The sequence below is a fragment of the Pedococcus soli genome, from assembly GCF_054782575.1.
In genome coordinates, this window is record NZ_BAAGSF010000004.1 from 340271 (window position 1) to 451638 (window position 111368).

Annotated in this window: 108 protein-coding genes, 2 tRNA genes and 1 other RNA gene (2 of these 111 running past the window's edge); 42 read left to right on the top strand and 69 right to left on the bottom strand. The window is 71.7% G+C overall.

The window, feature by feature from the left end; all coding sequences use genetic code 11:
- The 20 genes from xdhB to ACYVKF_RS07690 all read right to left on the bottom strand — a co-directional run.
- Positions 1 to 1764 carry the 5' portion of a xanthine dehydrogenase molybdopterin binding subunit gene (gene xdhB / locus ACYVKF_RS07595; RefSeq protein WP_460965965.1) on the bottom strand. 690 nt of this gene lie to the left of the window's left edge, so the window shows 1764 of its 2454 coding nt (coding positions 1–1764); its start codon is at positions 1762 to 1764; its stop codon lies beyond the left edge, outside the window.
- Complete coding sequence (locus ACYVKF_RS07600) at positions 1761 to 3257, bottom strand: xanthine dehydrogenase small subunit (RefSeq protein ID WP_460965967.1); 1497 nt, start codon at positions 3255 to 3257, stop codon at positions 1761 to 1763. The genes xdhB and ACYVKF_RS07600 overlap by 4 nt, the downstream gene beginning before the upstream one ends.
- A 205-nt stretch (positions 3258 to 3462) precedes the next feature.
- Positions 3463 to 4221, bottom strand: coding sequence for an aspartate/glutamate racemase family protein (locus ACYVKF_RS07605; RefSeq protein ID WP_460965968.1), 759 nt, complete (start codon positions 4219 to 4221; stop codon positions 3463 to 3465).
- Positions 4218 to 5780: an NCS1 family nucleobase:cation symporter-1 gene (locus ACYVKF_RS07610; RefSeq protein WP_082553448.1), complete on the bottom strand. Its 1563-nt coding sequence runs from the start codon at positions 5778 to 5780 to the stop codon at positions 4218 to 4220. The genes ACYVKF_RS07605 and ACYVKF_RS07610 overlap by 4 nt, the downstream gene beginning before the upstream one ends.
- A gap of 154 nt (positions 5781 to 5934) precedes the next feature.
- On the bottom strand, positions 5935 to 6627 hold the full coding sequence (locus tag ACYVKF_RS07615) for a GntR family transcriptional regulator (protein ID WP_056920317.1): 693 nt from the start codon (positions 6625 to 6627) through the stop codon (positions 5935 to 5937).
- Positions 6628 to 6681: 54 nt separating this feature from the next.
- Entirely contained in the window at positions 6682 to 7530 is an 849-nt protein-coding gene (locus ACYVKF_RS07620) for a bifunctional allantoicase/(S)-ureidoglycine aminohydrolase (protein WP_056920316.1), read from the bottom strand.
- Positions 7527 to 8867 (bottom strand): allantoinase AllB, encoded by a 1341-nt coding sequence (gene allB, locus ACYVKF_RS07625; protein ID WP_460966906.1) that lies wholly within the window; start codon positions 8865 to 8867, stop codon positions 7527 to 7529. The genes ACYVKF_RS07620 and allB overlap by 4 nt, the downstream gene beginning before the upstream one ends.
- Before the next feature lie 59 nt (positions 8868 to 8926).
- Positions 8927 to 9814 (bottom strand): fumarylacetoacetate hydrolase family protein, encoded by an 888-nt coding sequence (locus tag ACYVKF_RS07630; protein WP_460965971.1) that lies wholly within the window; start codon positions 9812 to 9814, stop codon positions 8927 to 8929.
- Positions 9811 to 10956 (bottom strand): glycerate kinase, encoded by a 1146-nt coding sequence (locus ACYVKF_RS07635; protein ID WP_460965973.1) that lies wholly within the window; start codon positions 10954 to 10956, stop codon positions 9811 to 9813. The genes ACYVKF_RS07630 and ACYVKF_RS07635 overlap by 4 nt, the downstream gene beginning before the upstream one ends.
- An 8-nt stretch (positions 10957 to 10964) precedes the next feature.
- Positions 10965 to 12743 (bottom strand): glyoxylate carboligase, encoded by a 1779-nt coding sequence (gcl, locus tag ACYVKF_RS07640; RefSeq protein WP_460965975.1) that lies wholly within the window; start codon positions 12741 to 12743, stop codon positions 10965 to 10967.
- Positions 12744 to 12861: 118 nt separating this feature from the next.
- Entirely contained in the window at positions 12862 to 13791 is a 930-nt protein-coding gene (locus ACYVKF_RS07645; protein WP_460966908.1) for a 2-hydroxy-3-oxopropionate reductase, read from the bottom strand.
- Positions 13792 to 13873: 82 nt separating this feature from the next.
- Entirely contained in the window at positions 13874 to 14710 is an 837-nt protein-coding gene (locus ACYVKF_RS07650) for a hydroxypyruvate isomerase family protein (RefSeq protein WP_460965976.1), read from the bottom strand.
- Between the two features lie 140 nt (positions 14711 to 14850).
- Complete coding sequence (gene uraH / locus ACYVKF_RS07655; protein WP_460965978.1) at positions 14851 to 15177, bottom strand: hydroxyisourate hydrolase; 327 nt, start codon at positions 15175 to 15177, stop codon at positions 14851 to 14853.
- Positions 15177 to 15683, bottom strand: a complete 507-nt coding sequence (uraD, locus tag ACYVKF_RS07660) for a 2-oxo-4-hydroxy-4-carboxy-5-ureidoimidazoline decarboxylase (RefSeq protein ID WP_200956870.1) — start codon at positions 15681 to 15683, stop codon at positions 15177 to 15179. The genes uraH and uraD (ACYVKF_RS07660) overlap by 1 nt, the downstream gene beginning before the upstream one ends.
- Positions 15680 to 17614 (bottom strand): 2-oxo-4-hydroxy-4-carboxy-5-ureidoimidazoline decarboxylase, encoded by a 1935-nt coding sequence (uraD, locus tag ACYVKF_RS07665; RefSeq protein WP_056920310.1) that lies wholly within the window; start codon positions 17612 to 17614, stop codon positions 15680 to 15682. Before uraD (ACYVKF_RS07665) ends, uraD (ACYVKF_RS07660) begins: the two co-directional genes overlap by 4 nt.
- A 120-nt stretch (positions 17615 to 17734) precedes the next feature.
- Entirely contained in the window at positions 17735 to 19117 is a 1383-nt protein-coding gene (locus ACYVKF_RS07670; RefSeq protein WP_460965981.1) for a nucleobase:cation symporter-2 family protein, read from the bottom strand.
- Between the two features lie 22 nt (positions 19118 to 19139).
- Positions 19140 to 20069, bottom strand: a complete 930-nt coding sequence (pucL, locus tag ACYVKF_RS07675; RefSeq protein WP_056915755.1) for a factor-independent urate hydroxylase — start codon at positions 20067 to 20069, stop codon at positions 19140 to 19142.
- A gap of 282 nt (positions 20070 to 20351) precedes the next feature.
- Positions 20352 to 20861: a helix-turn-helix domain-containing protein gene (locus ACYVKF_RS07680; protein WP_056915756.1), complete on the bottom strand. Its 510-nt coding sequence runs from the start codon at positions 20859 to 20861 to the stop codon at positions 20352 to 20354.
- A gap of 151 nt (positions 20862 to 21012) precedes the next feature.
- Complete coding sequence (locus ACYVKF_RS07685) at positions 21013 to 22266, bottom strand: DUF6986 family protein (RefSeq protein ID WP_460965984.1); 1254 nt, start codon at positions 22264 to 22266, stop codon at positions 21013 to 21015.
- Entirely contained in the window at positions 22263 to 23753 is a 1491-nt protein-coding gene (locus ACYVKF_RS07690) for an NAD-dependent malic enzyme (protein ID WP_082580670.1), read from the bottom strand. The genes ACYVKF_RS07685 and ACYVKF_RS07690 overlap by 4 nt, the downstream gene beginning before the upstream one ends.
- 153 nt (positions 23754 to 23906) lie before the next feature.
- On the opposite strand from ACYVKF_RS07690, the gene ACYVKF_RS07695 reads away from it, so the two are divergent.
- The gene (locus tag ACYVKF_RS07695; RefSeq protein ID WP_056915758.1) at positions 23907 to 24764 is read left to right on the top strand and encodes a PaaX family transcriptional regulator; all 858 of its coding nucleotides are present in this window, start codon (positions 23907 to 23909) and stop codon (positions 24762 to 24764) included.
- On the opposite strand, the gene ACYVKF_RS07700 is transcribed toward ACYVKF_RS07695, so the two are convergent.
- On the bottom strand, positions 24730 to 25161 hold the full coding sequence (locus tag ACYVKF_RS07700; protein WP_056917293.1) for a RidA family protein: 432 nt from the start codon (positions 25159 to 25161) through the stop codon (positions 24730 to 24732). The genes ACYVKF_RS07695 and ACYVKF_RS07700 overlap by 35 nt on opposite strands.
- Before the next feature lie 125 nt (positions 25162 to 25286).
- On the opposite strand from ACYVKF_RS07700, the gene ACYVKF_RS07705 reads away from it, so the two are divergent.
- From ACYVKF_RS07705 to ACYVKF_RS07750, 10 genes are all read left to right on the top strand, one after another.
- Complete coding sequence (locus ACYVKF_RS07705) at positions 25287 to 26162, top strand: fumarylacetoacetate hydrolase family protein (RefSeq protein WP_460965987.1); 876 nt, start codon at positions 25287 to 25289, stop codon at positions 26160 to 26162.
- Positions 26163 to 26232: 70 nt separating this feature from the next.
- Positions 26233 to 26718, top strand: a complete 486-nt coding sequence (locus ACYVKF_RS07710) for a cupin domain-containing protein (RefSeq protein WP_056915760.1) — start codon at positions 26233 to 26235, stop codon at positions 26716 to 26718.
- A complete protein-coding gene (locus ACYVKF_RS07715) occupies positions 26715 to 27674 on the top strand; it encodes an acyl-CoA thioesterase (protein WP_460965989.1) in 960 nt (319 codons plus the stop codon). The genes ACYVKF_RS07710 and ACYVKF_RS07715 overlap by 4 nt, the downstream gene beginning before the upstream one ends.
- Entirely contained in the window at positions 27674 to 29350 is a 1677-nt protein-coding gene (locus ACYVKF_RS07720) for an AMP-binding protein (RefSeq protein WP_460965991.1), read from the top strand. Before ACYVKF_RS07715 ends, ACYVKF_RS07720 begins: the two co-directional genes overlap by 1 nt.
- Positions 29347 to 31788, top strand: a complete 2442-nt coding sequence (locus ACYVKF_RS07725) for a bifunctional salicylyl-CoA 5-hydroxylase/oxidoreductase (RefSeq protein WP_460965993.1) — start codon at positions 29347 to 29349, stop codon at positions 31786 to 31788. The genes ACYVKF_RS07720 and ACYVKF_RS07725 overlap by 4 nt, the downstream gene beginning before the upstream one ends.
- On the top strand, positions 31785 to 32204 hold the full coding sequence (locus ACYVKF_RS07730) for an acyl-CoA thioesterase (protein ID WP_082580672.1): 420 nt from the start codon (positions 31785 to 31787) through the stop codon (positions 32202 to 32204). The genes ACYVKF_RS07725 and ACYVKF_RS07730 overlap by 4 nt, the downstream gene beginning before the upstream one ends.
- A gap of 141 nt (positions 32205 to 32345) precedes the next feature.
- Entirely contained in the window at positions 32346 to 32909 is a 564-nt protein-coding gene (locus tag ACYVKF_RS07735) for an NADPH-dependent FMN reductase (protein WP_460965995.1), read from the top strand.
- A 124-nt stretch (positions 32910 to 33033) separates the two neighbouring features.
- Positions 33034 to 34386, top strand: a complete 1353-nt coding sequence (nhaA, locus tag ACYVKF_RS07740; protein ID WP_056915764.1) for a Na+/H+ antiporter NhaA — start codon at positions 33034 to 33036, stop codon at positions 34384 to 34386.
- A 52-nt stretch (positions 34387 to 34438) separates the two neighbouring features.
- Entirely contained in the window at positions 34439 to 34840 is a 402-nt protein-coding gene (locus ACYVKF_RS07745) for a phage holin family protein (protein ID WP_460965998.1), read from the top strand.
- 28 nt (positions 34841 to 34868) lie between these two features.
- Positions 34869 to 35783: an alpha/beta fold hydrolase gene (locus tag ACYVKF_RS07750; RefSeq protein ID WP_460966001.1), complete on the top strand. Its 915-nt coding sequence runs from the start codon at positions 34869 to 34871 to the stop codon at positions 35781 to 35783.
- Between the two features lie 7 nt (positions 35784 to 35790).
- On the opposite strand, the gene ACYVKF_RS07755 is transcribed toward ACYVKF_RS07750, so the two are convergent.
- The 3 genes from ACYVKF_RS07755 to nth are packed head-to-tail and all read right to left on the bottom strand — an operon-like array spanning position 35791 to position 38419.
- A complete protein-coding gene (locus ACYVKF_RS07755) occupies positions 35791 to 37002 on the bottom strand; it encodes a MarP family serine protease (protein ID WP_460966003.1) in 1212 nt (403 codons plus the stop codon).
- Entirely contained in the window at positions 37002 to 37709 is a 708-nt protein-coding gene (locus ACYVKF_RS07760) for an NUDIX hydrolase (protein WP_460966005.1), read from the bottom strand. The genes ACYVKF_RS07755 and ACYVKF_RS07760 overlap by 1 nt, the downstream gene beginning before the upstream one ends.
- Complete coding sequence (gene nth / locus ACYVKF_RS07765; RefSeq protein WP_460966911.1) at positions 37706 to 38419, bottom strand: endonuclease III; 714 nt, start codon at positions 38417 to 38419, stop codon at positions 37706 to 37708. Before nth ends, ACYVKF_RS07760 begins: the two co-directional genes overlap by 4 nt.
- 155 nt (positions 38420 to 38574) lie before the next feature.
- Between nth and ACYVKF_RS07770 the strand changes: the two genes are divergently transcribed.
- On the top strand, positions 38575 to 39252 hold the full coding sequence (locus ACYVKF_RS07770) for a Crp/Fnr family transcriptional regulator (protein ID WP_056915769.1): 678 nt from the start codon (positions 38575 to 38577) through the stop codon (positions 39250 to 39252).
- Positions 39253 to 39297: 45 nt separating this feature from the next.
- Here ACYVKF_RS07770 and ACYVKF_RS07775 read toward each other — a convergent pair whose 3' ends face one another.
- Genes ACYVKF_RS07775 through ACYVKF_RS07790 form a run of 4 tightly spaced genes read right to left on the bottom strand, consistent with a single transcriptional unit; the run spans position 39298 to position 41613 of the window.
- On the bottom strand, positions 39298 to 40119 hold the full coding sequence (locus tag ACYVKF_RS07775) for an MBL fold metallo-hydrolase (RefSeq protein ID WP_460966007.1): 822 nt from the start codon (positions 40117 to 40119) through the stop codon (positions 39298 to 39300).
- Complete coding sequence (locus ACYVKF_RS07780) at positions 40116 to 40952, bottom strand: NUDIX hydrolase (protein WP_157581420.1); 837 nt, start codon at positions 40950 to 40952, stop codon at positions 40116 to 40118. Before ACYVKF_RS07780 ends, ACYVKF_RS07775 begins: the two co-directional genes overlap by 4 nt.
- A 27-nt stretch (positions 40953 to 40979) precedes the next feature.
- Positions 40980 to 41456, bottom strand: coding sequence for a RidA family protein (locus tag ACYVKF_RS07785; protein WP_056915772.1), 477 nt, complete (start codon positions 41454 to 41456; stop codon positions 40980 to 40982).
- A 1-nt stretch (position 41457) separates the two neighbouring features.
- Positions 41458 to 41613, bottom strand: a complete 156-nt coding sequence (locus tag ACYVKF_RS07790; protein WP_140742397.1) for a DUF4177 domain-containing protein — start codon at positions 41611 to 41613, stop codon at positions 41458 to 41460.
- Between the two features lie 36 nt (positions 41614 to 41649).
- Between ACYVKF_RS07790 and ACYVKF_RS07795 the strand changes: the two genes are divergently transcribed.
- The 3 genes from ACYVKF_RS07795 to ACYVKF_RS07805 are packed head-to-tail and all read left to right on the top strand — an operon-like array spanning position 41650 to position 44609.
- A complete protein-coding gene (locus ACYVKF_RS07795) occupies positions 41650 to 42423 on the top strand; it encodes an alpha/beta hydrolase family protein (protein WP_460966010.1) in 774 nt (257 codons plus the stop codon).
- A gap of 9 nt (positions 42424 to 42432) precedes the next feature.
- Positions 42433 to 43437: an ArsA-related P-loop ATPase gene (locus ACYVKF_RS07800; RefSeq protein ID WP_056915774.1), complete on the top strand. Its 1005-nt coding sequence runs from the start codon at positions 42433 to 42435 to the stop codon at positions 43435 to 43437.
- A complete protein-coding gene (locus ACYVKF_RS07805) occupies positions 43437 to 44609 on the top strand; it encodes an ArsA family ATPase (RefSeq protein ID WP_460966012.1) in 1173 nt (390 codons plus the stop codon). The genes ACYVKF_RS07800 and ACYVKF_RS07805 overlap by 1 nt, the downstream gene beginning before the upstream one ends.
- Positions 44610 to 44700: 91 nt before the next feature.
- On the opposite strand, the gene ACYVKF_RS07810 is transcribed toward ACYVKF_RS07805, so the two are convergent.
- A complete protein-coding gene (locus ACYVKF_RS07810) occupies positions 44701 to 45036 on the bottom strand; it encodes a WhiB family transcriptional regulator (protein ID WP_460966014.1) in 336 nt (111 codons plus the stop codon).
- Positions 45037 to 45286: 250 nt separating this feature from the next.
- Between ACYVKF_RS07810 and ACYVKF_RS07815 the strand changes: the two genes are divergently transcribed.
- Positions 45287 to 47674 (top strand): transglycosylase domain-containing protein, encoded by a 2388-nt coding sequence (locus tag ACYVKF_RS07815; protein WP_056920291.1) that lies wholly within the window; start codon positions 45287 to 45289, stop codon positions 47672 to 47674.
- Positions 47675 to 47777: 103 nt separating this feature from the next.
- On the opposite strand, the gene ACYVKF_RS07820 is transcribed toward ACYVKF_RS07815, so the two are convergent.
- The gene (locus tag ACYVKF_RS07820) at positions 47778 to 48242 is read right to left on the bottom strand and encodes a GatB/YqeY domain-containing protein (protein ID WP_056920290.1); all 465 of its coding nucleotides are present in this window, start codon (positions 48240 to 48242) and stop codon (positions 47778 to 47780) included.
- Positions 48243 to 48316: 74 nt separating this feature from the next.
- Here ACYVKF_RS07820 and ACYVKF_RS07825 point away from each other — a divergent pair, with 74 nt between their 5' ends.
- The 3 genes from ACYVKF_RS07825 (at position 48317) to ACYVKF_RS07835 (ending at position 49982) form a co-directional block, all read left to right on the top strand.
- Positions 48317 to 49246, top strand: a complete 930-nt coding sequence (locus tag ACYVKF_RS07825; protein WP_460966017.1) for a metallophosphoesterase — start codon at positions 48317 to 48319, stop codon at positions 49244 to 49246.
- A gap of 137 nt (positions 49247 to 49383) precedes the next feature.
- Positions 49384 to 49460 (top strand) — tRNA-Pro (locus tag ACYVKF_RS07830).
- A gap of 117 nt (positions 49461 to 49577) precedes the next feature.
- On the top strand, positions 49578 to 49982 hold the full coding sequence (locus ACYVKF_RS07835; RefSeq protein WP_460966019.1) for a DUF1801 domain-containing protein: 405 nt from the start codon (positions 49578 to 49580) through the stop codon (positions 49980 to 49982).
- Here ACYVKF_RS07835 and ACYVKF_RS07840 read toward each other — a convergent pair.
- Entirely contained in the window at positions 49966 to 50307 is a 342-nt protein-coding gene (locus tag ACYVKF_RS07840; RefSeq protein WP_460966021.1) for a hypothetical protein, read from the bottom strand. The genes ACYVKF_RS07835 and ACYVKF_RS07840 overlap by 17 nt on opposite strands.
- 509 nt (positions 50308 to 50816) lie before the next feature.
- Between ACYVKF_RS07840 and ACYVKF_RS07845 the strand changes: the two genes are divergently transcribed.
- On the top strand, positions 50817 to 51395 hold the full coding sequence (locus ACYVKF_RS07845) for a TMEM165/GDT1 family protein (protein ID WP_460966023.1): 579 nt from the start codon (positions 50817 to 50819) through the stop codon (positions 51393 to 51395).
- Positions 51396 to 51541: 146 nt separating this feature from the next.
- Here the strand turns inward: ACYVKF_RS07845 and ACYVKF_RS07850 are convergent, their stop codons facing one another.
- Positions 51542 to 54625, bottom strand: a complete 3084-nt coding sequence (locus ACYVKF_RS07850) for a sensor domain-containing protein (RefSeq protein WP_460966024.1) — start codon at positions 54623 to 54625, stop codon at positions 51542 to 51544.
- Complete coding sequence (locus ACYVKF_RS07855; protein WP_056920285.1) at positions 54622 to 55275, bottom strand: 2'-5' RNA ligase family protein; 654 nt, start codon at positions 55273 to 55275, stop codon at positions 54622 to 54624. Before ACYVKF_RS07855 ends, ACYVKF_RS07850 begins: the two co-directional genes overlap by 4 nt.
- Before the next feature lie 212 nt (positions 55276 to 55487).
- Between ACYVKF_RS07855 and ACYVKF_RS07860 the strand changes: the two genes are divergently transcribed.
- On the top strand, positions 55488 to 56573 hold the full coding sequence (locus tag ACYVKF_RS07860; RefSeq protein ID WP_056915785.1) for an S-(hydroxymethyl)mycothiol dehydrogenase: 1086 nt from the start codon (positions 55488 to 55490) through the stop codon (positions 56571 to 56573).
- 11 nt (positions 56574 to 56584) lie between these two features.
- Complete coding sequence (locus ACYVKF_RS07865; RefSeq protein WP_460966913.1) at positions 56585 to 57238, top strand: MBL fold metallo-hydrolase; 654 nt, start codon at positions 56585 to 56587, stop codon at positions 57236 to 57238.
- Between the two features lie 46 nt (positions 57239 to 57284).
- On the opposite strand, the gene ACYVKF_RS07870 is transcribed toward ACYVKF_RS07865, so the two are convergent.
- Both ACYVKF_RS07870 and ACYVKF_RS07875 read right to left on the bottom strand, forming a co-directional pair.
- On the bottom strand, positions 57285 to 57428 hold the full coding sequence (locus tag ACYVKF_RS07870) for a hypothetical protein (protein WP_460966026.1): 144 nt from the start codon (positions 57426 to 57428) through the stop codon (positions 57285 to 57287).
- Between the two features lie 99 nt (positions 57429 to 57527).
- Positions 57528 to 57776, bottom strand: a complete 249-nt coding sequence (locus ACYVKF_RS07875; protein WP_056915787.1) for a DUF2630 family protein — start codon at positions 57774 to 57776, stop codon at positions 57528 to 57530.
- A gap of 58 nt (positions 57777 to 57834) precedes the next feature.
- Here ACYVKF_RS07875 and ACYVKF_RS07880 point away from each other — a divergent pair, with 58 nt between their 5' ends.
- Complete coding sequence (locus ACYVKF_RS07880) at positions 57835 to 59817, top strand: hypothetical protein (RefSeq protein ID WP_460966028.1); 1983 nt, start codon at positions 57835 to 57837, stop codon at positions 59815 to 59817.
- Positions 59814 to 60947, top strand: a complete 1134-nt coding sequence (locus ACYVKF_RS07885; protein ID WP_460966030.1) for an NAD-dependent epimerase/dehydratase family protein — start codon at positions 59814 to 59816, stop codon at positions 60945 to 60947. Before ACYVKF_RS07880 ends, ACYVKF_RS07885 begins: the two co-directional genes overlap by 4 nt.
- On the opposite strand, the gene ACYVKF_RS07890 is transcribed toward ACYVKF_RS07885, so the two are convergent.
- From ACYVKF_RS07890 to ACYVKF_RS07915, 6 genes are all read right to left on the bottom strand, one after another.
- A complete protein-coding gene (locus ACYVKF_RS07890) occupies positions 60895 to 61632 on the bottom strand; it encodes a hypothetical protein (protein ID WP_460966032.1) in 738 nt (245 codons plus the stop codon). The genes ACYVKF_RS07885 and ACYVKF_RS07890 overlap by 53 nt on opposite strands.
- Positions 61625 to 62617: a hypothetical protein gene (locus ACYVKF_RS07895; protein ID WP_460966034.1), complete on the bottom strand. Its 993-nt coding sequence runs from the start codon at positions 62615 to 62617 to the stop codon at positions 61625 to 61627. Before ACYVKF_RS07895 ends, ACYVKF_RS07890 begins: the two co-directional genes overlap by 8 nt.
- A complete protein-coding gene (locus ACYVKF_RS07900) occupies positions 62614 to 63357 on the bottom strand; it encodes a hypothetical protein (RefSeq protein ID WP_460966036.1) in 744 nt (247 codons plus the stop codon). The genes ACYVKF_RS07895 and ACYVKF_RS07900 overlap by 4 nt, the downstream gene beginning before the upstream one ends.
- Positions 63358 to 63371: 14 nt before the next feature.
- On the bottom strand, positions 63372 to 63830 hold the full coding sequence (locus ACYVKF_RS07905; RefSeq protein WP_460966038.1) for a hypothetical protein: 459 nt from the start codon (positions 63828 to 63830) through the stop codon (positions 63372 to 63374).
- Positions 63830 to 65071 carry a hypothetical protein gene (locus tag ACYVKF_RS07910; protein ID WP_056915794.1) on the bottom strand — a complete coding sequence of 414 codons (1242 nt, stop codon included), beginning with the start codon at positions 65069 to 65071 and terminating at the stop codon, positions 63830 to 63832. Before ACYVKF_RS07910 ends, ACYVKF_RS07905 begins: the two co-directional genes overlap by 1 nt.
- A gap of 209 nt (positions 65072 to 65280) precedes the next feature.
- Positions 65281 to 65832, bottom strand: a complete 552-nt coding sequence (locus ACYVKF_RS07915) for an excalibur calcium-binding domain-containing protein (RefSeq protein ID WP_460966040.1) — start codon at positions 65830 to 65832, stop codon at positions 65281 to 65283.
- 222 nt (positions 65833 to 66054) lie between these two features.
- Between ACYVKF_RS07915 and ACYVKF_RS07920 the strand changes: the two genes are divergently transcribed.
- Genes ACYVKF_RS07920 through ACYVKF_RS07930 form a run of 3 tightly spaced genes read left to right on the top strand, consistent with a single transcriptional unit; the run spans position 66055 to position 68236 of the window.
- Positions 66055 to 66660: a hypothetical protein gene (locus ACYVKF_RS07920; RefSeq protein WP_460966042.1), complete on the top strand. Its 606-nt coding sequence runs from the start codon at positions 66055 to 66057 to the stop codon at positions 66658 to 66660.
- A gap of 59 nt (positions 66661 to 66719) precedes the next feature.
- On the top strand, positions 66720 to 67283 hold the full coding sequence (locus ACYVKF_RS07925; protein ID WP_460966044.1) for an RNA polymerase sigma factor: 564 nt from the start codon (positions 66720 to 66722) through the stop codon (positions 67281 to 67283).
- A gap of 11 nt (positions 67284 to 67294) precedes the next feature.
- Positions 67295 to 68236, top strand: coding sequence for a hypothetical protein (locus ACYVKF_RS07930; protein ID WP_460966046.1), 942 nt, complete (start codon positions 67295 to 67297; stop codon positions 68234 to 68236).
- 60 nt (positions 68237 to 68296) lie between these two features.
- Here ACYVKF_RS07930 and ACYVKF_RS07935 read toward each other — a convergent pair whose 3' ends face one another.
- From ACYVKF_RS07935 to ACYVKF_RS07950, 4 genes are all read right to left on the bottom strand, one after another.
- Positions 68297 to 69997, bottom strand: coding sequence for an AMP-binding protein (locus tag ACYVKF_RS07935; RefSeq protein ID WP_460966048.1), 1701 nt, complete (start codon positions 69995 to 69997; stop codon positions 68297 to 68299).
- Between the two features lie 83 nt (positions 69998 to 70080).
- Positions 70081 to 71391, bottom strand: a complete 1311-nt coding sequence (locus tag ACYVKF_RS07940; protein WP_460966050.1) for an HNH endonuclease signature motif containing protein — start codon at positions 71389 to 71391, stop codon at positions 70081 to 70083.
- Positions 71392 to 71589: 198 nt separating this feature from the next.
- Complete coding sequence (locus ACYVKF_RS07945) at positions 71590 to 72789, bottom strand: pyrophosphate--fructose-6-phosphate 1-phosphotransferase (RefSeq protein ID WP_460966052.1); 1200 nt, start codon at positions 72787 to 72789, stop codon at positions 71590 to 71592.
- A gap of 43 nt (positions 72790 to 72832) precedes the next feature.
- Positions 72833 to 73378 (bottom strand): L,D-transpeptidase family protein, encoded by a 546-nt coding sequence (locus ACYVKF_RS07950; protein WP_056920270.1) that lies wholly within the window; start codon positions 73376 to 73378, stop codon positions 72833 to 72835.
- Position 73379: 1 nt separating this feature from the next.
- Between ACYVKF_RS07950 and ACYVKF_RS07955 the strand changes: the two genes are divergently transcribed.
- Positions 73380 to 73799 (top strand): hypothetical protein, encoded by a 420-nt coding sequence (locus ACYVKF_RS07955; protein WP_460966055.1) that lies wholly within the window; start codon positions 73380 to 73382, stop codon positions 73797 to 73799.
- Here the strand turns inward: ACYVKF_RS07955 and ACYVKF_RS07960 are convergent.
- Both ACYVKF_RS07960 and ACYVKF_RS07965 read right to left on the bottom strand, forming a co-directional pair.
- A complete protein-coding gene (locus ACYVKF_RS07960) occupies positions 73732 to 74721 on the bottom strand; it encodes a M15 family metallopeptidase (RefSeq protein ID WP_460966057.1) in 990 nt (329 codons plus the stop codon). The two genes, ACYVKF_RS07955 and ACYVKF_RS07960, sit on opposite strands and share 68 nt — an antisense overlap.
- 93 nt (positions 74722 to 74814) lie before the next feature.
- Positions 74815 to 75675 carry a LytR C-terminal domain-containing protein gene (locus tag ACYVKF_RS07965; protein WP_460966059.1) on the bottom strand — a complete coding sequence of 287 codons (861 nt, stop codon included), beginning with the start codon at positions 75673 to 75675 and terminating at the stop codon, positions 74815 to 74817.
- A 131-nt stretch (positions 75676 to 75806) separates the two neighbouring features.
- Between ACYVKF_RS07965 and ACYVKF_RS07970 the strand changes: the two genes are divergently transcribed.
- Positions 75807 to 76301, top strand: a complete 495-nt coding sequence (locus ACYVKF_RS07970; RefSeq protein ID WP_460966061.1) for a hypothetical protein — start codon at positions 75807 to 75809, stop codon at positions 76299 to 76301.
- Positions 76302 to 76335: 34 nt separating this feature from the next.
- Here the strand turns inward: ACYVKF_RS07970 and ACYVKF_RS07975 are convergent, their stop codons facing one another.
- Together ACYVKF_RS07975 and ACYVKF_RS07980 are read right to left on the bottom strand one after the other, a co-directional pair.
- The gene (locus ACYVKF_RS07975) at positions 76336 to 77424 is read right to left on the bottom strand and encodes an aspartate-semialdehyde dehydrogenase (protein WP_056915806.1); all 1089 of its coding nucleotides are present in this window, start codon (positions 77422 to 77424) and stop codon (positions 76336 to 76338) included.
- Positions 77421 to 78704, bottom strand: a complete 1284-nt coding sequence (locus ACYVKF_RS07980; RefSeq protein WP_056915807.1) for an aspartate kinase — start codon at positions 78702 to 78704, stop codon at positions 77421 to 77423. Before ACYVKF_RS07980 ends, ACYVKF_RS07975 begins: the two co-directional genes overlap by 4 nt.
- A gap of 181 nt (positions 78705 to 78885) precedes the next feature.
- On the opposite strand from ACYVKF_RS07980, the gene ACYVKF_RS07985 reads away from it, so the two are divergent.
- Positions 78886 to 79800, top strand: coding sequence for an ABC transporter ATP-binding protein (locus ACYVKF_RS07985; protein ID WP_056915808.1), 915 nt, complete (start codon positions 78886 to 78888; stop codon positions 79798 to 79800).
- On the top strand, positions 79797 to 80933 hold the full coding sequence (locus ACYVKF_RS07990; protein ID WP_056915809.1) for an ABC transporter permease: 1137 nt from the start codon (positions 79797 to 79799) through the stop codon (positions 80931 to 80933). The genes ACYVKF_RS07985 and ACYVKF_RS07990 overlap by 4 nt, the downstream gene beginning before the upstream one ends.
- Positions 80934 to 80942: 9 nt before the next feature.
- Here the strand turns inward: ACYVKF_RS07990 and ACYVKF_RS07995 are convergent, their stop codons facing one another.
- From ACYVKF_RS07995 to ACYVKF_RS08010, 4 genes are read right to left on the bottom strand one after another with little or no spacing between them, the layout of a single operon-like run.
- Positions 80943 to 81494, bottom strand: a complete 552-nt coding sequence (locus tag ACYVKF_RS07995; RefSeq protein ID WP_460966065.1) for a DUF5063 domain-containing protein — start codon at positions 81492 to 81494, stop codon at positions 80943 to 80945.
- Complete coding sequence (recR, locus tag ACYVKF_RS08000) at positions 81487 to 82086, bottom strand: recombination mediator RecR (RefSeq protein ID WP_056915811.1); 600 nt, start codon at positions 82084 to 82086, stop codon at positions 81487 to 81489. Before recR ends, ACYVKF_RS07995 begins: the two co-directional genes overlap by 8 nt.
- A 26-nt stretch (positions 82087 to 82112) precedes the next feature.
- On the bottom strand, positions 82113 to 82643 hold the full coding sequence (locus tag ACYVKF_RS08005; protein ID WP_056920266.1) for an SRPBCC family protein: 531 nt from the start codon (positions 82641 to 82643) through the stop codon (positions 82113 to 82115).
- A 5-nt stretch (positions 82644 to 82648) separates the two neighbouring features.
- A complete protein-coding gene (locus tag ACYVKF_RS08010) occupies positions 82649 to 85015 on the bottom strand; it encodes a DNA polymerase III subunit gamma and tau (protein WP_460966068.1) in 2367 nt (788 codons plus the stop codon).
- Positions 85016 to 85155: 140 nt separating this feature from the next.
- Between ACYVKF_RS08010 and ACYVKF_RS08015 the strand changes: the two genes are divergently transcribed.
- Together ACYVKF_RS08015 and ACYVKF_RS08020 are read left to right on the top strand one after the other, a co-directional pair.
- Entirely contained in the window at positions 85156 to 85839 is a 684-nt protein-coding gene (locus ACYVKF_RS08015; RefSeq protein ID WP_082553437.1) for an ABC transporter ATP-binding protein, read from the top strand.
- A complete protein-coding gene (locus tag ACYVKF_RS08020; protein ID WP_460966071.1) occupies positions 85836 to 87248 on the top strand; it encodes a hypothetical protein in 1413 nt (470 codons plus the stop codon). The genes ACYVKF_RS08015 and ACYVKF_RS08020 overlap by 4 nt, the downstream gene beginning before the upstream one ends.
- A 138-nt stretch (positions 87249 to 87386) precedes the next feature.
- On the opposite strand, the gene ffs is transcribed toward ACYVKF_RS08020, so the two are convergent.
- An RNA gene (ffs, locus tag ACYVKF_RS08025) (signal recognition particle sRNA small type) lies at positions 87387 to 87485 on the bottom strand.
- A 59-nt stretch (positions 87486 to 87544) separates the two neighbouring features.
- On the opposite strand from ffs, the gene ACYVKF_RS08030 reads away from it, so the two are divergent.
- Both ACYVKF_RS08030 and ACYVKF_RS08035 read left to right on the top strand, forming a co-directional pair.
- On the top strand, positions 87545 to 88006 hold the full coding sequence (locus ACYVKF_RS08030; protein WP_056915815.1) for a DUF3817 domain-containing protein: 462 nt from the start codon (positions 87545 to 87547) through the stop codon (positions 88004 to 88006).
- A 41-nt stretch (positions 88007 to 88047) separates the two neighbouring features.
- Positions 88048 to 88135 (top strand) — tRNA-Ser (locus ACYVKF_RS08035).
- A 226-nt stretch (positions 88136 to 88361) separates the two neighbouring features.
- On the opposite strand, the gene ACYVKF_RS08040 is transcribed toward ACYVKF_RS08035, so the two are convergent.
- From ACYVKF_RS08040 to ACYVKF_RS08080, 9 genes are all read right to left on the bottom strand, one after another.
- Positions 88362 to 89306 (bottom strand): N-acetylglucosamine kinase, encoded by a 945-nt coding sequence (locus ACYVKF_RS08040; RefSeq protein WP_460966074.1) that lies wholly within the window; start codon positions 89304 to 89306, stop codon positions 88362 to 88364.
- 13 nt (positions 89307 to 89319) lie between these two features.
- Positions 89320 to 90243, bottom strand: coding sequence for a carbohydrate ABC transporter permease (locus ACYVKF_RS08045; RefSeq protein WP_056915816.1), 924 nt, complete (start codon positions 90241 to 90243; stop codon positions 89320 to 89322).
- On the bottom strand, positions 90240 to 91139 hold the full coding sequence (locus ACYVKF_RS08050) for a carbohydrate ABC transporter permease (protein WP_056915817.1): 900 nt from the start codon (positions 91137 to 91139) through the stop codon (positions 90240 to 90242). Before ACYVKF_RS08050 ends, ACYVKF_RS08045 begins: the two co-directional genes overlap by 4 nt.
- The gene (locus tag ACYVKF_RS08055) at positions 91136 to 92428 is read right to left on the bottom strand and encodes an extracellular solute-binding protein (protein WP_460966076.1); all 1293 of its coding nucleotides are present in this window, start codon (positions 92426 to 92428) and stop codon (positions 91136 to 91138) included. Before ACYVKF_RS08055 ends, ACYVKF_RS08050 begins: the two co-directional genes overlap by 4 nt.
- Positions 92425 to 93435 carry an N-acetylmuramic acid 6-phosphate etherase gene (locus ACYVKF_RS08060; protein WP_460966078.1) on the bottom strand — a complete coding sequence of 337 codons (1011 nt, stop codon included), beginning with the start codon at positions 93433 to 93435 and terminating at the stop codon, positions 92425 to 92427. The genes ACYVKF_RS08055 and ACYVKF_RS08060 overlap by 4 nt, the downstream gene beginning before the upstream one ends.
- 70 nt (positions 93436 to 93505) lie before the next feature.
- The gene (locus ACYVKF_RS08065) at positions 93506 to 94393 is read right to left on the bottom strand and encodes a MurR/RpiR family transcriptional regulator (RefSeq protein WP_056915819.1); all 888 of its coding nucleotides are present in this window, start codon (positions 94391 to 94393) and stop codon (positions 93506 to 93508) included.
- A gap of 29 nt (positions 94394 to 94422) precedes the next feature.
- The gene (locus ACYVKF_RS08070) at positions 94423 to 96147 is read right to left on the bottom strand and encodes a serine hydrolase domain-containing protein (protein WP_460966081.1); all 1725 of its coding nucleotides are present in this window, start codon (positions 96145 to 96147) and stop codon (positions 94423 to 94425) included.
- 18 nt (positions 96148 to 96165) lie between these two features.
- A complete protein-coding gene (locus ACYVKF_RS08075) occupies positions 96166 to 97512 on the bottom strand; it encodes an exo-beta-N-acetylmuramidase NamZ family protein (protein ID WP_460966083.1) in 1347 nt (448 codons plus the stop codon).
- An 11-nt stretch (positions 97513 to 97523) separates the two neighbouring features.
- Positions 97524 to 99350: a glycoside hydrolase family 3 protein gene (locus ACYVKF_RS08080; RefSeq protein ID WP_460966084.1), complete on the bottom strand. Its 1827-nt coding sequence runs from the start codon at positions 99348 to 99350 to the stop codon at positions 97524 to 97526.
- 124 nt (positions 99351 to 99474) lie between these two features.
- Here ACYVKF_RS08080 and ACYVKF_RS08085 point away from each other — a divergent pair, with 124 nt between their 5' ends.
- Entirely contained in the window at positions 99475 to 100032 is a 558-nt protein-coding gene (locus ACYVKF_RS08085; RefSeq protein WP_460966085.1) for a hypothetical protein, read from the top strand.
- An 8-nt stretch (positions 100033 to 100040) separates the two neighbouring features.
- Here the strand turns inward: ACYVKF_RS08085 and ACYVKF_RS08090 are convergent, their stop codons facing one another.
- Positions 100041 to 100535, bottom strand: coding sequence for a hypothetical protein (locus ACYVKF_RS08090; RefSeq protein WP_460966086.1), 495 nt, complete (start codon positions 100533 to 100535; stop codon positions 100041 to 100043).
- Between the two features lie 239 nt (positions 100536 to 100774).
- Between ACYVKF_RS08090 and ACYVKF_RS08095 the strand changes: the two genes are divergently transcribed.
- The 3 genes from ACYVKF_RS08095 to ACYVKF_RS08105 all read left to right on the top strand — a co-directional run bounded on the left by ACYVKF_RS08095 (position 100775) and on the right by ACYVKF_RS08105 (position 104664).
- Complete coding sequence (locus tag ACYVKF_RS08095) at positions 100775 to 102682, top strand: propionyl-CoA synthetase (RefSeq protein ID WP_460966087.1); 1908 nt, start codon at positions 100775 to 100777, stop codon at positions 102680 to 102682.
- Positions 102683 to 102692: 10 nt separating this feature from the next.
- Positions 102693 to 103616, top strand: coding sequence for an AEC family transporter (locus tag ACYVKF_RS08100; RefSeq protein ID WP_460966088.1), 924 nt, complete (start codon positions 102693 to 102695; stop codon positions 103614 to 103616).
- A 166-nt stretch (positions 103617 to 103782) separates the two neighbouring features.
- Complete coding sequence (locus ACYVKF_RS08105) at positions 103783 to 104664, top strand: DUF559 domain-containing protein (protein ID WP_460966089.1); 882 nt, start codon at positions 103783 to 103785, stop codon at positions 104662 to 104664.
- A 116-nt stretch (positions 104665 to 104780) separates the two neighbouring features.
- On the opposite strand, the gene ACYVKF_RS08110 is transcribed toward ACYVKF_RS08105, so the two are convergent.
- Positions 104781 to 106385, bottom strand: a complete 1605-nt coding sequence (locus ACYVKF_RS08110) for a helicase HerA-like domain-containing protein (protein WP_460966090.1) — start codon at positions 106383 to 106385, stop codon at positions 104781 to 104783.
- Between the two features lie 88 nt (positions 106386 to 106473).
- On the opposite strand from ACYVKF_RS08110, the gene ACYVKF_RS08115 reads away from it, so the two are divergent.
- Positions 106474 to 106770, top strand: coding sequence for a type II toxin-antitoxin system VapB family antitoxin (locus tag ACYVKF_RS08115; protein WP_056915827.1), 297 nt, complete (start codon positions 106474 to 106476; stop codon positions 106768 to 106770).
- A 64-nt stretch (positions 106771 to 106834) separates the two neighbouring features.
- On the top strand, positions 106835 to 107368 hold the full coding sequence (locus tag ACYVKF_RS08120; protein WP_056915828.1) for a LytR C-terminal domain-containing protein: 534 nt from the start codon (positions 106835 to 106837) through the stop codon (positions 107366 to 107368).
- An 11-nt stretch (positions 107369 to 107379) separates the two neighbouring features.
- Here the strand turns inward: ACYVKF_RS08120 and ACYVKF_RS08125 are convergent, their stop codons facing one another.
- Positions 107380 to 107961: a GNAT family N-acetyltransferase gene (locus tag ACYVKF_RS08125; RefSeq protein WP_056920437.1), complete on the bottom strand. Its 582-nt coding sequence runs from the start codon at positions 107959 to 107961 to the stop codon at positions 107380 to 107382.
- A gap of 85 nt (positions 107962 to 108046) precedes the next feature.
- Here ACYVKF_RS08125 and ACYVKF_RS08130 point away from each other — a divergent pair, with 85 nt between their 5' ends.
- Complete coding sequence (locus ACYVKF_RS08130) at positions 108047 to 108439, top strand: hypothetical protein (protein WP_056920255.1); 393 nt, start codon at positions 108047 to 108049, stop codon at positions 108437 to 108439.
- Positions 108440 to 108493: 54 nt separating this feature from the next.
- Here ACYVKF_RS08130 and ACYVKF_RS08135 read toward each other — a convergent pair whose 3' ends face one another.
- The 3 genes in view from ACYVKF_RS08135 to ACYVKF_RS08145 are tightly spaced (at most 54 nt apart) and all read right to left on the bottom strand, a layout consistent with a single transcriptional unit that may run on beyond the window.
- Positions 108494 to 108826: a hypothetical protein gene (locus ACYVKF_RS08135; protein ID WP_460966091.1), complete on the bottom strand. Its 333-nt coding sequence runs from the start codon at positions 108824 to 108826 to the stop codon at positions 108494 to 108496.
- Between the two features lies 1 nt (position 108827).
- On the bottom strand, positions 108828 to 110879 hold the full coding sequence (gene flhA / locus ACYVKF_RS08140) for a flagellar biosynthesis protein FlhA (RefSeq protein WP_056915831.1): 2052 nt from the start codon (positions 110877 to 110879) through the stop codon (positions 108828 to 108830).
- Between the two features lie 54 nt (positions 110880 to 110933).
- Positions 110934 to 111368, bottom strand: partial view of an EscU/YscU/HrcU family type III secretion system export apparatus switch protein gene (locus ACYVKF_RS08145; protein ID WP_460966092.1) — the end only. Its footprint extends 705 nt past the window's final position; only the last 435 of its 1140 coding nucleotides appear in the window; its start codon lies off the right edge, out of view; the stop codon is at positions 110934 to 110936.

Consider the following 111368-nt stretch of genomic DNA (forward strand, 5'->3'; position numbering starts at 1 on the left):
CAGCTGGACCCGCTGGAAGTACGCCTGGTTGACCAGGTCGGCCCACGGCACCGACTCGCTGCCACCGACCGTGGTCACCTGCCCGTCGACGAACCTGACGTCGGCCGGGTGCACCCCGAGCCTGCGACCCGCGACCTCACGCAGCCGTTCGAGCACCTGCTCGCAGGCGTTCTTCACCGCGCCACCGTTGAGGTCGGCACCGGAGCTGGCCGCGGTGGCCGAGGTGTTGGGCACCTTGTCGGTGCGGGTCGGTGCGAGGCGCACGGTCGACAGGGGCACCCCGAGGGTCGTGGCCGCGACCTGGAGCATCTTGGTGTGCAGACCCTGCCCCATCTCGGTGCCGCCGTGCGTGATGAGCACCGAGCCGTCCTTGTAGACGTGGACGAGGGCGCCCGCCTGGTTGAAGGCGGTGAAGTTGAAGGAGATCCCGAACTTCACCGGCGTCATGGCCAGCCCACGCTTGGTGTGCTCGTGGGTCGCGTTGAACTCCTCGATCTTCGCCTGGCGGGCCCGGATGTCACCGGTCGTGAGGACCTGGTCCCAGCAGGTGCCGGTCCGCTCGGGGTGCCGGACCGGCTGCCCGTACGGCGTGCTCTGGCCGTCTGCGTAGAAGTTGCGGCTCCGCAGGTCGATGGGGTCTATGCCCAGCAACGGAGCACACCGGCCGAGGATGTCCTCGATGACGAGCATCCCCTGAGGTCCACCGAATCCTCGGAACGCGGTCTGGGAGGTCTTGTGGGACTTGGCGATCCGGCCGTTCACGCGGATGTTGGGGATCCAGTAGGCGTTGTCGATGTGGCACAGCGCGCGCGCCAGGACGGGCTCGGACAGGTCGAGGCTCCACCCGCCGTCGGACGTGAGGGTCGCGTCGAGCGCCCGGATCAGCCCGGACTCGTCGAACGCCACCCGCCACTGCGCGTGGAACCCGTGCCGCTTGCCGGACATCGTCATGTCCTGGGTGCGCGTGAGGCGCAGCCGCACCGGGCGACCGGTGAGCCGCGCCCCCAGGGCGGCGATGGCGGCATACCCGTGGGGTTGCATCTCCTTGCCCCCGAAGCCGCCCCCCATGCGCAGGCACTGCACCGTGACCTCGTTGCTCGGCACGCCGAGGACGTGGGCCACGATGTCCTGCGTCTCGGTCGGGTGCTGGGTGCTGCTCTGGATGAAGACCTGGCCGTTCTCGTCCACCAGGGCGAGCGAGGCGTGCGTCTCGAGGTAGAAGTGCTCCTGGCCGGCGAACTCGAACTCGCCGCTGAACACGTGGGCCGCGCCGTCGAACCCGGCGTCGATGTCACCGCGCTCGACCTTGGGCCGCGCCCCCTGGAAGCTGTCGGCCTCGATGGCCTCACGGACGCTGACGATCGAGGGCAGCGGCTCGTAGTCGACCTCGACGGCCAGGGACCCGAGGCGCGCGGCCTCGAGCGTCTCGCCGAGGACCCAGCACACCGCGTGGCCGTGGAACATCACCTCGGACGGGAACAGCGGCTCGTCGTGCTTCACGCCGGCGTCGTTGACCCCGGGGACGTCGTCCGCGGTGAGGACCCGGACCACTCCGGGCACGTCGAGGGCCGGGGCCGTGCGCAGGCCGGTCACCCGGGCGTGGGCGTGCGGAGCCTGCACCGGGTGGGCGTGCAGGACGGCGTGCGTGCGCTGGACGAGGTCGTCGGTGTAGAGGGCCAGACCGGTCACGTGCAGCGCGGCCGCCTCGTGCGGGATCTCTTGTCCGACAACGGGGTTCGCCGGGCGCTCGGAGAGTGCGCTCATGCTCCCACCTCCTGCGGGGTCGCGGTCTGGGCATGCAGCTTGAGGAGGGCGTTGCCGAGCATCGCGGAGCGGTATGGAGCGCTGGCCCGGTGGTCGTCCATCGGCGTGCCCTCGCGGGCCATCACGTCCGCCGCCTCGCGGACGACGTCGATGGTCCAGGCGCACCCCTCGAGCGCGGCCTCGGTGGCGAGCGCCCGCACAGGGGTCGCCGCCACACCGCCCAGGCCGATGCGCGCCTTGGCGACGACACCCTCCTGCACGTCGATGGCGAAGCCGACAGCGACGCTGGAGATGTCGTCGAACCGGCGCTTGGCGATCTTGTGGAACGCGGCGATCCCGCTGACGGGCAGGGGGATCCGCACGGCGCGGATGAGCTCGTCGTCGCGCTTGACGGTCTGGCGGTAGCCGGTGAAGTAGTCCGACAGGGGCACCTCGCGGTCCCCGTCGACGGACGCCAGCACCACGGTGGCCTCGAGGGCAAGCAGCGCCGGTGGGGTGTCGCCGATCGGCGAGCCGGTGCCGAGGTTGCCGCCGATGGTGGCGCCGTTGCGGATCAGGCGTGAGGCGAACTGGGGGAACAGCTGGTCCAGCAACGGGACCCGGCCCTCCAGCCCACGCTCGACCTCGCTCAGCGTCAGGGCTGCGCCGATCTCGACCGAGTGGTCACCCACGTGGAAGCTGCGCAGCTCGGGGAGTCGGTCGATGCCGATGGCGTACGGCGCGCGGACACCTCGGATGTTGACCTCGACGCCCCAGTCGGTCGAACCGGCGACGAGGACGGCGCCCGGGTGGTCGGCGAGCAGGGCGAGCGCCTGCGGCAGGTCGGCGGGTCGCTCGAAGACGCCGCTCCAGCCCTCGAGCCGGGTGTGGGCGGCGACGGGAGCCGGACGGCTCGAGCGCTCGGCGAGCGGGTCCCCGTCGGCGGGCTGCTCGAGCGCGTAGGCGGCGTCACGGATGGGCCGGTAGCCGGTGCAACGACACAGGTTGCCGGACAGGGCATGCAGGTCGAACCCGTTCTCGCCGTGCTCGGGGTCGGTGCCGTGCGCGGCGTGGGCCGACCCGTTGGACGCCACCGCGTCGTCGGAGGGTCCGCTGGGCGCCGGGCAGCGGTCTCCGCGGTAGAACTCGGCTGCCATGCTGCAGATGAACCCGGGCGTGCAGTAGCCGCACTGCGACCCACCCCGGACGGCCATCTCGCGCTGCACCGGGTGGAGGTCGTCGGGGGTGCCGAGGCCCTCGGCGGTGACGACCTCCTGGCCGTCGAGTGCCGCCGCAGGGATGAGACAGGCGTTGACGGCGGTCCACCGGGAGGCGTCGTCCCCGTCGGGTCGGGCAATCATCACCGAGCAGGCGCCGCACTCCCCCTCGGCGCACCCCTCCTTGGCCCCCGTCAGGCCCTGGGCCCGCAGGAAGTCCAACGCGTTCGTCGCCGGGTCGACCCCGGTGAGGGGGCGCGCCGCCCCGTTGACCGTGACCTCGTGCCGTGACGCCATACCCGCAGCTCCCGTCCCCCGCCGTTGGGGTCCATCATCCACCCGGGCGAGATCGACCGGGTGCATGGTTGCGTGACGAGCGGGTCCGCCGGTTATCCATGCAGAACAACGGCCGCGTTGTGCTGCGACGACGGTAATCCTCTACAAACTGTTGAATCAAGGGTTTTCGGCCTGCTGTTTCACGGACTGGACCGATGCCGCGGCCTCAGCCCTGGCGGCCGAAGGCGGACAGGGCGCCGGTGTAGGCCTTGGGCGGCGGCGGGGCGAGCTCACCGTGGGTTGCGGGCCGAAGTCCCTGTCGCACCAGCGACTCCGCGAGCAACGTCCCGGCGGCGACGCCGTCGACGACCGGCACCCCGAGCTGTTGCGTGAGCAGCTCGGGGAGGCCGGCCATCCCCGCGCACCCGAGCACGATGGCGTCGCTGCCGTCCTGGGCCAGGGCGGTCTTCGCGAAGGCAAGGATCACGGCATACGTGTGGTCCTGGTCCTCCTCCAGCTCGAGGACGGGGATGTCGCAGGCGTGCACCCCGGCGCACTGCCGCTCGAGACCGTAGGTGCGGGTGAGGTCCCACGCGCGGCCGACCGTCCGGCTCATCGTCGTGACGACGCTGAACGACCGGCCGAGCAGCGACGCGGTCTTCATCGCCGCCTCGGCGATGCCGATCACCGGCCTGGACGCGGCCTCCCGCGCCGCGTCCAGGCCGGGGTCCCCGAAGCAGGCGAGCACGAACGCGTCGGCCTGCGTGTCCTCGCGGATGATCTCGAGCACTCCCGGGACGCTGAGCGCCTCGTCGTAGTGGCTCTCGATCGACGCCGGCCCCATCGCCGGGGTCCGTCCCGTCACGACGGTCGCGGGTCCCGCCACGCGCCTGGCCTGCGCCTCGATGAGCGAGGTCATCGCGACCGTCGTGTTGGGGTTGATGACGGTGAGTCGGACGGTGTCGTTGGCACCCACGGCGGTCACTCCGAGACGGTCTTGCCGACGCACTTGGCCGCCAGCTGCTCGGCGCCGATCCCCATGCGGGGGGCGATGAGGGCGTAGGCGGCGAAGCCGATTCCGCAGCCGATGAACCAGCTGTAGTCGTCGAACCGGTTGATGCCGGGCACGAACACCGCGAGCATCGCGCACACCGCGGCGATGGCTGTCGCCCAGATCGCCGACGGGTTGTAGCCCTTCGTGTAGTGGTAGGCCCCGGACTCGTCGAGGGTGAACAGGTCGTCGATGCAGACCTGCTGCTTGTGCACGACGTAGTAGTGGGCGATGAGGACCCCGAAGAGCGGACCGATGAAGGCACCCAGGGTGTCCAGCGTGTAGTGGATCGTCTCGGGGCTGTTGTAGAGGTTCCACGGGGTGAGGAGGACCGAGCCGACGGCGGCGATCATGCCGCCCATGCGCCAGCTGATCTTCTGCGGGCTGACGTTGGAGAAGTCGAACGCGGGGGAGACGAAGTTGGCGACGATGTTGATGCCGATCGTGGCCGTGGTGAAGGTCAGCGCCGCCAGGACGAGGGCGAAGGTGTTGTCGATGTGTCCCACCGTCTCCACGGGGTCGGTGATGAGCTTGCCGTAGACCGGCAGGGTCGCCGCGGCGGTGAGGACGGTCAGCAGCGAGAAGAAGACGAAGTTGACCGGCAGGCCCCAGAAGTTGCCCTTCTTCACGGCTTCGAACGACCGGCCGTACCGCGAGAAGTCACCGAAGTTGAGCATCGGCCCGGAGAAGTACGAGACCACCAGCGCGGTCGCGGCGAGCATGGTCGTGAAGACCTTGCCTCCGGAGAGCTCGTGGTCCGAGAGGTTGAGGTTGACGTTCCAGCCGGCCTTGGACAGCAGGTAGACGCAGAGCGCGATCATGACGACGTAGACGGCCGGGCCGGCGAAGTCGATGAACTTGCGGATGGTGTTCATGCCGGTCCAGAAGACCGCCGCCTGGGCCACCCAGAGGAGGGCGAACGTCGCGTAGCCGAGGGTGGAGAGCCCGAGGAACCCGTGCTGGTCCACCTCGGCGTACGGCGCGAGCCCGGGCCACATGCGGACCAGCAGGATGTCCAACGAGGCCGACGCGAGGTAGGTCTGGATGCCGTACCAGGCCACCGCGATCAGGCCGCGGATGATGGCCGGGATGTTGGCGCCCAGGACCCCGAAGACCGAGCGGCAGATCACGGGGTACGGGACGCCCGTGCGCTGGCTCGGCTTGGCCACGAGGTTGCAGAAGAACAGGACGATGGTGATGCCGACGATGAGGCACACGAACACCTGCCAGCTGGTCAGGCCGAGGGCGAAGAGGCTGCCGGCGGTGATGTACCCGCCGACGCTGTGCACGTCGGACATCCAGAACGCGAAGATGTTGTACCAGGACCACGTCTGCTCCTTGAGCGGCGCGAGGTCCTCGTTGGTCAGGCGCTCGTCGTACGACGGCTTGATCAGGCCGGCGCCGGCGCCGTGGTCGTGCTCGCCGTGGTGGGTCGCGAAACCGGCTGCAGCGGCTGCCGCCTCGGTCTCGAAGGGCTTCTCAGTGGTGCTCATCCGGACTCCTTTGTCCACCGCGTCGGCCGCGGATCCTGCGGAGAACGCTAGGGACGGAACCGGGGTGGAAGAAGGCCTTGAACCGTATATCTGCGTATATCCACACGGGCCTTGCGCCGGTCGGCGCGGGTCGGCGCGCCGGTGAGCGCGCCGCTCAGCCCTGGTCGCCGAGGCGGGAGATGCAGGCGGTCAGCCGGTCGTGGTGCTCGTGGCTCGCCTCGCGCAGACCGGCCGCGTCGCGGGCCACGAACGCATCGAGCATCGCCTGGTGGTCGACGCGCATCTCCTCGCGCTCGTCCTCGGTGACGCGCATCATCGTCTGGACCGGCTCGGTGAGGTTCCAGGCGATGTCGAGCATGTGCAGCAGCCGCGGCATGCGGCAGGGCGCGAGCAGCGCCTCGTGGAACTCACGGCTCGCCCGCTGGAAGCCGGCGGCGTCACCGTCCGCCACCGCCTGCACGAGCTGCTCGTGGATCGCGGCGGCGCGGGTGTGGTCGGCCGGGGTCGACTGCAGCGCAGCAGCGTCCAGAGCAGCTGCCTCGAGCGCGCCCCGCACGACGTAGAGCTCGTCGAGCTCGGCCGCGGAGAGGGCGGTGACGGTGTAGCCGAGGCGGGGTTGGTGCTCGAGCAGGCCCTCACCGAGGAGGGTCTTGAGGGCCTCCCGGACCGGGATGAGTGACACCCCGAAGAACGCTGCGACGTCGTCGAGCGGGATGGGGCTGCCGGGTGGGACCGCGCCGGACGCGATGACCCGCCGCAGCTCCGAGAGCACCTGCGGACCGGTGGCATAGCTGCCCTCGCGGACGAGCAGGCTGACGATGCCCGACTGCCGTCGTGGCTGGTTCACGCTGCCCCTCCTCGCCCGGTCACCCGACCATCATGCCCACCCGAGTCCGTCCACCTACACGAACTGGCGGCTGAGCTTCGCGTGCCGGTTGACGTCCTTGTAGAGCAGGTAGCGGAACCGACCGGGGCCACCGGCGTAGCAGGCCTGGGGGCAGAAGGCGCGCAGCCACATGAAGTCGCCCTCCTGCACCTCGACCCAGTCGTTGTTGAGCAGGTAGACGGCCTTGCCCTCGAGGACGTAGAGGCCGTGCTCCATGACGTGGGTCTCGGGGAACGGGATCGCCCCGCCGGGCTCGAAGTTGACGATGTTGACGTGCATGTCGTGGCGCACGTCCTGGGGGTCGACGAACCGCTGGGTCGTCCACACGCCGTCGGTGCCGGGCATCTCGCCGCCCTCTACATCGGTCTCGTTGGTGACGAACGGCTCCGGCACGTCGATGCCATCCACCCGCTCGTACGCCTTGCGGATCCAGTGGAACTTCGCCGTCTCCTTCGAGTCGGCGCGCAGCGTCCACTCGCAGCCGGCGGGGAGGTACGCGTACCCACCGGGACCGAGGTCGTGCGAGACCCCTTCGATGGTGATCCGCAGGCCACCCGCGACGACGAAGACCACGCCCTCGGCGCCGGGGTCGAGCTCGGGCCGGTCGGAGCCGCCTCCCGGCGAGACCTCGACGATGTACTGCGAGAACGTCTCGGCGAACCCCGACAGCGGCCGAGCGATCACCCACAGCCGCGTGTCGTCCCAGAAGGGCAGGTTGCTGGTGACGATGTCGGTCATCGTCCCGCGCGGCAGCACGGCATACGCCTCGGTGAAGGTGGCCCGGTCGGTGGTGAGCTGCGTCTGCGGCGGCAGCCCACCGGCGGGGGCGTAGTACTTCGGTGTCGTGGTGCGGGGGGTGGTCATGACTGTCCTCTCGTCAGGAGCCGCCCGCGCGGGTCGGCTCCGAGGTCGACCGGTGTGCCGTGCAGCCAGGTCTGGCGGACGACTCCGGTGAGCGTGCGGCCGGCGTACGCCGACACGGGGTTCTTGTGGTGCAGGTGGCCGATCTCGACGGTGAAGGCCTCGTCGGGCGCGAACACGGCGAAGTTCGCCATCGCGCCGGGCTCGATGCGTCCGCGGTCGGTGAGCCCGGTGTGGTCGGCGGGACCGGTCGCCATCCACTGGACGACGTCGGCGAGCGACAGGCCACGCTCGCGTGCCCCGGTCCACGTGGCCGACAGCCCGACCTGGAGGCCCGCGATGCCGCCCCAGGCCTGGCCGAAGTCACCCGTGTCGAACCGCTTGAGGTCCTCGGTGCACGGTGAGTGGTCGGTGACGACGAGGTCGATGGCACCTTCGACCAGCCCGTCCCAGAGGAGCTCGCGGTTGGCCGCCTCACGGATCGGCGGACAGCACTTGAACTCCGTCGCCCCGTCCGGGATCTCCTCCGCCGTGAAGGACAGGTAGTGCGGGCAGGTCTCGACGGTCAGCCGGACCCCGTCGGCGCGGGCTGACCGGATCATGGGCAGCGCGTCGGAGCTCGACAGGTGCAGGATGTGCGCCCGGGCACCGGTCCAGCGGGCCAGCTCGATGACCTGGGCGATGGCGAGGTTCTCGGCGCCCCGCGGGCGCGAGTGCAGGAACCGGTCGTACTCCTCGCCGTCCGGGGCCGCTGCGTGGTCGATCGCGTGGGAGTCCTCGGCGTGCACGATCATCAGCGCGTCGAACGACCCGGTCTCGCGCATCGCCGCCTCGAGCTCGTCCGGCTCGAGGTGGGGGAACTCGTCGACACCCGAGTGCAGCAGGAAGCACTTGAAGCCGAAGACCCCGGCGTCGTGCAGGGGCCGCAGGTCCGCCACGTTCCCGGGGATCGCGCCACCCCAGAAGCCGACGTCGACGTACGCCTGGTCCCGGGCGACGGCCCGCTTCTCCTCCAGCGCAGCGACATTCACCGTCGGCGGGATGCTGTTGAGCGGCATGTCGATGATGGTCGTGACCCCGCCGGCGGCTGCCGCCCGGGTGGCGCTGGCGAAACCCTCCCACTCGGTGCGACCCGGCTCGTTCACGTGGACGTGCGAGTCCACGAGGCCGGGCAGCAGCACCTCGTCGTCGGGGAGGTCGACGACCCGGGCACCCTCGGGGACGGGCGCGTCGTACGCCTCCACGGCGACGACCCTTTCGCCGGCCACGTGCACGCTGACCGGGGTCTCGCGACCACCCACCACTGCCCGCCTGGCCCGCAGGACCACGTCTGCACCCACTGCCGCACCTCGCCTCTCGTCCGCGCCGTTGCTGTCGTTCGCGCCCGCAGCCACGTCGGTCATCCTGTCACCCCGGCGTGGTCGGGGGTCGGGTTCGCCGAGGGGTCGACGACCCGGCTGCGCTGCCGACCCAGCACCCCTCCGTCGAGCTCCACCACGTCGCCGTGGCGCAGGTAGGGCCTGGGCTCGACCTGACCCATGGCGACCCCGGCGGGGGTCCCGGTGATGACGAGGTCACCCGGCTCGAGGGTCATCAGGCGGCTCACGTAGGCGAGCACCTCCCCCACGCCGAACACCATGTCGGCCGTCGTCCCGTCCTGGCGCGGTTCACCGTTCACCGACAGCCGCAGCCGCAGGGCGGCCGGGTCGCCGACCTCGTCGGGGGTGACCAGCCACGGACCCACCGGGCAGAACGTGTCGGCCGACTTGCCCTTGGTCCAGGTCCCCCCGCGCTCGAGCTGCATCGCGCGGTCGGAGACGTCGTGGGCCAGGACGTACCCGGCGACGGCCTCCAGCGCGCGCGCCGGGTCGGCCTCGTCGCGCAGCGTCGCGCCGAGGACGACGCCGAGCTCCACCTCGTAGTCGGTGCTCGACGACCCGGGCAGCATCCTGATGTCGTCGGTCGGACCGCAGACCGACGTCGTCGCCTTGAGGAAGACCACGGGCTCGGTCGGCAGGGCCGCGCCGGCCTCGGCGGCGTGGTCGGCGTAGTTGAGCCCGATCCCGACCACCTTGCCCGGTCGCGGGATCGGCGACCCGAACCGCAGCTCGTCGTCCGCACCCACCGACGGGAGGTGCCCACGGTCGAGGGCCGAGCCGACCGCGGCCAGGTCACCCAGGACCGCGTCGACGTCGCCCCAGGCAGCACCCAGGTCCAGCAGACCGCCGTCGGCGGACACCACCACGGGGCGCTCTGCGCCGGCCGCCCCCACCCGCGCGAACCTCATCGGGCACCACCGAGGTGCTCGCGGGCGATCCGGGCCCCGAGCCGTTCGAGGAGCGGCCCGGGAGCGTCGAAGGCCTCCTGCTCGGAGCCCTCCTCGACGAGCGCGTATGCCGCGCCGATCCCGGCCGCGCGCAGGTCGCCCTCGGTGAGCAGGACCTTCCCGGCCACGGCGACCACGGGCACGCCTGCCTCCCGTGCCGCCGCGGCGACGGCAGCAGGAGCCTTGCCGTGCAACGTCTGCCGGTCCAGGGCGCCCTCACCGGTGAGGACGAGCGTCGCGGCGACGAGCGCGTCGTGGAACCCGGTGAGCTCGAAGACGAGGTCGGCGCCCGGTCGCGTCGTCGCCCCTGCGACGGCGACCAGCCCGAACCCCACACCCCCCGCCGCCCCCGCACCGGGATCGTCCCGGTGGTCGGTCCCCGTCGTGGCGGCGACGAGGTCGGCCCAGCGGGTGAGGGCGGCGTCGAGGCGTTCGACGTCGTCGGGCGAGGCGCCCTTCTGCGGGCCGTAGACCGCCGCGGCGCCACGCGCCCCGGTGAGGGGGTTGTCGACGTCACAGGCGACGACGACCTCTGCACCGGCCAGACCCGGGTGCAGCCCGGACAGGTCGAGGGCCACGGCATCCTCGAGGCCGAGGCCACCGGGCCCGACCTCACGCCCGTCGGCACCGGTCACCCTGGCGCCCAACGCCTGCAGCAGCCCCAGCCCGCCGTCGGTGCTGGCACTGCCCCCGATGCCGATCACCACCCTGCGGGCGCCGTCGTCCAGCGCCGAGGCAATGAGGTCGCCCGTCCCCCGGCTCGTCGCCGTGAGGGGTGCCAGGCCTCGCCCGGCGAGCAGGTCCAACCCGCACACCTCGGCGAGCTCGACGACCGCCTCGCTGCCGCGGGCGCCATACGAGGCCTTGCGGTCCTCACCGGTCGGACCGTGCGCGGGCACCGTGACCCGCTCGAACCCGGCGGCCTCGGCCGCGGCCAACGTGCCGTCCCCGCCGTCGGCGACGGGCACCATCACGACCTCGACGTCCGGGAGCACCGACCGGAGCCCGGTGGCCACGTGGGTGGCCACCGCGGCTGCGGTGAGGGTGCCCTTGAACTTGTCGGGGGCGATCACGACGCGCGGCGCCGGGGTGGGGACGGTCACGGGAGGCCTCAGTCCAGGTTGGCGAAGACGGCGGTCGGGGCATCGGCTCCCCCGTCGGCGAGCTCCTCGAACTCGGTGACGTTCGCGATGCTCTGGCCCATCGAGACGTTGGTGACGCGCTCGAGGATGACCTCGACGACGACGGGGACGCGGTACTCCTGCGCCATCGCCTTGGCCTTCTCCAGCGCCGGGGCGATCTCGTCTGGCTCGAAGACGCGGATCGCCTTGCAGCCCAGGCCCTCGACGACCTTCACGTGGTCGACGCCGTAGCCGTTCAGCTCCGGGGCGTTGACGTTGTCGAAGGACAGCTGGACGCAGTAGTCCATCTCGAACCCGCGCTGCGCCTGCCGGATGAGGCCGAGGTAGGCGTTGTTCACGAGGACGTGGATGTACGGGATGTTGAACTGCGCCCCGACCGCCAGCTCCTCGATCATGAACTGGAAGTCGTAGTCGCCGGACAGTGCGACCACCGTCTCGTCGGGGACCGCCGTCGCGACACCCAGGGCGGCGGGGACCGTCCAGCCGAGCGGTCCGGCCTGGCCGGCGTTGATCCAGTGCCGGTCCTTGTAGACGTGCAGCAGCTGGGCCGCCTGGATCTGCGAGAGGCCGATCGTCGAGACGTACCGGACGTCGCGGCCGAAGGCTCGGTTCATCTCCTGGTAGACGCGCTGCGGCTTGATCGGCGTGACGTCGAAGTTCGTCTTGCGCCACAGCGAGCGCTTGCGCTGGCGGCAGGACTCGGCCCACTCGGTGCGGTCGGACAGCAGGTTGGCGTCGCGACGCTCCCGTGCCACCTCCACGAACAGCGCGAGAGCGGCCTTGGCGTCGCTGACGATGCTGTAGTCCGGCGCGAAGACCCGCCCGACCTGGGTCGGCTCGATGTCGACGTGGACGAACGTGCGCCCCTTCGTGTAGGTCTCGAGGTCGCCGGTGTGGCGATTGGCCCAGCGGTTGCCGATGCCGAGGACGAAGTCCGCCTCGAGCATCGTGGCGTTGCCGTAGCGATGACTGGTCTGGAGACCGACCATGCCGGCGTTGAGCTCGTGGTCGTCGGGAATGGTGCCCCAGCCCATCAGCGTCGGGACGACGGGCACGCCGGTCAGCTCGGCGAGCTCGACGAGCAGGTCGGCGGCGTCGGCGTTGATGACCCCACCACCGGACACGATGAGCGGCTTCGTGCTCGCCTCGAGCAGGTCGAGGGCCTTGCTCACCTGGGCCCGGGTCGCGGCCGGCTTGTAGACGGGCAGTGGTGCGTAGGTCTCGACGTCGAACTCGATCTCGGTCATCTGGACGTCGATCGGCAGGTCGATGAGGACGGGGCCGGGGCGGCCCGATCGCATGAGGTGGAACGCCTGCTGGAACGTCCCCGGCACCTGGGCCGCCTCGAGGACGGTGACAGCCATCTTGGTCAGCGGCTTGGCGATGGACGAGATGTCGACCGCCTGGAAGTCCTCCTTGTGCAGCTTGGAGACCGGCGCCTGACCGGTGATGCACAGGATCGGGATCGAGTCGGCGCTCGCGGAGTAGAGGCCGGTGATCATGTCGGTGCCGGCCGGACCGCTGGTGCCGATGCAGACACCGATGTTGCCGGCCTTCGCACGGGTGTAGCCCTCGGCCATGTGCGAGGCGCCCTCGACGTGCCGGGCGAGCGTGTGGTGGAGGCCGCCATTGGTCTCCATCGCCTTGTAGAACGGGTTGATCGCCGCTCCGGGCAGGCCGAAGACGTTGGTCACCCCCTCCAGCTTGAGGATCTCGACGGCCGCTTGGGCCGCAGTCATGCGTGCCATGGTGGTGCTCCAGTGTCTGTGCGAAATGGTGGTGCCGCCCGGTCGAGGTGTTCGGCTACCGGGATCCGGTGGGGGAACACCTCGAACGGGTGGCGCGGGTCTGGGGTGAGGTCTTGGGTCAGCCGGCGAGGCGGCCCGAGAGCCGCTCGACGCCACGCAGCAGCGCGGAGTGGTCGAGGCCACCGTCGCCGTTGGCTCGGGCGGAGGCCATGAGCTGGGCGACGAGCGAGCCGAGGGGTACGACGACCCCGGCCTCGCGGGCAGCCGAGGTGACGATGCCCATGTCCTTGTGGTGCAGGTCGATCCGGAACCCCGGGGTGAAGTCGTGCTTGGCCATGTTGGCTCGCTTCTGCTCGAGCACCTTCGACCCGGCCAGGCCACCGCCGAGCACGTCGAGGGCTGCCTCGAGGTCGACGTCATAGGCGTCGAGGAAGGTCACGGCCTCGGCCAGGGCCTGGATGTTAGCCGCGACGATGAGCTGGTTCGCTGCCTTGACCGTCTGCCCCGCGCCGTTGCCCCCGACGTGGACGATGGTCTTGCCGACGACGTCGAACAGCGGCTTGGCCTCCTCGAAGTCGGCACCGTCGCCACCGACCATGATCGACAGGGCGGCGTTCTTCGCGCCGGCCTCACCGCCGGAGACCGGGGCATCCAGCAACCGGAAACCCTTGTCCCTGGCCGCCTTCGCGAGCTCGGCGGTCACGTCGGGACGGATCGACGAGAAGTCGATGACGAGCGTCCCCGACTTCGCGTGGTCGAAGACGCCACCCTCGCCGACGAGGACGTCCTGCACGTCGGGGCTGTCGGGGACCATCACGGCCACCACGTCGACGTCCTCAACCGCCTCGGCGATCGAGGCGGCGGCGCGGCCACCGGCGTCGACGAGCGGCTGGGTCTTGTCGGGGTGCAGGTTGTAGCCCACGACGTCGTGGCCGGCCTCCTGCAGGTGGACGGCCATCGGGCTGCCCATGATGCCGAGTCCGATGAAGGCGATGCTGGTCATGTCGTTCTCCTTGCTGGTCGTTTCTGACCCGCTTTGGGTGCTCAGGCGGTCGGGTTTCCGACCGTTCAGGCACCCAATCCGGGGAAGGGCGGGGAAGGGCGGGGGAAGGGCGGGGGAAGGCGGGGGGTCAGGCGGTGGCCGTGGCGGCGCGGCGTTCGCGCGGCAGCCAGGCGAAGCTCTCCGGGGTGGTCGCGGTGGTGGGCTTGTACTCGAGGCCGACCCACCCGGCGTACCCGCGGGTGGCGAGGTCACCGAGGTGGCGCTGGAGGTCGAGGTCGCCCGTGCCGGGTTCGCCTCGGCCGGGGGCGTCGGCGATCTGGACGTGCGCGGTGACGTCGACGTGGTCACGGATGGCGGCGTCGAGGTCGTCGCCGTTCGCGGCCAGGTGGTAGAGGTCGAGGAGGAACGCCACGTTGTCCGCGCCGGTCGCGCGCACGTCCCGGACCACCGAGACCGCGTCGGCCGCGGTGCGCAGCGGATAGGGCTTGGGGCCACTGACCGCCTCGACGAGGACGGTGGCGCCGATGGCGGAGGCGGCCTTGGCCGCGGCGGCGATCGACTCGCGCCCCAGCTCGTCCTGCGCCTGCGCCGAGGCACCGTCGACCCGGTTGCCGAAGAGCGCGTTGAACGCCGAGGCGCCGAGGCGCTCACCGATGCCGACGGTCACGTCCACGTTGTCGCGGAACTGCTGCGCCCGGTCGGGGATCGACAGCACACCGCAGTCCGGGCCGGCGAGGTCACCGGCGAAGAAGTTGAGGCCGACGAGCTGGACCCCTGCGTCCTGGACCGCGGTGACGAAGGCGTCGACGTCGCGGTCGGAGGGGACGGGCTGGTCCGGCCACGGCCACCAGAACTCGACGGCGCCGAACCCTGCCGCCCTGGCCGCGGCGGGGCGCTCGAGGAGCGGCAGCTCGCCGAAGAGGATCGAGCAGTTCACGAGGTAACGCAGTCCGTGGTCGGTCATGACGTCCTTCTGACTTTCGTATCGTGGAATTCTTTTTCCGATTAGTGAGAGGTTAGGAGAAAGCCGGACGGCGGGTCAACAGCCCCGACGCCCTGTCCCAGCACGCGGCGCAGATATATCCGCGCCGACGTGGCTTCGGCTCAGCTGCCCCGGTAGGTGGAGTATCCGAACGGGTTGAGCAGCACCGGCACGTGGTAGTGCTGGGCCTCCTCGGCGATGGTGAAGACCACGACCACCTCGGGGTAGAACGCCTCGGTGTCTCGCGCGGCGAAGTACGCCCCCGACGCGAACCGCAGCCGGTAGTCGCCCGCAGCCAGGCGCTCCGGACCGATGGTGCCGACCCGGCCGTCCCCGTCGGTCACGCCGTCACCGATGGCCGTGCCGTCGACGCCCTCGAGGACCACCCCGATCCCGGCGGCGGGCCGGCCCAGGCTGGTGTCGAGCACGTGCGTGGAGAGGGTGCCCATCAGGAGACCACCTGTCGCAGTCGGAGCAGCGCGATCTCGCGCAGCTGGGTCACGGTCTCGGCGCGTTCGGTGTCGTCGTCGTTCCCGAGGCGGCGCCGGAGCTCGGCGAGGATCTCGGGGGCTGAACGCCCTGCCGCCCGGATGAGGAACACCCGGTCGAAACGCTCCTCGTATGCCGCGTTGCCGGCGGCGAGCTCGCGCGCCACCTCCGCGTCGGCAGGGTCCACGCCCGACTGCTCCTTGGCGCTGAACGCCGCCTGGTGGTCCGGGCTCGACGCCCGTTCCCCGATCCGGGGGTGACCGGCCAGGGCCGCCTCGAGCTCGCCGTCGTCGAGGTGGGCCGCCGCGGCGGCAGCGGTCTCCTCGAGGGCCGGCCACGCGGCATACGGGCGGCCGTCCCGGACGGTGTCCACCCAGCGGGGCACCGGCAGGCACGCGGCCAGCCGCTCCCCCGCCTCATCGGGCGGTAGCGCGTTGAAGTCCTCGACGCTCACGGACTGGCTCACTGGCTCTCCACGAATCGGGTGCGGGCGGAGTGGATGGGGTTGGCGTCGGCGACGAGGTCGTCGAAGCGGTACCCCGCGATCTTCGCAGCCTCGACCAGCGCCGCGGCGTGCTCCTGCGCGGGCGAGTTCTCCAGCCGCTGCCAGCCGGAACGCAGCACCTGGTCGAAGGAGTCCCGGTCGCGCACACAGGTGACCAGGGGGAAGCCGAACCGCTCGCGGTACTGCGAGGTGAGCTCGGACAGCTCGCCGTAGGACTTCTCGTCGAGGCGGGTGAGACCGAGGAAGGCCTGGTCGTGCAGCGAGTCCTCCCCCTCCCGTCCGTCCGCGACGCTCTCGGCACCGAGGTCGGGGTAGGAGTCGATGAGCAGGCGCTGCTCGTCCTCACCTGCGGTGTAGAGCGCCTCCTGGAAGGCTCGGCGCAGGTCGGTCGTGTCGGCGAACGGCCTTGACTCGTAGGCACGCTCGACCGCCCACCGGGGACCCTGGAAGAGCCCTCCGAAGGTGTCGACGAACTGCTCACGGCTCATCTCGTTGACCTGCGCGAGGCGGACCAGGCGCCCCGGGGCGCCCGCGACGGCCGGCCCACGGCTCGAGCCCACGTGGTGGAACAGGAAGTTCAGCACGATGGCGGTGATCGACCCGAGGGTGATGCCGGAGCCGAGGATGATCTGGGCCCAGCTGGGGACCGCCTTGGCGACATCGGGCTGCGCGGTGACGTACATCGCCAGGCCGACGCTCGTCGCGACGATGACGACGTTGCGGTGGTCGTGGAAGTCGACGCGGGACAGCGTCTGGAAGCCGACGACCGCCACCGTCGCGAACATCGCCAGGGCGGCACCGCCGAGGACCGGGTGTGGGATGCCGGCGACGATCGCACCAGCCTTCGGGATCAGCCCGATGACGATCATGATCAGGCCGGCGGTCGCCACGACGTACCGGCTCTTGACGCGGGTGAGCCGCACGAGGCCGACGTTCTCCGCGAAGCAGGTGTAGGGGAAGGAGTTGAAGACACCACCGATGGTCGTGGCCAGGCCGTCGGCGCGCAGGGCGCGGGCGATGTCCTCGCGCCCGATCCGCTTCTCGACGATCTCGCCGGTCGCGAACACGTCACCGGTCGTCTCGACCGCGGTGATGAGCATGACGACGACCATCGAGATGATCGCTGCGACGGAGAACCGGGGCCACCCGAAGTGGAACGGTGTCGTGAACCCGATCCAGCCCGATCCGGAGACGCTGTCGAAGTGGGCGTCACCGAGCAGCCAGGCGATGAGCGTCCCGGCGACCAGTCCGATGAGGACGGCGACGGTGGCCATGAACCCCTTGAAGATCCGCTGGATCGCGACGATCAGCGCCAGGGTGCCGAGCGCGTAGGCGAGGTTGCGGCCGCTGCTCGGGTCGAGCGTCGGACCGGCGCCACCTGCGGCGTCGGCTGCGGCGACCGGCAGGAGCGCGAGGCCGATGATCGTGATCACCGAGCCGGTCACGACCGGTGGGAAGAACCGGATGAGCCGGCTGAAGTACGGCGCGATGAGGAACGTGAACAGCCCCGCGACGATGACGGCGCCGTAGATGACGAGCAGCCCGTCGGTCCCACCACCGGCGGCGAGGCCGATGGCGATCATCGGCGAGACCGCCGTGAACGTCACGCCCTGCAGCAGCGGCAGGCGCACCCCCACCTTCCAGAACCCCACCGACTGGATGATCGAGGCGATCCCGCAGGTGAACAGGTCGGCGTTGATGAGGTGGATGAGCTCGGCGGTGCTGAGGCCGATCGAGTTCGCGAGCAGGATCGGCACGATGACCGCGCCTGCGTAGAACGCCAGGACGTGCTGGAAACCGTAGATCGCGAGCTTCGGGACGGGCAGCACCTCGTCGACCGGGTGGCGTGAGGAACGTTGGGACGACTGGGGTTCAGCGGTGGCTGTGCTCATGACAGGCACCTTTCTGTTCGCGGGAGGAGCAGAGCGGGAGGTGTGCGGAGAGGGTGTGGACGGCACCGGGGTGCCGCTGGCGTGACGCACGTCGTCGGTATGGCGCGTGCGGAGGCGGGGTCACCGCCCTCGCAGCGCTCGGGCCTGGTCCTTGGTGACCATGACGGGCGGTGCGCCGGACACGACGGAGGGCGATCGGCCGACCCCGCCGCGCATGACGTTGAAGAACAGGTTGAGCAGCACCGCGACGAGGCTGGCCGCGCTGATGCCGGAGTGGAAGATCGTGGCGAACCACTCGGGGAACCGGTCGTAGAACGACGGGACCGCGATGGGGATGATGCCGAAGCCGAGTGCCGTGGCCACTAGGACGATGTTGAGGTTGCCGTCGTAGTCGACCTTGGACAGGGTGCGGATGCCGCTCGCGGCGACCGACCCGAACAGGATGATGCCCGCACCCCCGAGGACGGGCTGGGGGACGGCCGCCACGACGCGACCGAGGACCGGCAACAGGCCCAGGGCGACCAGGACCGAACCGCCGGCGGTGACCACCCAGCGACTGCGGACCCCCGTGATGGCGACCACGCCGACGTTCTGCGCGAACGCGCTGGCAGGGAAGCTGTTGAAGACCGGGGCGATCGCGGTGGCGAGCATGTCGGCGCGCAGGCCGTCCCCAACCCGGCGCGGGCTGGTCTTGGTGCCGACGATCTCGCCGACCGCGAGGATGTCGGCGGTCGTCTCGGTCATGATCACGAGGATGACGATGGTCATCGAGATGATCGCGCCGACCTGGAACACGGGCGCACCGAAGTGGAAGGGAGTCGGGAAGGCGACCCAGCTCCCGGTGCCGACCCCGGAGAAGTCGGCGCGGCCGAGGAGCAGCGCGAACACCGTGCCCACGACGATCCCGAGCAGGATCGACAGCCGGCTCACGGGTCCCTGCACGAGGCGCGAGAGCAGCAGGATGACGAGCAGCGTGAAGGCAGCCAGGCCGATGTTGCCCATCGAGCCCCAGTCGGCGGCCTTGTCGTTGCCGCCCATGGCCCAGCGGACCGCGACGGGGAAGAGCGACAGCCCGATGACCGTGATGATGGTGCCGTTGACCACCGGTGGGAAGAAGCGCACGACCTGGCTGAAGAACGGGCTGATCGCCAGCCCCACGAGCCCGGCCACGATGATCGAGCCGAAGACCGCCGGCAGCCCGCCGTCACCGGTCGCCACCGCGGTCATGGTCGAGACGCTCGCGAACGAGATCCCCTGCACGAGGGGCAGCTGCGAGCCGAAGAACGGGATGCCCACGCTCTGCAGGATGGTCGCGAGCCCGCTGACGAACAGTGCGGCCGAGACGAGCAGGGCGATCTCGGGGCCTGACAGCCCGGCCGCTCCCCCGACGATCAGCGGTGGGGCGATGACGCCGCCGTACATCGTGAGGATGTGCTGGACGCCGTAGGCGTAGGTGGGGCCGAGCTTGAGCCGCTCGTCCTCGGGACGTGTCGTCGTTGACACGGTGGCCTCCTGTTCCGGCCGGTCAGCAGAAGCCGGGGACGGTGAGCCAGGCGTCGCCCGGGTCGCTGCCGTCCTCGCGCTGCACGGTGGCCTCGATGAGGCCGTAGGGACGGTCCGCGGCGATGAAGACCTCGCCGGGGTTGTCGAGCCCGAACGGGGACAGGTCGACGAGGAAGTGGTGCTTGTTCGGGGCGGAGAACTTGATCTCGGCGACCTCGGGGTGGGCGGCCAGCACAGCGGAACCCATGGCGTAGAGGCTCTCCTGGAGCGCCCGGCTGTAGGTCGTCGCGAACGTCTCGAGCATCACCTGGCGGATGTCGTCGAAGGACTTGTTCCAGTCGGTGCCCCCGGCGACGGCGTCGTCCTCGTAGCGCCAGCGGGCGACGAGCGACGTCGCCAGGATGCGGTCGTCGGTCTCCTGCAGCGTCGTGTACTCGTCCTTGAGGAAGCCCTTGAACTCCGAGCCGGTCGACTTGAGGACGACGAGGTCCTTGACCCCGGAGACCACCCACGCCTTCGTGCCGGCCCCGGTCCCGTCCGGTACGCGCTGGCGCGTCACCACCGTGGTGCGCACCTCCCCGCCACGCTTGACGAAGGCGTGGTCGTGCCCGGCGCCACCTACGTCGATGCGGTCCCAGGCGTACTCCTCGACCTCGACCCGGCTCGCGTCGGCGGCCGGTGTCACGGCGAGGAAGCGGTCCCCGAGGGTGAGGGCGTAGTCCTCCGGGGAGGTGACGCCGTGCTCCTTGGCGAAGGCGAAGGCCGTGTTCTTCTGGGTGTCGGTCGGCAGGACGTTGGCCTGGTCGCCGGTCTCGTGCGCGTCGCGGAAGTCGCCGCGCAGGGCGGTCGAGACGTTGAGGTCACGGATCTCGTGGCGGGCGGTGTCGCGGTAGACGCGGACGACGCGGTTCTCCGCCTTGCCGTACTGGTTGGGTCCGAGGACGAAGCTCATGGTGCTCCTTGCCGGGGCTGCGGTGCCGGTGACGGGCCAGGCGGGCCGGTGGTCGGCGGGCCTGGAGGTGCAAGCGGTGACCGGCGGGTGGTGGCCGGTCCTGCCGCGGGCGCAGGGTGGGCGTCCGATGATGCTTCCACGATGCGGAAACAATGTTGCGAATAGTGGAACTGTAGGACGGCGCCACGCCAACGTCAACAGTTTGTTGAGAATTTCCTCGCGGCGCCAGAGCACGTCCACCAGCCGAGCCCGTGCGTCAGTGGCTCGGCGGGGCCGGCGGGTTCAGGCGCCGGTGGCGTCGGTCTCGCGGATCCGGTTGAGGTAGTTGTAGACGGTGAAGCGGGTCAGCCCGAGCGCCTCCGCGACCGTCTCGGCCGACCGCCGCATCTCGAACGCCCCGCGCTCCTCGAGCAACCGCACCGCGTGCTGCTTCTGCGCCCGCGGCAGCCCGGAGAGGCTGCCGCCGAGCTGGGCCTCGACCTCCGCGATGAGGCGGGCCAGGCCGTCCGACAGGTCGGTGGCGACACCGGTGGCCGGCGGTGCGACCGCGGCGTCGAGGTCGCTCACCGTGAGGGTGACGCGCGTCGCGCCGTGCGACAGCGCCTCCTTGAGGGCAGCGCCGACGGCATCGACGACGAGCCCCGCCTCGCCCTCCACGGAGGTGCCGAGGGGCCCGAGGTCGGGCGTCAGGCCGGCCCCGCGCAGCGCCTCGGCCGACACGGTGACGTGGGCCGGCAGCTGGTCGTCCTCACCGTGGAACGGCTCGGTCGTGAACTCCACCCGGACGCGCATGCGGTCAACCTACCCGCGGTCCGTTCGTGATCCCGTCCCGGTCTCGACCCCGGTCCAGCCCGGCCAGTCCCGGCCCGATCCCGACCACGGCTCCGGTCCGTCCCGGTCTCCGTCCGTCTTCGTCTCCGCCGATCGGTCGCGCGGGCGACGGCTACCTCGCGCGGCGGGCCAGGACGTCCATCCGGGCGCGGTCGATGCCGGTCAGCTCCAGCACCTCGGCGTCGTCGACGGCGCCGCAGTCCAGCCCGCGCAGCACGAAGTCGGCCAGGGCCCGCGCGGTGGCCGGCTCGTCCATGACCCCCGAGTCGACCTGTCCCACGTAGTTGCGCAGCCGCTCGGCGGCAGCAGGAAGACCCTCGCGGTAGAAGGCGTACGTCGCGGCATACCGGCTCGGGAGCTGGGCGGGGTGCAGGTCCCAGCCCTGGTAGTAACCCCGCTCCAGCGACCGCCGCACGAGCCGGGCGTGCAGCGCCCACCCCGCGTGCACGCGGTCCCGGTCGCCGACGGGCAGGAGGTTCGTCGACCCGTCGGAGAGACGCACGCCGGTCCCGGCTGCGGCCACCTGCATCACCGCCTTGGCGTGGTCCGCCGCCGGGTGCTCCATCGACTGGTACGCCGCCGCGATGCCGCAGGAGGCGCTGTAGTCGTAGGTGCCGTAGTGCAGTCCGGTGCAGCGCCCGGCCGAGGCGTGCACCATCCGGGCGACGAGCGCGGTGCCGTCGGGACCGAGGATGGACTGGGGGGTCTCGACCTGGATCTCGAAGCCGATCGCCCCGGACTCCAGCCCCAACCCTGCTTCGAGGCGGCAGCAGGCGACGACCATCGCCTCGACCTGGTCGACCGAGGTGACCTTGGGCAGGGTCACGACGAACCCGTCGGGCAGGTGCCCGTCGACGGCCACCGCCTCGACGAACCTCGCCAGCGTCCGCACCCCCCTGGCCCGCGTGGGCGCCTCGAAGCTCTTGAACCGGATGCCGTGGAACGGTGCGGCACCTCCGGCGGCGAGCGACGAGCGGAGCGCCGCCGCCGCGGCGTCGACCGCCGCATCCTCCTGCTCGTCCGACCGGTTGCCGTACCCGTCCTCGAAGTCGACCCGCAGGTCCTCGATGGGCTCGCTCGCCAGCTTGGCCCGGACCCGGGGCACCACCTCGCCGGCCAGGCCGGCAGGCAGACCCAGCACGGCGGCATACGCGGCGTCGTCACCGCCGTGCTCGTCCAGGGTGGCGAGCGCCTCACTGCCCCAACGGCTCACGAGCCCGGCGTCGTAGCGGTCGGCCGGGACGTAGACGGTGTGGACGGGCTGGCGGCTGGCGCGCTCCCCGGGGAAGCCGGACGCGAGCGCGTCGTCGGCATCGGCCAGGTGCGCGTCGAGCTCGGCGGAGAGGTGGGCGACGTCGAAGGTCATCGGGCGGGGTCCTCGTGCGTGTCGGGAGAGCTGGTCTCGTCGGAGGTGGTGCGGTCAGCGGTCCGGCCCGCTGCCAGGGAGGAGGAGCGTTCGGTATGGCGCTCGTGCGCCCCTGCCGCGTGCCGCACCGCCGCGGCCACGGCGGGGGCCACGTCGGGGTCGAAGACGCTCGGGACGATGTAGCTCGCGTTGAGCTCGTCGGCGTGGACGCAGTCGGCGATCGCCGTGGCCGCGGCGATCATCATCGCGTCGGTGATGTCGCTGACCCCCGCGTCGAGCAGGCCCCGGAAGAACCCCGGGAAGGCGAGCACGTTGTTGATCTGGTTGGCGTAGTCGGAGCGACCGGTCGCGACGACCGCGGCGTGCCGGCTCGCGGCGACCGGGTCCACCTCGGGGTCGGGGTTGGACAGGGCGAACACGATCGCGCCGTCGTTCATGGTGGCGATGTCGTCCTCGTCGAGGAGGTCGGGGGCCGAGACACCGATGAAGACGTCGGCACCGGCGAGCACCTGCTTGAGCGGGCCCTCGACACCGCGGGGGTTCGTGTTGTCGGCGATCCAGCCGCGGAACTCGTCGCGGTGCCCGCTGGACGCGTCCAGCGCACCGTTCCGGTCGCAGCCGACGATGTCTTCGGCCCCTTGCGCGTGCAGCAGCCGGATGATCGCGTGACCGGCCGCACCCACGCCGGAGACGACGATGCGGACGTCCGTGAGCGACTTGCCGACGACGCGCAGCGCATTGGTGAGGGCAGCCATCACGACGATGGCGGTGCCGTGCTGGTCGTCGTGGAAGACGGGGATGTCGAGCTCGTCGCGCAGCCGGCGCTCGATCTCGAAGCAGCGCGGCGCCGAGATGTCCTCGAGGTTCACACCGCCGTAGACCGGGGCGATCGCCTTGACGATCATGATGATCTCCTCGGTGTCCTGCGTGTCGAGGCACACCGGCCAGGCGTCCACGCCGGCGAACTGCTTGAACAGCGCCGCCTTGCCCTCCATGACCGGCAGGGCTGCTGCGGGTCCGATGTTGCCGAGCCCGAGGACCGCCGAACCGTCGGTCACCACCGCCACGGTGTTGCGCTTGATGGTCAGCCGGCGGGCGTCCTCGGGGTTCGCCGCGATGGCGAGGCAGACCCGGGCGACGCCCGGCGTGTAGGCCCGCGAGAGGTCGTCGCGGTGCTTGAGCGGCACCTTGGGGTTGACCTCGAGCTTGCCGCCGAGGTGGAGCAGGAAGGTGCGGTCGCTGACCTTGCGCACGGTCACGCCCGGCACCGCCGCGATCTGCTCGGTGATGCGGTCGGCGTGGTCGGCGTCCGAGGCGTTGCAGGTCACGTCGACCACGAGGCTCTGCCCCCGGGACTCCACGACGTCGAGCGCGGTGAGCGCGCCGCCCGCGGCGGCGACGGCAGCCGCCAGCGTCCCGGTCGTGTCGATGGCCGCAGGCGCCTCGGCGCGCACGGTGATGGAGTAGCCCGGACTCGGTGCAGACATGGCTCGACCTCGATCTTCCACGATACGGATTTATCTTTTTGTCCTACGGAAGACTAGGGCGTGCCCCGCGGTGACGACAAGGACCGTCCACCGGCTGCCTCCGCGCCGGGGCGGCACGCACCCCACCCTGCCCCGGCCGGATAGATTCCCCTCGTGACAACGACCGAGCTCGACGGGGGTGCGGAACGCGGCCCCCTCCCGCCGCGTGCGCTCATCGTCACCGTGCTCGGTCTGTACGTCCGCGAGTTCGGCGGCTGGATCAGCGTCAGCGCCCTGATCCGGCTCATGGCGGCAGCCGGGGTCGACGAGCAGGCCGTGCGCTCGGCCCTGTCCCGGCTCAAGCGGCGAGGGATCGTCGAGGCCGAGCGCCGGGGTGGCGCGGCCGGGTACGCCTTGTCGGAGTACGCCCGCCAGCTCCTCGAGGTGGGCGACCGCCGCATCTTCGCCGAGCGCGAGGCGCACACGCGCGACTGGGTCGTCGTCGTCTTCTCCGTGCCCGAGTCCGAGCGGCAGAAGCGGCACGCGCTGCGGGCGCGGCTGTCCTGGCTGGGATTCGGCACCGTGTCCTCCGGAGTGTGGATCGCCCCCGGTCGGCTCGCCGACGACGCCCGCGAGGTGCTGCTCGGCGACGGCCTCGACCCCTACGTCGACCTGTTCCGGGCGGAGTACCTCGCGTTCGGCGACCCGGCCACCAAGATCGCGCGGTGGTGGGACCTCGAGGCGCTCGAGCAGCTGTACACCGACTTCCTCGAGGCCCACGAGCCGGCGCGACGGCACTGGGAGGCGCAGCACCGGGTTCCGCCGGGCGGCGAGGCGTTCTCCGACTACGTCCGCGCGCTCACCTCGTGGCGCCGCCTGCCCTACCTCGACCCGGGCCTGCCCACCGACCTGCTGCCGGCCTCGTGGTCGGGCACGACCGCTGCGCAGACGTTCTTCGCGCTGCACGGGATGCTCGCCGGGCCGGCCCACGACTTCGTCACCGCGCAGGCCGGAGCCGCTCGTCCGGGATGACCGCGACGCCGACGATCTCGATCAGGGCCTCCGGCTGCCAGAGCGCCGTGGTGCCGATGCCCGCCATCGCGGGGTAGACCGGTCCGGCCAGCTCGCGCCAGGCTCGGCCGATCTCCCGGCCGTGGGCCTGGTAGTCGGGGATGTCGGTGAGGTAGATCGTGATGCTCACGAGGTCCTCCGGGACGCCGCCGGCCTCGGCGAGCGTCGTCAGGACGTTCGAGAACGCCTGGCGGAACTGCTCGACGATCCCCCCGGGGACGATCTTCATGTCCGCGTCGAGCGCCGTCTGTCCGCCGAGGTGGAGCGTGTTGCCGGACAGCGTGCCGTGGGAGTACCCGCTCGGCGTCGGCAGCGAGGCCGGGTTCACGGGGACCGGGGACAAGGGGTGGACGGACATCGAACCTCCAGGGTCGCGGGTGGTCGTCGGCCACCCCGGCGCGGCGTACAGGGCGGCGTCCAGGGTGCCGGTCCGAGGGTAGCCCACCTATTGACGTTTGGCGACGATCGTGAAAATCTCGCTATATGAAGTTCGGCACCGTCGCCCACGACGGCGGCACCCGTGCCGCCGCCCTCACCACCGAGGGCTGGCGCGCGCTGGTCGCCCCGGCGTCGCGCCCCGAGGACGGCGACGCGTATGCCGTGGGCTCACCGACCGCGGACCTGTCCGCCTTCCTCGCGGCCGGCGGCACCCTCGGTCCCGGGACACCGCTCGGCGACCTGCTCGAGGGTGCCGAGCCCGTCGCTCCCCTCCCTCGGCCGGCCAAGGTCATCTGCTGCGGGCTCAACTACGGCGAGCACATCCGCGAGACCGGCCGCGAGCTGCCGAGCCACCCCACCCTGTTCGTGAAGTACGCCGACAGCCTCGTCGGGCCGACCGACGACGTGTCCCTGCCGGCCGGCACGGACGTCGACTGGGAGGCCGAGCTGGCCGTGGTCGTCGGCGCGACGATCCGCCACGCGGACCGTGCGGCAGCCACCGCGGCGATCGCCGGCTGGACCGTCGCCAACGACGTGTCCGTGCGCGACTGGCAGTACCGCACCCTCCAGTGGTTCCAGGGCAAGGCGTGGGACGACTCGACCCCGACGGGTCCGGTCGTCGTGACCCCTGACGAGGTCGACCCCGTGGCCGGGCTCACGATCACGTGCCGGGTCAACGGTGAGGAGGTCCAGCGCGCCAGCACCGCGACGCTCGTCTTCGACTCGGCCGACCTGCTCGCCTACATCTCGACGTTCACCACCCTGCGTCCCGGCGACCTCGTCCTCACCGGGACCCCCGGTGGCGTCGGCGTGGCCCGGGACCCGAAGCGGTTCCTGGCGGACGGCGACGTCCTCGAGACCGAGATCGAGCGGATCGGCTTGTTGCGCAACGTCATCCGACTCCCCGCTCGCACCGCCTGACCCCGACGCACCCGACCGCCCGACTGCCGCACCACCCGACCGCCGCACGCCCCCGACGAAGGAGACCACCGTGGAACCCGACTTCAGCAAGTACCAGCTCATGGGAGACAACTCGGTGTACGCCAACGAGTCGGGCCTGGTCGTTCCCGTGGTCACCCGCGGCGGCAGCGAGGTCGGCGACACCGGTCAGTCCGGGGGCGCCAGCCGCATCTCCGGCGTGAGCATCCAGCACACCCCGGCCCAGCGGCTGTGGTTCGGCAAGGTGAGCAACGAGGCCGGCTACCGCTCGGTGCCGCACCACCACGGCGAGGCGGAGACCGGCGGCTACGTCCTGTCCGGCCGGGCCCGCATCTACTTCGGCGAGCGCTTCGAGGACTACCTCGACATGGCCGAGGGCGACTGGGTGTTCGTGCCGCCGTTCATGCCGCACGTGGAGTGCAACCTCGACCGCAACAACCCCCTGACCTGGATGACGACCCGCACCCCGGAGAACATCGTCGTCAACCTCGACCAGGTCGCCGACACCGACCTGCGCCACTGGGTGGACCGCCCGTGACGACCGCAGGCCCCGTGGGCTCCGAGCCGGACCCCGCCCCGACGTCCGAGATCCTCACTCGCGCGCTGGAGCTGGTTCCTGTCGCCGCGCAGCACTTCGACGTCGCCTTCACCGCGACGACGCAGCCGTGCCCGTGGCCCAAGGCGTACGGCGGCGACATGGTCGCCCAGGCGGCGGCCGCGGCGATGCTGACCGTGACCGACGGCAAGACCATGCACTCGATGCACTCGTACTTCATGCGCCCGGTCGACATCGGCGCACCGGTCACCTACGAGGTCGAGGTGCTGCGCGACGGGCGCGGTTACGCCACCCGCCAGGTCCGCGCCTTCCAGAACGGCAAGGCCGCCTACACCTGCCTCGCCAGCTTCGCCGCCGGCGAGCCCGGAGGTTCGTATGCCGCGCAGCCGGCCCCCGGCGTCCCCGCACCGGACACGCTGCCCAGCTCTGCGGCATACCTCGCGGACCGGGCGCCGGGAGGGGACTCGACGATGACGGAGGAGTCCAGGGCGTACTGGTCGGGCGGCCGCAGCTTCGACATGCGGCACGTGCCGGGGCCGGTCTACCTCGAGGTGGACGGGGGCAGCACGCCCCACCAGGCGTTGTGGGTCAAGCCGTTCGACGCGTTGCGTCCGGTCGAGGGGCTCACCCACGCCCAGCGCGACCTCGCCGCCCTAGCCTACGTGTGCGACTACACGATCCTCGAGCCGGTGCTGCGGGTCCTCGGCCTCCCGTGGGCGCAGCCGGGTCTCGTGACCGCGAGCCTCGACCACGCCATGTGGTTCCACCGCGCACCCGGGCCCGGCGTGCTCGACGGCTGGCTGCTCTACGCGCAGGAGGCGGTGGCCGCCGACACTGGTCGCGGTGTCGGCCTCGGCCGCTTCTTCACCCCCGACGGCGAGCACCTCGCGACCGTCGTCCAGGAAGGCATGATCCGCGCCACCCCGGGAGGTCACTGATGTCGCCCACTCCGAGCACCCCCGCCCCCGCCGCCCTCTCGCCGAGCGGGTACACCGACACCTTCGCGCGTGACCACCTCCCGCCCGCGGACCAGTGGCCGGTGCTGGAGTTCACGACACCGGACCTGCAGTACCCCGAGCGGGTCAACGCCGCCGTGGAGCTGCTCGACGCCACCATCGCCGAGCACGGCCCGGACCGGCCCGCCCTGCGCTCCCCCGACGGGACCGTCTGGAGCTACGGCGAGCTGCAGCGCACGGTCAACCAGGTCGCCGCGGTCCTGACCGACGACCTCGGGCTGGTGCCCGGCAACCGGGTCCTCCTGCGCTCGCCCAACAACCCGTGGACGGTGGCTGCGTGGCTGGGCGTCCTCAAGGCCGGTGGGGTGGTCGTCACCACGATGGCGGCGCTGCGGGCCCGTGAGCTCGGCCCCATCGTCGAGAAGACCCGGCCCCGCATCGCGCTCGTCGACCACCGGTTCACCGAGGACGTCGAGACGGTTCGTGAGACGGTCGCCCCCGAGCTGCTCGTGGTCCCCTTCGGGGGCGACACCGACGAGGACCTCACCCGACGCGTGACTGCGAAGTCCGGGGAGTTCACCGCCGTCGACACCGCAGCCGACGACGTCGCCCTGTTCGGGCCCACCTCGGGCAGCACCGGGGTCCCCAAGATCACCACGCACTTCCACCGCGACGTGCTCTCGATCGACAACACCTTCGGCCGGCACGTCCTGCGCCTCACCGAGGACGACGTCGTCGCCTGCACCGCACCCTTCGCCTTCACCTTCGGCCTCGGCATGCTCGTCGTGTTCACGCTGCGGGCCGGTGCCTGCGCGCTGGTCACCGAGCAGGCGACGCCCGCCCAGCTCGCGGAGCTGGTGCAGGAGCACGGGGTGACCGTCCTCGCCACGGCCCCCACGGCATACAAGCAGATCATCAAGGCCGGCCACCTGCCCAGGCTGGCCGGGCTGCGGACGGCGGTCAGCGCCGGCGAGCACATCCCGCAGGAGGTCTGGGAGCAGATCCGCTCCGAGCTCGGGCTGGCGATCGTCGACGGCATCGGTGCCACCGAGATGCTGCACATCTTCATCTCCGCGGCCGGCGACGACATCCGCCCCGGCAGCACGGGCAAGCCGGTCCCCGGCTACCGCGCCACCATCCTCGGACCCGACGACCGACCCGTCGCCCCCGGCACCGAGGGGCGGCTCGCCGTCATCGGACCGGTGGGCTGCCGCTACCTCGACGACGACCGGCAGCTCGGGTACGTCGTCGACGGCTGGAACGTCACCGGCGACACCTTCGTGCAGGACGAGGACGGCTACTTCTTCTACCGCGCCCGCACCGACAGCATGATCGTGTCCTCGGGCTACAACATCGGCGCACCCGAGGTGGAGGCCGCGATCGACGCACACCCCGACGTGGTCGAGGCCGGCGTCGTGGGAGAACCCGACGCCGAACGCGGATCGGTCGTGAGCGCGTTCGTCGTCCTGCGTGAGGGCGTCGTCGGCGACGACGCCAAGGCCCGCGAGATCCAGGACCACGTCAAGGCGACGCTGGCCCCCTACAAGTACCCGCGCCGCGTGCGCTTCGTCGACCAGCTGCCGCGCAACACCAGCGGCAAGCTCCAGCACTTCAAGCTGCGCGACCTGACCGTCCGCACCGAGCAGGAGACCTCATGAGGATCGCGATCGTGGGCGGGGGGCCGGGAGGCCTGTACCTCGCCGCGCTGATGAAGCAGCTCGACGCCGGGCACGAGGTGACCGTCTGGGAGCGCAACGCCCCCGACGACACCTTCGGGTTCGGGGTGGTGTTCTCCGACGAGACGCTCGGCGGGATCGAGAGCGCCGACACCGTGATCTACGGCGCGATGGAGCAGCAGTTCGCCCGGTGGACCGACATCGACGTCGCCATCGACGGGCGTTCGTCGACCATCGGCGGCCAGGGGTTCGCGGCGATGAGCCGCAAGGAGCTGCTGCGCATCCTCCAGGCCCGGGTGGCCGAGCTCGGTGTGGAGGTCCACTACCGGACCGACGCCCCCGACACGGACGAGCTGCGCGCGGAGTACGACCTCGTCGTCGCCTCCGACGGCCTCAACTCGGCCGTGCGGACCCGGTATGCCGAAGTGTTCGGCCCCAGCCTCGACCGCCGCCACAACAAGTACATCTGGTTCGGCACCGACCTGGTCTTCGAGGCCTTCCAGTTCATCGTCCGGAACACCGAGTTCGGGACCATGCAGATCCACGGCTACCCCTACTCCGACAAGGGTTCGACGTTCATCGTCGAGATGCACGAGGACGTCTGGCGCCGGGCCGGCCTCGACCGCACCGAGGGCGAGGTGTTCCCTCCCGGGGTGTCCGACGAGTATGCCGTGGAGCGGGTCGCCGAGCTCTTCGCCGACGACCTCGGTGGTCACCACATCCTGACGAACAACTCCAAGTGGCTGAGCTTCACGACGGTCCGCAACGAGCGGTGGCACGACGGCAACGTCGTCCTGCTCGGCGACGCGGCACACACGGCCCACTTCTCCATCGGGTCGGGCACCAAGCTCGCCATGGAGGACGCCCTGGCGCTCGCCGCCTGCCTGCACGAGCACCCCACGGTCGGGGCGGCTCTCGCGGCATACCAGGAGGAGCGCAAGCCGGTCGTCGAGTCGACCCAGCGTGCGGCGCAGGCCAGCCTCGAGTGGTTCGAGAACATCGGCATGTACGCGGACCAGGACCCCGACGAGTTCGTCTTCAACCTGCTGACCCGCTCGCGCCGGATCACCTTCGAGAACCTCAAGGACCGCGACACCGAGTTCGCCGCACGCATCCAGGGCGCGTTCGCGCGGCAGGTGGGTGCCGGTGCAGGGACGACCCACGGCCCCGGCAGCCCGGTCGCCGGCGAGGTCGACGAGTCGGCGCCCGCGATGTTCCAGCCCACGCGGATCGGCGCGCTGGAGCTCAAGAACCGGATCGTGCTGTCCCCGATGGACATGTACTCCGCCGTCGACGGCGTGCCCGGCGAGTTCCACCTCGTGCACCTGGGCTCCAAGGCCCTCGGCGGCGCCGGCCTCGTCATGTCCGAGATGGTCTGCGTCTCGCCCGAGGGCCGGATCACGCCGGGGTGCCCCGGTCTGTGGAACGACGAGCAGCGCGACGCCTGGGCGCGCGTGACGAGCTTTGTGCACGGCCACAGCACCGGCCGGATCGGGCTGCAGCTGGGTCACTCGGGGCGCAAGGGTTCGACCAGGCTCATGTGGGAGGGCATGGACGAGCCGCTCGCCGAGGACAACTGGGAGGTCGTCGGACCCTCGGCGCTCCCCTACGGCGAGGGCTCTCACGTCCCCCGCGAGATGACCCGCGCCGACATGGACCGCATCGTCGACGACTTCCGCGACGCCACCCGTCGTGGCATCGAGGCGGGGTTCGACCTCGTCGAGGTGCACGCCGCGCACGGCTACCTGCTGTCGTCCTTCCTGTCACCGATCTCCAACGTCCGCACCGACGAGTACGGCGGCTCGCTGGAGAACCGGCTGCGCTTCCCCCTCGAGGTGTTCGACGCCGTGCACGGAGCCGTGCCGGACGGCGTGCCGGTCACCGTCCGCATCTCCGCCACGGACTGGATGCCGGACGGCAACACCGAGCACGACGCCGTCGAGATCGCCCGGGCCTTCATCGAGCACGGCGCGGCTGCGATCGACGTGTCCTCGGGCCAGGTGAGCAAGGACGAGAAGCCTGCGTTCGGCCGGTCGTACCAGACGCCGTTCGCCGACCGGATCCGCCACGAGGTCGCCCGGTCGGCGGGGGTCGCGGTCATCGCGGTGGGCGCGATCTCGTCGCACGACGACGTCAACTCGATCCTGCTCGCGGGGCGCGCCGACCTCTGCGCCCTGGGCCGCACCCACCTCTACGACCCGATGTGGACGCTGCACGCCGCCGCCGAGCAGGAGCACACCGGCCCGGGGGCGCAGTGGCCGGTGCAGTGGGCCGCCGGTCGTCGCCGTCCCCCGACCTCGCGCACCGACAAGGTCCCGCCGCGGCTGGCCCTCCTGCGTGACGGCGAGGCACAGGACGTCCACCTGCGCTGGCGGCCGTCCACGACGGGGACGCCTGCGCCTGAGACCGTGTCGGCGTGACGGAACCCATCGCCAGCGCGACGCAGCGAGCACGCATCGAGTGGATCGACACCGACGCCGCCGGGATCTACCACAACAGCACGGTCACCAGGCTGGTCGAGGCCACCGAGGCCGCGCTGGTGCGCGAGCGCGGCCTGGACGGCTACTTCCCGGTCGCCCCTCGCGTCCGGTTCGAGGCCGACTTCGAGGCCCCGCTGTTCTTCGGGCAGGAGGTGACGACGACGGTGGCGGTCACCGAGCTCGGCACGTCGTCGATGACGTTCTCGTTCGAGGTCTGGGGCGAGGCCTTCGAGGGCGCCGAACGGGTCCGGGCGGCCAAGGGGCGCTACGTCACGGTCCACCTCGACCGCACCGGGCCCGGCCGGCCGACGAGCGCGCCCTGGCCCACCGACTGGGTGCAGCGTCTGCGCGGTTGAGGCAACCCCGACCCCGGCTCTCTCTTGCCGCTTTGGGTGCCTGGACGGTCGGATTCCCGACCGTCCAGGCACCCAAAACGCGGAGAGAAGGAGGGGCGAACGAGGAGGGGGAGCCGGGAGGGCCGGCCCTAGGCTTCCGGCATGGCTCCCGTCCGCGTGTCCGTCGTCATCGCCAGCACCCGTCCGACCCGCATCGGGCACCACGTCGCCGCCTGGGTGGTCGAGGCGCTCGACGGCCTCACCGCACCGGACGGGCGCCCGGTCGAGGTGACGGTCCACGACCTGCGTGAGATCGCCCTGCCGTTCCTCGACGAGCCCGGGCAGCCCGCTGACGGCAACTACGCCCACGACCACACCCGCCGCTGGTCCGCGGCCATCTCGGCGACCGATGCCCTGGTCCTCGTCATGCCGGAGTACAACCGCGGCTACAACGCGGCCCTGAAGAACGCGATCGACTACCTCTACGCCGAGTGGGAGGCACTGCCCGTCGGTCTCGTCGGGTACGGCTGGCACGGTGCGTCGTACGCGAAGTCGGCGCTGCGCCAGACGCTCGAGCGCGTGAAGATGACGGTCGTCGACGGACCCGGGCTCTCCTTCGGGCAGACCCTCACCCAGGAGGGCGAGGTCGGGGCGGACGACGCGGCGCAGGCGGCGCTCGGCGCGATGCTCGCCGAGCTGGTCGCAGGCGCCCGGTCCGCGAGCTGAACGCCGCAGCCCCTGCCGGCCACTCCCGATACCCTTGACGTGGTGAGCCGGGAAGTCTGGTCGGCGTCGCTGCCGCGCTCGTGGGCAGCGTCTTGACGTTGCCGACGACCCCGAAAGGCCCTTCGTGAGCCTGAACCCCCTGCGTCCCCGACTCTTCGCCCGCACCACGTGGCACGAGGCGCAGCACGTCGCCGGCGCGCTGCGCACCGAGACCGTCGGCGGCGCCCTCCTGCTCGCCGCCGCCGTGGCCTCTCTCGTCTGGGCGAACTCCCCGTGGTTCGAGGCCTACTCGTCGTTGCGTGACCTCACGGTCGGCCCGCACGTGCTGCACCTCGACCTCACCCTCGGCCAGTGGGCGGCCGACGGCCTGCTCGCGATCTTCTTCTTCGTCGCCGGGCTCGAGCTCAAGCGCGAGTTCCTCGTCGGCGAGCTGCGCACCCCCGCGAAGGCCGCCCTGCCCGTCGCCGCCGCGCTGTGCGGCGTCGCCCTCCCCGCAGTCGTGTATGCGGTGACCGTCACCTTCCTGGGCGCCGACGGCGACGCCCTCCGCGGCTGGGCGATCCCGACGGCCACCGACATCGCGTTCGCCCTGGCCGTCCTCGCGGTCATCGGGACGCACCTGCCCTCGGCCCTGCGCAGCTTCCTGCTGACCCTTGCCGTGGTCGACGACCTCGTCGCCATCACGATCATCGCCATCTTCTACACCGAGAGCCTCGACCTCGCGCTGCTCGGCCTCGCCCTGCTGCCGCTGGCCGGGTTCGCGTGGCTGACGCAGCGTCGGATCGCCCGGTGGTGGCTGCTCCTGCCGCTCGCGCTCGCCACGTGGGGGCTGGTGCACGCCTCGGGGATCCACGCCACCGTGGCCGGCGTCCTGCTCGGCCTGGTCGTGCCGGTGCGACCGCGTGCCTCGGTGCCCCGGCTCAGCACCCTGGACGCGGACGTCGACGTGGCCCAGCGGTTCGAGCACCGGCTGCGGCCCCTGTCGGCCGGGGTCGCCGTCCCGGTGTTCGCGTTCTTCGCCGCCGGGGTCCGGGTGGTCGGGGGCGGGTTCGGCGACACGCTCGCCGACGAGGCCGCGCTCGCCGTGGTGCTGGGGCTGGTGCTGGGCAAGCTCGTCGGTGTCTTCGGCGGGACGTGGGCGTTCGCCCGCTTCACGCGGGCCGAGCTCGACGACGACCTCGCCTGGTGGGACGTCGTCGGCCTGTCCCTGCTCGCCGGCATCGGCTTCACCGTGTCGCTGCTCGTGGGCGAGCTCGCCTTCGGCGCCGGCAGCCCCCGCGACGAGCACGTCAAGCTCGGGGTCCTCGCCGGGTCGCTCCTCGCGGCCGTGCTCGCGACCGGCGTGCTGAGGACCCGCAACCGGGTGTACCGGCGGCTCGAGGAGCTGGAGTCCCGGGACGACGACGGCGACGGCATCCCCGACGCGTTCCAGGGCAGGGACGCGGGCGCGGATGTGACGGGCCGCCCACGCGGTTAGGGTTGGGGCGCCGGAACCCCCGGCAGCCACGGAAGCAGAGGTGAGGGCACCTATGGCCACCCAGTCCACCCAGGGAAGCCCCGAGCGCACGCTCGGACAGCTGGTGGCCGACGCCACCCACGACATGTCCACGATCGTCCGCAGCGAGATCGCCCTCGCGAAGGCGGAGATCACCACCGAGGCCAAGACCGCGGGCAGGAGCGCGGCGATGTTCGGGGCGGCGGCCTTCGTCGGCCTGCTGGGCCTGATCTTCCTGTTCCACACGATCGTGGCCGTGCTCGACATCTGGCTGCCCGAGTGGGCCGGCTACCTCATCACCACCGGGCTGCTCTTCGCCGTCGCCGCCGTGCTGGCGCTGGTCGGCAAGCGGAACATCGCCAACATCAACGGCAAGCCCGAGCGCACCATCAAGAACGCCCAGGAGACGGTCCAGGCCCTCAAGTCCGGCGACTGAGGACCCGGCCGCACGGCATACTCCCCGCATGACTCCCGATGCCTCGATGGCCCTGATCGACGGGCCGTGGGAGCACCGCTTCGTCGCGGCCAACGGTGCGCGCTTCCACGTCGCCGAGCAGGGCGAGGGACCGGTCGTGCTGCTCCTGCACGGCTTCCCGCAGTTCTGGTGGGCGTGGCGGCACCAGATGCAGGCGCTCGCCGACGCCGGCTACCGCGCGTGCGCGATGGACCTGCGCGGGTATGGCGCGTCGGACAAGCCCCCGCGCGGGTACGACACCCGGACCTCGGCCACGGACGTCGCCAGCGTCCTGAGGTCCCTCGGGGCGTCACGGGCGGCGGTCGTCGGCCACGGCTGGGGCGGCTGGATCGCGTGGAGCATGCCCGTGCTGCAGCCCACGGTGACGCGAGCGGTCGCGTCGCTGTCGATGCCGCACCCCCTCGTCTTCCGGAAGGCGTCCTTCAGCAGTCCCCGCCAGGCCAGGGCCAACGCCTACCTCGGCGGGCTGCAGCGGCCGTTCGTCCCCGAAAGGCAGATGACGGTGCACGGCGGTTACGTGCAGCGGCTGCTGCGCGAGTGGGCCTCGCCGGAGGGCATCTGGCCCTCGCCGGAGGAGGCCAAGGTCTACGCCGACGCGATGGCCCTGCCGTTCGTCGCCCACTCCGCCGCCGAGTACTACCGCTGGCTGGTGCGCAGCCAGGCCCGTCCCGACGGCTGGCGGTTCGCCGCGACCATGAAGAAGCCGATCACGGTGCCGGTGCTGCAGCTGCACGGTGAGCGCGACGGCGCCGTGCTCCGGGCGACCGCCGGCGGCTCCCAGGCGTACTGCACGGGCCCCTACGAGCGTGCCCTGGTGCCGGGCGCGGGGCACTTCCTCCCCGAGGAGGCGCCGGACGTGGTGAGCGACCACCTCGTCCGCTGGCTCGACGGCCTCCCCGTCTGAGCGAACCTCAGCCGGCGACGCAGGCGCCGGTGCCCACCGGGCTCGAGGCGCTCGCGGCCGCGTCGAGGACCGGCTTGGCCTCGTCCATCGTCAGGGCGTAACCGGTGCTGTCGTCGTCGAGCGACTTCGCGAAGATGACACCGACGACCTTGCCGTCGGTCGACAGCAGCGGGCCGCCGGAGTTGCCGGGCCGGACCTTGGCGAAGAGGGAGTAGACCTCGCGGCTGGTGCCGGGACGTCCGTAGATGTCGGAGCCACGGGCGTCGACGACCTCACGGACGCGGGCGGCGTCGAGCTGGTAGGGACCGTCCAGGGGGAACCCGGCGACGACCCCGCTGTCGCCGCGGGCCAGGTCGGGGCCCTGCTGCAACGGGTCGGCGGGCAGTCCGGGCACCGCGAGCACCGCGAGGTCGCGGCGGGCGTCGAACACCACGACCTGCCCGGTGTAGGAGCGGCCGGTGCCATGGATGCGCAGGGTCGCGCGCTCCATACCGGCGACCACGTGGGCGTTGGTCACGACCCGCTCGGGTGCGACCACCCAGCCACTGCCCTCCTGGCCGCGGTTGCAGGAGGTGGCGACGCCGGTGATCTTGATGATCGACGAGGCCGCGGCGCGCACGCCCTGCGACTGGGCCACGGCGTCGTCGGGCGGGTCGACCGGGGCGATGCGCTCGGCCTCGAGGCCGTCGAAGACGCGCGGGAAGCCCTCACGGTCGAGCACCTCGCGGAAGCCGGCGAACAGGCGAGAGGTGCCCGGCGGCACTACGGAGTCGATCGTGCTCAGGACCTTGGACTCGCCGATGGCCTTGGCGATCGGTGCCGGGGCGCCACCGCGCAGAGCACCGGCGATGAACCACACGAGGACCGACGCCGAGACCACGACGGCGACCGCGCCGAGCGCGGAGTCGAACCGCTGGGCGGGCTTGACCTTGAGCTTCGAGCGCAGGCTGCCACCCACGGTCACGGCGAGGGCCTGGCCGGCCGAGGCGAGGATGAACACCCCGGCGATGAGGACGACGGACCGCAGCAGCGGCGAGCTCTGCAGGTCGTTCCACGAACCGATGGCGATGGGCAGCAGCCACATGGCGATCGCCCCACCGCTGAGGAACCCTGCGAGCGACAGGACGCTGACCACCAGGCCCTGCCGGTACCCGGTCACGGCGTAGCTGAGCAGCAGCACGATGAGGAGCAGGTCCAGGACGGAGAGTCCGAGGAACATCAGGCTCGGCCTTCCGTCGCGGTCTGGGTCAGGGCGTCACGCCGTCCACCGGGCTGGTAGCGCTCGGGGAGCGGCCGCTCGACACTACGGTCCCACGGGAGGGTCAGCCCGCCGAAATCGAGCACGGCCGACAACAAGCCCGCGGTGAACCCCCAGACGAACAGCCCGTCGAACTCGAACCCCGGCCCGACATACCCGCTGGGGTGGGTCACGGTGAAGCGGGCCGAGGGGTCGAGCAGGTCGGCCAGCGGCGCCCGCACGGCCCGGTGCACCTCCCCGGGGTCGATGCCGTCCACGTGCCCCGGCTCGCGCCACCACGCCAGCACGGGGGTGACGACGAACCTGCGGGGGCTGAGGTAGATCTCGGGCAGCTCGGCGACCACGTCGACCGTGTCCGGGTCGATCCCGACCTCCTCCTGCGCCTCCCGCAGGGCGGCCGCCGCGTCGGAGGCATCGTGCGGCTCGCGCTTGCCGCCGGGGAAGGAGATGTCACCGGGCTGGGTGCGCAGGGTGTGGGCACGCTCGGTGAGGACGACGTCCTCGCCACCGGCCGGGTTCGGCCCGAAGAGGATGAGGACGCTGGAGCGCCGGCCGCCGGCCGGCGGCGGGGCGAACTGGTCGAAGAAGCCGCTGTCGGCGCTGGAGATGCCCTGGTGGGCACGGTCGATCCACGCGGGACGGGCGTGCGCGGGGGAACCCTCGCTCACGCCCGGCCGGCTTCCACGACATCGGCGACCGGCGCGGCATACGGGTTGTCGGCACCGGGGGCGAGCTCGAACTTGAGCAGCTTCGCGGCCTTGGCCGGGTCGGTCTCGCCCACGCCGTAGGAGGGGCAGAGGCGCGCGATCGGGCAGGCGCCGCAGGCGGGCTTCTTCGCCTGACAGGTGCGCCGGCCGTGGAAGATCAGGACGTGGGAGAGCATCGTCCACTCCTTGCGCGGGATCAGCGCACCCACGGCCGACTCGACCTTGACCGGGTCCTCCTCGTCGGTCCAGCCGAACCGGCGAACGAGCCGTCCGAAGTGGGTGTCGACCGTGATCCCGGGGATGCCGAACGCGTTCCCCAGCACGACGTTGGCGGTCTTGCGGCCGACGCCCGGCAGGGTCACGAGGTCCTTCATCCGGGGCGGGACCTCCCCGTCGAAGCGTTCGACGAGCTCGGCCCCGAGCTTCATCACCGAGTTGGTCTTGGCGCGGAAGAAGCCGGTCGGCTTGAGCAGCACCTCCATCTCCTCCCGGTCGGCGCCGGCCAGCGCCGCCGCATCGGGGTAGCGCGCGAAGAGCTGCGGCGTCACCTTGTTGACCATGACGTCGGTGGTCTGGGCCGACAGCACCGTGGCCACGAGCAGCTGCAGCGGGTTCTCGAAGTCGAGCTCGCAGTGGGCGTACGGATAGTGCTCGTGGAGCTCGCGGTACATCCGCCGGGCCCGCCGGGTGAGCGCGACCGGCGACTCCTCCCGGAGCGGTGTGGAGGCAGGCTTGCGGGCAGGCGTACGGGCAGGCTTGCGTGCGGTCTCGGACACCCGTTCAGCCTACGGGTCGGGCCTGACGACGACGTGGCACACTGTCGCCCGTGGATCACGATGTGGTGAGAAGAGCCCCGCTGTTCGCTGCCCTCGACGAGGAGGCGTCCTCGACGCTGATGCAGTCGATGACGCAGACGCGCCTCGAGCGCGGCGACGTGCTCTTCTCCGAGGGCGACCAGGGCGACCGTCTCTACGTCATCCGTGAGGGCAAGGTGAAGCTCGGTCGACGCAGCAGCGACGGGCGCGAGAACCTCGTCGCCATCCTCGGCCCGGGCGAGATGTTCGGTGAGCTCAGCCTGTTCGACCCCGGTCCGCGCACGATGACCGCCACCGCGGTCGCCGAGACCCAGCTGCTCGGCATCGGCAACGAAGACCTCAACGGCCTGCTCAACGGCCGCCCCGCCGTCGCCAAGGTCCTGCTCGCCGCGCTGGCCCAGCGCCTGCGCCGCACCAACGAGAACCTCGCCGACCTCGTCTTCACCGACGTCCCCGGCCGCGTCGCCAAGGCGCTGCTCGACCTCTCGGCCCGGTTCGGCCGTCCGGTCGAGGAGGGCATCCTCGTCGCCCACGACCTCACCCAGGAGGAGCTCGCCCAGCTGGTCGGCGCCTCCCGCGAGACGGTCAACAAGGCCCTGGCCGACTTCGCGACCCGTGGCTGGCTCCGGCTCGAGGCCCGGGCCGTGCTCATCATGGACGTCGAGCGCCTCAAGCGCCGCGCCCGCTAGCCCTCGGAACCCCGCCGGCCCCCTGGTCGGTTGTGGGAGCTCCGCTCAACGAGTGCGCAGGTACTCCAGCTGCGCTGCCACGCTCTGGGCCGCCGCCGGCCAGACCTCGCGGGGCACGTCGGCATACACCGTCTCGACCACGGCCCGGACCGGGTCGGCCGCCTGCGCAGCACCGTCCGCGAGCGCCTGCCGCACCTGTTCGAGCCGTTCGGCCCGGTGCTGCCGGTAGAAGGCGACCATGGCTGAGGCGTCGGGCACGACCGGTCCGTGACCGGGCAGGATCGAGGTCACGGCGCCACCCCCGGTGAGCGCCGCGATCCGCTCCAACGACGAGAGGTATGCCGCCAGCTCACCGTCGGGGTGCGCGACCACCGTGGTGCCGCGACCCAGGACCGTGTCGCCGGTGAGGAGAACGTGGTCGGCGGGGAGCGCGAACGACAGGGAGTCGGAGGTGTGCCCAGGGGTTGCCACGACCCGCAGCTCGAGCCCGCCGGCCGAGACGACGGCGCCGTCGCCGAGGTCGTCGTGGCCGCGGCCGACCGCGCGGGTGGGGGCGCCGGTGAGCTCGGCGAAGCGCCCGGCACCCTCGGCGTGGTCGGCGTGGCCGTGGGTGAGGATCGTCTGGGCCACGCGGGCGCCGCGGTCGGCGACCGCCGCGACCACGGCCTGCAGGTGGGGCTCGTGCAGCGGGCCGGGGTCGATGACGAGGGCCTCGCTGGAGCCGGGTTCGAGCAGCACCCAGGTGTTGGTGCCGTCGAGGGTCATCGGGCCGGGGTTGGGGCACAGGACGCACAGCGCCCGGTCGGTCACCTGGCCTCCGCGCCACTCCCCTGGCGCCGCCGAGGGGGCAGGCGCGACCGCACTCATCGCGGGAGGTCGGCCCGCATCACCAGGCCGGAACCGGTGTCGACGAGCTCGGGCTGGACGGTCTCGATGACGGGCTGCTCGGCGATGAACTCGGCCGCGGACGCGGCGGCGGCCACCTCCTCGACGGCCACGACGGTGGGTGGAAGCATCAGCGCCTCGCCGCTCTCCCACGCCTGCAGCAGCTCGGCGGGGCGCACCCAGGCCGCGAGGTCCGCCTCGGTGGTCTGGTCGTCGGCACGGTGGCCGGAAGGGACGGCGGCGGTGAAGAAGCGCGTGTCGTAGCGGCGGGCCTCGAACACCGGGGTCACCCAGTGGGCGCGGTAGCCGAGCAGGTCCGAGCGCAGCAGGAGGCCGTGCTCCTGCAGGACCTGGGACAGCGACGCCTCGCGGTCGAGCAGGCGGCGGCGCTGCTCACGCCAGTGCTCGCTCGCGACGTCCTCGACGATGGAGTCGGGCGTCGGGCCCGCGAGCAGGACCCCGCACTCCTCGAACACCTCGCGCACGGCGGCGGCGACGAGCTCCCGGGCACGGCTCTCGTCCACGCGCAGGCGGGAGGCCCACTCGGCGGGCGAGGGGCCCGCCCACGGCAGCGACTCCTCGGCGTCGCGGCTGTCGACGCCACCACCGGGGAACACCATCATGCGCGGGGCGAACGCCATCGTCGCGACCCGCCGGAGCATGAACACCTCCACGCCGGCCGCCGCATCACGGACGAACATCACGGTCGCCGCGAGCCGTGGCGTCGGGGAGGACGAGGGGTCCGGATCAGCGAGCCACTCGTCGATGCGCGCACGCAGGGACGGTGACTCGCTGATCGGGAAGTCGCGGAGCACCGCGTCAGTACCTCGGGTCTCGGCTGCTCAGTCGTCCGCGAGGGCGACGACGATCTCGACCTCGACGGGGGCGTCGAGCGGCAGCACGGCCACACCGACGGCGGACCGGGCGTGGATGCCGGCGTCCCCGAAGGCCTTGCCCATGAGCTCGCTGGCCCCGTTGATGACCCCGGGCTGGCCGGTGAACGAGGGGTCGGACGCCACGAACCCGACGAGCTTGACCACCTGCGTCACCTTGTCGAGGTCGCCGACGAGGCCCTTGACGGCGGCGATGGCGTTGAGCGCGCAGATCTGCGCGAGCTCGGCGGCCCGCTCCGGGGACACCAGGCCCTCGCCCACGCCGACCTTGCCGGTCTCGGCCAGGGCTCCGGACACCATGGGCAGCTGCCCGGAGGTGTAGATCCGGCGTCCGTCCTGGATCGCCGGGACGTAGGCGGCCACCGGCTTGGCGACCTCGGGCACGGTCAGGCCGAGCTCGGCCAGACGGTCTTCGACTCTGCTCATGTCAGGCTTTCTCCCGCTTCAGGTAGGCGACCAGTCCGTTGCCGTCGGGGCCGGTGAGGACCTGGACGAGCTCCCAGCCGTCCTCACCCCACTGGTCGAGGATCTGCTTGGTCGCGTGCACGATCAGCGGCACGGTCGCGTACTCCCATTTCTGCATGGTCCGCAGCCTAGCCACCGCTGGCAGGATGGGTGCATGGCCACTGCTGCGGACCGGAGCCCCATCGAGGTTCTCGACGAGCGGGCGGCCGCACCGACCCGCACGACGTCCTACGGCGACGACGACGCGCAGGTCTACGACGTGCGCCTCCCGAAGCGCCTCACGCGCTCGCTGACCGTCGTCATCGTGCACGGCGGCTTCTGGCGGGCGGAGTACGACCGGGGCCACGCCAGCCGCCAGGCCCAGGCCTTCGCCGACGCGGGTTACCCCGTCGCCGTGGTCGAGTACCGCAGGCCCGGCATGCCCGGTGGTGGCTGGCCCGGCACCGCACAGGACGTCGCTGCAGCCCTCACCGCCATCCGCCGCGACCCCGACCTCGCCCACCCGCCCGTGCTCGTCGGCCACTCCGCGGGGGGTCAGCTCGTCACGTGGGCCGCCGCCCAGCCGTGGGCGCACGGGCTGCGCGGGGCCGTGAGCCTCGCCGGCGTCGTGGACCTCGCGCACGGCGCGGCGACGCAGGTGGGTGGCGACGCCATACCGGCGTTCCTCGGGGGCTCCCCCGAGGAGGTGCCGCAGGCGTATGCCGCCGCCGACCCGGCGGTCCTGCCGCCGTCCGTCCCCGTCGTGCTCGTGCACGCGCGGGACGACGACGTGGTGCCCTTCGAGCTGAGCGAGCGGTATGCCGCGGCGCACCGCGGCCCGTCGGTGCGCCTCACCCCCGTGGCCGGCGGGGGCCATTACGGGCTGATCGACCCGGAGCACCCGGCGTTCGCCGAGGTCGCCGCGGCGGTGGACCTGCTCGCCTCCTAGTCTGGGCGCATGCCAGAGCGCGCCCTGCCCGACCTGTCCAAGGTCCGCCTGCACGTGGTGACGGGCAAGGGCGGCACCGGCAAGACGACCGTCGCAGCCGCCCTGGCCCTCGGGCTGTCGCGGCAGGGCAAGCGCGTCCTGCTGGTCGAGGTCGAGGAGCGGCAGGGCATCTCGCAGACGTTCGACGTCCCGCCGCTCGGCCACACCGAGACGCGGGTCGTCCACGACCGCAGCGGCGGTGAGGTCTGGGCGATCTCCGTCGACGCCAAGCAGTCGCTGGGCGAGTACCTCCAGAAGTTCTACAAGGTGGGCCGGGCCATGGGCCTGCTCGACAAGTTCGGGGCGGTCGACTTCGCGACCACCATCGCGCCAGGCCTGCGCGACGTCCTTCTCATCGGCAAGGTCTACGAGGCCGCCGGGCGCCGGGCCGGGCGCTCGGGTGCCCTCGCGTACGACGCGGTCGTGCTCGACGCCCCACCGACCGGGCGCGTGGTGCGGTTCCTCAACGTCAACGCCGAGGTGGCCGACGTGGCCAAGGTGGGGCCCATCCACAGCCAGGCCGACTCGATCACCCGGATGATGCGCAGCCACACGACCGCGGTCCACGTGGTGACGCTGCTCGAGGAGATGCCGGTCCAGGAGACCGTCGACGCCCTCAGGGACCTGCGGGCGGCCGACCTGCCCCTCGGGGCGATCGTCGTCAACCAGCTGCGCGACCCGCTCCTGTCCGACAAGGCCCTGAGGTCGGTGCGGGGCGGCCGGACGGCCAAGCTCGCCGAGGGTGTCGCCGCGGACCTCGCGTCCGTGGGGGTCAAGGCGACCGCCGGTGTCGTCGCCGGCCTGCTCGTCGACGCCGGCCAGCACGCGGACCGGGTGGCCCTCGAACGCGAGCAGGACGCGATCCTCGCCGAGCAGGGACGCCTCACGGTCCGCCTGCCGCTCCTGCCCGAGGGCACCGAGGGCGGCGGCATCTCCGTCCTTGCCGACGCCGTCGCCGAGCAGGGGATGATCTGATGGCCGCCCGCACCACCACCGGGCACGGCCTCGACGTCGCCGCGCTGCTCACCGACCCGGCCACCCGCATCGTCGTCTGCTGCGGCGCCGGCGGGGTCGGCAAGACCACGACGGCGGCGGCCATGGGCCTGTGGGCCGCCGAGCACGGTCGCAAGGTCGTCGTCCTCACCATCGACCCGGCCCGGCGCCTGGCCCAGTCGCTCGGGCTGACCGAGCTCGACAACACCCCGCGCCCCGTCGAGGGCGCCGGCGCCGGGGGCGGCTCCCTGGACGCGATGATGCTCGACATGAAGCGCACCTTCGACGAGGTGGTCGAGCAGCACGCCACCCCGGAGAAGGCCGCCCAGATCCTCGCGAACCCGTTCTACCAAGCCGTGTCGAGCTCGTTCGCGGGGACGCAGGAGTACATGGCGATGGAGAAGCTCGGCCAGCTGCGGGCCGAGGCCGACCGCACCGGGCGGTGGGACCTCGTCGTCGTCGACACCCCGCCGTCGCGCTCGGCGCTGGACTTCCTCGACGCGCCCAAGCGCCTGGGGTCCTTCCTCGACGGCCGGTTCATCCGGCTGATGACCGCCCCGGCCAAGGCCGGGGGGCGAGCCGGCTTCAAAGTGTTCAGCGTCGGCGTGACGATGGTGACGAGCACGATGTCCAAGCTGCTGGGCGGCCAGCTCCTCCAGGACGTGCAGACCTTCGTCGCGGCGCTCGACACCATGTTCGGCGGGTTCCGCGAGCGCGCGGACCAGACCTACGCGCTGCTCAAGAACTCCGAGACGGCGTTCGTCGTCGTGGCCGCCCCCGAACGCGACGCGCTGCGGGAGGCGTCGTACTTCGCCGGGCGCCTCGACGAGGAGCACATGCCGCTCGCCGGACTCGTCGTCAACCGCATCCAGCGGGTGGCCGCACCGTCGCTGCGCGCCTCACGGGCCCTGGCCGCCGCCGACCAGCTCGCCGACGCGGAGGGCCCGGACCGCAGCGCGACCAGCGCCGAGACCGAGGGACTGCTGCGCCTGCACGCCGTCCTCGCCGAGACCGCCGAGCGGCAGGAGCGGCAGGTGAGCCGGTTCACCGCCGGGCACCCCGGCATACCCCTCGTGGAGGTGCCGGCCGCGGCCCAGGACATCCACGACCTCGCCGGGCTGCGCGCGGTGGCGGCCTCCCTCACCGGGGGCTGAGCCCACCCCGGAACGCCGACGAGCCGGCCGCCTCGGGGGGGAAGGCGCCGGCTCGGGCTCGGTCGTGCGGGGTCGTGCTGTGCGCGCGGGGTCAGGCGCTCTCCTCGTCCCGGGACTGGCCACGGGCCGCGGCGAACAGGTTCGCCCAGGAGGTGATGTTGGGTCGGCGCTTGAGCAGGGCGCGGCGCTCGCGCTCCGTCATCCCTCCCCAGACACCGAACTCGGTGCGGTTGTCGAGGGCGTCGGCGAGGCACTCGGCGATGACCGGGCACCGCTGGCAGACGACCTTGGCGGTCTGCTGGGCGGCTCCCTGGACGAAGAGGGCGTCGGGGTCGGCGGTGGAGCAGGAGCCCAAGGGCGCCCAGTCCTCGACCCATCCAGTACCCGCCGCACCCGATCGGGTGGGTCGCGCTGGTGCGATCGTCATCTCAGTGCCTCCAGATGCTGCAGAACAAGGCGGCTGCGGTTGCGCCTCATGACTGTTCCAATGTTTGAGAAACGATAGGAAGGTGGGGACTGCAACGACATGGCCCATTCGTGTAGTTCTGCGAGGGCCAAAGGGACTAGTCATTCCGAACCACCTCGTAGCGTCCGCTCCGCGAGGGCATTCCCGCAGGTCAGCGACTCCCCGCCGCGCGAACCCGGGTCCATCCAGATGAGCCGGTTACCCTGTGCCCATGCACGGTCGCGCCACCAACCTCGGTAATGTCCTCAGTTTGCTCGGAGCCTTCGTCGCCACGGCGATGGTCATGGGCCTGCTGGCGGCTGGACTGTTGATCCCCGCGGTGGGGGCGACGGGCACGGCGGCGACCTCGGGGGTGACCGCCTTCGACGACCTGCCGGGCGAGTTCACCGCCTCCGCCCTGTCGCAGCAGTCGAAGATCGTCGACGCCCAGGGCAAGGTCCTCGCGACCCCCCAGGAGGAGAACCGGATCATCGTCAACCTCAAGGACGTCGCGCCGATCATGCAGAAGGCGCAGATCGCGATCGAGGACAGCCGCTTCTACGAGCACGGCGGGGTCGACCCGCGCGGCATCGCCCGCGCGATGGTCTCCAACGCGCAGGGCGGCGACACCCAGGGCGCCTCCACCCTGACCCAGCAGTACGTCAAGCTCACGCTGCAGGAGAACGCGCTGCGCAACAACGACGAGGAGGCCGCGAAGGCCGCCGTCCGCGTCAGCGCCGCCCGCAAGATCCAGGAGATCAAGTACGCGGTCACCCTCGAGAAGGAGATGACCAAGGACCAGATCCTCCAGGGCTACATGAACCTCGCCTACTACGGCGACCTGGCCTACGGCGTCGAGGCTGCCGCACAGCACTACTTCAGCATCTCCGCCAAGGACCTCAACATCCCGCAGGCCGCGCTCCTGGCCGGCCTGGTGCAGAACCCCAGCCGCACGGACCCGATCAACAACCCCGAGCGCGCGCAGGCCAGGCGCGACGTCGTGCTCGACCGCATGCACGACCTGGGGATCATCGGCGACAAGGCCTGGAAGAACGCCAAGGCCATCCCGGTCAAGAAGATGCTCAAGCGCAAGGACCCCCTGAGCAACTGCGCGGCCTCCCGTGAGCCGTACTTCTGCAACTACGTCATGGCCTACCTCAAGACCATGCCGGAGCTGGGCAAGACGGTCCCCGAGCGGATCAAGAACATCACCCAGGGCGGCCTGACGATCCAGACGACGCTCAACCCGACGACCCAGGAGCTGGCCCGCAAGCAGCTCACCAAGCGGGTCCCCGTCGGCAACGACGAGCACATCGGCGCCGCCGCGGCGATCGTCCAGCCGGGCACCGGCAAGGTCGTCGCGATGGTGCAGAACACCACGTACACGACCGGCAAGGGCAGCGAGACCAAGGGCCTCACCGGCCTCAACTGGAACGTCGACCGTGAGTACGGCGGCGAGAACGGCTTCCAGTTCGGGTCGACCGCCAAGATGTACGCGATCGTCGAGGCGCTCAAGCGCGGCCAGTCGGTCAACGGCACCATCCCGTCGAAGTTCGCCACCACGAAGCAGCCGGCGGTCTACTCCCCGCAGGAGCAGGGCAAGTGCGGTGACCAGGGCAACTGGGAGGTGCGCAACGACGAGGCGATCGGCGGCAAGCCGATCCCACTGAAGACCGCCACCGCCAAGTCGGTCAACACCGCGTTCGCGTCGTTGGTCCTCAAGCTCGGCACCCCGAACGTCCGCAACATGATGACGACGATGGGCCTGCACAACGGGTACGGCGAGCCCATCCTGTGCAGCCCGGCCGCGGTCACCCTCGGCGCCGGCACGGCGACCCCGCTGACCCTGGCTGCGAGCTACGCGACCCTGGCCGCCAACGGCAAGTACTGCAAGCCCAACCCCATCCTGTCGATCACGACGAACGACAAGAAGGCCATCAAGCTCAACCCGACGCCGTGCAAGCAGGTCATCGACCCCGACGTCGCCAAGGGCGCCACCGAGCTCCTCACCGGCGTCATCAAGAACGGCACCGGCACCGGCGCGAGCCTCGGCTCCCGCCCGGCCGCCGGCAAGACCGGCACCACGGACAACCACTACCAGTCGTGGTTCGTCGGCTACACGCCCCAGCTCGCCACCGCGGTCTGGGTCGGCACGCCGTACACGCAGTTCCGCATGAAGAACGTCAGCCTGGCCGGCACCTACTACGGCGAGGTCTTCGGTGGCACCATCTCGGCACCGGTGTGGCAGGCCATCATGAAGGGCGCGTCGGAGGGCATGCCCATCCGCGACTTCGACACCCCGAGCGACAAGATCCAGAACGGTGACAAGGTCGCCGTCCCGTTCGTCGGTGGCCTGACCGTCGACGAGGCCACCGCGCGCCTCACGGACGCCGGGTTCAAGGTGCAGGTCGCGGGCAGCACGAACAGCGGCTACGGCCAGGGCCGGGTCGTCTACACGTCCCCGAACGGCACGGCGCTGCGCGGCGACACGATCGGTCTCTACCTCTCGACCGGGTACGTGCCCCAGGCTCCTACGCCGAGGGCAAGCAACACCCCGAAGCCCAACCCGACGCCCACGAAGAGCAAGCCCACCAAGCCGCCGAAGCCGAAGAAGCCGTGACCTCGGCCTCGTGACGACGGAGGCCCCCACCGGTTCGCCGGTGGGGGCCTTCGTCGTGAGAAGCCTTGCTGCACATGGCGGCTGGTCACCGCCGGTACGGGGGTCAGCGACCCGCGAGGGACGCCTTCACGACCGAGGCCACCCGGCCTCCGTCGGCGCGGCCCGCGACGACGGCGCCCGCCGCCTTCATCACCTGGCCCATCTGCTGCATACCGGTGGCGCCGGTGTCCGCGATGGCGGCGGCGACGATGGCCGCGAGCTCCTCGTCGGACAGCTGGGCGGGCAGGTAGGCCTCGAGGATGGCGAGCTCGGCGTCCTCCTTGGCGGCCAGCTCGGGGCGGCCCGCGTCGGTGTAGGCGGTCGAGGCCTCCTTGCGCTTCTTGGCCTCCTTGGCCAGGACCTTGAGCACCTCGTCGTCGGTCAGCTCACGGGCCTCGGTGCCCGAGACCTCCTCGTTCGTCATGGCGGTGAGGGCCATGCGCAGCGTGCCGGAGCGCACCTGGTCCCGCGCGCGCATGGCGGAGGTGAGGTCGCTCTGGACGGTGGCCTTGAGGCTCTGGTCGGTCATGGGGCCAGTGTCGCAGGCGGTGGGTGCGGTCCCCAACCGTGTTGTCTGCGGGTTGTTTGCGAGGATGGGTCGCGATGAACACGTATCTGCGGACGGTGGGCGGGGTGGCTGCCCTCGGGGTGGCCGGACTCGGGTGGGCGAGCCTCGTGGAGCGGAACTGGTTCGCACTGCGCCGGTTCACCGTGCCGGTGCTGGCCCCCGGGGCCCAGCCCCTGCGCGTCCTGCAGGTCTCCGACCTGCACCTGGTGCCGCGCCAGCAGCACAAGGTGGAGTGGGTCCGCAGCCTCGCGGCCCTGGCTCCCGACCTCGTGGTCAACACCGGTGACAACCTCGCGGCGCACGACGCCGTGCCCGAGGCGCTGAGGGCGATGGCGCCGCTGTTCGAGTTCCCCGGGGTGTTCGTCCTCGGGTCCAACGACTACTACGCGCCCGTGCCGAAGAACCCTGCCCGCTACCTCACCCGCCGCCACGCGCACGCCCCCGCCAGCCGCATCACCCTGCCGGTGGAGGACCTCCGGGCAGGCATGGTCGGCGGCGGCTGGACCGACCTCGACAACGCCCGGACGGTGCTGTCGGTGGCCGGTTCCCCTGTCGAGGTCGTCGGCACCGACGACGCCCACATCCGGCACGACCGCTACGCCGACGTCGCCGGCCCCGCCTCCCCCACCGCCGCCCTGACCGTGGGGGTCACGCACGCGCCGTACCAACGGGTGCTCGACCCGATGGCCGCGGACGGGGCACGGCTCCTGCTCGCCGGCCACACCCACGGCGGCCAGCTGGCCGTCCCCCTGTATGGCGCGCTGGTCACCAACTGCGACCTGCCCACCAACCGCGCCAAGGGGCTGTCGCGGTGGTGGCCCGGTGCCGGGTCGGCGCCCTCGAGGCAGGCTCCGGCCGATGCCGCCTGGCTCCACGTGTCGGCCGGGCTGGGCACGTCGCCGTACGCGCCGGTGCGCTTCGCCTGCCGCCCCGAGGCGACCCTGCTGACCCTCGTCCCCCGCTAGCCCCGCGCCTGTCCGGCGCCGGTCGGACCACTGTCGGCTGGGCCGATTGGGAGGCGCGGCAGGCCGTGGGCTATTCTTCCTTGTCGCTGCCGAAACCAGTCCCTGACCACGTCAGATCTGCTCGGGAGCGACGGCCACGGGGTGTGGCGCAGCTTGGTAGCGCGCTTCGTTCGGGACGAAGAGGCCGCAGGTTCAAATCCTGTCACCCCGACCAGATCGACCATGGTCAGAGGCCACCAACCACAACCTGGTTGGTGGCCTCAGCCATGTCCGCCCGACCCATGTCGCAGGGCTGGCGATGAGTCTGCTTCCCGACCGCGGTCCACCTCGCATGAACTCTTCCGCGTACGAGAAGGACCCCCGCGTGGACGCCTACATCGATGCCCTGCCGTCGTGGCAGCAGGTGCTCTGCCGACGGCTGCGCGACCTGGCCCACGCGGCCGACCCCGAGCTCACCGAGACGATCAAGCGCACGGTGCAGCCGTACTTCGTGCTCGAGGGGAACGTGTGCGCCCTCCTGGCTGCCCGGGACCACGTCAACCTGTTCGTCTACGACGGCGCGATCGTCGACGACCCCCACGGGTTGGTCACGGCCGGGCACCAGAACTCCACGGCACGCACGATCGGCTTCCGCGAGGGGGACGCGATCGATGAGCCTGCGCTGCTCGAGTTCCTGCGTCAGGTCATCGCGAACAACCGCGCCGGCGGCTGGCGAGCGATCAAGGCATCTCGCTGAGCCCGTCCTGGGCCCGCCGTCGCGCCAGGGCGCGCCAGGCGTTCCGGAACATGAACCAGCGCCATCCGACGAGGACGACCCCCACGGCGCAGTAGCCGACCCGTCCCACGACGCCGTGGTGGCTCAGGAGGCCCGCGACGGGAACGCCGGCGACGATGACCAGCAGGACCAGCTGGGTCGCCATGGCCACGCGCAGCACCGTCGTGCTGGGCGGAGGCGTGTGGAAGGGGGACTCGGGGCCCGGGGTCGAGCCGAACCTGTCCGACCAGCTCGCCGGACCACGGGGCGTGGCGCCGCCCTCCACGTCGTCGGGACCGGGCGGCATACCTGCATTGTCGGCACACCAGGCTGCGCCATGCACCCCGGCGGCCCGAGCCGGACGTGCCGTCATGCGCCGTGCCCACGACGACGCCGGAACCCTTCGACCGGTCGCGAACGCGAGGGCCAGGCGATGGTCCTCGCCCGGGCCGACTGACGAGCCGCCACACCCACCTGCCACAGGTTGCTGCCGTAGCCACAGGGTGCGCCCTGTGGCTACGGCAGCAACGTCACCTAGCAGAGGGTGCGGCTCACGGCGGTCCGGGACGTGGGACGGCTCTGGGACGAATTCGTGGGCCGGCCGCGACCCCGGGTATCGTGGGCGCTCGAAAGGGAGTAGTCCCCAATCGCCGCGTCGACACACTGACCCCCGGGTCCGGTGCGGTGGGCCACCGGATCTGACCGGTGGCGGACGAGACTTTCGACCAGTACACGAACCCATTTTCGGACGTGCCTGGTCGAAGGGACGTCACGGACACGTTCTCCTCGGCCTGGCGGCTAGGAGACACGAACCCCATGTACGCCTTCCTGTTGAGCACGGCAGTCATCTTCGTGGCCGAGCTCGGCGACAAGAGCCAGCTCATGGCGATGACCTTCGCCACGCGCTACACCGTGCGCCAGGTGCTCATCGGCATCACGGTCGCCACCGCGATCGTCCACCTCGCCTCGGTCGGGATCGGTGCCGTCGTCGGCAACTCCTTCGCCGACAAGCAGTGGATCATCTCGATCGTCGCCGGCGTCGCCTTCATCGCCTTCGCGGCGTGGACCCTGCGCGGCGACGAGCTGACCGAGGACGAGGCCGACAAGGCCCGTCGCAGCACCGGCAAGGCGATCGTCGCCGTCGGCATCGCCTTCTTCCTCGCCGAGCTCGGCGACAAGACCATGCTCGCCACCATCACCCTCGCCACCCAGGAGGGGTGGCTCGGGACGTGGATCGGCAGCACCGTCGGCATGGTCGCCGCGGATGCGCTCGCCATCGGCGTGGGTGCGGTCCTCGGCAAGAAGCTCCCCGAGCGCGTCATCAAGATCGGCGCCTCGGTGGCGTTCCTCGTGTTCGGCCTCATCCTCATCGCTGAGGGCCTCGGCTGGTTCTGACGATCACCGCCCAGGTATGGCGCCCGCGCACCGCGCGTGGGCGCCATACCTGGGCGTGGGCGGCGTTCCGCCGCCTGAGGGCCGTTCGACCGCCTGCGGGCCGTTCCCCCATGTGGACCGTTCCCCGGCCGGGGGCGGCGGGACGCTCAGGAGGCGGACAGGTGGCCGCCGGCCACGGCGACGGCCGTGGAGGCTGCACGCTCGACCCCGTCCGGTGCGACGAACCCGTCGGCGGCGAACCGGGCCAGGAAGTCCTCGGCCGGGATGGGACGACCCATGTAGTGGCCCTGGGCCAGGTCGACGCCCTCGAGCGCGAGGACGTCGAGCACGGCCGCGCCGCTGACGTACTCCGCGACCGTGCGCTTGCCCAGGTCGTGGGCGACGCGCACCACCGACGACACGATGGCGCGGTCGGTCGGGTCGACGTCGCATCGGGCGACGAACTCGCCGTCGATCTTCACGTAGGCGAAGGGCAGGTGCTTGAGGTAGCTGAACGAACCGAACCCGGCACCGAAGTCGTCGAGCGCGAACCGGCAGCCCTCCTGCCCCAGGCGTTCGGCGAACACCCTGGCCGCGGCCAGGTCGGGCACGATCGCCGTCTCGGTGATCTCGAGGACCAGTCCGTTGCCGTTCGCCCCCGAGCGGAGCAGGGCGGCCTGCACGACCTCTTCGATCTGGCTGTCACCCACCGAGCAACCGGAGAGGTTGACCGAGAGCTCGAAGTCGGGGTCGACCGCCTGGAAGCGCTGGAGCAGCGGGATCGCGCGCTCGAGGACCCACCGGTCGATGGCCAGGACGAGGCCGGACTTCTCGGCCTGCTGGAGGTACTCGCCGGGCGGCAGTGCGTCCGGCCCCTCACCGAAGCGCAGGAGCACCTCGCCGCCGGTGACCCGGCCACGGCCGATGTCCCAGATCGGCTGGAGGTGCAGGCTGAACTCGTCGTTGGCGATCGCGGTCTCGATGCGCTGCGTCCAGCCCAGGGTGGACGTGGCGCTCGGGCCGACCGTGCCACCGGCAGCCAGCACGGCCCAGCCGTCGCGACCGCTCTGCTTCGCCTGGTACATCAGGGAGTCCGCGTTCGTCAGGAGCTCCTCGGCGCCCTCGGGTCCCGTCTCCTGGGCTCCGATGACGACAGCCCCCACGCTGGCGGTGACGGCGTCGGCCGCTGCACCGAGCGCCGTGCTGTGGGCCCGGACCGCGGTCACCAGGTGCTCGGCGACGAGCTCGGTCCCCGCCTGGTCGGTCTCCAGGAGCAGGACCGCGAACTCGTCCCCACCGAGGCGCGCGACGATGTCGGTGCTGCGGACGCTCTGGCGGAGCACCTCGGCCAGCGAGGTGAGGAGGACGTCACCCGCGGCGTGGCCGAGGGTGTCGTTGACCTCCTTGAAGTGGTCGAGGTCGATGAGCAGCAGCGCGCCCCGCGGCCCGTAGCGCCGGCAGAAGTCGAGGTGGCGGTCCAGCTCGACGGCGAAGCGGCGACGGTTCGCCAGCCCGGTCAACGGGTCGTGGTCGGCGAGGTGGGCGAGCTGCTGCTCGTAGGTGTGCCGCTCGGAGACGTCGGCGACGTTGACGAGGAGCTCGTCCTCCTCGGGCGACCCACCACCGGCGAGGACCGTGCTGGAGAGGTTGAGGTGCACCTCACCCCCGAGCGGGGTGTTCACCGTCCAGTCGGTGCGGGCGCCCGCCTCACGGGTGGTGCAGGCGAGGAGCGTCGGTATGCGGTCGTCCTCGGCATCACCGAGGGCGGCCAGGGGCGTGCCCACGAGCTGGGCCTCGGTGCGACCGAGCAGCAGGCACAGCGACGGGTTGACCTGGCGGACGAAGCCGTCCCGGCCGAGCACCGCGATGCCGTGGGGTGCGTCGACGAACAGGCGCTGGATGCGGTCGTGGCTGGCGCGCAGCAGTCGCTCGCGCTCGCGGTCACGGCTGACGTCGCGCGCCATGATCAGCACGGCCCCCGACGTGGTCGTCGCGCCCGGCAACGGGCTCACCCAGATCTCGTGCTCCGCCCCGGACTCGGGGGCGACCAGCTCGACGACGCCGTCACGTCCCCGCAGCGCGCCCTCGATGAGCGGCTCGAGCTTCGCGAAGCTCTTCGGCGTGAACGCCTGGGACACGTCACGGCCGGCCGCCGTGGCCAGTCCCTGGCGACGCGCACCACCGCCGGTGGACAGCGAGACCTCGAGCGTCCGGTCGAGCACGAGCACCGCGGTGTCGGGGAGGTGGTCCATCGACAGGCGCCAGAGGGCCTGCGCCTCCTTGAGCTCACGACGCATCTCGACCGCCGCGGTGGTGTCGACGGCGACACCGAGGTAGCCGATGACCTCGCCCTCCTCCGACCGCAGCTCGGTCACGGCCAGTCGGACCGAGATGCGACGGCCGTCCTTGCGGACGTAGGTCCACTCGCGGCTCGGCATGTGGTTCTCGGCCAGGGTGGCGAAGACGGCGACACCCGCCACGACCCCGAGCTGGCCGGCCGCCTGGACGATCTCGTCGGCGTCGTGGATGAGCTCGTGCACCTTGCGGCCCACCGCCTCGGAGGCGTCGTACTTGAGCATGTCCTCGGCGCCGACGTTGAAGTTGGTGATGACCCCGTGGACGTCGACGCTGATGATGCTGGTCAGGGTGGCGCCACCCATGATGGCGCGCAGCTGGGCCGCAGCCTCGCGCTCGGCGCGGTTCTGGGCCGTCAAGCCCCTGATGACGCCCTGGATGACCGGCGCGGCGAGCAGCGCCACCGCCGACCACAGGACGGCCGGGCGCCACTCGAGCGGGACGGTCTCCCCCGGGGCTGCGGTGAGGTTGGTCGCGAGCGACGGGCCGATGAAGGCGAGCACCGACAGGAACGCCGCCACTGCGAGGTCGCCCAGGGTCCCGAACAGGGCCAGCCACACGATCGGCACCGCGATCAGCGGCCCGACACCGGAGACGGCACCGCCGAGGGCGTCCCGCAGGAGGATCACGGACACCATGACCGCCAGGGGGGCCGTGGCGTCGACCCACGAACGCTGGCGGCGCCATACCGACAACGCCCCGAGGGCGAGCCCGCAGACGAGCAGGGCCAGGGCGACGACGGCCTCGGTGTTCAGCCGGGGTGAGGGGAGCAGGGTTGCGGCCAGGGAACCGGCGACGAGCACACCGAAGGCGATGCCCTCGTTCCGGCGGGGGCGCGCACCCGTGGCCGACTGCGCGACATGGCGCAGGGTCGGGGGCAAATCGCGGGGGCTCACGGGGCCTCGGTCCGGGTCTGGGTCTCGGGTTGGGTCTCGGGTTGGGTCTCGGGTTGGGTCTCGGGTTGGGGCTCGGGTTGGGGCTCGGCCGGGATGGGGATGAGCTCGTGGATGTCGGCGCTCGAGTCGGCGCCGTCGTACGCCCAGCTCGGCTTGAGCAGGACGAGGTCGGGCAGCACCCACCGGGGACCGATGTAGCCCTCGAGGGCGGCCACGAGCCGCTCGAGGTAGGGCAGCGAGGTGTCCGGGGTGACGTGGCCGACGGGGAGCTGGGGTCGGAACCGGCGCCGGTCGACGTGCAGGCCGAGGGCCTGGACGACGTCGGGGATGGACCGCGCGATGCTGACGAGGCGGTCGACGTCGCCGACCAGAGGGGTGGCCACCGAGAGGTCGCCGGGCGCCGTGAGCGCGAGGCACCCCGCCATCTGCAGCCGAGGGGGCGGGGCCCACTCCTTGGCGGCCTCGGTGAGCTGGGCGACGAGCCGGGCCGCGTCGGCGCGGGCGAGGTTGCCGAAGCTCGTGACGTGCACGTGCATGTCGTCGACCGAGACGGGCGCGAACTCCTCGGGCCGTCCCGGGACGGAGCGGACGAGGTCGACGAGCTGTTCGACCGCTTCACGGGGAGGGAAGAACGCCGCGTGCAGGAGCACGGGACCACTCTCCTTCCAACTCGGCGGTTACGGGGCGACCGCGACCCGGGCACGGGTCGCGCGTGCCGATGATAGGCGCCGAATGCGGCGGTTCAGCGTTGTTTGGGCCGTGGGACGACCAGTACCAGCCGATCGGACGAGGAGGTTCCGACCGCTGGTCGGCGACGAGCCCGGCTGTGGCAGGCGTCTCCCACCGCGCATAGGGTCGTCCCATGCCACAGACCGTCAAGGGCGTCATCGCCCGCAGCAAGGGTGCCGACGTCGAGCTCGTCGACATCGTCGTGCCAGACCCCGGCCCCGGCGAGGCGGTCGTCCAGATCCAGTCGTGCGGGGTGTGCCACACCGACCTGCACTACCGCGAGGGTGGCATCAACGACGAGTTCCCGTTCCTGCTCGGGCACGAGGCTGCCGGGGTGGTCGAGGCCGTCGGCGAGGGCGTCACCGACGTCGCGCCCGGTGACTTCGTCATCCTCAACTGGCGCGCGGTCTGCGGACAGTGCCGCGCCTGCGCCAAGGGCAAGCCCTGGTACTGCTTCAACACCCACAACGCCAAGCAGAAGATGACGCTCGAGGACGGCACCGAGCTCTCCCCAGCGCTCGGGATCGGCGCCTTCATCGAGAAGACCCTCGTCGCCGCCGGCCAGTGCACCAAGGTCGACGCCGAGGCGGACGCCGCCGCCGTGGGCCTGCTGGGCTGCGGGGTCATGGCCGGCTTCGGCGCGGCCGTCAACACCGGTGGCGTCGGCCGGGGCGACTCGGTGGCCGTCATCGGCTGCGGCGGGGTCGGCAACGCTGCGATCGCGGGTTCCGCCGTGGCCGGCGCGACGACGATCATCGCCGTGGACGTCGACGACCGGAAGCTCGAGGGCGCCAGGGCCTTCGGCGCGACCCACACGGTCAACGGCAAGGACGAGGACGTCGTCGAGCGCATCCGCGAGCTCACCGGCGGCTTCGGTGCCGATGTCGTCGTGGAGGCCGTCGGCCGTCCCGAGACCTACGAGCAGGCGTTCTACGCCCGCGACCTCGCCGGCACCGTGGTCCTCGTCGGGGTCCCGACCCCCGACAAGGAGGTCACCCTGCCGATGATCGAGATCTTCGGTCGCGGTGGTGCCCTCAAGTCCAGCTGGTACGGCGACTGCCTGCCCTCGCGCGACTTCCCCATGCTCGTCGACCTCTACCGCCAGGGCCGGTTCGACCTCGACGCCTTCGTGTCGGAGCGGATCGGGCTCGGCGACATCGAGGGCGCGTTCCACAAGATGGAGCGCGGCGAGGTCCTCCGCTCGGTCGTGGTCCTGTGAGTGACTCCGGTATGCCGTCGATCGGCCCCTCCCCGGGCGGCGTGCGGGTCGACCGGCTGGTGACCTCGGGCCAGTTCGAGCTCGACGGCGGCAGCTGGGACGTGGACAACAACGTCTGGGTGCTGGGCGACGACAAGGAGTGCGTCATCATCGACGCCGCCCACGACGGCCGCGCCATCGTGAAGTCGATCGACCGCGAGCGCCGCGTCATCGGGGTCATCTCGACCCACGCCCACAACGACCACATCAACGCGGTCGGCGAGGTCTGCGACGGCACCCGCGCCCCGGCATACCTGCATCCTGCGGACCGGATGCTCTGGGACGAGCTGTATCCCGTCACCCCCGACCACGAGCTGGCCGACGGCCAGGTCGTCACGGTCGGCGACGTGGACCTGCACGTCATCCACACGCCGGGCCACACCCCCGGCTCGTGCTGCCTCTACGCGCCCGCGCTCGGGGTCCTGTTCACCGGCGACACCCTGTTCAACGGTGGACCGGGCGCGACGGGACGCTCCTGGAGCGACTTCGGGACGATCATCGAGTCGATCCGCGACAAGGTCCTGACCCTGCCCGACGAGACGGTCGTCCTCACCGGGCACGGTGACTCGACCGTGATCGGCGCCGAGGCACCGCACCTGCAGGAGTGGATCGACCGCGGCCACTGAGCCGGCGCTCCCGCGCGAGGCCTGCAGGACGTAGGGGCCTGGAGACCTACAGGACGTACAGGCCGAGCATCACCAGGAGCACGGCGGCGGCGTAGAGGACCACGATGGCCCCCGCGACGGCGACAGCGGTGTGGCTCACCCACCACCGTGACGTGTGGTGGGTCGGGTCCAGCTGCTGGATGGTGCGCATCGGCGTGCCCCTCTCGTCGGGTCCTGCCCTGTCGTTCGAGGCTACGCCGGGTCCCTGCACCCTCGTGAGCGCCACGCCGCCGCGCTCCCGGGGTGCGCCTCAGCCGCGGTAGCTCTCCACGACCTTGGGGTCACGCACCTGCGCGGCCGCGGGGTCCTCGCCGAACTCCCGCTTGGCCCGGCGCTGCCGCAGCAGGTCCCAGCACTGGTCGAGCTCGACCTCGATGGAGCGCAGTCGCTGGTTCTCCTCCTCGACGCTGATCTCGCCGGACCCGAGCTTCGACCGGAGTCCGTGCTCCTCGTCGATGAGTCCCTTGATGTGGTGCTGGATGTCGATGTCGTCGGCCATGTGCCCACTATCGCACCGGCCCCTACCGCTGGCGAGGGTCCGCTGCTTTCATGGTCGGGTGGCACCAGCACGTGTGCCGAGCGGGAACCCTGTGGCCGGCACGGTGGTCGCGGGTGGCGGGCTGGCGTCCCTGGCCGACGCCGTTGCGCAGGTCTCCCCCGCCGTGGGCGGTCACGCCGTGGTGCTGACCCGCCTCTCGCAGCCGACCCCGGTGGCGTCCGCCGTGGTCCACGAGCTGGTCGACCTCCTCGTCGAGCGCGGCGCCGGTGACGTCACCATCGGCTTCCGGCTGCGCGCCCACGACCGCGACCGCGGCCACGACTCCGTCGTCGAGCTGGCCCGGCTGGCCGGCCTGGGAGGACGCACCCCGCGCGGACACCCCTACGACGTGGTGGACCTGGCCATCGACGGGGACCACACCCTCGCGCCTCCTGCGAGCGTCCTGCACGGGTGCGCGGTCTCCACCGTCTGGGCGGGGGCCGGCACCCGGGTGCTCCTCGGTCGCGCCGTGACCGACCTGCTCGACGGGTATGCCGCCGCCCTCGACCCGCTCCTGCGTGCCGGCGAGGAGGTGGCCGGGGCCGCTCCTGCCGACGTCGTCGCCGACCTGCTCGACCTCGTGCCGCCCCAGCTCGTGGTCGTCGACGCCCTCGAGGCCGCCGTGGGTCCGGACGGCGGGCGCCTGCCCCGGCTGCTCGACACCGGCGCCCTCGTCGTGGGGACCGACGTCCTGGCCGTGGACGGCGCGGTCGCGGGGCTGCTGGGACAGGACCGCAGCAGCTCGCGGTTGTTCGCGGGCGCGTTGGCCCGGCGCGGGACAGGACCCGGGGACGGCCGGGTCCACGGGTTCGGGGACGGCCGCGGTGGCCCCTCGACCCGTTCCGGGGTCCGCGGGGCGGTCGTCCCGTTCGCCGGCACGCACGGCCCGCACCCGGCCGCTCGGGCGGCAGCGGTCCGCCTGGCGGCCGACCCGGAGCTCGAGCGGGTCCTGTCGGCCTCGATCGGCGGCCCGGACCCCGGGGCCGCCCCCGCCGACCCGGTGCTGGCGGTGGTCCGCGCCGTGCTCACCCCGCTGGTCGAGGCGGCCGCCGACGGGGTCGGGGCGTTCGCCCTGTCCGGGGTGGTCGACGCGGTCGCTGCGGCCGCCCACGGGGTCCGCGCCTGGCAGACGGGGCTGGACAAGTCGGCGGTGCCCCGACGCGTGGTGCCCCTGGGGTTCGACCCCGGGTCGCTCGACGGCAGTGCCTACGACGGGCTGCCCGAGTTCTTTGCCGAGTTCGACGCCCTCGTCGGAGCCATGACGCCTCCAGCGGGTGACGACGACGCCCTGCGCTGGCGGCTGGTCGACGGTGCGACGGTCTTCGAGACCACGCGTGACCTGCCGGCGGACTTCGACGCGTTCGTCGCCCGCGTCGACGTGGCGGCCGGGATCAGCCTGATGGCCGACTACCTCGGCGGGAGGAGGGTCACGGTGCCCGGTGGTGCGCCCGGCACCACCCGCCAGGCCGAGCGCAACCTCTACCTCCCGCAGCCCAACTACCTCGCCCTGTGGGGTGGGGAGCCCATCGACGTCTGCAAGGTCGAGCTCGTCGAGCGCGGCCCCGAGGAGCACCGCCTCACCTGGCGAACTCTCCACAGCCCCAACGGTTCTGCTGTCTTCGACGACGGCTCCCTGACCTTTTCCCGGAGCGCCCGCGGCACGCTGGTCCGAGTGCGTGGGCGTCAGCTGTTCAGCCTGCCACCGTCGTGGGCCGGGATCGACCTGGCGGCCCTGCCCGAGCTCCGTGAGCCGTTGCTCGAGGAGGCCTACCGACGCTTCTTCACGACCACGTTCGACAACCTGGAGGCCTGTTTCGAGGGACGTGAGTTCCGCATCGGCAGGCCTCCCACGTCACCGACCGACCCCCTCCTCACGCGCTCCCTGGAGCTGCTGCTCGGCGCTGCCCGCTCCTGGGTGGACGACCGGGCACCCGAGGCCGCCCGGCCCGACAGCGCGGACGTCGACCTGCACGGCTTCCACCACGTCCGGGGCTCCCGGTGAGGGTGGCGGTCACCGGGGCCACCGGGCTCGTCGGCGGCCGCGTCGTCGAGGCCGCACGGGCCGCGGGGCACGACGTGGTGGCCGTGACCCGGCCGAGTTCGGGCGACCCGGGAGCACCACTGCTGGTGGGAGGACTCCCGGTCCCCCGCAGGACCGCGGACCTCACCGACCAGGGGGCGCTGGTCGCTGCGCTGGAGGGGTGCGACGGGCTCGTCCACTGCGCCGCCGTCTACGCGTTCGGTGCAGCCCGGGCACAGGAGGTCAGCCGGGTCAACGGCGACGGCACCCGGTCCGTCCTTGCCGCTGCGGCCCGCGCACGGGTGCGAAGAGCGGTCGTCACCTCCTCCTCGGTGACCCGTGGGTCGTCCGGCGCCGCCCGTTCGCGCACCGAGCACGACGTCCTCGGTGACGAACCCGCCCCCGCCTACTACGCCAGCAAGGTCGCCCAGGAGGAGGTGGCGCTCGAGGCCTCGTCCGCACACGGCATACCCGTCGTGCTGGCGCTGCCCACGGTGGTCCTCGGGGGTCCGTTCGCGCGGCTCGCCCCGAGCAACGCCATCGTGCTGCGCTACCTGCTCGACCCCACGCGGAGCACCTTCCCCGGGGGCTGCAACGTGGTCGACGCGCGGGACGTGGGTGCCGGGCACGTCGCGCTGCTCGAGCGCGGCACCTCCGGCGAGCGCTACCTGCTCGGTGGCGAGGACGTCACGTGGCGCACGCTGCACACGTTGGTGTCCGACCTCGCTGGCCTGCCGGGACCTTTCGCCGAGCTCGATGCACCGAACGCCTGGGCGGTGGCGGCTGCGAGCGAGTGGTGGGCGTCGCTCACCGGGGCCTCGCCGCTGTCGACCCGCGACGAGGCCACCACGGTCGGCCGGTTCTACTGGTACTCCAGCGCGAAGGCCACCGACCTCGGGTATGCCGCGCGGCCGGCCCGCGCCGCCGTGGCCTCGTCCCTGGCGTGGTTGGCGGTGAGTCCCGACCTGCCGCGGTGGGCGAGGGAGGGGCTGCGCCTGCACCCGGAGGTGCGGGCCGCCCGCGAGCTCGTCCCGGCACCCCTCGTCGAGGCCGACGCCGTCAGTCCGCGACCTCGACGGTCACCTCCAGCGTGGCCTCGTCGCCGCCGCTGACCTCGATCGTGCCGGTGTAGCGCTGTCCGGGACGGACCAGGTCCGGGTCGAGGTCGGCCTCCACGCGGACGTGGTGCTCCTCGCCCGCACCGATGGTCACGCGCTCCGGGTCGACGCGCAGCTCCAGCGCCACCACGGTGCCGGTGGAGTCGCGCAGCTCGCTGGCGGCGAGCTCGATCCGCCGTGGTCGGGGATGGCGGTTCACGACCGTCACCGAGGCCTGCGCCACCTGCCCGGAGGCGGCACGCAGGAGGACGGGCACGACCGCAGGGGCACCATCGCCGGTCCCGCCGGTCCCGCCGGTCCCGTCGGCCGCACCGGTCGCGGTGGCGGTCGGGGGCGGGGCGGTCCGTTGGCCCGGCCGGGCGCGGCTCCCGCGCGACCCCGCGCCGGCCGTCGTCGACTCGCTGATCACCCGTCCCGCCGCCCGACTGCCCAGGGCCAGCAGCTCACCGGCGTAGTCGAGCCCGAGGGCTCCGACCTCCCGCCAGTACCGGGCGCTCTCCCTCGTGACGGCGTCGACGTACGCCCGGCCGGTCGCCGTCCGGTCGACCTCGCCGGACAGGGTCGCCCGACCGAGGTCGATCGACTGCCTGGCCAACGACGACTGGGCCTGCAGGGCCGCCCGCGCCAGCTCCGTGATGCGGGCCAGGGTCTCGTCGGCCCCACCGGTTCGTTCACTCATGGGTCCACCTCTCCTGGCAGCAGCATCCACAGTCACAGCCCACGTCGACCGCGTCGCAGGCCGCTGGAAGGACGACCACGGCCACCCGCTGGGGGCGCGCGCAGCCTTCGAACCGCACGTCGGCGTACGCCGTGGCACATCCCTGCACGTCACCGATGTCGCGGCCCTGTCCGCTGTTGCGCAGGGCGTCGAGCCTCGCCTGCCGCGCCTTGAGCGCCTCGTCGGCGTTCGTGGCACTGGTCGGCGCGGCAGGGTCCTGGGTGCCTGCGTCGGTCTTCGTGCCGTCGTCCTTCGTGCCGGGGTCGTCCTTGGTCCCCGGGCGGACGGCCACGAGGAGGCGGACGACCCGGTCCTCGCACCCGGCCAGCACGATCGACTCCTCCTCGAGCACCGCCCGGATGGCGAGGTCCTCGCCGTCGCAGGAGTGCCACGGGCCGACCTCGAGCGACACGGGGCGCTCACGCCGCCACGGATTGCGCAGGTGGAACGGCACGACCCGCATCTCCCCGATCCGGGCGTGGACGATGACGTCGGCGTCCGGCACGCAGCAGCGGCACGGGTCGTCGCAGCCGCAGCCCTGCGACCCCTCGCGGTGTTCGTCGCAACCGCAGCCACAACCACGGCCATGAGAGTGACGGCGGCCCCGGCCGCCTTCTGCGCGCTCACCACAGCCGCAGCCCCGGGACCCCTCACCGTGCTCACCGCAGCCGCAGCCGTGGGGGCGACCGCGGCCCGCTCCCCCGTGCCCGTGCTCGCCGCAGCCGCAGCCCTCGGTGCACCGACCTCCGTGGTCGTGGTGCCGGCCCCGGTGCGGACCGGGTGGCGCCGCGGGGGCGGGGGTGAGCCAGGGCGCCATACCCCCCGCGGGCGCCCAGGCCCGCGCCCACTGGTCCCAGGCGGTCGTCGACTGGTCGACCCACTGCTGCACGGCCTCGGTGACGCCGTCGCGCAGGGTGGCGAGGTACTCGGGTGCGGTGGTGCTCATGACGGTCTCTCCGATGCAGTGCGGGGAAGGACGACGACGTCGAGGTCGGCAGTGCCGACGGGGACGCGGGCAGTGTGCCGACGAGTGGGGTCGAGCCCCTTGGGCACGATGACGTGCGCGGCGACCCGCACCGTCGTGCCGGGCTGGACCACGACCGGTTCGAGGAGGGCGAGGTCGATGTCAGGGCCGGGATCGGGTCCACCGTCGTCGGTCCGCGCACGTTGCAGCGCGGCGAGCGGCACCTCGACGTTGCCGTCGTTGCCGACGGTGAGGGTCAGCTCCTGCGTGCCCTCGGTCGCCAGGACCCGGCGCGGGCTCACCCTCAGTGCCACGGTGGGTTCGACCCGAAGGACGACCTGCCGGCGCAGGCCGCCGACCTCCACCTCCGCCCGGTGGTCCCCCGGCGGGGTGCCGGGGTCGAGCCGTACCGACAACGGCACCTCGGCCGTGGCCCCGGGGGCGATGACCGCGGCCGCGGAACCCACGACAGGGTCATGCCCCTCCCGGTGGAGCGCGAGCCCACGGATGGCGAGACGCTGGTCCACCGCGTTCTCGACCGACACGGTGGCCCGCAGCTGCCCGGGGGGCCCGGTCAGGACGATGCCGTCCTCCACGGTCGCAGCCGCCGTGGCCGTCGTGGCAGCGCGGGCGGCGCGCGCGGCGCGGGCGGCGTCCGGTTTCGCGGCGGCGCGGGCGGCGCCCGGCTTCGGGGCAGCGGTCTTGCGGCGGGTGGTCGGCACGGTGGCGTCCTGGCTCAGAGGTCGATGACGACGGGTCCGTGGTGCTCGGGCCGGATGTGGGCCGTGGTGCTGCCGCGCACGGTGATCGCGAACAGCTCGAGGCCGAGGACCGACCAGCTCCACTGCTGGTCGTACGGCACGCACACCTCGGTCGCAGGCGGGGGGCCGAGCTCGAGCCGGACACAGGTGTCGACGGCCACCGGCTTGAGGTCAACCGAGGCGGTGGTGTCCACGCTCGACGCGGAGTCGAGCCGCGAGGTCGTGTTCACCGTCGACGTCGTCGTGACCGGTGCCAGGGTGATCGCCGAGTCCGTGTGCACGGTGTTCTCGCCGTTGTTGGTGTTCGTCGTCCCGCCGGCCAGGGTCAGCTTCATGTCGTCGAGACCGGCGAGCGTCGAGTTCACGTCCGCCGTCACGTCGGAGGTGAAGGTGTTCCCGCCGAAGACGGTGGTGTCGATCGTGTAGTCGGCCATCAGGGTGCTCCTGCCGGGCTGGAGGTCTCGGGACTGACGAGGTAGGAGTGGTGGAACCCCAGCCGGGGGTCACCCCACGGCGCGAGCCCCGGGTCGAACTCCTGCAGCTCGGGCATGACGATCCGGTCCCGCACCTCGAGGGACGGGTAGTCGTAGACGGTGATGTGGTTCTGACCACGGTTGGCCGTGAACAGCAGCGTCTGGTCGGCCGAGAGCTGGCAGGCGTAGATGCCGTCCACCAGGGCGCCGCGACTCACCCGCAGCGACTCGGCATACAGGTGGGCGTTGCCGAACACGTTGCCCCGCATGAAGGACTCGGCCATCGAGCTGGCCGACTGCCTCGTGAGCGCCAGGCTCTCCAGCGCACCGGGGTGCTCGTCGATGAGGCGGTGCTGACTGAGGGTCAGCAGGTCGACGAACACCACCGTGTGGCTGCCACCGGTGCAGAAGATGAGCTCGGAGTCCGAGATCGTCACGTCGGAGTTGATGTGGGCCGGCAGGTCACGGTCGGCAGCCCAGTGCCGCACGACCCGCCCCTCCTCCGCGTCGATCTCGAACGCGTACTGGCGCAGCCAGGCCATGCCCCAGTGCTCCCAGTCCGAGCGGTCAGCAGGGTTGACCCTGAAGGAGATCGCGTAGAAGACGTCGAGGACGGGATGGCACACGACGTGCCAGCAGGTCGTCGGCAGCTCGATCCGCCTGACGTCACCGGTGACGGTGTCGAGGATGCCCACCTCTCGCGCCTCGCCGCGCGTGGGGTGGTCCATCCCCCCGTAGACGATGTACCGGCCGGATGCCGTGCGCTTCATGGCGTGCGGGATCTTCAGGCTGTGCGGCGCGAGCTGCTCGGCCTTGGTGAGCCGGTTGACGTCGAACTTCCACAGGTGCTCACCGATCGAGGTGACGAACTGGGTGTCGTCGAGCCATACCAGGTGGGTGCTTCCCTTGATCGTCGTGTCAGGAACCTCGAACCGCAGGGTGGAGACGCGGTCGGCCTCCTCGAGCGTCGCGAGGTCGTAGAACAACAGGTGCTGACCGGTGTTGCCCAGGAAGCCGATCCGACGGGTCGGGTCCACGTTGGGTGCGTGCCCGCCAGAGGCACCGGCGAAGTACGTGACCTTGTAGGCGTGGTCGCCCGTGACGGGGTCGTAGTGGAAGAGGCAGACGCCGGCCCGGCCCTCGAGCCCGTTCAGCCCGTTGCCGTCGAGGGCGACGTGAAATGCGTATGGGTACGTCCGCATAGGTTCCCCGGCCTGCTGCACCACCCGGTGACCCCACCGGCCACCAGAACTCACGGTAGCGGCGCCCCCAGCGCACCGATAGGGCCCCACAGCAAACGATCATGGCCAATCCCATTCACCCGCAAGCGAATTCGCGCCCGATCCGTTGTGCTTTGTGCCGGTATGACGAGTGTGCGACTCTCCCGACCACGCCGCCCTACGACGGGAGGTCAGTTCTCGCAGCCCACACCGTCACCGTCGCGGTCGAGCTTGCGGGAGTAGCCGGGGTCGCCCACCGAGATGGGGTCTGCACCGGCGGCCCGAACCGCGTCGCAGTTGGCGTAGTAGACGTTGGCCTGCGCAGCACTTGCCGCCGCGGCAGCATCGGCGGCCGCTCTGGCCTTCGCCGCAGCCACCTCCTTCGCCTTGGCCCTCGCCGCTGCCTCGGCCTTGGACTTCGCCGCAGCAAGCGCTCTCGCCTTTGCCTGCGCGACCGCTGTCGCCTTCGCCTTCGCCGCCGCGGCAGCCTTGGCCTTGGCCTTGGCAGCCGACTCGGCCTTGGCCTTGGCGGTGGCCAGCGCCTTGGCCTGGGCGGCCGCGACGGCCTTGGCTGCCGCGGCAGGGTCGGCGGTGGCCGAGGAACGTGTCGACGGCGTCGCAGCCTGGGCGGCGAGCGGTTGAGCGTCGGCCGACAGCTCGACCGTGTCGGCCCCGCCGCATGCAGCCGTCATCGCGATGACCATGACGGCCAGACCTGTCTTGATCGTCCAGGTGTTGCGCATGTTTTCCCCCAGGTGAATTGGTGGGGACAGTACGCGCCGATTGTCACCTTCACGCCGGCTTTCGCGGCAACAGGTCCTTCCGGACCAGCGCGTGGTCGCATCCACCCGCGTCGGGTCGGTTAAAGACTTGGTCAACTACGTCATCTGGCGTAACCCCGGGTCCACGACGGTCGATCACCACGGTGGAAGGAACCAGTCCCCCCGAGCAGCAAGGAACCTGACATGGCCCGCACGCTTCCCATCCGGCGCAAGGTCCTCGGTGCCGGCGCAGCCGCCGCCGTCCTCGGCGCCATCGGCTTCAGCGCCGCCCAGGCCGCCACCAGTCCCGTCTCGCACGCCCGACCGGCGGTGTCCGCCACCACGTCCTCCGACGACACGGCAGAGCCCACGGAGTCCGAGACGACCGAGCCCACCGAGACCGAGACGTCCGAGACCTCCGAGCCCACGGAGTCCGAGACGACGGAGCCGACCGAGACCGAGACCGAGACCTCCGAGCCCACCGAGACGTCTGCCACCTCGGAGGCCACGCACGGTGACCACTCGCACAGCGGCCACTCGCACACCGCCACGGCCACCGAGACCGGTGACGACAACGGCGACGACAACGGCGAGGACGCCGACGACCAGGGCGAGGACCAGGGCGAGGACCAGGGTGACGACCAAGGTGACGACCACGGCCACGATGCCACCCACACCACGACACCCACGGCCAGCTCCACGACCACCACGCACGACGACGAGGGAGACGACCAGGGTGACGACGGTGACCACGGTGACCACGGTGACCACGGCGGCGACCACGGCGGCGACCACGGCGGTGACGACTGACCGGGGACCACTGATCCCGGGACTGCACACGGCGGGTCGGACGCTGGGACCCTGAACCCGTGCACCCCGTCACCGACGAGCTGGTCGCCGCGGCGACAGACGGCGAACCCGGGGCGCTGCGCTCGATCTACGAGGCGCTGGCGCCCCGGGTTTCGGGGTACCTGCGGTCGCACGGGTCCAGCGATCCCGAAGGCCTGACGCAGGACGTCTTCCTCACCCTGTTCCACCGGCTGCCCGACCTCACCGGTGGTGCGGCCGGGCTGCGGACCTTCACGTTCTCCCTGGCTCACGCCCGTGTCGTCGACGAGCTGAGGGCCCGGCAACGGCAGCCGGGCAGCGTGCCGTACGAGCCCGAGACGGACCAGCGGACCAGCGACTCGGCAGAGACCGTTGCGGTGCGCACCCTGGGCACGCAGCAGGCACTGGCCCTCATGGAGGGCCTCAACCAGGGACAACGCGACGTCGTGCTGTTGCGCGTCGTCGCCGGCCTCAGTCTCGAGGAGACGGCCACGACCCTCGGCCGTTCCGTGGGATCGGTCAAACAGCTCCAGCGCCGCGGCCTGCTGGCCCTGCGAGCCACCGCACACGACCTGGGCGTAACCCCGGGAACGGATCGACGATGACACCTGACGACATGACACTCCCATCCCAGCCCGGTGACGACTCCCTCGACGAGCGCACAGCCGAGGGCATCCTCTGCGGGGACCTGCCCACGGGCGACGCAGCACTGGATGCTGCCCTCGACGCGCTGCGGGTCCTTGGCCAGGACCCCGCTCCCGAGCCCGTCGGCGAGCTCGCCGTCCTGCTGACGTCCGGCGCGTCCGGCACATCCGGCGCGTCCGGCACGTCCGGCACATCCGGCGCGTCCGGCGGAGGATCCGCGGTGCCGCGGCCCGCTGACGAGCTCGGCCGTCGCCGTCAGGGGCATGCTCGTCACCTCGCCACGGGGACGACAGCAGTCGCCGGCATCCTGTTGGTGACGGCCACCGCGGCCGCGGCGATCGGTGGCTTCCGGGCCGAACGGGCCCCGGCGTCACCCACCCTGCCCCCCGCCGTGGTCGTGCATCCCGGGAGCCCGCACCCTGCCGGCACGACGCCGAGCAGGCTCCCGGTCGTCCCCCCGATGCCCGCGGCCACCGGTGGCCTCGCCGGCGTCGGTGCCGACAAGCCCACCGACGACCACGCCGACGACCATGCAGGCGACTCCGCGACGACTCCTCGCGACGCGAGCTCCCACGGTGCAGCAGCGGCCACCACAGGTCGCCACGGCGACGAGAGCCAGCACGAGCAGGGCCGGGACGGCGAGCACGGTGATGGGGACGACGACCAGGCCTCCTCGGTCCCCCGGACCTCGGAGTCGCCCGACGACGACGCGAGCTCCGCATCGCACGGTGACGACACCGACGAGAGCACCGGGACCAGCACCCACGGGGGTGATGACGACTCGGGCGAAGGGAACGACACCTCGTCGGACGACGGCTCCGGACGCAGCGGTTCGGGCAGCGGCTCCGGCGGTTCGGACGATGGCGACCGTGGGTCCGACGTGGCGCAGGGAGCGCCCCTCACCAGTCCGTGACGGTCGGGCGATCGACCGGCGACCCGTCCCCGCGCGGCACGTCCATCATCGGTGGGCGGCTCAGCCCTTGAGCTCGGGGAACTGGTCGTCCCGGAACTCCTCGGACAGCGACCGTCCACCGTCGAACGCGCGCTGCTCCCGGTCGCGCAGCTCCACGCGGCGGATCTTGCCCGAGATGGTCTTGGGCAGCTCGAAGAACTCCACCCGGCGAACCCGCAGGTATGGCGCGAGGTGCTCACGCGCGTAGCCGAGGATCGCCTTGGCCGTCTCGGCGTCCGGATCCCACCCGGCCGCCAGCGCGACATACGCCTTGGGGACGGCGAGCCGCGTGGGGTCGGGGGCGGGCACCACTGCCGCCTCCGCCACGGCAGGGTGTTCGATGAGGACGCTCTCCAGCTCGAAGGGGGAGATCTTGTAGTCGCTGGCCTTGAAGACGTCGTCGGTGCGGCCGATGTAGGTGATGTAGCCGTCCGCGTCCCGGGAGGCGACGTCGCCGGTGTGGTACCAGCCGTCAGCCATCGCGTCGGCCTGGCGTTGCGCGTCGCCGAGGTAGCCGGTCATGAGGTTGACGGGGTGCTTGGACAGGTCGAGGACGATCTCGCCCTCCTCGCCCTCCACCCCCGTCAGGGGATCGACGAGCGCCACCGGCACCCCGGGCATCGGCCGGCCCATCGAACCCGGCTTGAGGGGTTCCCCCGCGATGTTGCCGATCTGCAGGGTCGTCTCCGTCTGTCCGTACCCGTCCCGGATGGTCAGGCCCCAGGCCTTCTCGACCTGGCTGATGACCTCGGGGTTGAGCGGCTCCCCCGCGGCCAGCAGCTCGCGCAGCGCCCCGCTCCCGCCACCGAGGTCGGCCTGGATCAGCATGCGCCACACCGTCGGCGGCGCACAGAACGTCGTCACCCCGGCCCGGCGGATCTGGTCGAGCAGCGACGCCGCGTCGAACCGCGCGTAGTTGTAGACGAAGATCGTCGCCTCGGCGATCCAGGGGGCGAAGAAGCACGACCAGGCGTGCTTGGCCCAGCCCGGCGAGCTGATCGCGAGGTGCACGTCGCCGGGACGGCCGCCGATCCAGTACATGGTGGACAGGTGGCCGACGGGGTAGGAGACCTGCGTGTGCTCGACGAGCTTGGGCTTGCTGGTCGTCCCGGACGTGAAGTAGACGAGCAGCGGATCGGTCGCAGCCGTGACTGTCTCGAACGGATGTCCTTGCGCGGCATGGGAGTCCGCGTAGTCGTGCCAGCCGTCGCCACCACCCACGGCGACACGCAGGTAGTCCCCGGGCACCTCCTCGAACTTCGCGGTGTCGGCGAGGTTGGCGACCACCACCCGCGCCCCGCCACGGTCGACGCGGTCACGCAGGTCGGCCGGCCCCAGCGCCGCGGTGGTCGGCATGATGACGGCACCCAGCTTGGCGACGGCCAGCATCGTCTCCCAGAGCTCGACCTGGTTGCCGAGCATGAGGAGCACGTGGTCGCCCTTGGAGACCCCGAGCCCGGACAACCACACCGCCACCTGGTCCGAGCGGGTCGCCATCTCGTCGTAGGTGATCCGCTGCTCGGAACCATCCTCCTCCACGACCCACAGGGCCAGCCGCTCGTTCCCTCGCGCCACCGCGTCGAACCACTCGACCGCCCAGTTGAACGTCTCACCCACGTCCGGCCAGCGGAATTCTGCTAGGGCCCGCTCGTGCTGCCCGGAGAGGCTGACGAGCTGGTCACGTGCCGATCGGTATGCCGCGGTCGCGGGTGTGGTGGCCATGGCACCTGACCCTCCTACGGGACCGCAGGCACCGCAAGGGCACGGCGACCACCCCACCGTCCCTGGCGGGGTGTGGGGCGGGGTCACGCTGGTTCCTGCGCAGCCCGGCGAGCCAGGAGCTGGTCATAGCTGCCCAACGTCAGGTCCCACTGCACCCGTTCGCCACCGCCACCGCCATCGGGGTCGAGGACCACCTCACCCGCCAGGCGTCGGGAGTGAACGATCGTGTGGTGCCGTTCGCACAGCAACGCCGCGTTACCCAGGTCCGTGACCCCGAAGTCGGCCCAGTGCACCAGATGATGCGCATCAGTCCACTGCGGCGGCATCGAACACCCCGGGAACGAACAACCCCCGTCCCGCAACCACAACCGGCGCACCTGAGCCGTGGTGAACAACCGCACCACCCGGCCCTGGTCCACCACCTCACCACCCGACCCCAACACCACCGGCAACACCGACGCCTCACACGCCAACCGGCGCACCGTCTCCGGGGCGACCAACACCCCCGCGTCCGGACCACCGACCCTCACCCCCGCCCCACGCACACCACTGGCCAGAGCAGCCCAGTCCATCGTCACCACCAGCTGCGTCTTCGCGTTCGGACCCACCCCCTCACCCGCTGCGACAGCGCGGCGTACCAACGCCACCAACGCCTCACCCCGGCGCCGGTCCGAGGTCCGCAGGTCCCGCTCACCGTCCACCGGCCTGGGTGCGGACAACGGACCGAGCGCCGCCTCCAGCACCGCCCTGCCCTCGGTGTCCAGCACCAGCCGGTACTCCGCGACCCCGGTCCCGTCCTCCACCGGCTGCGACAACGCCACGAACCGCCGCGCCACGTCCTGCTCGGACTGCAGCTGCCCATCCCGGCCATACCTGGCCAACAACGCCGGACGCAGCATCCGACACCCCCGCGGACCGTGCTCGACCGCCATCGCGACCAGACCATCGAGGACATGCGGCTCAGCACCCTCTACCAGCACCGGACGCAGTCGATCGGCCTCGGCCACCACCACCGCCGCCGACCGCACCGGCAACACCCCCGCCTGCACCGCAGCCCTCACCGGCGCATTGACCGCCTTGCCGAACGCCGCAGCCACCTCCACCACCGCCCGCGCACCACCCGCCCGCGTCGACGGCGCATGACGACGCACCCACGACACCACACTCAACGCCTCCGGCCCGCTACCGGGCTCACCACGCTCGATCGCCTCACCCACCACCGCAACCCTGGCCGCATCACACGCAGAACCCAACCCATCGACCTCACCCAACAGCTCAGCCAACCCGCCAACACCACCAACCACACCCCCACCGGCCTGCCACAACCAGTCCCCCAGACCAGCCAACGCCACCCGGGCAGCCGCCAGACGCTCACGGCGCTGCTCCAACGTCAACCCTTGATCCATGCCACGACACTAGCGGCGACCACCGACAACGACTCGACCCAAGCACCAATGAAAGACGTTGCACTGCAACACATTTCGCGCCATACCAGGCACGACGATGTCAACCGGAACGGACGCGCCTGTGGACGGCAACCTCCCGCAGCCCACCTCTGTGGACAGGGGCCAGACAGAGAGCGGGTGGAGCTCCTACGCCTGGCCGAGGTCCGCGAGCAAGCCGGTGAACCAGGACTGCGACGCGTCGAACGCCTTGCCACCCTTGATCCGGTCGAACTCGATGGCCCGCAGCTCGTCACCCCGCTCCTCGTCCTGCCCGACGACGCCGGAGTCGCCCCGCAGGGCGGCATCGACGGCGAAGTCCGTGCACTGGCGGATGAGGGCGAGGTCGGCGTCGTTGGCAGCGGCCGAGCGTGAGAAGTACCCGCTCTTCTGCACGAGCACCTTGTCCGCCCCGAGCAGCTCGGCGAACTGCTTGGCGAACCACTGACCAGGGTTGATCTTGTCGATCTGCACGTGCCCGAACGGGTCGCGCGGGACCTCGGCCCCGGACTCCTCGAGGGAGGCGACGATCTCGGCGAGGCCGGCACCCTCGGAGATGAACAGGTTCACGCCGTCGGACTCGTCCATGACCGCCCGCAGCCGCTTGGCCTCCTCGGCGATGTCGAACGGGCGCTCGGGGACGAAGACTGCGTGGACGTCCCACCGCTCGGGCGAGTTCTCGAGCCAGCCCGCGAACTGCGACCCCTGGACCCAGCGGTGGTGCTCGAGCGCCGTGGCTGCGGTGAGCCACCCGCAGTTGCGGCCCATGACCTCGTGGACGATGAGCATGCGGGGGTTGGAGGAGTGCTCGGCGATGATGTTGCGCGCGTAGACCGCCCCCTGCTCGGCGGCCGTCCAGGCGCCGAGGGACTGGCGGATCGGCACGACGTCGTTGTCGATCGTCTTGGGCAGGCCCACCACGGTGAGCTCGTAGCCGTTCGAGTGCAGGTAGGCCGCGAGGTCGGCTGCGGTGCCGTTGGTGTCGTCGCCGCCGATCGTGTGCAGGACGTCGACACCGTCGCGGCTCAGCTGCTCGGCCGCCACGTGCAACGGGTCCTGCCCCTCTTGGACGAGGCCCCGCTTGACGCAGTCGGCGACGTTGGTGAGCTTGACCCGGCTGTTGCCGATCGGGCTGCCGCCGAACGCGTGCAGCCGGTGGGCGCTCGCGCGCACGTCCTCGGTGACCTCCACCGAGTCACCGGTGAGCAACCCGGCATATCCGTTGCGGTAGGCGAGGATCCGCACATCAGGGGCGACCTCGGTGTACCGCTCGATCAGGCCGCCGACGGCGGACGACAGGCAGGGCGCGAGGCCCCCGGCGGTGAGCATGGCGACGGTCTTCACAGGCATGGCCCCACTCTGCCGTGTCGCCGTGGGGACGACCAGAGCGGCCTCAGCGGATGGACATCACGGCGCCGGACCGTTCCCACCGCAGCACGGCGAGCAGGGCGTCCGTCGGGAGCGAGACGCAGCCGGCGGTTCCGCGCCCGGTGTCCACGTGGAAGAAGATCGCCGAACCCTTGCCAGCAGTGCGCGATTCGTTGTAGCCGATCACCTGGGCGTAGTTGTAGGCGGGGGTGTTGAGGAGGTTCTCCGCCGAGTTCCAGCGGCCGTTGACGGGCTTGCGCTGGTGGGTGTTGTAGAGGGACGAGGCGCTGTCGTCGACCCAGACGTCGTTCGCGTCGACCCGGAACCACCCCTGCACGAGCCCCGGGTCGGCCCGGACGCCGAACCCGCCGCGGAGCGGGTACGTCCCCGCCGGCGTCCTCAGGTCGCCCTCGCGCTTGGACCAGCTGACGCCGTTGCGTCCGACGTGCCCCTGGTAGGGGCCGAGGTCGAGCAGGTACCTGCCCCCGGACCTGCGACAGGCACGCACCGTCGCCGACGACCCCGAGGAGTCGACGAGCACGACCTGGGCAGCTCGGACACCCGAGGGCACCGTGCACGTCGCCGTGGCCGGCGACGGCTTCGGCTTCGGCTTCGACGTCGGCGTCGTCCTCGCGGGGGTGGGCCTGGTCGCGGGCGTGGACCGGGTCGTGGTGCGGATCGGGGTGGGCGTGGCCCTGCGCGTCGTGGCGCTGGTCCGCGTGGGGGTCGCCCTGGTCGTGGTGGTGCGCGTGGGAGTCACCGTGGTGGTGGACGCCGTGCTGGAGGAGGAGGTCGCCGATGTCGTGGTCGCGGCGCCCGTCGTCGGCCCCGTGGTCGACGGCCGGTCGTCGCCGCAGGCGGTCAGCGTCATCAGCCCGAGGACCACGGGCGCGGCCACGGCAGGGAGCGAGGCGCGGGGGCGCTTCATCGGTCGAAGTGCTGGTAGTCGGGGTTGCTCCACAGCCCACCCCAGCGCAGGCCCTGCGAGGTGAACGCCCGGACCGCGGCACTCCCGCTCGAGGAGAAGACCCCCGGAGCCGGGCCGCGACGGGTGAGGAAGTACCGGTCCGGGTACACCGTCCCGTCGTCCGCGACGTACGGGTTCTCGAAGTCGTTCACGTCGATGGCCGTGCCGTACGCGTGCTTGCTGTACACCTTGCTGGCCTCCTCGCCCCCGACGTAGCGGCAGTTGAACGCCGAGGTGTTGTCGGCCTCCATCGCGGCGTAGTCGTCGGCCCCGGGCCCCTTGGGGTTGTGGCCCCAGCTCGAGTCCATCGGCTTCATCTGCCGGATGCGGAACTGCAGCTCGTACAGCCGGGCGAATGCCGCTGCCGCCTCGTCCGCGATCGAGGCGTTCACGACGATCGACCCGCGCGAGCGCTTGCCGTCGAACCCCCAGAAGTTGACCCGCACCCATCGCAGCTGGCTGCGCCCGACCGGGCACCCCGCCGTCCACGAGTAGCCGACCATCTTGGCCCAGGCGGCGTCGGGGATGGCGCCGACCGACGCGTTGGCCCCTGAACCCACGGCAGGCTCGTTGCGCGGGAACCGCACCGAGGGCTCGGCCCCTGCCCGCGGCACCGGCCCCAGCGCCGTGACCGGCTTTGGGGCCCTCACCGGCGTCGACGTCGACGACGGGGTATGCCGCGTGGTCGCCTTGCGAACCGGCGTCGAGGTCGTGCGCCTCGCCGTGGTCGTGCTGCTCGTCGTCGTCGCGGCGGTGCTCGCGGACGTGGTGGGAGCAGACGTGGTCGGAGCGGACGTGGTCGGCACGGCGGTCGAGGTCGGCGTCGTGGCGCGGACCGCACCCGAGGCCCTCGGCGACGGATCGTTCCCACACCCCGCGGTCAGTGCGACGGTCAGGGCGAGGGACAGCGCGAGGAAGGACACGGCATACCGGCGGGGGGAGCTCATCGGGGCACCACTGTGCCCGTTTCGTCCCGCCCGGACAAGCACGGTCCGCCCTGCGGCGGCAGGACGGACCGTGGTGTCGCGGTGGGCGTGCGGTCAGCCGTCCTTGCAGGGACGGGCGACCGTGGGCACCTCGGACCTGGGTCGCGCGGGCAGCGGCGGCACGTCCGCCTCGGGGGTGAGCGCGGTGTAGGCGTTGCCGATGACGAGGTCGAGACGGGTGCCCTTGCGGTCGATCTTGAGCAGCTCGGCCCCGGGCACATGCTGCTTGAGCAGGGCTGCCGCGAGGTCGCCGTCCTCGCCGTAGCGGATCACGGCGGTCCCGAGCTGCATGGTCTGCAACGGGTCGTTGGAGACGTCCTTGACCTTGAAGCCGCGGGCCTTGACCTGGTCGGCCACGACCTTGGCCAGGCCCGTCTTGTAGGTGGTGTTGTAGACGTTGACCGAGACCTCGGACGGGATCGGCTTGAGCCGCTCGGGCATGGGCACGAGGTCCTTGTAGCCGATGCCCACGACGACGTCGACGGACGTGCCCTTGCGGACGTCCTCGAAGAGCTTGGCGCCGGGGATCTGCGCGGCGGTGAGGAGGGCCTGGTCCAGGCCGGCCGGGCCGTGGTGGACCACCGCCGGCTGGGTGACGTACCAGGACTCGGGGGCGTTGCTGATCCCCCCGACCTTGAAGGCGCGCTTGGTCAGGCCGGTGGCGACCTTGGCCGCGGTCCCGTCCACTCCGGTGGCGTTCATGACGTTGACGGTGAACGAGCCACGCGCCGGTGCGGGGACGACGGTCGGCTGGCAGACCGGCTTCGGCGGCGCCGGGGTCATCCAGCCGCTGGAGTAGGCCGCGGTCATGCTCGCCGTCCCGAGCAGCACACCCGGGATGGTCACGAACAGCATGATCTGGCGCAGCCGGTGGTTGCGCCACACCTGCGTCGGTGTGCGGTCCTCGTCCTTCATCCCTACCCCCTGGCTCCTGCTCCGACTTTTCACAATGTTCACACCAGTCACACCAGTCACATGTCAAGCGACACGCTCACGACGGCTTTCGTCACCGAGCCGTGACGATCCCGGTGCGAGGATGTCGCCCCATGACCTTCCCCCCGACCTCGCTGACCGCCCTGCGCGGCCGACTGGCCCCCGGTCTGGCCGCGGGCGCGGTCCTGCTGCTCACCGTCGGGGCGTGCGGCGGACCGGACACCCTCCAGGGGACGGTCGTCTCGGCAGCCGCCGCGGGCAAGGCCGGCACGCCCCTCGATGGGGGCAGGCTGGCCGTGCTCGACGACGGCGGGCTGCGCGACTTCCTCGGCGCGGCAGGGATCGACACCCCTCCGGAGGCAGAGCTTGCCTACCTCGGTGGCCGGGTGCGACATGACGACGTCACGCGCGCCGGCGGCTCACTGGTGACGATCGACGACAAGGGCGAGTTTACGCTGACGACGACGGGTCGCCGGACCATCTGCCTGCTCCTCGAGACCCCTCAGGTCGACGTCCTGCGAGGGTGCGTCGCCCTGGAGCTCCCCGCCTCGGGACACCTGAGGATCACCGTCGCCAAGGACGAGCTCAAGGCTGCACTGGAGGACTGAGTCCGCGCGACCGCAGACCCCGGACGAGAGGACCTCAGACGACCGCGAGGTCCTTGGCGACGAGCTCTGCGACCTGCACCATGTTGAGCGCCCCACCCTTGCGGAGGTTGTCGCCGCAGATGAAGAAGTCGAGGGTGTTGGGGAAGTCCAGCGCCTGACGGAGCCGGCCGGCGAACCGCGGGTCCGACCCCACCGTGTCGTTGGGGGTGGGGAACTCGAACGTGTCCGGGTCGTCGAGCACGACGACGGCCGGCGCCTCGACCAGGGCCTGCCGTGCCTCGTCGACGTCGATGGGACGCGCGAAGGTCGCGTGCACCGCCACCGAGTGCGTGGAGATCACCGGGACCCGCACGCAGGTCGCGGAGACCCGCAGGTCGGGCAGGCCCAGCACCTTGCGGGTCTCGTTGCGGATCTTCAGCTCCTCGGAGGTCCAGCCGTCCTCGGCGGCGACGCCGATCCACGGCAGCACGTTCATGGCGAGCGGGGCCGGGAACGGCGAGTCCGTCCCGAGCTCGAACTCGATGAGCCGCCGCACGTCCCCGGGCGCGTGGCCCAGCTCGCGGTGCCCGGCCACGACCTCGATCTCGTCGTACAGGCGCGCCATACCGGCTCGTCCGGCACCCGAGGCCGCCTGGTAGGTGGCGACGACGAGCTCGGTGAGCTCCCACCCGGCGTGCAGCACGCCGAGGGCGTCGATCATCGTCAACGTCGTGGCACCCGGGTTGGCCAGGATGCCCTTGGGGCGGTTGCGCACCTGGTGCGGGTTGACCTCGGGCACCACGAGGGGGATGTCGGGGTCGCCGCGCAGCGCGGAGCTGTTGTCGATGACGACCACGCCCCTGGCTGCCGCGATCGGCGCCCAGTGGGCCGCGACGGGCGACGGCAGGTCGACCAGCGCGATGTCGACGCCGTCGAAGAACTCGGGCGTGAGCTCCTGGACGACGACCTCGCGCCCGCAGACGACCAGCTCGGTGCCGGCGTCCTCGGGTGCGGCCGCGGCACGGATCTCGCCCCAGATGTCGGCCCGCATCGCGAGCACCTGCTGCGTGACCCGCCCCACGGCTCCGGTGGCACCGACCAGGGCGAGGGTCGGGCGGGGAGCCTTGGAGGCGAGGGAGGTCACCGTCCGGAGCCTCCGTAGACGACGGCTTCCCCGTCGGCGGAGTCCAGGCCGAAGGCCGTGTGGACGGCGCGGACGGCGTCGTCGAGCAGGTCGGCCCGGGTCACCACGGAGATCCGGATCTCGGAGGTGGAGATCATCTCGATGTTGACCCCGGTGTCGGCCAGCGCCCGGAAGAACGTGGCCGAGACCCCGGGGTGCGAGCGCATCCCGGCGCCGACGAGCGACAGCTTGCCGATCTGGTCGTCGTACTGGATCGAGCTGAAGCCGACCGACTCCTGCACCTTCTTCAGCGCCTGCACCCCGGTCTGGCCGTCGGTCTTGGGGCAGGTGAACGAGATGTCGGTCAGGCCCGTGTCCGTCGCGGACACGTTCTGGACGATCATGTCGATGTTGATCTCGGCGTTGGCGCAGGTCTGAAAGATCTCGGCGGCCTTGCCGGGGTGGTCGGGGACGCCGACGACCGTGATCTTGGCTTCGCTCCGGTCGTGGGCGACACCGGCGATGATGGGGGCTTCCACGGTGTCTCCTGCGGGGGTGGTGGGGGCTGGGGCGTCCGTGACGATGGTGCCCTCCTTCGCTGAGAAGGAGCTGCGGACGTGGATCGGGATGCCGAACCGGCGGGCGTACTCGACGCTGCGCAGGTGGAGCACCTTGGAGCCGGACGCGGCGAGCTCGAGCATCTCCTCGTTGGAGATCCGGTCGATCTTGCGGGCCGCCGGCACGATGCGCGGGTCGGCGGTGAAGACACCGTCGACATCGGTGTAGATCTCGCACACGTCGGCGCCCAGCGCGGCGGCGAGCGCGACGGCCGTGGTGTCGGTGCCACCCCGGCCGAGGGTGGTGATCTCCTTGGTGTCCTGGCTGACGCCCTGGAACCCCGCGACGATGACGATGTGGCCCTTCTCGAGGGCGTCGGTCACGCGGCCCGGGGTCACGTCGATGATGCGGGCCTTGCCGTGCGTGGAGTCGGTGATGACCCCGGCCTGGCTGCCGGTGAAGGACCGCACGGTGTACCCGAGGTCGGCGATGGCCATGGCCACCAGGGCCATCGAGATGCGTTCGCCGGCGGTGAGCAGCATGTCCATCTCGCGCGGCGGCGGCTGCGGGCTGACCTCGTTGGCGAGGTCGAGCAGCTCGTCGGTGCTGTCACCCATCGCCGAGACGGCGACGCAGACGTCGTTGCCGGCCTTCTTGGCCTCGGCGATCCTGCGGGCGACCCGCTTGATGCTGGCGGCGTCAGCCAGCGATGAGCCGCCGTATTTCTGGACGACGATCGGCACGGTGGAACTCCTGGGGACCAGACGACGGTGCAGGTTCTCGCGTGGGGTTCACGCGCGGAGCGCCGAGTCTATCGACCGTCCTCATCGTGGGACCCGGCAACCGTATGCCGGACGGGAACGCCCGCGGGCGCGTCACCGTCAAACGGCGGTCACCGGCACCGGCGGAGGGATACGGTCAACCATGACCATCGAGGTTCAGGGGGTCCGCCGCGCGTTCGGCGACGTCCTCGCGGTCGACAGCATCAGCCTCACCGCCGCACCGGGCGAGGTCACCGCGCTGATCGGCCCCAACGGCTCCGGCAAGACGACGCTGCTGCTCATGCTCGCGACGCTGCTCGTCCCCGACCAGGGCGCGATCCGCATCGACGGGCTCGACCCGGTCACGCAACCCACCGAGGTGCGCGCGCGCATCGGCTGGATGCCCGACGGGTTCGGCACCTGGGACGCGCTCACGGTGAGGGAGGTCCTGCACACCGTCGCCGCGGCATACCGGATCCCCCCGGACCGGGCCCGCGCCCGCACCCAGGAGCTGCTCGCGACGGTGCACCTCGAGGACCTCGGCGACCGGCGCGCGCGGGTCCTGTCCCGGGGTCAGAAGCAGCGCCTCGGACTGGCCCGCGCGCTGATCAACGACCCGAGCGTGCTGCTGCTCGACGAGCCCGCCTCCGGTCTGGACCCCCGCAGCCGGATCGAGCTGCGCGACGTCCTGCGCGCCCTGGCGGCGCAGGGCAAGACGGTGCTCGTGTCGAGCCACATCCTCACCGAGCTCCAGGAGGTCGCCGACCGGGCGGTCATCGTCGCCCGGGGCCGGAGCCTGCAGACCCAGCGGCTCGACGACGACTTCGTGTCGACCGGCACCGCCTCGTGGCGCATCGACTCCCTCGACCTGTCCCGGCTCACGGACTGGCTCGCCGACCACCACGTCCCGGCCCGCCGCGTCGGCGGCGGCCTCACCGAGGTGGAGGTGTCCGGCGAGGAGAACGCGGCCCGGCTGCTCGCCGACGTGGTGCGTGACGGCATCCGGGTCACGACGTTCGCCCCCAGCCAGGGAGCCCTCGAGACCGCCTACCTCGCAGCGACGGAGGACCGGCGATGAGCTGGGACGGGATGATGACGGTCGCCACCCTCGAGCTGCGGCAACGGGTCCGCACGTCGAAGTGGCCGATCGTGCTGGCCGTGTGGGTCGCGATCATCGCGCTCGTGGCGTTCCTGTCCTACTGGGCGACGAACGACGCCGACCTGCGGTCGGGCGAGTCGATGTACGACATCGTCATCTTCTTCGTGCTCGGCCTGGCCATGCTCATCGTGCCCTCGTTGACGGCCACGTCCGTCAACGGCGACCGTGAGCACGGCGTGCTGGCCACCCTGCAGACGACCCTGCTCACGCACTGGGACATCGTCATGGGGAAGCTCGTGGCGGCCTGGGTCATCTCGATGACCTTCCTCGTCACGGCGATGCCGTTCATGGCGTGGGCGTGGTTCGAGGGTGGGGTCCGCGGCGACAAGATCGCCCTGTCCGTCGTCGTGCTCATGCTCGTGCTCGCCGTGGTCTGCGCCCTGGGCCTGATGTTCTCGACCCTCACCGCGCGTCCCATCGCCTCGGCCGTCCTGACCTACCTGACGATGGGCGCCCTGGTGTTCGGCACGACCATCGGCTTCGCCCTGTCGGCCTTCCTCGTCACCGGCGAGGAGAAGATCCAGGTGTTCGGGATCCCCGACAACTGGTACGAGACGCACCAGCCGCCGGCGGTCGACCCGGCCGACCCCACCCTGACGCCGGAACAGATCGACCAGCTGAACAAGGCGGGGCAACCGACCCCGGCGGACTGCACGACCTTCACCCGCACCGTGACCCTGGCCCACACCGAGCGGATCTGGTGGATGCTGCCGCTCAACCCCTTCGTCGTCGTCGCCGACGCGGCGCCCTCGGAGCCCCGCAAGCGCGGCGACCAGTACTCCTCCGGCTTCACCCCGCTGCGGTGGATCAGCCTCGGTGCCCGATCGGCGCGCAACGGGCCCAGCGCCCAGGCCACCGACGAGTGCGCGATGCTCACCAACACCGGGGACACCGGATTCACCGACCCGTCGGAGAACGCGCTGAAGACGGCCCCCGTATGGCCGTACGGGCTCGCGTTCCTGCTGGTCGCCGGCAGCGGTGCGGCCGTGGTCGCCGGGCGCCGTCTCCGGACGCCGATCCGACGGCTGCCGAACGGCACCCGCATCGCCTGAGCTGCGGCCTCAGGGGTGCAGCGCGTCGAACTCGGCTTCGGAGATGGTCTCCTCGTCGGCATCGAGCCGGATGTGGCCGAGCAGGGACTGCAGCACGCGCAGGGCGGCGGCCGCCCGCTCACCCCAGTCGGACAGGTAGCTGAACTGCCACCACCAGAGCGCCTCGGACAGCCGGCCCTCGTCGTGGTGGCGCAGCCCGTGGGCGAGCGCCCCGGCGACGACGGTGATGTCGTTGGACAACGACCCCGTGGTCAGCTCGGCCGAGGTGACCGGGTCGACGAGGTCCGCGTACTCGTCGAGGCCCTCGAAGAGGTTGGCGAACCCGGTGCGCAGCGGGTCGAGCTCGGGGTCGGTCGTGTCGGCCTCGAAGCGCTCGGCCGGGACGATGTCCTGGATCGCGGCGAGGCGCGTGCCCATGACCAGCGCCTGCGACAGCGCGAGCAGCGTCATGGGGATCGCCGCGTCGGGTGCCGCGCCCGAGGCGACCTCGGTCACCGTCGCGAGGTAGTGCCTGGCGTCGTTGGCCGACTCGTCGGCCAGCATCCGCAGGTCGTCAGACATCGAGCAACCGCCTTCCTTCGAACGCCCGACCGAGGGTGACCTCGTCGGCATACTCCAGGTCGCCACCCACGGGCAGGCCCGAGGCGAGGCGGGTGACCTTCAGGCCCATGGGGCGCAGGAACCGCGCGAGGTAGCTCGCGGTCGCCTCGCCCTCGAGGTTGGGGTCGGTGGCGATGATGACCTCGGTGACCTCGCCGGACGCGAGGCGGGTCATCAGCTCCTTGATGCGCAGGTCGTCGGGACCGACGCCCTCGATCGGGCTGATCGCGCCCCCGAGCACGTGGTACCGGCCGCGGAACTCGCGGGTGCGTTCGACGGCGACGACGTCCTTGGGCTCCTCGACGACGCAGATCGCGGTCCCGTCGCGGCGGGGGTCGGCGCAGATCCTGCACTGCTCGCCCTCCGCGACGTTGCCGCAGGTCGCACAGAACCGCACCCGGGCCTTGACCTCGGTGATCGAGTCGACCAGGCGCGTCACGTCGACGGCGTCGGACTGCAGCAGGTGGAAGGCGATCCGCTGAGCACTCTTGGGGCCCACGCCGGGAAGCCGGCCGAGCTCGTCGATCAGGTCCTGGACCACACCTTCGTACACATCCGTGAGCCTATGCCCTGCGGGTGTCAGCCACCGGACCGGACGCGCTCGCGGAGCCCACCGGCCAGACCCATCACCGTGAGCTGGTCGACCAGGCCGCCCAGCCGGGCAGCCAGGACCGGGTGCTTGACCGGGGCCATCCGCAGCCGCAGGTGCAGGCGACTGCCACCCTTCCCCTCGGCGGTCAGCCGCAGGCACCACGTCAGGTGGGTGCGGCCGCGGGTGGAGGTGTGCAGCAGGTGGTGGGGCGGGTCGATCGAGGCCACGGTGAACGTCGCGTCGCGCCCACCCCAGTCGGGGATCACGTCGCCCTCGGCGAGGTCGAGGTGCTGTGCGTCGAGGTGTCGCAGGCCTCGCCTGGCCGGCGGGATGGCGCGTTCGAGCAGGGCCGGGAAGTACCACCCGGCACGGCGCTTGCCGAGCTGCACCAGCCACGGCCAGACCGCCTCGGGTGGTGCGGGGAGGCTGAAGGCGCGGTCCATGACCACGTCCGCGTCGACCAGCTCGTCACCGGGGAGGGTGGCGCTGCGTTCGGCGGGAGTGGGTCGGGTGAGCACGGTGGTCAGCCCTCGTCGATGACCTTGCCGCCGAGGAGGCGCTCGATCACCGGCCGCCCCACGTCGCCCACGGCCTCGATGTCCTCGTCGTCGTCGCTGGCAGCGCTGTCGTCGGCGATGTAGGTGTCGGGCGTCCGCTCGGGCTCCTCCGCCGCGACCTCCGCCTTGGCCCGCGCCAGCAGGGACCCCGGCGCCGCGGGGACCACGGCGATGGGCTGCGCTCCCGGGGCCGGTTCGGTGGCCCAGCTCGGGCCGCTGCCCGGCGCCGCCGGTGCGCTGGCCCAGCCACCGTCGCCGGACTCGGGTGCGGGCGAGGGTGCGACGGCACCGCTCGCGGCGTATGCCGTGGCAGCGCGCCCACCGGCGTCGGAGGAACCACCGGCCGCACCGCGACCGGCGGTGGCCCCCGCGGCGGACCCGGTGCTCCCGGAGCCACCTGCCCCCTGGTCGTGGAAGCCGCGCGAGGTCTCCTCGGGACCGACCACCGGGTGCGACTCCCCGCTGGGGGCAGCCACCCGGGCGTCGGGCACGGGGATGCCCTCGACCCGGGCATCCACACCGAGGACGTCGATCAGGGCCTGCCGGACGAGATCGGCGTGCGGGCCGTGGCGGAACGTGTTGGCGATGCCGACGGTGGAGATGCCGAGCACCACCCGGCGCCCGTCGAACTCGTGAACCGTCGCGTGCTCGGACAGCAGCGTCCACGTGGTGCGCTTGTGCTTGAAGATCCAGCCGAGGATGTCCGGCCAGGCCCGGCGGATCGCCGCGGTGTCCATGCCGCCCGTGGGCGCGCGCTCGGGCTGGGGCTGGTCCTGCGGCACTGCCGGTGTGGACGCCGGCGCGGCCGTGGACGGGTGGGGAGGCTGAGGCTGCGACGGCCCGGCCTGCGCCGGCGACGGCTGCGCCGGCGACGGCTGCGCCGGCTCGGGCGCGACCGGATCGGCGGTCCCGGTCGGCGGCTCGGCATCGCGATGCTCCCGCTCGGCGCCCCGGCGCTCCGGCTCGGTGCCGCGGTCCGTCGGCTCGTCCGTCCGGGTCGGCGCGGCCGGTTGCTCGACGACCGGCGTGGCCACGGTGGGCGGCGCGTACAGCGGCGTCTCGGGGCGTTGGGTCGGTGCGGCTGGGGCGCTCGGCTCGGCTGCCGGGGCGGGAGCCGCGGACGCCACCGGCTGGACCGGCACCTGCGGCCGGGCGGCACCGGAGGGGACGCCCTCGACGTCGAGGCGACGCTCGAGGCGGTCGAGCCGCGCGGCATACCCGCTCTCGCCGGAGGCCCCGGGCAGCAGGACGCGCGCGCAGATCAGCTCGAGCTGGAGGCGGGGCGCGGTGGCACCGGTCATCTCGGTGAGGCCGGCGTTGACGATGTCGGCGGCGCGGGAGAGGGCGCCGCTGCCGAAGGCCGCCGACTGCTCGCGCATGCGTTCGAGCTGGTCCTCGGGCACCCCGCGCAGCACGGACGAGGCGCCGTCGGGGATGGCGGCCACGACGATGAGGTCGCGCAACCGCTCCAGCAGGTCCTCCACGAACCGGCGGGGGTCCAGCCCGGTCTCGATGACGCGGTCGACCTGGTGGAACACCCCGGCCGCGTCCCCCACGGCGAAGGCGTCGATGGTGGCGTCCAGCAGCTCGCCGTCGGTGAACCCGAGCAGGGCCGCGGCGCTCTCGTAGGTGAGGCCCTCGTCGGTCGAGCCGGCGATGAGCTGGTCGAGCACGGACAGGGAGTCACGCACCGAGCCACCGCCGGCGCGGGTCACGAAGGACAGGACGCCCGGGGCGACCGCGACCTCCTCCTGGGCGCACAGCTTCTGCATGTAGTCGGAGAGCTGGCCCGGCGGGACGAGGCGGAACGGGTAGTGGTGGGTGCGGCTGCGGATCGTGCCGATGACCTTCTCGGGCTCGGTCGTCGCGAAGACGAACTTCACGTGCTCCGGCGGCTCCTCGACGATCTTGAGCAGGGCGTTGAAGCCCTGCGGCGTGACCATGTGGGCCTCGTCGATGATGTAGATCTTGTAGCGGCTCTGGGCCGGGCCGTAGGACGCGCGCTCGCGCAGGTCCCGGGCGTCGTCGACACCACCGTGGCTGGCCGCGTCGATCTCGATGACGTCGACCGAGCCGGAGCCTCCCCGGGCCAGCGCCACGCACGAGTCGCAGACGCCGCACGGGTCGGGCGTCGGGCCCTGCTCGCAGTTGAGGCAGCGGGCCAAGATGCGGGCGCTGGTCGTCTTGCCGCAGCCGCGCGGGCCGGAGAACAGGTAGGCGTGGTTGACGCGCCCCGTGCGCAGCGCCTGCATGAGCGGCTCGGTGACGTGCTCCTGACCGATGACGTCGGCGAAGGACTCGGGCCGGTAGCGGCGGTACAGGGCGGTGCTCACGATCGGAACCCTAGTCGGCCCACCTGACACGGCACAGCGGCCGCCGGACGGCGTCCGCCGCCACCGCCCGGCCCTCCTCGACGACCCTGCGAGCCCTGACGTGGAGCCGGTGCCAGACTGTCGGCGACGACAGGAGATCCATGGCTGCGCGAGGCAAGCAGGGCACGACCACCCCGAAGACGAAGGCGAACCCGCTCGTCCTCGAGGTCAAGGGTGCCGGCAAGGACATCGAGGGCTCGGTGCTGCTGGCGCCGATCGACCTCAGGGCCAAGGCCGGTCAGTGCGTCGTCCTGCGCGGCGAGAACGGCAGCGGCAAGACGACCCTGCTGCGCATCCTCGCGGGCGCGCTCGAGCCGTCCGTGGGCTCGGCGACCTTCAACGGCGCCCCGCTCGACGAGCGCGACCCGGCCACGCGCGCCGGGGTGGCGTCGCTCGTGGGTGCCCCCACGGCATACCGCGACCTCACCGTCATCGACCACCTCGTCCTCATCGACTCCACGTGGGGCGGGCAGATCTCCACCGCGGACGAGCGGGCCGACGCGCTCCTCGAGACGCTGGAGATCGACCACCTGTCGGAACGGTTCCCGCACGAGCTGTCCTCGGGTCAGCAGCAGCTGTTCCACCTGGCGATGGTGCTGTTCCGGCCGTCGACGGTGTTGCTGCTCGACGAGCCCGAGCAGCGCCTCGACACCCACAAGCGCGAGCTGCTCACCCGGATCCTCGTCGAGCGCAAGGCCGCGGGCGCGACGCTCGTGATCGCCTGCCACGACCCCGTGATGACCGAGGCGATCGCCGACCGCGTCGTCGACGTCGCGGGCGCATGAGCGAGCGGGACGACGCGGTCGCCGGGGCGAGCGGCCCCACGACGGACGAAGGTCGCCTCACCCAGGCGCGCAAGGTCATCCGTGGCGGCCTGCCCGAGCAGGGCAACGGCAACGCCGTGTATGCCGCGTACGTCGCCGTCATCGCCTCCCTCGTCTACGGCGTGCCCGCGTCGCGCGCGTTCTTCAAGTTCGTCGACCCGCAGTGGCTGTCCCGTCACCTGACCGGTGTCCAGGGCGTCCTGGTCGTCGGGGGGATCGTCGTGGGGGTGCTGCTCCTGGGGTACCGGCTCGGGTCGGTCCGCGGCCCCGTCGTGCCCGACCTGCCCTACCTCGACCACGTCGCCTCCAGCGCCCTCGACCGCGCGGTCGTGCTCCGGCGCTGGTGGCGGATCAGCCTCGCCGGCTGCCTGGTCCTGGGCCTGCTCACCGGTGCCGTCGTCGGCACGGGGATGGTGTCTGCCGGGATCGCCCCGGTCGTCGTGCTGCTGCCGACGACCCTGGGCGGGCTCGTCGTCGGCCTCGCGCTGGGTGGTGCCTGGCTCTGGGGGCAGGTGCGCTCCTGGCCCACCGGCGACCGCGGTCCGACCACCGTGCTGCGTGGCCGTCGTTCGCTGCGGGCCCTGCACCACGTCGGCCTGCGCACCCAGTCGGCTCGTGCAGTGACCATGGGCGGGGCGGTCCTCGCCGGCGACCTGCGGGCAGCCCGCCTCGACGTCGCCGCACCGAGCACCCGCCTGCGCCGGACCCGGCTGCGGGCCCGCGGACGGGTCACGGTGGTCGCCGAGCGCGACCTGCTCGGCCTGCGCCGCTCGCCCGGGACGTTCGTCGTCGGCCTGGTCCTGTCGGCTGCCGGCTGCTGGGCGCTGGCGCACTCGACGACCCCCGGGGTCCCCAACATCGTCGCCTTCGCCGGCGTGCTGGCCGCCTACCTCGGGTACGGCGCCTGGTCCGAGGGCATGCGCCTGCAGGGCGACAACGCCGGGACACCGGCGTTGATCGGGCTGCCGTTCGGCGAGGAGGCCCTGGCGCACCTCATCACCCCGTCGGCGATGTTCGCCGCGGTGGCCGTGGTGTGCGGCGTGGTCGTCGAGACCACCTCGTCGGCCGGCCCCGCCGCGATCTTCTGGCCGGTGGCGATGACCGCGCTCGTCGCCGGGACGCACCTCATGGCGGCGTTCCGCGGGTTGCCGCCGGTGACCCTGTTCTCCCCCGGGTCGGCCGTGATCTCCGTCGGGTTCTGGTACTCCCGGCCGCTGCTGCTCGCGCTGATCGGCGGCGTGGCCGCGACGGCGCTGCTCACCCGCTCGAGCCTGACGAACGCCTTCATGGTCCTGGTGCTCGCGTCATACGCCGCCGTCATGTTCGGCCGGCGCCGCGTCCGCCTCCTCGACGAGGCCCACCGCGCCTGACCCCCGGCCCCACCGGCGCAGCTGGCGAACGCCGCTGCGCCGCGCCGGCAAAGCGGGAGTTGCTCGGTAGGACGGCACGTATTTGTGGGGGCTTTCCCGAACGACACCCGCTTTGCGGTTCGCCGCCGGGGCCGGAACGACAAAGGGACACCCCGCGTACCTGGAAGAGCTCTCCTACCCTTGCTGCATTCCTGCCCTGGGGGAGTTCGGAGAGGTACCACCACGCGGGGTGCCTGCGAGAAGTGTAGACGGGGCCGTGCCGTGGCAGCCAATCCCCTCTTGCGACACTGGTGCCCATGACTCCGCTCGTGCTGTTCCGCCGTCTCGCCGTCGCCGAAGCCGTCACGTGGGCGCTGCTGCTCACGGGCATGGTCCTCAAGTACGGCACGAGGACGACCGAGCTCGGTGTGCAGGTGTTCGGCATGGTGCACGGCGTCGTGTTCATCGCCTACTGCCTCACCACGGTGTTCGTCGCGGTCAACCAGCGCTGGTCGGCCCGCCTCACCCTGCTCGGCCTGGTGAGCGCGGTGCCGCCGTTCATGACGGTGTGGTTCGACCGTAGGGCCGAGCGGCGCGGCCGGCTCGAGGGCGGCTGGCGCCTGGCGCGGGGCGGCGAGTCCCCGCGTTCGGTGCCGGAGAAGGTGCAGGCATGGATGCTCGCCCGACCGGTCGCGGCGGTCGCGGTCGCCCTCCTCGCCGTGGCTGCCCTGACCACCGTCGCGCTGCTCGTCGGGCCCCCTGCGAGCTCCTCCAGCTGACGATTTCAGGACAGGGCCCCCGCCCGTGTAGCCTCGCCCGCGGAGGATTCGCATAGTGGCCTAGTGCGCACGCTTGGAAAGCGTGTTGAGTGAAAGCTCTCAGGGGTTCGAATCCCCTATCCTCCGCCACAGAGATGACCCCCAAGCTTGCGCGGGGGTCTTTCTCTTTGGCGGTGGGTAGGTGATGACGGGAGCCTGAGCGGGCGGCGAGGAACGAGCCGGCCGCGAAGGCGGCTCCCCTAATCCTCCGCCACACGAGTAGGGCCCCGAGCATGCGAGGGGCCCTTTCTCATGCCCCGGCCCCCGGTTCGATGTGAACACGCCGGTGGTTCCCGGCGCGTCCACGGCGACCCGGTCAGTCGACGAGCAGGTATGCCGCGTGCGCGGGCAGGATGCCCGCCTCCAGCAGGTGGGTGCCGAGCAACCGGGCCCCGTCGAGCGCCCCACCCAGCGCCGGTGCGAGGACCCGTCCGTCGCGGGCGAGCCGCCGCTTGAGGGCCGTCCGCACGGGCGCGGCCGCGAGGACTCCCCCGGTGGCGACCAGGACCGGGTCGGGCAGCCCGGAGGCCGCAGCCCCCAGGGCATCGGCGAGTCCCTCCCCCGCGTGGGCGCAGAGCGCGGTCGCCACCGGGTCACCGTCGATCGCCGCCGCAGCCACCGCCGGGGCGAAGCCGGCCAGCCGTTCCGGGGCGTCGGGAGCGTTCATCACCTGCCGGGGCCAGGTGGTGGGCTCGCCGAAGGAGGGACGAGCCGCTTCCAGCAGCGCGGACGACCCGGACGGCAGCCCGTCGGAGGACCGCAACGCCGCCCGCAGGCCCTCCAGCCCCAGCCAGGCCCCCGAACCCACGTCGCCGAGCACGTGGCCCCAGCCGTCGACCCGGCGCCACGTCTCGGCGAAGTCGGTGCCGAAGGCGACCGCCCCGGTCCCGGCGGCGACGACCGCGCCGGGACGCAGCCCGTCGAGCGCCCCCACCAGGTTGGCCACGGCATCGCTGACCACCACCGTGCGACGGGCACCGAACGACGAGCGCACGATCCGCATCACCTCCGTGCGGTCGGCGAGGAACAGCAGACCCCGCATCGACCAGACGACGACGTCCGGATCCTGCATGGGCAGCTCGTCGGCCACCAGCGCCCGGGCCGCCACGGCCAGAGCAGACACGTCGATCCCGCCCGGCTGGATCCGCACGCCGGGGGCGGTGCGGACCGGACCGGGCCCGGTGCCGTGCGAGAGCTGGACGCGCAGGCCGGAACCGCCGATGTCCACGGCCGCGACCGTCGCGCGGCCCAGGGTGCTCACGCCCGCGATGGGATCACTTCGACATGCCGGCGGTCAATCCGGCGACGATCTGCTTGGTCGCGAGGAGGAACAACAGGATCAGGGGGATCGTCGTGATGACCAGCCCCGCGAACACGGCCGAGTAGTTGGTGGCGTTCTCCCCGAAGAAGGTGGTGAGCCCGACGGGCAGCGTGTACTTCTCCTCGCGGCGCAGCAGCACGAGCGGGAAGAGGAAGTCGTTCCAGATCGGCACGAAGCGGAAGACGGCGACGGTCGCCAGCGCCGGACGCACGAGCGGGACCATGACGCGCCAGAACGTCTGCCACGGCGAGGCACCGTCCAGGGCGGCGGCCTCCTCGAGCTCCTCGGGCAGCTGCCGGAAGAACGTCGTCAGCACGAAGATCGAGAACGGCACCCCGGACGCGCCGTACATCAGCGCGAGCCCCATCCGGGAGTCGATCAGCCCGAGGCCGTCGAACAGGTAGAAGATCGGCAGGATCGCGAGGTGGATCGGGAGCATGAGCCCGGACAGGAACAGGGACTCGAGCCAGCGGAAGGCTCTCGACCGAACGCGCGCGAGCGCGTAGGCCGCCATCGTCGAGACCGTGGTCGACAGCACCACTGCGCCGACCGTGACGAGCAGCGAGTTGCCGAAGTAGGTGGCGAAGTTGCCGGTGGTCCACGCCTCCTTGTAGCTCTGCGTCGAGATCGGCGACGGCAGGCCCAACGGGTCGGTGATGAGGTCGGCGTTGGTCCTGAACGAGCTGAGGACCATGAGCAGCAGGGGGACCAGGGCGATCGCGGCATAGAGCCACAGCACCACGGTCGCCGTCGTGCCCCCGACCGGCTTGCCGCCGGAGCCGGACCGGGCACCACGGCCGCCGCGCGGGCCGCGTGGCTGGGCCAGCACCGGGCCCTCACGGTCGGTGGAGGCCACGGGCGGGACGACGACGCTCATGCGGTGATCCTCCGTTCGTGGCGACGCAGGACCGAGGTGGCGCCGAGGGCGCCACCGAAGATGACGAGGAACAACAGGGTCGCCAGCGCCGACGAGCTGCCGATGGCGTCGATCGAGCCGGAGTCGAAGGCAGTCCGGTAGAACAGCAGCGACACGAAGTCCGTCGAGCCCGCCGGGTTTCCGGTCGACCCGCCGAACGCGTACGGGAGCGCGAACGCCTCCATGGCGAAGATGAACGTCAGCACCGACACCGTGCCGATCGCCGGGACGAGCAACGGCAGGGTCACCTTGAAGAACGCCTGGCGGTGGCTCGCCCCGTCGACGCGAGCAGCCTCGGTGAGCTCCTCGGGCACCCCACCCAGCGCGGCGCCATACAGGAGGACGGGGAAGCCGATCCACTGCCACACGCTCACGAGCACCACCACCCACAGGGCGGTCTTGGGGTCGCCCAGCCAGGGAAGGGCCCACGACTCGAGGCCGATCTTCGTCAGCAGCTGGTTGACCGGGCCGAAGGTCGGCGAGAGCAGGAGCGTCCAGAGGTAGCCGATGACGATCGGGCTGACGAGGTAGGGCATGGCGTAGAGCGTCTGGAGCAGCCGGCGGGTCCGGGCCCGACGGTGCAGCAGGAACGCGACGCCGAGGCCGATGGTGTTCTGGAACACCATCGTCCCGCCGAAGAACAGCACGTTGTGCAGCAGAGCTCGCGGCAGGTCCGTCGTGAACGGCGCCCTGGTGAACAGCGTGCGGAAGTTCGTCAGGCCAGCGAACGCTCCGCGCGCCGTGCCCCGCCACTCGAAGAAGGCGTAGGAGAACGCCGTCGCCATCGGGTAGAGCACGAACACCCCGAACAGCAGCAGGGCGGGGAGGACGAACAGCAGCCCCGTACGACGTCTCACGCGGCCGGCTTGAACCAGGTCTTGACGCCGGTGTCGAGCTCCTTGCTCACCGCGGACGCGTCCTTGCCACCGAGCAGGAGCTGCTGGATGCCCTTGCCGAGCAGGTCCGTGCCGGACGGCGAGCCGTAGCGGAAGTCCGTGAGCAGCAGGTACGGCGAGCCGGACTTCACGTAGTTCTCACTCATCTGCTTGAGCAGCGGGTCCTTGTACTCGACGCCGGGGACGGCCGAGATCTGCTTCACGTCGTCGGCGACCATCTGGCCGAACTCCTTGGTCGACATCCACGTGACGAGGTCGGTGGCGGCCTTCTGGTTCTTCGACTTCTTGGAGACCGCGAAGTTGCCGTCGGCCCAGCCGGCCGTCGTGGCCGTGGCCCCGCTGGGCGACCCCGGGGGCGGGGGCACCTGGAAGACCCCGATCTTCATCTCTGGGTTCGCCTTCTGCAGCACCGCGAGGTCGTAGGACCCACCCGGCAGCATGGCGGCCTTGCCCGCCGTGAAGAGCGTCTGCGCGTCCGTGATGGCGACGCCCGTGACGTTCTTCGGCATGAACTTCTCGAGGTCCTTGACGACCTTGACCGACGCCACCCAGTCGGGGTCGGTGAAGTCCTTGGACCCCGTGGTGACCTCGTCCTGGAACGCCTTGCCACCGAAGCGCGGCGCCGCGAGGACCTCGTGGACGATCGGCAGGGTCCAGTCGTCCTTGGCCCCCACCGCGATCGGCGTGAGGCCGTCGGCGGCGAACTTCGTGTTGGCGGCCATGAACTCGTCCCAGGTCGTCGGCGCCTCGAGCCCGGCCTTGTCGAACACGTCCTGGTTGTAGAACATCACCGTGGTCTGGCGGGCGAGCGGCACGGAGTAGATCTTGCCGTCCTCCTTGCCCTTGGCGCTGGCGACGACGTTCTCGTCCCAGCCGGAGAGGTCGACCTTTCCGTCGAGCGGGACGAGCGAGTCGGAGGCGACCGTCGTCTGCAGCTGGCCGTAGGACCGGACCTGCGGGACGTCCGGGCCGTCGGAGCCGGCGAGGCCGGTGGCGAGGATCTTGTTGTACTCGGTGGCCTTGAACGCCTTGAAGTCGACCTTTACCCCGGGGTGGGCCTTCTCGTAGGCCGCGAAGATCGTGTCGTAGGCCGCCTTGTCCTCGACCCGCCACGACCACACGCTCAGGGTGGTGTCGCCGCTGCCGCCGCCGGAGTCGTCCCCGCCGCTGGAGGGCGCGCACGCCGTGAGGGCGAGGGCTGCGCCGAGGGCGACCACGGAGGCGATGGACCTGTGGGTGCGACGAGTCATGAACGTTCTCCTGTCAGGGGATTCGGCGCCACGGATACCGAGGAGCCATCTCGCGGGGAAGGGGTGGGTTCCGGGGAGGAGGTCTGGAGGAGGGCGGCGCTGCCGGGCACCAGGTCGGCCAGCGCCTTCGCGACCGACCCCTGGTGGTCGGCGATGGCCAGCCGAGCCGTGGCCGCGTCGGTGCCGGCAAGCATCGACAGCAGGGCCGTCTTGAGCTCGCCGTCGGCGGCCTCGAGCGCGAGGCGGGCGTCGGTCTCGTCGGCGCCGCTGGCCTCCTGCAGGATGCGCAGCACGCGACCACGCAGCTTGGCGTTGGTGGCGACGACGTCGACCATGAGGTTGGACCAGGTCCGGCCGAGCCGGATCATCACGGCCGTCGAGAACGAGTTGAGCACGAGCTTCTGCGCCGTCCCCGCCTTGAGCCGGGTCGAGCCCGTGAGGACCTCCGGCCCGGTGCGGGCCACGAGGAGGTGGTCGGCGTATGGCGCGAGGCCGGCCTCCGGGTTCGAGGTCACCAGGGCGGTGATCGCCCCCAGCTCACGGGCCCGGCGCAGGGCGCCGCCGACGAAGGGCGTGCGGCCCGAGGCGGTGAGGCCGATCGCGATGTCGCCCTCGCGGAGGGCCGAGGCCTCCGCCTCACCGGCACCCTCGTCGTCCTCGACGTTCTCGACCGCACGCAGGAGGGCGCCGAGGCCTCCGGCGTGGTGCGCGACGAACAGGCCGTCGGGGGCGTTGAAGGTCGGCAGCAGCTCGGCGGCGTCGAGGACGGCGAGCCGCCCGGAGGTGCCCGCGCCGAAGTAGTGCACCGTGCCGCCGGTCCTGATGGCGGCGACGGCCCGGTCGACGAGGACGGCCAGCTCGGGCAGCACCTCGGCCACCGCCGGGGCGACCCGGGCGTCGTCGTCGTTGAGCAGCCGCAGGATCTCCAGGGTCGGCTGGGTGTCGATGGCGGTGCTGCCGGGGTGGCGCTCCTCGGTGGGCGCGCTGACGCTCACGTCGCTGGTCACACCGTGAGGTTAGTTTCTTACGCCCGATGCGTCAACGACGTAAATGAATGACCACTCAGGCCGTGCCGAGTCACTGACGCAGGTGGTGGCTGGCCACCGCCTGCCGGGTCTCCTTGACGGCCTTGCGGGCCCGGGGCAGGTTGCGCTGGGCCACCGCGATGTAGAGGCAGTCGACGACGGTCAGCGCCGCGATGCGGCTGGCCGTGGCCCCGGACCGCAGGCTGGTCTCGCGAGCAGCCGTGGTGAGCACGAGGTCCGCGCGAGCCGCGAGCAGGGACACCGGGAAGTTGGTGATCGCCATCGTCGTCGCACCCCGGCTCCGGGCCGCGTCGAGCGCCTCGATGGTCTCCGAGGTCGTGCCCGAGTGGGAGATCCCGATGGCCACGTCCCCCTTGCCCAGCAGGGTCGCGCTCGTCAGGGCGATGTGGGGGTCGTTCCAGGCGAAGGCCACGACCCCGATGCGGTGCAGCTTCTGCTGGAGGTCGGTGCCGACGATGGCGCTGGCACCGATGCCGTAGATGTCGACGCGCTTCGCGGCCGCCACGGCCGCCGCCGCAGCGGCGAGGCTGGGTCGGTCGAGCTGCTGGGCGGTCTCCTCGACCGCGCTGGCGTCGACGAACGCCACCTTGGCGATGATGTCGTCGATCGTGTCCTTGGCGCTGATGTCGGTGTCGGTCGCCCCGCCCGCCCGCGGCTGTGCGCTCTCCTCCGCCAGCCCGAGCCGGAGCTGGGGGTAGCCCGGGAGCCCGAGCCGACGACAGAACCGCAGCACGGTCGTCTCCGAGGTCTGGGCGGAGACGGCGAGCTCGCTGATCGTCAGCGCAGCAGCGGCCCTGGGGTCGGCGAGCACCTGCTCGGCGACGCGGTCCTCCGCCGGTGACAACGAGGGACGGATCCCGCGCAGGCGCACCAGGAGGGGCACGGTCGGCACGGTGGCGTCAGCGGCACGGGGGGGCATGGGCTTACCGTACGGCTTCGCCTCCTGCGTCATCGTGACGCCAGCATCCAGCCCTGCGCGACGAAGTCCCCGGGGCTCTTCTCCCCGTCCAGCACGACCCGGCCGCCCGAGGCCACCCGCAGGTCGTCGACGTAGACGCCGCGTCCGAGGTAGGCGGCGTCGGTCGTGTAGCGCCACCGCAGGACCTGGCTCCCGCCGGGGAGGTCGGCCCGCGCCTGCACCCACCTGCGGTCCCCGCTCCCCGAGACGACGCCGTCGCTCTGGGTGGTCTCTCCCCGGTCGCGGACCGTGAAGGGCAGCGGCGCCCATGTCGCCCCGCCGTCGGTCGACCGTTCGAGCGCGAGCAGGTCGCTCTCCTCGGTGTCGAGGAAGAGGTCGAACCCGAGGCGCCCGCCCCTCGCCGGCACCTCGAGGGGTGGAGTCGCGAGTGTGCTGGTCGTCGCGTCCTTCGCGCCGCTGAACCACGCCGTGTCACCGTGCGCGGGGCGCACCCTCATGGCCTGCGCCAGGCCTCCCGCCCACTCCCGCCGCGCCAGGTTGATGCTGCCCCAGCTGCGGGAGGGGTGGACCCGGTTGGTCAGCAGGATCGCGAACGAACGCGAGGCGAAGTCGATGACGATCGAGGTGCCGGTGTACCCGGTGTGCCCGGCCGTCTGCGGGCCCGAGAGCGCATCCATGTACCAGCGCTGGTTGAGCTCGAACCCGAGGCCGTGGTCGTCTCCCGGGAAGTCACCGTTGAAGTTGGTGATGAGGGACGTGACGCTCTGCTTCGACAGGATCCGGTGGCCCCTGTAGGTCCCTCCGTTGAGCAGGGCCTGGCTGAGGACGGCCAGGTCGTCGACCGTCGAGAACACACCTGCGTGGCCGGCGACACCTCCGAGGGACCAGGCGTTCTCGTCGTGCACCTCGCCCCAGACCATGCCGCGCGCCGGGGCCGTCTGGTACTCGGTGGCCGCTGTTCGCGTCCGGTCGCTGGGGTTGTAGCCCGTGTCACGCATGCCCAGGGGTCGTGTGATGCGCTCCGCGACGACCTCGTCGAGCGGCTTGCCGCGCACCTTCTCGACCACCACGCCGAGGGTGATGAGGTTGAGGTCGCTGTAGAGGTACGTGGAACCCGGCGGGTTCGTCGGCGGCTGGTCCAGGACGGCCTTGATCCGCGCGGCCTTGTCGGGGTACTTGCTCCAGAGCGGCAGCCAGGCCGGGAAAGCTGACGTGTGCGTGAGCAGCTGACGGATCGTGACCCCCTCCTTGCCGCCCGCGGCGAACTCGGGCAGGTAGGTGGCCACCGGGGCCTCGAGCGCGACCTTGCCCTCCTCGACGAGCTGGACGACGGCCAGCGAGGTGAACAGCTTGGACACTGACGCCAGGTCGAACACGGTGTCGTCGCGCATGGGGACCCACTGGTCCCGCGGAAGCTCGGTCGTCGCGTCGGCGTACCTGAGCGCGAACCCGCTGGCGTCCCGCTCGACGACCTTGCCGTCGTGGCCCATCAGGCCGACCGCGCCCGCGTACATGGGGTGGCCGCCAACCGGCGCCGTCTCGTGGGCGCGGATCTGGTCGACCGCCGTCGCGACCGGCCCGGGGTCGAGCCCGACCGCGGCCGGTGGCGCGTCGTGCAGCACGGTGTTGGGTGGGGCGAATCCCTTGAAGGGCTTGCTGAAGTCCTCAGCCACGGCGGGTGCGGCCACGAGGGCACCACTCAGGACGAGCGCGCAGGCCACCACGCTCGAGGGCAGGGTCGGACGCAGGTGCATGGTGGTCCACCGTCCGGTTCAGGCGGCCGGGCCGCGGTAGATGAGGTACTGCCGGCGCCGCCGGTCGAAGTCGCGCAGCTCTGCCTGCCAGGCGCCGACCACCTCGTCGGCGCCGGCTCCGGCGGTGACCTGCTCGCGCAGCCTCGTGGACCCGCTCAGCTTGTCGATCCAGTAGGGGCGCGGGTCGTTGTCCACCCGCCAGGCGAAGTCCTTGTAGAGCGCCTTCGCGGCGACGAGCATCTCGACGCCGGTGCGCACCGGGTCGAACCTCGCCGGGTCGGTCACCGACACCTGCACGCCACCACAGACGGTGTTGAGGTGCTTGCTGAAGGTCGGCGTGAAGTACGCCTCGCGGAAGGCGACGCCCGGGATCGACCGTGCTGCAAGGCGTTCCGCCCACCGGTGGTCGACGTAGGGCGCCCCCACGAGCTCGAAGGGCCGGGTCGTGCCGCGGCCCTCGGACAGGTTGGTCCCCTCGAACATCCCCGTCCCCGGGTACACCAGCGCGGTGTCTGCCGTGGGCATGTTGGGACTGGGCATCACCCACGGGAGCCCGGTCTCGGCATACGGCACGTCCCGTCGCCAGCCGGAGACCTCGACCACGGACAGCTCGCTGACGCGACCGCCGGCGTCGGCGGTGAGGAACTCGCCGTCGAAGTACCGCGCCAGCTCGCCGACGGTCATGCCGTGGGCCTGGACGATCTCCTTGGCGCCCACTCCGGAGGTGTACGCCGTCGTCATCATCGGTCCGTAGGCCTTGCCGCCCAACGGGTTCGGCCGGTCGAGGACCACGAACCTCGCACCGGTGGCGACAGCCGCCCGCATCGCCGTGTACATCGTCCAGATGTAGGTGTAGAACCGCGCGCCGGCGTCCTGGATGTCGAAGACGACCGTCTCAACCCCCGCGGCGCGGAACAGCTGCTCCATCTTCGCGGCGTTGGCACCGTAGGCGTCGTAGACCGTCAGCCCGGTGCGCGGGTCGGTGTGCGTGCCCTCGGAGTCGCCCGCCTGGGCGGTCCCGCGGAACCCGTGCTCCGGCCCGAACACCCCGACGATGTCGACCGTCCCGGCCTCGTGCATCTCGTCGACGATGGTGCGCAGGTTGGTGAGGACGCCGGTGGGGTTGGTGATGATGCCCACCTTCTGACCCGCCAGCGCCCTCCACCCGTCCGCGGCGGCCCGCTGGGCCCCCGTCGCGACCGGGCGGTTCGGGTATGGCGCCCCGGCCGGGGTCGCGGCGGCGGTCACGGGGGCGGCGGCGGTGGCGGCGCCGGCGGTGGCAGCCACCGAGGCCGGCAGGACGAGGGCTCCTGCGCCGGCGGCCGTGAGCAGCTGACGACGGTTGAGGTGGGTCTGGTGCGACATCGGTCGTCCGATCAGTAGGTCAGGCCGTGGCCGAAGGGGTAGAGGACGGTCGACGGGTCGCCCGCGGCCGGGATGTCGACCGGGAGCTTGCCCGTGGGGGCCACCTCTCCGGCGATGACCCGGGCGACGGCCTGGATCGCGACCGGGCTGTAGGAGTAGGTCGCGAGGTAGGTCGAGGCCTCGGTCAGGTAGGCGATGTCGTACGGGTCGCGGGTGGCGACCACGATGACCGGCTTGCCGGTGGCCACGAGCTGCTCGACGAGCTTCTGCTGGCCGCCACGAGGGTCGGTCACGGCCTTGTCCCAGGCCTTCATCGTCGTGACGACGACGGCGTCCTGCGTGGCCGCAGCAGCGACCGCGCCGGCGATCTGGGCGTCGGTCGGTGAGGTGCCGGTCTCCTTGACGCTCGTGGTCGCCCCGTGGGCGGCGAGGCCGTCGGCGAGGGTCTTCGTCGTCGTCGCGCCATACCCGGTGACGAGCACCTTCGTGCCCGCGGTGGCGAGCGGCAGGGTCCCCGCGTCGTTCTTCACCAGGGTGGTGGTGCGGTTGGTGATCGCGTCCGCCGTGGCGAGGTGGGCAGGGGTGCCGACGACACGGTCGAGAGCGGTCGGGTCGGCGTAGGGGTGGGCGACCATGCCGCGGTGGACCTTGAGCTCGAGCACCCGGCGCACCTTGGCGTCGAGGTCGGCCCGGCTGATCCGGCCACTCCTGACGGCACCGATCACCGCGGCATACGCATCGTCCATGGCGGGGGTCATGAGGAGCTGGTCGACCCCGGCGGAGAGGGCGCGGACAGCGACCTCCGGGTCGCCGTAGAGGTCACGGACGCCCTGCATGGCGAGGGAGTCGGTGACGATGACGCCCTTGTAGCCCAGCTCCTTGCGCAGGAGGCCGGTCATGATCGGCTTGCTCAGGGTCGCGGGGTCCCCGGAGTCGTCCAGCGCGGGGAAGTTGAGGTGGGCCGTCATGATCATGTCGATGCCGTCGGCGATGGCCTGCTTGAACGGCGGGGCGTCGAGCTGCTCCCACTGCTGGCGACTGTGCGTGATGACCGGAAAGGCGACGTGGCTGTCGGTCGCGGTGTCCCCGTGGCCCGGGAAGTGCTTCGCCGACGAGGAGATGCCGGCGTCGTCCTGGTAGCCGCGCACCTGCGCGCCGACCATGCTCGCCGCGAGCTGGGGGTTCGAGGAGAACGAGCGGGTGCCGATGACGGGGTTGAGCGGGTTGACGTTGACGTCGGAGTCAGGGGCGAAGTCGGTGTTGACGCCCATCGCCTTGAGCTCTTCCCCGGTGATCCTCGCGGCGGTGCGGGCGTCGTCGGTGCTGCGGCTCGCGCCCAGCGCCATCGAGCCCGGGAACTGCGTCGCCGGGGGCCCGATGCGGGTGACGACGCCCTGCTCCTGGTCCGTGGCGACCTGCAGCGGGATGCGGACCTTGGTGTGCGGCTGCGTGAGCGCTGCCTTCTGGAGACCGTTGGAGAGGGCCGTGATCTGGGGCGGGTTCTGGACGCTGTCGGTCCAGGCGAAGTAGATGACTCCACCGAGGTGGTACTTCTGCACCACCTCCGCCGGCGACGCGACGCCGTACAGGGGGATGTTGCGTGCGTCCGGGGTGGTCGCGTCCTTGCCGTAGACGTTCTGGATGAACAGCTGGCCGACCTTCTCCTCCAGCGTCATCCGCTTGAGCGTCGAGGTGACCCAGCCGTGCTGCCACCCGGGGCCGTGGTCGTTGCCACTGGAGGTGGCAGCTCCCGCGGCCGGGACGACCAGCGAACCGAGGAGCGCCGCACCGGCGGTGCCGGCCACGAGGGCCCGGCGGGTCAAGGGAGAGCTGGACATGGTGCCTCCTGGGCAAGATGTAAACCATTGACGCAATAGGTCGATGATTTGCAACTTACCCACATCCGGACAACCCGGGCAAGAGTTCTTTGCCGAGTCTTGGCCCGTGGGGGATGATGCAGCCATGGCGCGACAGATCCAGTGGCGGGGCGCGCTCAGCGCAGACGGCGCGGGCGACGGCCGACGCCCGGAGCGGCCGGTCTGGCGCCCGGGGAGTCCGGTGGTCCCCCCACGCTCGATCGTCGAGGCCTCGCGCGTCATGCAGTTCGCCGGGGTGCTGAGCCTGCTGGAGATCGGCCGGGCGTTCCTCACGCGGAACGACCTGCGCGCCGCGTTCGCCGGGGAGTCCCGCGCCCAGGGGGCAGCGGTCGGCGCGGACGACCTCGACCGGGTGGTCATGATCAGCCTGACCGTCACCGTCGTGTGGGCGGTCATCGCGGCGGTCACGTGGTTCGTCATGGCCCGCACCACCCTCAGGGGCTCCAGGTGGGGCCGCTGGATCGCCTGCGGCCTGCTGCCCGTGGCCATCGGGGCGTTCTTCGGCGGGCTCCTGCCGACGGCGGGCCTGTTCGCCCGGGTCTTCGCCCTGGCCATGCTGCTGCTCGGGGCCTGGGCCCTCGTCCTGCTCTGGCAGAAGGACTCCTCCGCCTGGATCCGCTTCACCACCCAGCCGCAGGACTGACCTGCGACTCAGCGCCGGCGGGAGGCCCCGACCAGCTCGAGCCGTGCGCCCGACGCGCTGTGCCGTGGGCGCGTGGTCTGAGGTCGCGTGGTCTGAGGTCGCGTGGTCCGAGGTCGCGGCGTCGGGACGGGTGCGAGCACCCGCTCGGGGAGGCTCGTGATGAGGTACACCGGGCGCACCGGCCCGACGGGCGGGGGCACCCGGACGGTCGCGGGCGGTGCGGCGGGAGCAGCCCCGGACCGCGGTGCGGTGCGCGGCGTCGTCGTCGTTCGCAGCCGGCGGCCGTCGTGCAGCGCGGCACCGACCCCGACGAGGAGCAGGCCGGCGAGCATCACCAGCGCCGGCACCGAGCCGGGCGCCCACCCGTCGTGGGCGACCACGCCGTACGCGCCGCTCCCCCGCGCCTGCGCGCCGAGGCTGGCCGCCAGCGCCGTCACTGCGCTGACCACGGCGAGCACGGCGCCTGCAACGGCGAGGACGAGAGGACCTCGGGTGCTCTTCACGGCGGCCTCCAGGCTGTTCGGGTCCCGGGACGACGGGTCGTAGCACCTCGGGAGGGCGATCGTCCCTCGGCCGAACGGCTGACTCAACATGCAAATGCCGTAAGCCACGCGTCCAGACGATCCCCCACCGCAGGCCGAGCCGGCCCCACCCCGACCGCTCGGCGCGACGCGGCGCACTCCCACCGCACCGGCGCGGACCGACTGTGGCGCGAACGCCCGGTGGGACGCACGATGGGGCCATGAGCAACGGTGCCTACCGCGCGGCATACGACGAGAGCCTGGCCGACCCGGACGCGTTCTGGGGTCGCGCCGCGACGGCCATCGACTGGATCACCCCACCACCGCGCGTGCTCGACGACGACCGGCCGCCGTTCTACCGGTGGTTCACCGGCGGCACGCTCAACACCTGCTTCAACGCCCTCGACCGGCACGTCGCCGCGGGCCGTGGGGACCAGCCGGCCCTGCACTACGACAGCCCCGTGACCGGCACCGCCCAGACCTTCACGTATGCAGCGTTGCTCGACCGGGTCGCGACGTTCGCCGGCGCGCTGGCCTCGCTCGGGGTGGAGAAGGGCGACCGCGTCATCGTGTACATGCCGATGGTCCCCGAGGCGGTCGTCGCGATGCTCGCGTGCGCCCGGCTCGGCGCGGTGCACTCGGTCGTCTTCGGGGGGTTCGCCCCGGCCGAGCTCGCCGCGCGCATCGAGGACGCGAAGCCGACGGTCATCGTCTCCGCCAGCTGCGGCATCGAGCCGACCCGCATCGTGGAGTACAAGCCGATGCTCGACGCAGCCCTGGACCGCAGCAGCCACAAGCCGGAGTCGGTCATCGTGCTGCAGCGCGAGCAGGCCCGCGCAGCGGTCGGTGAGCGCGACACGGACTGGGAGGAGCTCGACTGGGACGAGCTCGTGGCCGATGCCGAACCCGCCGACTGCGTCGAGGTGGCCGCCACCGACCCGCTCTACATCCTCTACACGTCGGGGACCACCGGGCGCCCGAAGGGCATCGTCCGCGACAACGGCGGCCACGCGGTCGCGCTGCGCTGGTCGATGGAGAACGTCTACGGCATCGGTCCCGGCGACTCGTGGTTCACCGCCAGCGACGTCGGCTGGGTCGTCGGCCACTCGTACATCGTCTACGCGCCCCTGCTCACCGGCGCGACCACCGTTCTGTACGAAGGGAAACCGGTCGGGACGCCGGACGCGAGCGCGTTCTGGCGGGTGATCGAGAAGTACGGCGTGAAGGCGATGTTCACCGCCCCCACGGCCTACCGGGCCATCCGCCGGGAGGACCCCGACGGAGCCCTCATCGCCCAGCACGACCTCTCCTCCCTGGAGACGGTGTTCCTGGCCGGCGAGCGCCTCGACCCGGACACGTGGGAGTGGGCCACCGAACGCCTCGGCGTCCCGGTCGTCGACAACTGGTGGCAGACCGAGACCGGCTGGCCCATCGCCTCGAACCTGCGCGGCCTCGAACCCATGCCGCTCAAGGCTGGTTCGCCCACCGTCCCCGCCCCCGGGTATGCCGTGCACGTGCTCGACGAGCAGGGTCGCCGGGTGCCGGCGGGCACCGAGGGCGCGATCTGCCTGAAGCTGCCGATGCCGCCGGGCACCCTGCCGACCCTCTGGGGCGACGACGAGCGCTACGTCGCCGGGTACCTCTCGGCGTTCGACGGCTACTACCTCACCGGCGACGGCGGCCTGCTCGACGAGGACGGCTACCTCTACGTCATGGGACGCACCGACGACGTCCTCAACGTCGCCGGGCACCGGCTCTCCACGGGTTCCATCGAGGCGGCGCTCGCGGGGCACGACGCCGTGGCCGAGTGCGCAGTCATCGGGGTGGCCGACGACTTCAAGGGCCAGGTCCCCCGTGGCCTCGTCGTCCTGCGGTCCGGGGTGGACGTCGACGCCGACGGTGAGCGGATCCGCGCCGAGCTCGTGCAGCGGGTGCGCGACGAGGTGGGCGCCGTCGCCTCCCTGCGGCAGGTCGACATCGTGGGTGCCCTGCCGAAGACCCGGTCGGGCAAGATCCTGCGCAAGACGATGCGCGAGATCGCCGACGGGAAGACCCCGAACGTCCCGGGGACCATCGAGGACGCCAGCGTCCTTGAGACGCTGGCGCCCGTGCTCCGCCCGGCGACCTAACCTCCTGCGTGTGCAGGGAGTCTTCACCGGGTTCGTCACCATTGCCGTCGTCATCGGCGTCGGCGCGCTGCTCGCCCACCTGCGGGTCGTCGACCTCAGCGCCCAGCAGGTGCTGTCGCGGATCGCGTTCTTCGTGGCCAGCCCGGCCCTCATGGTCATCACCCTCGGTCGCGCCGATGTCCACGCGGTGCTCTCGGCCAACCTCGTGGCCTCCGGCGCCGCCGTGGTCGTCTGCGTCGCCCTGTACGCCGCCCTGGCCCGGTGGGTCTGGCACCGCGGCCTGGGTGAGGGCACCATCGGCGCGCTGTGCGCGTCATACGTCAATGCGGGGAACCTGGGCATCCCGGTGGCCAGCTACGTCCTCGGCGACGCGGCCCTGGTCGCCCCGACCCTGCTGCTGCAGCTGCTCGTGCTCCAGCCGCTGGCCCTGTCGCTGCTCGACGCCGACGTGCGAGGGCGTCCGACGTCGGTGTGGCAGGTGGTCGCCCGGCCGTTCCGGAACCCCCTCACCGTCGGGTCGCTCGCCGGTCTCGGGCTGTCGCTGACCGGGTGGACGCTGCCGCCGATCGTGCGCGACCCGCTCACCCTCATCGGCAACATGGCGGTGCCCTGCATGCTCATCGCGTACGGCATCGCGCTGCGCCTCGGACCCGGGCTCGGGCGGGCCGGCTCGGTGGCCGAGCTCGCGACGACCTCGACCATCAAGCTGCTGGTGCAGCCCGCGGTGGCGTGGTTCGTCGGCGCGGTCGTCCTCGGGGTGCACGGGCCGGCACTGCTCGCCATCGTCGTCACCTCGGCGCTGCCGACGGCGCAGAACATCTTCGTGCACGCCAGCCGCTACGACCGGGCCACCGTCCTGGCCCGCGACACCATCCTCATCACCACCGTTGGCGCGGTCCCCGTGATCCTGGTGGCTGCAGCCGTCCTCGGCTGACCCCGCCGGCACCACGCTGCCGGCCGCCGATCGGCCAACGATCACCTCGCCACCGCGCTGGCCACGGTCGCGCTCACCACCTCCAGTCCCGCTGCGAGCGTGTCGTCGGGTGGTGGGGCTGTGGAGAACTCCAGGATCGATCTCACCGGTCGCCGAGACTGAACAGATGAACGTGGCAGCAGCCGTGGCTGAGCTGGGTGGCATCGCCCCGCGCAAGCAGCTGTTGCGCGCGGTGACCCGCGGGGAGCTCGAGCGCGCCGTCGCCAGCGGCGAGGTGACCCGGGCGTCCCGGGGCCGGTACGCGCTGCCGACCGACGACCGGACACGACGACTGGCGCACGAGCTGACGGGGACGGCGGTGCTCATCAGCGCGGCCTCCCACTGGGGCTGGGCGAGGATGTGGGAGCCCCGCCAGCCGCAGATCTGCGTCCCACGCGGACGCAACATCTCCCGCGACGACCGCGCCCAGGTCGACCTGCGATGGCGCACCCTGGCGCCGGGAGACATCGTCGACAGCTGGGTCACCTCCAGGGAACGCACCCTCCTCGACTGCGCCGCCCTGCTGCCCTTCGCCGAGGCGCTCGCCATTACCGACTCCGCCCTCCGGGACCGCTCCGTGCATCCCTCCCAGCTCTCGAACCGACTGACCGACGTGCCTCGCCTGCACCGATCACGCACCCGACGCGTCTTCGCGCAGGCCTCGCCCCTGGCGGCCAACCCGTTCGAGTCGGCTCTGCGCGCTGTCGCCCTGGGAGTACCGGGCCTCGACGTGCGCTGCCAGGTCCGGATCGACGACGATCGCGGATGGGTGGGCCGGGTGGACCTCGCCGACGAGTCCCTCCGGATCGCCCTCGAGGCGGACAGCATGGAGTACCACGGTGAGCGCGATGCCATGGATCGCGACGTCGCGCGCTACACGAGGCTCACGTGCGCAGGCTGGCTGGTCCTGCGCTTCACGTGGTCGCAGGTCATGACACGTCCGGCGTGGGTTGCCGAGATGCTCGCCAAGGCGGTCGCCCAGCGGGCGCACCTCCGGTCGGCGGCCTGAGCGGGACCGGCCAACGATCACCTCGCCCCCGGCCCGATCCCACATGTGCGCACCACCGCAACGACCGACGCGAGGTGATCGTCGGGCGGTCGCCATACGAGGGGTAAGGCGCGCGGTCAGCGGGAGCGGCGGGCGGTGCCGAAGATCGACCGGGTGATCTCGCGGCCGAGCACGGTGCCGGCAGAGCGCAGGGCCGACTTGAACGCGCTCGACCGCACGACCTGCTCGACGATCCCGGGCTGCTCCTTGGCCGGTCGGGCCGGCTTGGGGGCCGCGGGCGCGGGGGCCGGGGCAGCGGGCGAGGGCGCCGGCGCCGCGGGGGCGGCCGGGGCTGCCTGCAGACGCGCCTGCAGCTTCTCGTACGCCGACTCGCGGTCCACGACCGCGGCGTACTTGCTCGACAGCGACGACGCGGCGATGAGGCTCGTGACCAGGGCCGGGTCGGACGGAGCCATCAAGGACTGGGGCGCGATCATCCGGGTCCAGGCCACGGGGGTGGGGGCACCCCGCTCGGACAGCACCGTGACGACGGCCTCGCCCGTGCCGAGGTTGGTGAGGAGCTCCTCGAGGTCGTAGCCGCTGTGGGGGTAGGTCGACACCGCAGCCTTGAGCGCCTTCGCGTCCTCGGGCGTGTAGGCGCGCAGGGCGTGCTGCACCCGGTTGCCGAGCTGGGCGAGCACACCGCTCGGCACGTCCTTGGGGCTCTGGGTGACGAAGAAGACGCCGACCCCCTTGGACCGGATCAACCGCACCGTCTGCTCGATCGCCGACAGGAACGCCTTGCTCGCGTCGGCGAACAGCAGGTGCGCCTCGTCGAAGAAGAAGACGAGCTTCGGCTTGTCGGCGTCGCCGACCTCGGGCAGGTCGTGGAACAGGTCGGCCAGCATCCACATGAGGAACGTCGAGAACAGCGCCGGCCGGTCCTGCACCGCGGGAAGCTCGAGGCAGGTCACCAGCCCCTTGCCGTCGGCCGCGGTGCGGAGCAGGTCGGCGGTGTCGAACTCCGGCTCACCGAAGAACGCGTCGGCGCCCTGGTCGGAGAACGCGATCAGCTCGCGCAGGATGACCCCGGCAGTCGCCGACGACAGGCCACCGAGGCCCTTCAGGTCGGCCTTGCCCTCGTCGGAGGTCAGGAAGGAGACGACCTCGCGCAGGTCCTTGATGTCCAGCAGCGCGAGACCGTTCGAGTCGGCGTAGTGGAAGACCAGTCCCAGGCTCGACTCCTGGGTGTCGTTGAGGCCCAACACCTTCGAGAGCAGCGTCGGGCCGAACGACGTGATCGTCGCGCGGATCGGGATGCCCTGCCCCAGTCCGCCGAGGGACAGGAACTCGGTCGGGTATGCCGTGCCGACCCACTGCTGCCCGACCTCCGTCGAGCGGCTGGTGATCCGGTCGTTGGCCACGCCGGCGGTGGCCATGCCCGAGAGGTCACCCTTGATGTCGGCGAGGAAGACGGGGACGCCCTGGCCGGAGAGCTGTTCGGCCATGAGCTGCAACGTCTTCGTCTTGCCGGTACCGGTGGCGCCGGCGACGAGTCCGTGCCGGTTCAGCGTCGCGAGCGGCACCTTGACCGGCGCGTCGGGATGCGCCGTCCCGTCGATGACCGCGGCACCGAACAGCAGCGCCCCACCGGTGAAGGAGTAGCCGGCGCGGATGGCGTCGAGCTGCTCGGAGGACTGCGCGGACGGGTCGGCACTCGCGTTCTCGGTCACGTTCGGCACTCTAGTGCGGCTCCCGGCCGCTCGGCAGGCCGTCGCGGAGGCGGTCGCACGGCTGGGGCCGCCCGCGGCATACCCCTATGGTTGCTGGGTGATCTTCAAGAAGGTGGGCGAGGGAAAGCCGTATCCGGACCACGGCAAGGACTCGCCACGCGACTGGGCCGAGGTGCCTCCGCGCATGGTGCGCCTCGAGGAGCTGATCACCACCAAGCGGACGCTGGACCTGGGGCAGCTGCTCGCCGAGGACTCGACGTTCTACGGCGACCTCTTCGCCCACGTGGTCGAGTGGGAGGGCAACCTCTACCTCGAGGACGGCCTGCACCGCGCACTGCGTGCCGCCCTTCAGCAGCGACCTACCCTGCACGCGCGCGTCCTCGTGCTTGACTAGCCCCGCAGCAGGTCCCGGTCGGCGACAGGCTGCGCGTCGGGGCGTGACGTAGGCGGAGGTGGGTGTGAGCTACATCGTGGAGTCGGGGGCGTCGAGCTCTCGTCGCGCGAGACGTCGCCGCGCCCTCATCACGCTGGGGATCGTGGCGCTGATGCTGTTCTTCGCCTTCTGGTACGCCTACTCGTACTACCAGGCCTCCGACGAACGCCGCGCGACGCCGCGACCGAGCTGCACCGCCACGGCCGGACCCGTCCTGCCGGCCGACGTGACCGTCAACGTCTACAACGCCACCGACCGCGCCGGCCTCGCCGCGAAGACCGCCACCGACGTGCGCAAGCGCGGGTTCCGGGTCTCCACCGTGGCCAACGACCCGTTGCAGCGCAAGGTCACCATCGCCGCCGAGGTGAGGTTCGGACCGACCGGGGCGAAGGGCAGCAAGCTCGTCCTCGGCCTCGTCAAGGGTTCGAAGGCGGTCAAGGACAGCCGCACCGACTCCTCCGTGGACCTCGTCCTCGGCGACAAGTACACGAAGCTCACCGCCGCCCCCAAGGTGACACCGACACCGACTGCCACGGCGACCACGACGAAGACCTGCTGACCCCGACGTCGTCAGCGCAGCTCCCAGTCCTCGCGGCGCAGCTCGTACTCGACCTCCCCCTGCTCGCTGCCGGGCACGGGGTCGTCGTGGTGCTCGTGGAACGCGCGGGCGAACTGCATCCCGATGCTCGTCATCGTCGCCCGGGAGCCGGCGTTCACGGCCATCGTCTGCGCGAAGATCCGCGACAGGCCGACCACCTCGAACCCGTGGCGCAGCAGCTCCCTCGACCCCTCGCTGGCGAAGCCCTGCCGCCAGTGCCGGCGCAGGATGCGGTACCCCAGGTCGGCCTCCCCCGTCACGCGATCCTGGCTCGGGCCATGGGGAGGCGTCAGCATCCACAGCCCGACGAAACGGTCCTCCGGCGCGCCCTCGACGGTGCGCAGGAAGCCGACCCACATCCCCAGGCCGTCGACCACCTCCGCCCGCCGGCGCCGCTGCACGTGGTTGCGCTCGACCTCGTCGCGCGTCCTGGCCCGACCCCAGAGGTAGCGCAGCACCTCGGGGTCGGAGTCGAGCTCCACCTCGAGCTCGAGGTGCTCGTCGGCGAGCGGCACGAGGTCGAGGCGGGCGGTCTGCAGCGGGGGCTGGGGCACCACCCCACCGTGCCGCACCCGGAGCCGGCGGGCCACCGGGTTCCGAGCCCCGGCAGCAGGCGCGACCGGGACGTAGGCTCGGACCATGATCACGGTCGAGCTGGCCCGCAGCCTCGGTGAGGGTGGGGTGCTCTGGGAGCCGGTGCCCGGGGACCGCTTCACCATCGACCAGCCGAACGTCCTCGGGGAGGTCTTCTGGATCAGCCACCTCACCATCGACGTGCACACCTTCAAGGGCCAGCCCCTGCTGGGGTTCAACGGCACGACCGAGTGGGCCCTCGACTCCGTCACCCTCGACAGCGCCCTGTGGCTGCCGCGCGAGGACCAGCTGCGCGAGCTGCTCGGCGACCGGTTCGCGGGACTACACCGCGACGGGGACTCCTGGGCCGTCGAGGTGTCCGGCCCCGAGGGCCCGGCCACCTTCACCGACGCCGACCCCGAGTGCGCCTACGCCCAGGCGCTGCTCAGCATCGTCTGAGGCCCACCGAGGACCTCGCCCCGGCGGTCACCGCGGGACGGTGTGCCGCGTGCCTCAGCCGACGGGCTGGGTCACCGGGACCCCCATGGACGTCGTGGACTCCGTGACCGGGGCCGGGGCGTCCGCCATCCGCTGCGCCTGGTCCTCCGCGGACGGACCGCGGTCCTCGGCCGGCAGGCTCGAGATCACGACGGCCGTCCCGATCATCGCGAACGCCAGCGCACAGCCGAAGCGCACCAGCGCCTCGTTGACCGACAGGTTGCCGCGCAGGACGAGGAAGGCCGCCGGCGCGAACAGCATCGCGCCGAGCAGGACGCTGGACTTGAACCGGCTGGAGCCGTTCGTCGCCGGGGCGCCGGTGGCTACGGGACGGGACTTCTTGGCCATGTCAGGACACCACGCTCTCCACGACGTCGACGACCCCTGCCGTGGTCAGGCGCAGGTGGCCGCCGAGCTCTGAGTAGGCGAGCACCGCGAGCTGCGGTGCGCCGGGCTCGACGAGGCGGCGGACCGCTCGTCGCAGCGGCTGTGCGCAGACCAGCACGGGCTGGACACCCGACTGCTCGGCGCGCTGGGACACCCGAACGGCCTCGGTGGCGAGGCGTTCGGCGAAGTACGGGTCGACGAGGAGCTGCACCCCGTTCTCGCCGCCGCGCAGGGACTCCAGGAGCCGCTGCTCGAGCCTCGGCTCGAAGGTGAGGACGTGAAGCTCGCCGCCCACCGCGTGCGACGAGGCGATGGCCGGGCCCAGGGCGAGCCGGGCGGCCTCGACGAGGGAGTCGGGGTCGGTGCTGACCCGGGCGCGCAGCGACAGCGCCTCGAAGATGCGGACCAGGTCGCGGATGCCGACGCCCTCGGAGAGCAGCCCGGCGAGGACGCGCTGGACCTCGCCGAGGGTCAGCGGGGAGGGCGTCATCTCCTCGACGACGGCCGGGTGGGTGGCCCGCACCGCCTCGACGAGCAGCTTGACGTCCTCGCGACCGAGGAGCTCATGGGCGTGCTGGCGGACGACCTCGGCGAGGTGCGTCGTGACGACGGACGAACGGTCGACGACGGTGGCCTCGACCGCCTCGGCGCGACCCCGCTGGTGCACCGGGACCCACTTGGCCTCGAGCCCGAAGACGGGCTCCCTCGTCGGGGTGCCCTCGAGCGCGGCCAGGTGGTCACCGATGGCGAGGACCATGCCGGCCGGCGCCTCTCCGCGCGCGACCTCGACGCCGTGCAACCGGATGGCGTACGTGTGCTGCGGGAGGTCGATGTTGTCCCGGGTCCGAACCAGCGGGATGACGATGCCGAGCTCGTGGGCGAGCTTGCGCCGCAACGCCTTGACGCGGTCGAGCAGGTCGCCGCCTGCACTGGCGTCGACGAGGCCGATGAGGTCGTACGCGAGCTCGAGCTCGAGCGGCTCGACGCGGATGTCGTGGGCGAGCACCTCGGGGCTGTCGGCCGACGGGCCGGGCGGCAGGGCGGCGGCCGCTGCGCGCTCGTCCGCGGCCTCCTTCTCCCCTGCCTTGGGCAGCGTGCGGGCGATGAGCAGGGCCGCGGCACCGACGATGAGGAAGGGGAGCTTGGGCAGGCCGGGGATGACCGCCAGGGCCGCGACGGCGACACCGGCGACCTGGATCGGCTGGCGCTGGGCACCGAACTGGGCGACGAGGTCGCTGCCCATGTCCTGCGCGGTCGTGGCGCGGGTGACGATGAGACCGGTCGACATCGACATGAGCAGCGCAGGGATCTGCGAGACCAGGCCGTCGCCGACGGACAGCAGGCTGTAGGTCGCGACGGCGTCGCTCAGGCTCTCGCCGCGCTGGGCCACACCGATGATGAGGCCGCCGATGAGGTTGACCAGGGTGATGACGATGGCGGCGATGGCGTCGCCCTTGACGAACTTGGAGGCACCGTCCATCGCGCCGTAGAAGTCCGCCTCGGCCGAGACGTCGGCACGGCGGCGGCGCGCCTCGTCCTCGTCGATCAGGCCCGAGTTGAGGTCGGCGTCGATCGCCATCTGCTTGCCGGGCATGGCGTCGAGGGTGAACCGCGCCCCGACCTCGGCCACGCGCCCGGCACCGTTGGTGATGACGACGAACTGGATGACGACGAGGATGATGAAGATGACGAGGCCGACGATGATCGACCCGCCGACGACGAAGTGGCCGAACGCGTCGATGACCTTGCCCGCGAAGCCGTCGAGCAGCACCAGGCGCGTGGCGCTGACGTTGAGGGCCAGGCGGAAGAGCGTGCCGATGAGCAGCAACGACGGGAAGACCGCGAAGTCCAGGGGCCGCTTGACGTTCAGGGCCACGAGCAGGATCAGCACCGAGAAGGTGAGGTTCACCGCGAGGAGCATGTCGAGGACCACGCTCGGGAGCGGCACCACCATCATCACGACGATCGCGACGATGCCCGCGGGGATGCCGATCTGGCCGATCCGGCTCTTCATCGGACCTCGGCCTGCGCGGGGTGGGTGGTGACGGCAGCTGTCATGGCACGCCTCCTATCGACCCGCACGGCGGGCACCTGAGGATTCGAGCAGGGCCGGCGGTGCGGTGCGGGCGGCGTTGGGGTTGCGGTGGAAGCCTCGCGCGGCGCCGCGCTGGCGCAGGCCCATGACGAAGACGAACACTCCCGCCACCGCGTCATACAGCTCGGCGGGGATCTCCTGGCCGATCTGGCAGCTGCGGTAGAGCATGCGGGCGAGCGGCACGTCCTCGACGAGGGGCAGCTTGAGCTCGGCCGCGTCCTCACGGATCTTGGCCGCGACGAGGCCGGCCCCCTTGGCGACGACGCGGGGCGCGCCCCGGCCGGGTTCGTAGGCGAGCGCCACGGCGACGTGCGTCGGGTTGACCAGGACCAGGTCGGCCGACGAGAGGTCGGACATCATGCGGTTGCGGCTCATCTCGCGCTGCTTGCCGCGGATCATGCCCTTGAG

Bases quoted from the DNA above. Each gene is read 5' to 3' on its own strand.
- ACYVKF_RS07600 (WP_460965967.1), bottom strand. From the start codon at position 3,257: ATGGCGTCACGGCACGAGGTCACGGTCAACGGGGCGGCGCGCCCCCTC.
- ACYVKF_RS07610 (WP_082553448.1), bottom strand. From the start codon at position 5,780: ATGAGCACCACTGAGAAGCCCTTCGAGACCGAGGCGGCAGCCGCTGCA.
- ACYVKF_RS07620 (WP_056920316.1), bottom strand. From the start codon at position 7,530: ATGACCACCCCCCGCACCACGACACCGAAGTACTACGCCCCCGCCGGT.
- ACYVKF_RS07630 (WP_460965971.1), bottom strand. From the start codon at position 9,814: ATGAGGTTCGCGCGGGTGGGGGCGGCCGGCGCAGAGCGCCCCGTGGTG.
- gcl (WP_460965975.1), bottom strand. From the start codon at position 12,743: ATGGCACGCATGACTGCGGCCCAAGCGGCCGTCGAGATCCTCAAGCTG.
- ACYVKF_RS07650 (WP_460965976.1), bottom strand. From the start codon at position 14,710: ATGACCGACCACGGACTGCGTTACCTCGTGAACTGCTCGATCCTCTTC.
- uraH (WP_460965978.1), bottom strand. From the start codon at position 15,177: ATGGGCACCCTCTCCACGCACGTGCTCGACACCAGCCTGGGCCGGCCC.
- uraD (WP_056920310.1), bottom strand. From the start codon at position 17,614: ATGAGCACAGCCACCGCTGAACCCCAGTCGTCCCAACGTTCCTCACGC.
- pucL (WP_056915755.1), bottom strand. From the start codon at position 20,069: ATGAGCTTCGTCCTCGGACCCAACCAGTACGGCAAGGCGGAGAACCGC.
- ACYVKF_RS07680 (WP_056915756.1), bottom strand. From the start codon at position 20,861: ATGCGCGTCCGGGTGGAGTTCACGACCGAGCCGTTCCACGGTGAGGAC.
- ACYVKF_RS07685 (WP_460965984.1), bottom strand. From the start codon at position 22,266: ATGACCTTCGACGTCGCCCACCTCTCCGCCGAGCTCGACGCGCACCTG.
- ACYVKF_RS07690 (WP_082580670.1), bottom strand. From the start codon at position 23,753: ATGTCTGCACCGAGTCCGGGCTACTCCATCACCGTGCGCGCCGAGGCG.
- ACYVKF_RS07700 (WP_056917293.1), bottom strand. From the start codon at position 25,161: ATGTCCGTCCACCCCTTGTCCCCGGTCCCCGTGAACCCGGCCTCGCTG.
- ACYVKF_RS07705 (WP_460965987.1), top strand. From the start codon at position 25,287: ATGAAGTTCGGCACCGTCGCCCACGACGGCGGCACCCGTGCCGCCGCC.
- ACYVKF_RS07720 (WP_460965991.1), top strand. From the start codon at position 27,674: ATGTCGCCCACTCCGAGCACCCCCGCCCCCGCCGCCCTCTCGCCGAGC.
- ACYVKF_RS07725 (WP_460965993.1), top strand. From the start codon at position 29,347: ATGAGGATCGCGATCGTGGGCGGGGGGCCGGGAGGCCTGTACCTCGCC.
- ACYVKF_RS07735 (WP_460965995.1), top strand. From the start codon at position 32,346: ATGGCTCCCGTCCGCGTGTCCGTCGTCATCGCCAGCACCCGTCCGACC.
- ACYVKF_RS07745 (WP_460965998.1), top strand. From the start codon at position 34,439: ATGGCCACCCAGTCCACCCAGGGAAGCCCCGAGCGCACGCTCGGACAG.
- ACYVKF_RS07750 (WP_460966001.1), top strand. From the start codon at position 34,869: ATGACTCCCGATGCCTCGATGGCCCTGATCGACGGGCCGTGGGAGCAC.
- ACYVKF_RS07755 (WP_460966003.1), bottom strand. From the start codon at position 37,002: ATGTTCCTCGGACTCTCCGTCCTGGACCTGCTCCTCATCGTGCTGCTG.
- nth (WP_460966911.1), bottom strand. From the start codon at position 38,419: ATGTACCGCGAGCTCCACGAGCACTATCCGTACGCCCACTGCGAGCTC.
- ACYVKF_RS07775 (WP_460966007.1), bottom strand. From the start codon at position 40,119: ATGAGTGCGGTCGCGCCTGCCCCCTCGGCGGCGCCAGGGGAGTGGCGC.
- ACYVKF_RS07785 (WP_056915772.1), bottom strand. From the start codon at position 41,456: ATGAGCAGAGTCGAAGACCGTCTGGCCGAGCTCGGCCTGACCGTGCCC.
- ACYVKF_RS07790 (WP_140742397.1), bottom strand. From the start codon at position 41,613: ATGCAGAAATGGGAGTACGCGACCGTGCCGCTGATCGTGCACGCGACC.
- ACYVKF_RS07795 (WP_460966010.1), top strand. From the start codon at position 41,650: ATGGCCACTGCTGCGGACCGGAGCCCCATCGAGGTTCTCGACGAGCGG.
- ACYVKF_RS07800 (WP_056915774.1), top strand. From the start codon at position 42,433: ATGCCAGAGCGCGCCCTGCCCGACCTGTCCAAGGTCCGCCTGCACGTG.
- ACYVKF_RS07805 (WP_460966012.1), top strand. From the start codon at position 43,437: ATGGCCGCCCGCACCACCACCGGGCACGGCCTCGACGTCGCCGCGCTG.
- ACYVKF_RS07810 (WP_460966014.1), bottom strand. From the start codon at position 45,036: ATGACGATCGCACCAGCGCGACCCACCCGATCGGGTGCGGCGGGTACT.
- ACYVKF_RS07815 (WP_056920291.1), top strand. From the start codon at position 45,287: ATGCACGGTCGCGCCACCAACCTCGGTAATGTCCTCAGTTTGCTCGGA.
- ACYVKF_RS07820 (WP_056920290.1), bottom strand. From the start codon at position 48,242: ATGACCGACCAGAGCCTCAAGGCCACCGTCCAGAGCGACCTCACCTCC.
- ACYVKF_RS07825 (WP_460966017.1), top strand. From the start codon at position 48,317: ATGAACACGTATCTGCGGACGGTGGGCGGGGTGGCTGCCCTCGGGGTG.
- ACYVKF_RS07835 (WP_460966019.1), top strand. From the start codon at position 49,578: ATGAACTCTTCCGCGTACGAGAAGGACCCCCGCGTGGACGCCTACATC.
- ACYVKF_RS07840 (WP_460966021.1), bottom strand. From the start codon at position 50,307: ATGCCGCCCGGTCCCGACGACGTGGAGGGCGGCGCCACGCCCCGTGGT.
- ACYVKF_RS07845 (WP_460966023.1), top strand. From the start codon at position 50,817: ATGTACGCCTTCCTGTTGAGCACGGCAGTCATCTTCGTGGCCGAGCTC.
- ACYVKF_RS07860 (WP_056915785.1), top strand. From the start codon at position 55,488: ATGCCACAGACCGTCAAGGGCGTCATCGCCCGCAGCAAGGGTGCCGAC.
- ACYVKF_RS07865 (WP_460966913.1), top strand. From the start codon at position 56,585: ATGCCGTCGATCGGCCCCTCCCCGGGCGGCGTGCGGGTCGACCGGCTG.
- ACYVKF_RS07870 (WP_460966026.1), bottom strand. From the start codon at position 57,428: ATGCGCACCATCCAGCAGCTGGACCCGACCCACCACACGTCACGGTGG.
- ACYVKF_RS07875 (WP_056915787.1), bottom strand. From the start codon at position 57,776: ATGGCCGACGACATCGACATCCAGCACCACATCAAGGGACTCATCGAC.
- ACYVKF_RS07890 (WP_460966032.1), bottom strand. From the start codon at position 61,632: ATGAGTGAACGAACCGGTGGGGCCGACGAGACCCTGGCCCGCATCACG.
- ACYVKF_RS07895 (WP_460966034.1), bottom strand. From the start codon at position 62,617: ATGAGCACCACCGCACCCGAGTACCTCGCCACCCTGCGCGACGGCGTC.
- ACYVKF_RS07905 (WP_460966038.1), bottom strand. From the start codon at position 63,830: ATGGCCGACTACACGATCGACACCACCGTCTTCGGCGGGAACACCTTC.
- ACYVKF_RS07910 (WP_056915794.1), bottom strand. From the start codon at position 65,071: ATGCGGACGTACCCATACGCATTTCACGTCGCCCTCGACGGCAACGGG.
- ACYVKF_RS07915 (WP_460966040.1), bottom strand. From the start codon at position 65,832: ATGCGCAACACCTGGACGATCAAGACAGGTCTGGCCGTCATGGTCATC.
- ACYVKF_RS07920 (WP_460966042.1), top strand. From the start codon at position 66,055: ATGGCCCGCACGCTTCCCATCCGGCGCAAGGTCCTCGGTGCCGGCGCA.
- ACYVKF_RS07930 (WP_460966046.1), top strand. From the start codon at position 67,295: ATGACACTCCCATCCCAGCCCGGTGACGACTCCCTCGACGAGCGCACA.
- ACYVKF_RS07935 (WP_460966048.1), bottom strand. From the start codon at position 69,997: ATGGCCACCACACCCGCGACCGCGGCATACCGATCGGCACGTGACCAG.
- ACYVKF_RS07945 (WP_460966052.1), bottom strand. From the start codon at position 72,789: ATGCCTGTGAAGACCGTCGCCATGCTCACCGCCGGGGGCCTCGCGCCC.
- ACYVKF_RS07960 (WP_460966057.1), bottom strand. From the start codon at position 74,721: ATGAGCTCCCCCCGCCGGTATGCCGTGTCCTTCCTCGCGCTGTCCCTC.
- ACYVKF_RS07965 (WP_460966059.1), bottom strand. From the start codon at position 75,675: ATGAAGGACGAGGACCGCACACCGACGCAGGTGTGGCGCAACCACCGG.
- ACYVKF_RS07970 (WP_460966061.1), top strand. From the start codon at position 75,807: ATGACCTTCCCCCCGACCTCGCTGACCGCCCTGCGCGGCCGACTGGCC.
- ACYVKF_RS07985 (WP_056915808.1), top strand. From the start codon at position 78,886: ATGACCATCGAGGTTCAGGGGGTCCGCCGCGCGTTCGGCGACGTCCTC.
- ACYVKF_RS07990 (WP_056915809.1), top strand. From the start codon at position 79,797: ATGAGCTGGGACGGGATGATGACGGTCGCCACCCTCGAGCTGCGGCAA.
- ACYVKF_RS07995 (WP_460966065.1), bottom strand. From the start codon at position 81,494: ATGTCTGACGACCTGCGGATGCTGGCCGACGAGTCGGCCAACGACGCC.
- ACYVKF_RS08015 (WP_082553437.1), top strand. From the start codon at position 85,156: ATGGCTGCGCGAGGCAAGCAGGGCACGACCACCCCGAAGACGAAGGCG.
- ACYVKF_RS08020 (WP_460966071.1), top strand. From the start codon at position 85,836: ATGAGCGAGCGGGACGACGCGGTCGCCGGGGCGAGCGGCCCCACGACG.
- ACYVKF_RS08030 (WP_056915815.1), top strand. From the start codon at position 87,545: ATGACTCCGCTCGTGCTGTTCCGCCGTCTCGCCGTCGCCGAAGCCGTC.
- ACYVKF_RS08045 (WP_056915816.1), bottom strand. From the start codon at position 90,243: ATGAGCGTCGTCGTCCCGCCCGTGGCCTCCACCGACCGTGAGGGCCCG.
- ACYVKF_RS08055 (WP_460966076.1), bottom strand. From the start codon at position 92,428: ATGACTCGTCGCACCCACAGGTCCATCGCCTCCGTGGTCGCCCTCGGC.
- ACYVKF_RS08065 (WP_056915819.1), bottom strand. From the start codon at position 94,393: ATGCCCCCCCGTGCCGCTGACGCCACCGTGCCGACCGTGCCCCTCCTG.
- ACYVKF_RS08070 (WP_460966081.1), bottom strand. From the start codon at position 96,147: ATGCACCTGCGTCCGACCCTGCCCTCGAGCGTGGTGGCCTGCGCGCTC.
- ACYVKF_RS08075 (WP_460966083.1), bottom strand. From the start codon at position 97,512: ATGTCGCACCAGACCCACCTCAACCGTCGTCAGCTGCTCACGGCCGCC.
- ACYVKF_RS08080 (WP_460966084.1), bottom strand. From the start codon at position 99,350: ATGTCCAGCTCTCCCTTGACCCGCCGGGCCCTCGTGGCCGGCACCGCC.
- ACYVKF_RS08085 (WP_460966085.1), top strand. From the start codon at position 99,475: ATGGCGCGACAGATCCAGTGGCGGGGCGCGCTCAGCGCAGACGGCGCG.
- ACYVKF_RS08095 (WP_460966087.1), top strand. From the start codon at position 100,775: ATGAGCAACGGTGCCTACCGCGCGGCATACGACGAGAGCCTGGCCGAC.
- ACYVKF_RS08105 (WP_460966089.1), top strand. From the start codon at position 103,783: ATGAACGTGGCAGCAGCCGTGGCTGAGCTGGGTGGCATCGCCCCGCGC.
- ACYVKF_RS08130 (WP_056920255.1), top strand. From the start codon at position 108,047: ATGATCACGGTCGAGCTGGCCCGCAGCCTCGGTGAGGGTGGGGTGCTC.
- ACYVKF_RS08135 (WP_460966091.1), bottom strand. From the start codon at position 108,826: ATGGCCAAGAAGTCCCGTCCCGTAGCCACCGGCGCCCCGGCGACGAAC.
- flhA (WP_056915831.1), bottom strand. From the start codon at position 110,879: ATGAAGAGCCGGATCGGCCAGATCGGCATCCCCGCGGGCATCGTCGCG.